This window comes from Bradyrhizobium sp. IC4059 (assembly GCF_020193615.1).
Taxonomy (GTDB): Bacteria; Pseudomonadota; Alphaproteobacteria; order Rhizobiales; family Xanthobacteraceae; genus Bradyrhizobium; species Bradyrhizobium yuanmingense.
This window is the reverse complement of record NZ_JADYVH010000015.1, coordinates 1-115,343: the sequence shown is the minus strand read 5'-3', so window position 1 is coordinate 115,343 and position 115,343 is coordinate 1. Positions and strand designations below refer to the sequence as shown.

The following is a 115,343-nucleotide window of genomic DNA, read 5'->3' as shown; positions in this document are numbered from 1 at the left end:
GTGGTCCTCGCGCTTGGAGCCGGTGCCGCCCATCTTGAACGGCGCGCTCGCAGCCTTCGCAGCCGCGACGAATTCCTTCAACGTCTTGGGACCCGCGCTGTTGTCCCACAGCACGAACTGGTCGAGCGCGACCACGGCGACCGGCGTCAGCTCGCGCCAGTTGAACGGGATCTTCGCCGACAGCGGTAGCATGTAGATCAGCGAATAGGCGATCAGCACCTTGTTGGGGTCGCCCTCGCTGGACTTCATGTACATCAGCGCTTCCGCGCCCGAGGCGCCGCCCTTGAGCGAGACCACTATCGGCTGCTTCATCAGATTGTTCTTCTGGATCGCGGCCTGCATCATCCGGGCCATCTGGTCGGAGGCGCCACCCGCGCCCGCCGCCACCACGATCTCCACCGGTTTCGTCGGCTCCCAGGCCGCAACGGCCGGCGTGCTCAACAACAGCGCCATCGCGGCGCCGACGGCTTTCACTGGAATTCGCACGAGTTTCGTCCCCTGATGTTTTTTGAGTTGTAGGTGCGGAAAATTCTATCACTGCATAGTGCGGACTAATCCTGAGGAGTTCAAGCGGACGGGCAATTGCACGCATATGACTTTCGACTGACGAATCCGAAAGCCCGTGAGACTTACCTGCCCTTCCAGACCGGCGCCCGCTTGTTGAGGAAGGCATCCATGCCCTCGCGGAAATCCTCGCTCATATAGGCTTTCAGGATCAGGTCCTCGCCTTCCTCGCGCGAGAGCGTGCGGCGGATGCGGCGCACCGCTTCCTTGGTCGCTTCCAGCGTCAGCGGCGCGTGGCTGGCGACGAGCTTTGCAGTCTCGTCGGCACGGCGCTGCAGCGTCTCGACGTCAGGCACGACCTCGTTGAGCAGGCCGAGCGCCAGCGCCTCCGGCGCGTCGACCAGGCGCGCCTTGAAGATCATGTCCTTGGTGCGGGCGGGACCTACCAGCGCGACGACGCGGCTGATGTTCGACATCGACAGGCAGTTGCCGAGCGTGCGCGCAATCGGAAAGCCCATCCGCGTCGTCTCGGTGCCGATGCGAAGATCGCAGCAGGCCGCGATCCCCGCGCCGCCGCCGGTGCAGGCGCCGGCGATCGCCGCGATCACCGGCACGCGGCACTGCTCGAGCGTGCCGAGCACGCGATCGATGCGCGCCTCGTAGTCGAGCGCATCCTGCGCGGTCTTGAAGGCACGGAATTGCGAGATGTCCGTGCCGGAGGCGAACGCCTTGTCGCCCGCGCCGGTCAGGATCAGCGCCTTGATCGAACGGTCGACGTTGATCTCCTGGCATATCTCCGCCATGCGGTCATACATGGCGAAGGTCATGGCGTTGCGCGCCTGCGGGCGGTTGAAGGTGATCCGCGCGATGCCGTCCGTGACGGAGTAGAGCAGGTCTTCGTTGGCAGTCGTCGGTGCGTTCATCGCGCGCTCACTTTCTTCACTACAGTTCAGTCAGGCCGCCCCGGCAACCTGAGCCTTAGGCGACTTGAGCCTTGGTCATCGGCACCACGTCGCGTCCCTTCAGCACATCCATCGCCGCGAGCACGCCGCCGCTCCGGTGCGGGATCTTTGCGAGGTCGAGGCCCATCTCGACGCCTGCAAGCGTGCCCATCAGCATCAGATCGTTGAAGTGGCCGATATGACCGATGCGGAACACCTTGCCCTTGACCTTGTTCAGGCCGGTGCCGAGCGACATGTCGAAGTTTTCCAGCACGACCTTGCGGAAGGCGTCGGCATCAAAGCCCTCGGGCACGCGAACGCCGGTCAGCGCCGGAGAATGCGCGGCCGGGTCGGCACATTGCGTCTCCAGGCCCCAGACCTTGACCGCAGCCCGCGTCGCGGCGCTGTGGCGCTTGTGGCGGGTCCAGACGTTCTCCAGCCCCTCCTCCTCCAGCATCTTCACCGCTTCGCGCAGGCCGTAGAGCAGGTTCGTTGCGGGCGTGTAGGGGAAGGTGCCGAGCTTGTTGAAGCTGATGACCTCCTGCCAGTCCCAGTATGAGCGCATGCCGGGGTTGGCCTTGGCGGCCGCGAGCGCTTTCTCCGAGACCGCGTTGAAGCCGAGGCCCGGCGGCAGCATCAGGCCCTTCTGCGAGCCGGCGACCGAAACGTCGATGCCCCAGGCGTCGTGCTCATATTCCATCGAGCCGAGGCCGGAGATGGTGTCGACCATCAGCAGCGCCGGATGTTTGGTGCGGTCGAGGATCTTGCGCACCTCCAGCGGCGGCGTCACGCAGCCGGTCGAGGTCTCGTTGTGCACGACGCAGACCGCCTTGATGGCGTGCTGCTTGTCGGCGGCAAGACGCTTCTCGATCTCGGCAAGATCGGCGCCATGGCGCCAGTCGCTCGGGATGAAGTCGACATCGAGCTTGAACTTGTCGGCGATGCCGCGCCACAGCACAGCGAACTGGCCGGTCTCGCACATCAAGACCTTCTCGCCGGGCGCGAACACGTTGACCATCGCCGCTTCCCAGGCGCCGGTACCGGACGAGGGGAAGATGATCACGGGCTGCTTGGTGCGGAATACGCGCTGCATTGCGGCAAGCACGGCAAAACCGAGCTCGGCGAACTCCGGACCGCGATGGTCCAAAGTCGGCAAATCCATCGCCCGCAGCACCCGATCGGGCACGTTGGTCGGTCCTGGAATTTGTAAGAAATGCCTTCCAGTATGCACGGTCATCGGCGTCCTTCCCGGTCTTGCCTTGGTTTGGTGGGCGCCGAATAGCACCATTTGACCGGCTTGTCCTCTCCTCCAAAGGGCCCCTCGCGCATAGCGGGCCGGCCTGCCCTCGGCCGCTCCGTCGCGACCATCTTCGCGGGCCGACCTTTACGTGCCGACGATCTTCAGATGCGGCGCGGCATTGCCCTGAGGGCGCTGCTCCAGCAGCTTCATCGCGACGTCCACGCCGCCGGCGCGGTGCGGCACGCCGGCCACCGACAGACCCATCTCGATGCCGGTGAGCGCGCCGAGCAGCGTCAGCGCGTTGCATTCGCCGAGATGGCCGATGCGGAAGACCTTTCCGGCGACCTTCGACAGGCCCGAGCCGAGCGACATGTTGTAATTGTCGAGCACGACTTTCCGGAACTGATCGGCATCATGCCCCGGAGGCATCAGCACGGCCGTGAGCACCGGCGAGAACTCCGAAGGCTCCTGGCACAGCACTTCGAGACCCCAATGGTTGACCGCGGCCCGCGTCGCTGCCGCCAAGCGCTGATGCCGCGCAAAAACATTGTCGAGCCCCTCCTCGAGCAGCATCGCGATCGCCTCGCGCAGGCCGTAGAGCAGATTGGTCGCGGGCGTATAGGGGAAGAAACCCTTGGCGTTGGGCTTGAGCATCTCCTCCCAGTCGAAATAGGAGCGCGGCATCTTGTTGGTCCTGGTCGCAGCCAGCGCCTTCTCCGAGATCGCGTTGAAGCCGAGACCGGGCGGCAGCATGAAACCCTTCTGCGAGCAGCTGACGCTGACATCGACCTTCCACGCGTCGTGACGATAGTCGACCGAGCCGAGCGAGGAGATGGTGTCGACCATCAGCAGTGCCGGATGCGACACGCGATCGATCGCGGCGCGGATCTCGGCGATGCGGCTGGTCGCGCCGGTCGAGGTCTCGTTGTGCACGACCATCACCGCCTTGATGGTGCGCGCGGCGTCTTCGGAGAGCTTGGCCTCGATCACCGTGGGATCGGCGCCGCGGCGCCAGTCGCCCGGGATGAAATCGACCTCGATGCCGAAGCGCCCCGCCATCTGCCGCCACATCGTGGCGAAGTGGCCGGTTTCGACCATCAGCACCTTGTCGCCCGGCGACAGCGTGTTGACGATCGCGGCTTCCCAGGCGCCGGTCCCCGACGAGGGGAAGATCACGACCGGCCCCCTGGTCTGGAAGATCTGCTGGCTGCCTTCGAGCACGGTGCGGCCGAGCTCGCCGAATTCGGCGCTGCGGTGGTCGATGACAGGCATATCCATCGCGCGCAGGACGCGCTCGGGGACCGGGCTCGGGCCCGGAATCTGCAGGAAATGGCGTCCCTGAGGCATGCAAAGCTCCCTTTCGGCGGGTTATGGCCGGCTCTGCCGGCTATTTTGCATTCATTTTTTGTCCCTTCAATCGAAATCTGGTATTCGATTGCGAGCGTCGACGCGATCAACTGGGCAAACTACTGTGCTGCAAATGAAATCCACGATTCCCGACACCGGGGTTCCGATCACCCCGTCCCCCGGCAATGGCGATCGCCAGGAAAACCGTCACGAGGCCTCGCTGCATGGCGAGATCCTGCTGCGGCTGCGCGACTACGTGGTCGAAGGCAACATTCCCGAAGGCGCGCGCGTTCCCGAGCGGCAACTCTGCGAGATGCTCGGCATCTCCCGCACGCCGTTGCGCGAGGCGCTCAAGGTGCTCGCCGCCGAGGGCCTGATCGAGCTACTGCCCAACCGCGGCGCTCGGGTGCGCCAGCTCAGCCAGCGCGATCTCGAGGAACTGTTCGACGTCATGGCGGGCCTGGAAAGCCTGGCAGGGCGCCTCGCCTGCGAAGCCATAACGGATGCGGAAATCACGGCGATCGAGCAGCTGCACTACGAGATGTACGGCCATTACCTGCATCGCGACATGCACGGCTATTTCCAGGCCAACCAGCGCATCCACGAGAGCATCGTCGATGCCGCGCGCAACGATACGCTGAAGATTGCCTACGCCAATTTCGCCGGCCGCATTCGCCGCGTCCGCTACTCCGCCAATTTCGCCCGCAAGCGGCAGCGCTGGGCGGAAGCCATGCGCGAGCACGAGGCCATCCTCGATGCGCTGCGCCGCCGCGCCGGGAGCGAGCTCAGCGACATCCTGTTCCAGCATCTGCGCAACAAACGGACGGCCGCGATCGAGCACCTGACCGAGCCCCAAGAGGGCGCGCCGGCATCGCCTTGAAGGCGCCAGGCTTGCTCATTTTGCATTCACAATATAGTCGGTCAGGAACCGCAATGAATATCCCAGCAAGGCTGAGCCTCGCCGGGTCAGTCCGGGATCAGGGATGACGAACGCCTCCTCGCTCGAACGGCGCCTGCGGTCGGAATTGACCGGCGACGTGCTGTTCGACGGCTTCAGCCGCGGCCGCTACGCCACCGACGCCTCGTTCTACCAGATCATGCCGGCTGGCGTGGTGGTCCCGAAGACGATGGGCCAGGCCTTGCGGGCGCTGGCGATTGCGCGCGACGAGGGGCTGAAGCTCACCCCGCGCGGCGGCGGCACCTCGCAATGCGGCCAGACCGTCAATGACGGCCTCGTGGTCGATCTCTCCAAGCACCTCAACCGGATCCTGTCGCTCGATGTCGAAGGCCGCACCTGCGTAGTCGAGCCCGGCATCGTGCTCGACGACCTCAACCGTCAGCTCAAAAAGCACGGCCTGTGGTTTCCGGTTGACGTCTCCACGGCCTCCCGCGCCACCATCGGCGGCATGGCCGGCAACAATTCCTGCGGCGGCCGCTCGCTGCGCTACGGCACCATGCGCGACAACACGCTGTCGATGGAGGCCTCGCTCGCCGACGGCACGCTGAGCCGTTTTGGCGAGGTCGCGCGCGATCTCTCCGACCTCGAGGCCGGCGACAGCACCCGCGCCCTGTTCCGCGACATGCTCGACCTCGGCACCCGCGAGGCCGACGAGATCGCCGCGCGCTTCCCAAAGGTGCAGCGCCGCGTCGGCGGCTATAATCTCGATGCGCTGGTGCCGCGCAATGCACCGAACAACATGGCGCATCTGTTGGTCGGCTCCGAAGGCACCCTCGCCTTCACCACCAAGGTCGAGCTGAAGCTGTGGCCCGTGATCCGCAACAAGGCGCTCGGCGTCTGCCATTTCGGCAGCTTCTACGAGGCCATGGATGCGGCCCAGCACCTCGTCAAGCTCAAGCCGATTGCGGTCGAGCTGGTCGACCGCACCATGATCGCGCTCGGCCGCGACATTGCGATGTTCGCACCCGTCATCTCCGCGGCGATCAAGGGCGATCCGTACGCCGTGCTGGTGGTCGAATTCGCCGAAGAGGACCAAGCCGACAACCTCGTGCGCCTCAAGCAGCTCGGTGAGCTGATGGCGGATCTCGGCTTCGGCTGGAACAACGACACGCGCAAATGGGGCGGCGTGGTCGAGATCACCGAACCCGCGCTGCAGAGCGGCATCGCCGATTTCCGCGCGGCCGGCCTCAACGTGATGATGTCGATGAAGCAGGAGGGCAAGCCGGTCTCCTTCGTCGAAGACTGCGCGGTGCCGCTGCCGCACCTCGCCGACTACACCGCGCGGCTGAACGAAGTCTTCGCCAAGCACGGCACCAGCGGCACGATGTACGCGCACGCCTCCGAAGGCTGCCTGCATGTGCGCCCCGTTCTGAACCTGAAGCTGGAGAAGGACGTCAAGGCGATGCGCGCCATCGCCGAAGAGGCCTTCGCCCTGGTGCGCGAGTACAAGGGCTCGCATTCCGGCGAGCACGGCGACGGGCTGGTGCGCTCCGAATTCCACGAGGCCATGTTCGGCGAGCGCCTCGTCGCCGACTTCAGGGAGGTGAAGCAGCGCTTCGATCCTGCCGGCCTGCTCAATCCCGGCAAGATCGTCGATGCGCCCAGGATGGACGACCGCTCGCTGTTCCGCTTCAAGCCCGACTATCGGGTCGGCGAGCTGAAGACGAAGCTCGACTGGTCGGCTTATCCCGGCGCCGGCGGCGGTTTCCAGGGCGCGGTCGAGATGTGCAACAACAACGGCGCCTGCCGCAAGCTCGAGGGCGGCGTGATGTGCCCGTCCTATCGCGCCACGCGCAACGAGAAGGACGTCACGCGCGGCCGCGCCAACACGCTGCGGCTTGCGATCTCCGGCCAGCTCGGCCCGGATGCGCTCTCTTCCGACGAGATGATGGAGACGCTCAAACTCTGCGTCTCCTGCAAGGCCTGCCGCCGTGAATGCCCGACCGGCGTCGACATGGCCAAGATGAAGATCGAGGTGCTCGCCGCGCGCGCCGCCTCTCACGGCCTGACGCTGCGCGACCGGCTGGTCGGATATCTGCCGCGCTATGCCGGCCTTGCGTCGCGCTTCGCGACGCTGGCGAATTTGCGCAACGGCAGCCCGCTGCTGCGAAGGCTGTTCGAGCGGTTTGCCGGCATCAGCGCGCGCCGGGCCCTCCCCGCCTTCCGCAGCGATGTGTTCGTGCCGCCGTCCGAAAGCGTCGGGCCTACGGACGGTCGCGAGGTCGTGCTGTTCACTGATACCTTCAACCGCATCTATGAGCGCGAGAATCTCGACGCCGCGCTGCGCGTGCTCACGGCCGGCGGCTATCGCGTGCATCTGCCAAAACTTGCGAGCGGCAACCGTCCGCTGTGCTGCGGCCGCACATTCCTGTCAGCCGGGCTCGTCGACGAAGCCAAGGTCGAGCTCGACCGGCTGGTCTCGGCTTTCGCACCCTATGCAGCGCGCGGCGTGCCGATCGTCGGCCTCGAGCCGAGCTGCCTCCTGACGCTGCGCGACGAGCTCGCTTCGCTGCGCAAGGACGACGACGCCAAGGCGATCGGCGCCCATGCGCTGACCTTCGAGGAGTTTCTGGCACGCGAGGCCGAGGCCGGAAGGCTGCAACTGCCGCTCGGCATCGTCGCGGACAAGGCCGTGGTGCACGGCCATTGCCATCAGAAATCCTTCGGCGCCTTCAAGCCGGTCGAGCAGGTGCTGCGCCTCGTCCCGGGCCTTGAGGTCAAGACCATCGAGTCGAGCTGCTGCGGCATGGCCGGCGCCTTCGGCTATGGCGCGGACACGTATGATGCCTCGATCGAGATGGCCGAGCTGTCACTGCTGCCGGCCGTGCGGCGCGCGGACCCGGATGCGCTGGTCGTCGCCGACGGCACCTCATGCCGGCACCAGATCCAGGATGGCGCCCAGCGCGAGGCGCTTCACGTCGCGCGCGTGCTGGCCATGAGCCTCGATCGCGCAAAAACCAACGCCACCTCTCCAGCTGCAAAGGAAACCAGCCATGGCTGACCTCACGCTCGACACCGCCCGAAAAATCCTCGACGCCGCCTTCGCGAAGGCCGGCGAGCTGAAGCTGAAGCCGCTGGTCGTCACCATCCTGGACGCGCGCGGCGTGCTCAAGCTCGCGGCGGCGCAGGACGGCACCAGCCTGATGCGCGCCGAGATCGCGCATGGCAAGGCCTATGGCGCGCTGGCCATGGGCATGGGCTCGCGCGCTTTGTTCCAGCGCGCGCAGGAGCAGGCCTATTTCGTCGATGCCGTGAACACGATTGCCAAGGGCGCACTGGTGCCGGTCCCCGGCGGCGTGTTGATCATGGACGGCGCGACCCTGCTCGGCGCGGTCGGCGTCTCCGGCGACACCTCGGACAACGACGAGGCCTGCGCCGTCGCGGGCATCCAGGCGGCGGGGTTAAAGGCGAACGCAGGTTAGCCTAGACCGGTCTTGCTAGGTAAGTCTTCTATTTGGTGGGGCACAGCAGTGCTCTGGCAACGAAGTCAGGCAGGAAATCGGGCTTAATCAAATCGATCGGCTATCAGCAACCCAGAGTGAGCTCTAGGCTTGCGCACCCCCCACGTCCAGAACGTAAGTAGCAAACAAAAGAGGATCAACAAAGCAATCAACCTTGCGCGTGGTCGACCGCCTTCATCGCCGTTCGTTCACGGGGTTTCGGTGGTTAACCGGTGGTCAAGCCGTTGAAGGGCCCCAGCCAAAGACCTGCTGACTAAGAGACATGCTATGGCCGTTGATTCTTCAAGAGAATTTTTCCAACTGGGCCAAAATCCCACCATTAGAGATCAATGACTTACAGCGAAATATCCAACCGCGGAGGGCACCTGACGGTTTGGGGACACGCGACAAGAGATTGTCGGGGAATCCCCTCTAGCAATTTAAATAGGTTGGCAGTCGCTTCCAAATGAGACCAGATCTCGCAGGAGGAACAGTTCCGGGCAAGGGGCGCGAGAGTATTTGGGAGCGGACACCGCGGTCACCCTCGCTTGCGGGCAGCAGTCAATAGGCAGGTTCGGCTACCTAAAAAAAGCAGCACCTTCCTGGCACTGCCGACAACCGCGGCATTTCAGCATTGGCTTCTTCGAAAGCAGCACCGAACGGCAGGCAATCCCGCACAAGCGCGCAAAGATGGTCAATCGGGAGCTGAGACATGTCCCAGTCAGTACACGTCCGACCTTTTCGTGACCTCCTCGACAGCGGGGGCGTCGTTGAGGACCCGGAGCGGATCGCCACCTACACAATGGATCAACGTCAGCTTTTCACGGGTTCGACGTTTGCCGTGCTGAAGCCGGCGACGACACAGCAAGTCGCCGATATCGTACGGCTGGCGGCGCACTACGGGATCGGAATCGTTCCGCAAGGCGGCAACACCAGCTATTGCGGCGGCGCTACGCCGGACGCGTCCGGACGCCAGGTTATCGTGAGCCTCGAGCGGATGGACAGGATCCGCGAAATCGATCCCGTCTCCATGAGCATCTCTGTGGATGCCGGCGCCATCCTGAAGAACGTCCAGGACGCCGCGGCGGCTGCGGGCCTTCTGTTGCCGCTCAGCCTCGGCGCGGAAGCCAGTTGCCGGATCGGCGGCAATATCGGCACGAACGCCGGCGGGCTGTCGGTCGTGAGGTACGGGATGACGCGCGATCTGCTGCTCGGAATCGAGGCGGTGCTGGCGGACGGCACGGTGGTCTCCGACATGCGCAAGTTGCGGAAGAACAATACCGGCTACGACGTCAAGCAGTGCTTCGTCGGAAGCGAGGGGACTCTCGGCATCGTCACGGGCGCAGTGTTGCGTCTCGCGCCCTTGCCGACCCGCCGCGCGACTGCCTGGCTGAAGCTCGCGAAGGACGCTCCAATCGCCGAGCTTCTCACGCTGGTCCGCCGCGAATCGGCGGATCTTCTGACCACGTTCGAATTCATGACATCCCGATCGATTACGCTCGCGACCGAAGCAATAACTGACCCGCCCTCCCTCGGCGCAGGCCCCGGAGGCGCCGTTCTCGTCGAGTTCGCCTCTTCCTCACGCCATCTCGATCTCGACGAACTGATGGAAGCCGTTCTGGCCGAGGCGATCGAGTCCGGCTGCGTCGATGACGCATTGCTGGCGCAGAGCGGATCGCAGCGAACCGCGATGTGGCGGCTCCGGGAGACCATCCCCGAAGGCGAGAAGCGCCGGAACGGATCGGTGAAGCACGACATCTCGGTACCGCTTTCCTCCATTCAGCGCTTTCTGGACCTGGCCGGCTCGCAGGTACGATCGTATGACGCCGACCTTGAACTGTCCGTCTACGGCCATGTCGGCGACGGCAATCTGCACTACAACGTGCTCGTTCCTCGCGATGTCGACCGGCTGGAATTCACCAAGCGGATCGAAAGCAGCCTTTCGTTGCAACTCTACGACACGGCCGCCGCGCTCGGCGGCACGTTCAGCGCGGAGCATGGCGTCGGTCGCTTCAAGAAGCACCTTCTAGACCGGTACAGCGATCCTGGGCGTATCGCGGCCATGCGCCGGATCAAGACCGCCTTTGATCCGGCGGACATCATGAACGCCGGCGCGATCGTTTGCCCAATGGGAGGGAAGTCTGCCAGTTGAACCATCAGCCGGCGTGCCGATGCTTCCGAACGGCGGGGCTTCGGCCGATGCACCCCGATCAGCCAAATCCTCTCGTGCATAAAGAAAGAGCCACTCCGAAGGAGTGGCTCAAGTTGGGGAGGAAACGCTCCTTGGGGACTGCAGGGCCTGATTTCCGGCTCGATCTTCAGATGGCGGCTATGTCCAGCCTCGAGCCGTCGGTCAGACGCGACAGCCGGAACGGTGCGGGATCGACGCAAGGCGTGTCGTTGACGACAAGCTCTGCGGCCAGATAGCCGAGCCCCGGGCCCAAACCGAAGCCGTGACCCGAGCAGCCGGCCGCGAGGACGAGGCCCTTCACCCCGTCCACCTGCGACACCACGGGCACCGCGTCCGGCGTGCAATCGACGAAGCCGCCCCAGGCGCTATCGATCTGTATTTCGCCGAGTTGGGGGAAGGTTTTCCGGACACTCGCCACCACTTGGCTCACCAGCCATTTCAAGGGCGGAGGATCCAGCACGCGATTCTGCTCGAATATCCGATCGTCGTTGGTCAGCAGCGCCGCCATTGAATCCGGCCCCGAAACGAACGATTGGCCGACGCCGAGCCTGACGTTCTTCAGGCGACGCAAGAACTGCGGCATGAACTCCCGGCTGTATCGGATCGCCTGGGGCGTGATTTCGAGGTTCGCCTTGCCGCTGATCGCAAGCGTATAGCTGCCATCCGTTCGGCGCGTGATCGTGCAGTACGGTGTGGAGACCGCCTCGCCGATGTTGATTGTCGGGGTAGAACGCAGCGCGGTCTGCCGGATGCTCGCCTGGGGGAAACTGATCCCGAGCGGCCGAAGGAAGCGCGAGGACCAGGCGCCGGCGGCGCACAGCACCGCGCTGGTTCTGATGTAGCCCTTCTCCGTGTGCACGCCCGCGATCTTGCCATTGGCCAGGTCGAGCTTCCGCGCAGCGCATCCCTGGTGGATCGTGGCGCCCAGAGTTCTGGCCGCTTCGGCGATAGCCGGCGCGGCGAGCGCAGGTTCGGCCTTGCCATCCCGCTCCGAATAGGTGCCGCCGACCCATTTGTCGCGCGCTTCGGGGACGCGCTCGGCCACCTCCGCCCGACTCAGCACGCGGGTGTCGACGTCGTACTCCCTGGCGACCTCGCGCCACTTTTCCCAACCCGCGAGCACAGCCTCGTCATGGGTCGCATAGACGAGACCGCAGCGACGAAATCCAAGGTCCCGATTGACATCGCGCGTGAGTTCGTCCCACAGCCGCATGGAGAGCACCGAGAGCGGCAGTTCGCGCCGGTCGCGGTTCTGCTGGCGGCACCAACCCCAGTTTCGGCTCGATTGTTCACAGGCGACGTGGCCCTTCTCGAGCAGCGCCACGGAGAGGCCGCGCTTCGCCAGGTAATAGGCGGCCGTAGAGCCGAGGATGCCGCCGCCGACGATGACGACGTCGGCCTCGGCCGGAAGACGCTCATCGCTGTGAATGCGCTCGACGTGGGGCGACATGTTCCAACGAACCTCGGCTGCCAAGAATGCGGAAGCAAAGTTCCGATCAGCCCTTCATCGCATCGTGCGGTCGATAGAATGTGCTGAAATCATCAAGGACTTCGCAAGATGTTCGGGTTTTTAACCACTTGAGTGATACGAGCTGCTCTAGCGGGACCGAGTCCCAGTTCAGCGCAGAAGCATTCATCGGTAAAATCCGAGAACGGCCTTGGTCTCAAGATACTCCTCCATGCCCTCGATGCCGTATTCGCGACCGTTGCCGGAGCGCTTGTAGCCGCCAAAGGGAGCATTGGGGTCCCAGTCAGGATAGTTGAGATGGACTTGACCCGACTGGATCCGCCCCGCGACGGTTCGCACTGTCTCCATATCGGTGCCCTGCACGTGGGCGCCGAGCCCGTAGACGGTGTCATTGGCGATCGCGATCGCCTCGTCCACGGTGTCGTAGGGAATGATCGACAGCACCGGACCGAAGATTTCCTCCTGCGCGATCCTCATGTCGGGACGGACGTTCGAGAAGATGGTCGGCCGCGCATAGAAGCCAGTCCGAAGATCGCCGGGCCGACCTCGCCCGCCGATGACGAGCTTGGCGCCTTCTTCCAGGCCGACACCGATCATGGTCTGCACGCGCTCGAACTGCGGCCGGTTCGCAACCGGGCCATGGGTCGTGCTTTCCGCAAGGGGATCGCCGACCACCAGCTCTGAAGCGGCCTCTGCCGCCAAGGCCTCGACCTCTTTCATGTGTGAGCGAGGCACCAGCATGCGCGTCGGCGCGCTGCAGGATTGGCCGAGGTTGCGGAAGGCGGCCGCGACGCCCAGCGGAACGGCACGGCCAAAATCGGCATCAGGCAAGATGATATTCGGTGACTTGCCGCCGAGCTCCTGGGCAACGCGCTTGACGGTGGGTGCAGCCGCTTGCGCGACGAGAACGCCAGCCCGGGTCGAGCCGGTGATCGAGATCATGTCCACCTGCGGATGCGACGCCAGAGCGGCGCCGACGATCGGACCCGTCCCATTGACGAGGTTGAAGACGCCGGGCGGGCAACCGGCATCGTTCATCAGCTCCGCGAACAACAAAGCACTCAGCGGGGATAATTCGCTCGGCTTCAACACCACGGTGCAGCCTGCTGCGAGCGCCGGACCGACCTTGGCCGTGATCTGGTACAACGGCCAGTTCCAGGGCGTGATGAGTCCGCAGACGCCGACCGCCTCTCGCATGATCGCGGTGCTGCCGCGGGCGGTGACGAACGAATAGTTCGCAAGATTGTCGCGTGCGACACGGATATGTTCGGCAGCCAGCGGCACCTGGGCTCCGCGCGCATAGGTGATGGCAGCTCCCATCTCGTACGTGAGGACCTGCGCGAACAAGTCCAGCCGCTGGAGGAGCAAACCATGAACCCGGTCAAGCAGCGCCGCTCTCTCAGCAGGCGGCGTCATGGACCAGCCGGCGAAGGCTCGTCTGGCAGCTAATATGGCGCAGTCCACATCATCGTCGTCGCCGAGTGTAACCTCGGCGATCGGCTGCTCCGTCGCCGGATTGACGACGGTTGCTGCTGCCGCGACTGATCCGATCGGCTTCCGCCATTCTCCGTCGATGTAGAACTTTCCGAGCAAGCCGGCTTCCGTCAGGTGTCGAAGGGGCGAGGTCATTGGAAGCGATCCTTTCGACGGCCTACCAGCCGCGCATCCGGGGCCATCGTGCTTCGATCGCGGCGCTGTCGGAGGAGACGACGTTGTACAACTCGTGTTGCGCCGCCGTCGCACAGGCGTGATTGGGCAGGATGCGGACCTTCGCGCCGATCGGAAGATCGGGCAAAGCGTGCGCCGACCCGGGTCTGACGGCGAGGATCCCGTGCTCCTGGCTCGCTTGGGAAACAATCAGGTCGGGAAAGACTTTGCCCGCCACGTCGCAGACCAGACCGTATCCCTGGTCGGCCGGCTGTGCCGCGGTGCCGCGGTCGCGCGACAGGGCCATCCAGCCCGCATCGACCAAAATCCAGCCCTTCTCGGGCTTCTTCCCGATCACAGTGGCGAGCACCGAGATTGCGATGTCGTCGGTCGTACAGACACCGACGCCGTGCATGACCAGATCGAAGAACATGTAGACGCCGGCCCGCATTTCCGTGACGCCGGTCAGGTCGTCGGCGAAATGCGCGGTCGGCGTCGAACCGACACTGACGACACGACATTCATGGCCGGCCGCGCGCAATGTCATCGCGGCGGCGACGGCCACGGCGCGCTCGCTCTCCGCAGCCGCGACAAGGGCCGCAGGCGTACTGAGGCCGTAGGATTCGCCGGCATGGGTGAGAACGCCGGCGATCTTGACGCCGGCCTCGGCCATGGCGGCCGCAACGACCACGAGTTTCGGATCGGTCGCGGTCAGCCCACCGCGATGACCGTCGCAGTCGATCTCGACAAGGGCGGACGGTGTCACACCGGCTGCGCGCCCGGCCGCGCCAAGCATGGCAGCCTGCTCAGGCGAGTCCAACAGCACCTTGATGTCGATGCCTGCTTTCTGCAAGCGCATCGCTCTGTCGGAGGTGTGCGGCGCCAGACCTACCGCATAGGTCATGTCCCGGAAACCGTGCTGTGCGAAATACTCCGCCTCCGCCAGGGTGGAGACAGTAATTGGCCCGGGCACGGACCGATAGACGCGCCGGGCGACGTCAATGGATTTTCCGGTTTTCATGTGGGGCCGCAGCACCACACCGCGCGCGGCCATGCGCGAGGATAGACGGGCAAGATTGCGATCCAGCCGGTCCCTGTCGAGCAGGAGGGCGGGAGTTGTCAATGCGGCCAGCGTCGCGGCGGCCTCGCCACTCTGGATATCTGTCCCGCGCATCACCTGTGCTGGCACGTCGATGTCTCCTAGCCGAACGACTGGTTGGCAATTGAGAAGCTGCGCGCCGGACCGGTCGATCGAGCCGGCGTCCCCAGGGTCATGGTGGTGGCGTCGCTGACTTGCTGCAGGCCGATGCTTTCGAGCCACGGCCCGAGTTGCGATGCCGCAGAGGTATCGATACGGACGAAGCGCCTGCCGAGGCGTGCGAGCGCTGCCTCGATCAGAGCACGTGCATCGGACGGGCTTTCGGCCGCAACAGGACCAATGACATGCCCGCGGCCGAAAAGCCGGGAGATGGCGTAACCGCGGGCTACGCCGTCACGGTGCAGGACGTAGCCATCGGCGTTTTGGACGAGCCGATCCAGCATCCGTTTCCTTTCCCAACCGGTGGCCTCGCGATCGAGCCGCACGATTGCATCGAAATCCGATGCAGCCATTGGCCTGACGAGGTTCGAGCGCGGCGACCCGCCGGTTTCGCTTGGAATTCCCTGATGCTGGTGGATGACCCCGATCGGCACGAAGCCGCGGCGTCGGTAAAGGGCGATGCCTTCGGCTGTCGAATTCAGCGCGACCGTTCGTGGGCGCGCGGACGTCAGCAACGCGTCCATGAGTCGCGCCCCGTAGCCGCGGCCCTGAACAGCCTTCGCGACGATGATCATCCCGGCGGAAGCATGCGTGTCGCCATATGGCCACCACGCCGCCGTTCCGATCACCGCTCCGGCGCGCTCTAGGACGAAGCCACGGCCCAACTGCAGCGCGACATCCCAATCGTCGATCCGGTAGGGCCAGGACATCTCTTGCGAGAGTCTTAGCGCGCCCTCCAGATGCGATCTGGCGAATGGAAGCAGGACCACATCTTCATGGACGCGATCTTCGGCCGCTGCGGTCGTCATGATGGGGCAAGTCTCTTTCGGTTTGCCGGCCAGATCGCCAGTGCCAAGACGAGGGCTATCCGGGTGATCCTCGCATGGTCCGCAGCCTATCTTGCGCCTCACAGCATTACGTATCGGACTGGAGCCAAGTTCGGCACAGCATTTCAATGATGATGCGATTGAACGACCGATCTGCTGTCAGCGGCTGGCGCGCCACAGAGCGATGCGGTCCCGCATGCGATAGCCCTGAATGAACGCGGGCATGAACCAGGGATTGCCGCGATAGAACGGGATGAAGGCGGGAGGGCGGAAGTCAAAGGCAGTGCACGCCTGCGCGTCATGTCCCATCAGCTTGTGCGCCGCATGCATGCCGACCCATGGCGCCCAGACCACGCCTGAACCGCAGAAGCCGGTGGCATAGACGATGCCGTCCTGCTCGAAGATGCGAGGAATCATGTCGCGGTTCATGGCGACGTTGCCGAACCAGCTGTGCGAGAGGCGAACGCTCTCCAGTTCCGGAAACAGATTGACCAAGCCCTTGCGCAGAAGCAGCTTCGGAGCGATTGGATCGCCGACGCGAGAGCTGTCGCGGCCACCGAGCAGAATGCGTCTGCCGTCGGGCGAAGGCCGGTAATAGAAGCCGACCTCCCGATTCTCGGTGATCATCATCCCTTTCGGCATCAGCCGCGCCATGACGTCGGGCGCGAGCTCCTCCGTTGCAATGATCCGGCTGCGCACCGGGACCAGCCTGCGGCGCAGGAAGGGCACGGCACCATCGGTGTAACCGTTGGTACAAACCAGCACCTGACGCGCCTGCACCGGACCGGCCGAGGTGACAACGCGGAAGACGGCGCCATCTTTTTCGATCGAGATCACGGGCGTGCGCGCGTGGACTGCCAATCCGGACGTGAGCGCGACGCGCAGCAGTTCGGCGTGGAACTTGGCCGGATGCAGCCCGCCGATGTCCATCCGAACCGTGCCGCCGCGATAGACATCGGTCCCGATGTACTGACGCTGCTTGGCATAGGGAACTGCGTAAGCCTCGATCCCGAGCTTCCTTGCGAGCCTCTCCGCTGTGCGCGCCATGGCTTCGTATTGCTCATAACCGAAGGCACCCTTGAACTGCCCCACCGGCTGGAAGTCGCAGGCGAGGCCCTCAGTCCTGATGAAATCGTACAGGAACGCGCGCGCCGCATAGCCTTCCGCCTCGATCGCCAGCGCCTTCTCTTCTCCGAACCGGCGCGTGAGCGTCGCGTAATCGGGTCGAATGGAACCGCTCGTGATACCGCCGTTGCGCGTCGAGGCTCCTTCACCGGGGTCCATGGCATCATAAGCCGCAACCGAACGGCCCTCGCGTGCCAGCACCAGACCGGCCGAGAGCCCTGCATAGCCCGCGCCCACGATCAAGACGTCGAGCCTCTTGGCTATCGGCTGCTGAGGCGGCGGCTTGAGCGGCGCGGCTTCCCACCAATAGGGCGTGGCTTTCTCGGCAATTCTCGGCGCGTGCATGGCTTCGCTTCTGGGATGGTTGATGGGTTCAGCCGCGGCTCGGTTGAACTCGTTCAGATGTGGTCGTTTCGAACGTCGAGGGCATCTCGCAGACCGTCGCCGATGAAGTTGAAGCTCGTCACCGCAATCGTAATCGCGGCACCGGGAATGATCGCGAGCCATGGAGCGCTCGCCAGATATTGCTGGGCGCCATTGAGCATGTTGCCCCAGCTCGGCAGCGGCGGCTGGATGCCGTAGCCGAGGAAGCTGATATAGGCTTCCAGAAGAATCGCGCGCGCGACCGCCAGGCTTGCAGCGACGATGATTGGGCCCATGGCATTGGGCAGGACCTCACGGAACATGATGTGTCTGCGACTCAGTCCCACCATGCGTGCAGCCTGGACAAACTCGCGCTCGCGCAGCGAGCGGACCTCGGCCTCGACGATTCTGGCGGTCTCCATCCAGCTGGTGACGGCAATGATCACGGTGATCATCACCGGGCTCGGCCGCAGCATGGCGGCCAGCGCCAGGACGAGGAAGATCGAGGGATAGGAAAGGAAGCCGTCTACAGTGCGCATCAGCGCCGCCCCGACCCAGCCGCCGCGATAACCCGCCGTCACACCGACCAGGGTGCCGATCAGCGTCGACAGCAGCATCGCGGAGAATCCCACCAGCAGCGATACGCGCCCGGCCATCAATAGCCGCGCGGCTAAGTCACGTCCGAGAGGGTCGGTGCCGAAATAATGGTGACCGCTGAGAGGTGGAGCAAAGCGGGCGCGCAGATCGATCTGGAGCGAGTCGTAGGGTAAGGCATAGGGGCCGATGGCGCACGCCAACACAAGCAGGGTGATCATCGAGATCCCGACAAGTGCAAGATGGTGGCGCATGAAGCGCGCCACCGCACGGCTGTGCCACCAGCGATTAGGAGCTGCGTGCACGACGATGGCGGTCATATCTGCTGCCTCCTGGTAACAGGGGTGAGCCGGCGGGCTCAGCCCAGACGAATGCGCGGGTCGACGGTAGCGATGACGATGTCTGCGAGCAGGTTGCCCAGTAGGACCAGGATGGCCGAGAAGATCAACAATCCCATCACCATCGGATAGTCACTGTAGCCAAGGCTGTCGAGAAACAGCCGTCCCATCCCCGGCCAGGTGAAGACAGTCTCGGTCACGAGTGCGCCGGTCAGAATGCTGGGCAATTGCATCCCGGCCAGGGTGATCATCGGCAATAGCGCGTTGCCGACGACGTGCTTCAGCAGGATGCGTCGCTCGCTCACGCCCTTGGCGCGGGCGGTCTTGACGAAATCCTGACTCAGGGCGTCGAGCGTCGCCGTGCGCATGTAGCGGCTCCAGATCGCGACATGAACCAGCGACAGCACCAAGCTCGGGAGGATCAGATGATGCAGATAGTCCAGCACCGAGCCGTCGCCGATCGTGTACATATTGCCTGCAGGAACCCAACCGAGCTTCAGCGTAAAGATGTAGATGCCGATGAGGCCGAACCAGAAGGTCGGGACCGACAGTGCCACCATGGCACCCACCGTCGCGCAGTAGTCGAATAGGGAATAGCGGTGGGTAGCACCTCGGATGCCGATCCAGGTGCCGGCTGCGATCGCCAATGCCGTGGACGTGCCCATCAGCAGCAGCGTCGCCAACAGATGTCGACCGATCACCGCCAGCACCGCAGAGCCATCGCGGAAGGAGTGTCCCCAGTCGCCCCGGATCAGTCGCCAGGCCCAATCGAGATACTGAAGCCACAGCGGCCGGTTCAGCCCAAGCTGCGCTGCGAGGCGCTCGACGTCCTTCTGGGTCATGCCGGGATCGAGCCCGAATTGCGCGAGAGGACCGCCAGGCATGAGGTTGAGAACCGTGAAGCCGATGATCGAGACGATCACCAGCAGCACGACGCTCTGCAACAGACGATTGAGCAGAAAGGCGGACATTCGAGCCCTCCGTTAGCTTGACAGCGCTGCCGCCGGCTTACAGCTCCGGCGGCAAGAGATCAGCTTGCCCAGTACCAGGCCAGCGCGTTCCAGGATTCCGTGCGCGTATTGCCGTTCGGCACGAAGCCGTTGATGCCCTTCTTGAGTCCTTCGACCGCATTGCTCTGGTACAACGGAAGGAACGGCAGGTCGCGACGAACAAGTTCCTGGACGCGAGAGTAGATCGCGCGCCGGGCTTCAGGATCGAAGGTCCGCGCGCCCTTGTCGAGCAGAGCGTCGACCTCCGGATTCGCATACTGCGCATTGTTCGAGCCGCGACCACCCTTGGCTCCGATCGAACGCGAGTGAAGGCGATTGGTGACGTCCGGATCGGCACCGATCAGGTACGAGCTGCCGACGATCACGGAATCGAATTGCGATTGCATCCAGAACTCGCCCCACATCACGGCGGCGGGCAGGTTCGATATCTTCATCTCCACGCCCAGCTGAGCAAACGTCTGCTGCAGGAATTGCTGCACCTGCTCGCGGAGCGGATCTCCGGAGGTGGTCGAATTGGTGAACGACAGGCGAACACCGTTCTTGGTCCGAATGCCGCCTGCTCCCGGAGCCCAGCCCGCCTCGTCGAGAATCTTGCGCGCGCGATTCAGATTGAACTGGTGCAGCGGCAGGCCGGCATTGAAGTAGAAGGACTGCCGCGGCATGAACGTCTCCGTCGGCGTCGGCACGCCGTAGTAGAGTCCCTGGATGATCGCCTCCTTGTCGATCGCCGCATAAAGCGCCTCGCGGACCGCATGCTCCTTGAACTGCGGGCGCTCGAGGTTCAGGTAGAAGGACTCGAACGAGGCCCTTGGGACCAGCGTCACCACGCGGTTCGGCAGCTTCTTGGCTTCACCATAATGATCGGGAGTGATGTAGGGCTGACCGACGAGATCGATGTCGCCGCTCTTGAACTGGGTGTAGAGGACGGTGAGATCGGGAATGTACTTGAAGACCAGCCGCTCGATATGAGGGCCTTCACCGAAGTATTCGGTGTTGGCCACGAGTTCGAGATGGTCACCGGCGACCCGCTTGCCCCACTTGAACGCGCCGGTGCCGACCGGCGCCTGGTTGAAGGCGGCATTGTTCGGATTGGCCTCTTTTTCCAGGATGTGCTTGGGCACGATGAAGGTTTCGGTCAGGAACGACAAATACGGCGCAAAGGCCTCTTCCATTCGCCACGAGATCTCCGTGGGCGAGACCACCGTGATGTCCCGCACGAGAGAATGGCCGGACGTGCGCCAACTCCGGAAGTTGGGGTTCGTGATCAGCTCGAGCGTGAACTTCACGTCCTCGGCGCTGAAAGGCTTGCCGTCGTGCCAACGGACATCGTCACGCAAACGAATGCGCCATTTGAGACCGTCTTCCGAAATGCCGCCGTTCTTCTGGTTTGGCACTTCCAATGCAAGATTGGGCTGAATGACGCCTTGAGGATCGATGCGGAAGAGTGCGTCGAAGACCGAGAAATGCACACCATCGTCGACTTCAATGTGGGCCATCAGCGGATTGAAGACGGTCGGCTCCTGCCCAAGTCCGACGATCACGCGGCCGGTTGGCTTTGCCGGAGAGGTGCGCGCGAGGGCCGGCTTGCCCAAGAGATTGGGCGCGAAGATGCCGGCGGCTCCGCCAATAGCCACCATGCGCAGGGTATCGCGCCGCGAGTAGTTCGATGTCGCAGAACGCTCGGTCATAACGTCTCTCCTTAGCTGTTGTGTCCGACGTGGCTTTCATCTTGAGGCATGCTCCCGGGCTGCTCGCCGGGGATCGCTGCCACCAGTTCTCGCGTGTAGCTGGATTTCGGGTTGAGGAAGATCTGGGACGGCGGCCCCCGTTCAACGATCTGTCCTCGATGCATGACGGCAATTTCATCACAGATCTGGCTTGCGACGCGCAGATCATGGGTGATGAAGATCATCGAGACGCCCGTCTCGCGTTGAATCTGATCCAGCAGCCTCAAGATCTGGGCCTGGATCGATACGTCGAGCGCAGAGACCGCTTCGTCGGCGACCAGCAGCTTCGGCTTGAACATCAGCGCCCGCGCGATGCCGATGCGCTGGCGCTGCCCGCCGGAGAACTCGTGCGGATAGCGGTCGAAGGCTCCTGAATCGAGGCCGACATGGGACAGAAGCTCCCGCGCCCGCTCGGCAGCCTCGCTGTATGGCACCCCATGCGCAACGGGACCGACCGTGAGAATATGCCCGACCGTCGATCGCGGATTCAGCGAGGCAAAGGGATCCTGGAAGATCATCTGGATCCTGGGCCGCAGCGATCGAAACTCGGCCTCGGAAAGCCCGGCAATGTCACGCCCTTCGAACAGAATCGAGCCGCTGTCGCACTCCATGAGCTTGATCAGCAGCCGACCGAGCGACGACTTGCCCGAACCGCTCTCCCCGACGACGCCGAGCGTGCGGCCCGACGTGAGGTCGAAACTGACCCCATTGACCGCAGGCACGATGCGTTGCGTGCGCAAAAGCGCGCTGCCGCTGCGATAGGTTTTTGCGAGGCATTCAACCTTGAGAATGGCAACTGGGTCACCAGCTTCCAAGGGCACACGGTTTTTGCCGGTCAGGTGCGGGACGGCTGCGATCAGTCGGCGCGTATAGAGGTGGCTTGGCGACTTCAGCACCTGCTCGGCACTGCCCTGCTCCACGCAATGGCCTTTCTCCATCACCACAACGTAATCGGCGATCTCAGCCACGACGCCGAAATCGTGGGTGATGAACATGACGCTCATCCCCTTGCGGCGCTGAATGTCGCGGATCAATTTGAGGATCTGCGCCTGGGTCGTCACGTCCAGGGCGGTGGTCGGCTCGTCTGCAATCAGGATCGCGGGCTCGAGAGCCAGAGCCATGGCGATCATCACGCGCTGCCGCTGTCCACCCGAAAGCCGGAATGGATATTGATGATACATAAGCTGCGGATCGGGCAGACCCACTTCAATCAACAGATCAATCGCCCTGCTGCGACGGGAGGCCGGCGTTCCGACGTCGTGCGCAGCCATCACCTCTTCGATCTGCGCGCCCACGGTCATCAGCGGGTTGAGCGCCGAGAGAGGGTCTTGAAAGATCATTGAAACGATGCGGCCGCGCAGGCTGCGGAGCTTGTCGGGCGAGAGGCCCACCATGTTCTCCCCATCCAGGTGGATCGCACCCGAAGAGACCCGGATCGCTTTCGGTAGAAGCCCCATGATCGCATTCGCGGTGACCGACTTGCCCGATCCGGATTCCCCGATGATACAGAGAATCTGCCCGCGTTTCAGATCGAAGGAGATATTCTCGACGGCGTAGGCTCGCTCCATTCCTTCCGGCAGACTCACGGTCAGCTCGCGCACCGACAGCGCGACATCGACGGGGCTTGCCACCTGGATGCCAGAGGCCATGAAAGCATCCTCCTTTTTCAAGCCGGTGCCGTCATCTTGCTGCGGCCGGCGCCTTCGGCTCCTTGCGCCTCCACGCTCCTTGGACAGGTCGATAATTCGCCGCTCAACTTGCCATTCCTTCGTTGGAGGCTGCGACATGATTCAGGCCTCTTCGCGCAAGAAGCAAGAGCTGTTGCTTAGAGCGCAGCACCGACCTAATTGGCCAGCTCGATCGAAGCGAAGCTCAGTTGGCATCCACGTCATGGCTTGATCGCTTCCGCGAAGGCCTGCTCCTGGACAAGGCTCATGCAAGTTGCCTCTTTGGACTTCGACCATCGATCGGTTGGTTCTGCCGATCTTGACGATGTCGATCACCGCAGAGTCGCCGAAAGCCGGCATCGAAGCAGCAGGAACTTCTGAAAACGAAGTCCGATTTGGCATTTCAGTCTGCGCCGCGAGACCCGCCGTGGCGCCCAGCCAGGAGGGAGCGCAATGGATTGCGCGAGCGCGTGCGTCTGGCTGGCCGCCTGCAAGCTGCGATGCAAGCAAAGTATTTTCGCAATAATAGCCTGTGTCAAAGGCAGCAAACCGCAGGATATTCGGTCTCACGGCGAAAGTCCGTGAGGGCTGCGGCAATTCCTCGGTTACGCTACGGCAACCACCGGAGATCCCCAATCCGATGAGCGCGCCGCTCCTGCATATCGAATCCAATCCATCCCTACCTCGTGAGGCAGACGTCGTTGTGATCGGCGGCGGCGTCGTGGGCGTGTTCACAAGCTACTATCTCGCCCGCCGCGACCTCAAGGTTGCTTTGCTTGAAAAGGGCCGCGTCGCCGCCGAGCAGTCCAGCCGCAACTGGGGATGGTGCCGCCAACAGAACCGCGATGCGCGCGAGTTACCGCTTGCGACCAAGAGCCTGGATCTCTGGGAAAGGGTTGCCGGAGAGACCGGTGAAGATACGGGTTTTCGCCGCTGTGGGCTTTTGTATCTGTCGAACGACGACAATGAGCTGGCCGGCTGGGCAAAGTGGCGAGACTTTGCCAGGACCGTCGGGGTCACGACGCACATGCTGAGTGCGGAAGAAGCGAGCGAGAGAGGCAGGGCGACCGGTCGCAAGTGGAAGGGCGGCGTCTTCTCGCCGACAGACGGCACGGCAGATACTTCAAAGGCCGTGCCCGTCGCCGCGCGCGGCATCATGGCGGCGGGTGGCAGCGTGCACCAGCTTTGCGCGGCTCGTGGCATAGAGCTCACTGCCGGCCGCGTCAGCGGAGTGGTGACGGAAGCGGGCACGATCCGGACGAAGACGGCGGTCATGGCAGGAGGTGCATGGGCGTCCTCGTTCTGCAACCAGCTGGGAATTCGCTTCCCGCAGGCATCCGTTCGCCAGTCTATTCTCGCCGTGGCCCCTGGCGCCGCCGGCCTTCCTGATGCCCTTTACACCGGGCTCGTCTCGCTCACGCGGCGCGGCAATGGCGGATACACGCTCGCAATCAGCGGGCGCGCGCGAGTCGATCCGACGCCGCAGCAATTCAGGTTCGGCCGCGAATTCCTGCCCATGTTCGCCCGCCGCTGGCGAAGTCTCAGCCCTGGGGCTTTCGAGGGCCTGCGGCACGGCCATGAATCCCTGGCGAAATGGGGGCTCGATGAGGTGACCCCGATGGAGCTGAACCGGACGCTCGATCCTCGCCCTGACATGAGGCAGATTCGGGCGACACATCGACGAGCTTGCAAGCTCGTGCCGGAACTTGAGCGCGTCGAAATCTCAAACGTCTGGGCCGGCTACATCGACAGCACGCCGGACGGCATTCCAGCAATCGGTGAAGTTGAGTCCATTCCAGGGTTCATCCTTGCGGCGGGATTCAGCGGCCACGGTTTTGGAATTGGCCCAGGCGCGGGTCATATGATCGCCGACATCATCACGGGTGATCCGCCGATCGTCGACCCGCGCCCCTACAGGCCGGCGCGGCTGAAAAAGAGCGCCTGGGGCAAGGTCAGCGAGTTCTGAATTGCAGCTTCCGCCTCGGTGGGAAAAGACGCTGGTTGATGCTATGACAATGCATATGACGCTGAAGTCTCAAAGCCCTCACGCCGTTGTCGGCCCCATCTGATGGCACTGCTATGAAGCTCGATAAGATCGACATCAGGATTTTATGCGAACTGCAGAAGAACGGGCGGATCTCCAACGTCGAGCTCGCAGAGCTGATCAACCTTTCCCCGAGTCCGTGCCTGATGCGCGTCAAGAGGCTCCAGACGGAGGGCTTCATCACTGGCTACTCCGCCCAGATCGATGTTGCCAAGCTCGGACAAACTCTAACCGTCTTCGCTGAAATCACCCTGAAGAATCACCGGCAGATCGATTTCGCGCGCTTTCTCACGACCATTGAAAAGATCGATTCCGTCGTCGAATGCCACCTCGTTTCGGGCGGGTACGACTATCTCGTCAAGTTCATCACGGCGGGTATCAGCGAATACCAGGCCGTCATGGAACGGCTGGTCGAGATGGATATCGGCATCGACAAGTATTTCAGTTTTGTCGTGCTGAAGTCCCCGATCGTGAAATCCCATCTGCCGCTGGAAAGCATATTCAACGGTTGACAAACAGGCGCAGCGATTATCCTCTCATCGCTGCGCGCACGTCCCTATCTTCCAGCGTCTGGTCCAGCGTAGTCCTTGTCCGCTCGATGATGCCGTCGATGTCCGCATCCGTGCAGCAGAGCGGCGGCGCATAGCCGAGCACGCCCTGGGCAAAGGCGCGGATGACGAGACCGTTGTCCCATGCGCGGTCGAAAATACGGCGCGCTGGATCGGCTTCCGCCGGCAGCGGCGTCTTGCGCTCCTTGTCAGTGACGAGCTCAATCGCAGCCAGCATGCCGCGACCGCGGACATCGCCGACGAGCGGATGATCCGCCAGCGCGCGAAGGCCTTCCATGAGACGGCATCCCGCCTTCCGGCCGTTTTCCAGCAAGCCGTTTTCGTAAAGATCAAGGCACGCAAGCCCGACAGCTGCGCTGACGGGATGTGCCGAATAGGTGTAGCCGTGGCCGATGGCAGCCTTGCCGGCGCCATCAGCGATCGTGTTGTAGACGCGGTCGGACATCAGAACGGCCCCCATCGGCACATAGCCCGAGGTAAGCCCTTTTGCCGTTGTCATGAGATCCGGCACGACGTCGTCCTCTTCACAGGCGAACAACGGACCGACACGGCCAAAGCCGGTGATGACCTCATCGGCAACGAACAGAATGTCGTGCTCCTTGCAAACAGCGTGCATCGCTTTCATCCAGGACGGCGGCGGAACGAGGACGCCTCCGGACCCCTGTATTGGCTCGACATAGAAGGCCGCGACGCGTTCGGCGCCGAGCTCGGCGATCTTGGCGCGCAGAGCCGCGACCGACGCCGCAATGATCGCCTGGGGATGCGAACCGACGGGGTTCCGATAGGCGTAGTGCGAGGGAATTTTGTGCTGCCAGCTGTATGGCACTCCAAATCCCGCATGAAAAGCCGGCAGCGCGGTCAGGCCAGATCCTGCCGTCGACGATCCATGGTAACCAGATTCGACGGAAATGAACTGGTCCTTCTGCGGCCTACCCTTGGCATGATAATAGTAGCGGATGAACCGGATCGTGCTGTCGACGGCGTCGGAGCCGCCCAAGGTGAAATAGACATGGTTCAGATCGCCAGGCGCCAATTCAGCCAGTCTGGCGGCCAGCCGGATGGCCGGGTCGGAGCCCAATCCGAAATAACCCGTCGCATAGGGAAGTTCGCGCAACTGCCTGGTGGCCGCTTCGACGATGCTGTCCTGCCCATAGCCGGCATTGACACACCACAGGCCGGCGAAGCCGTCCAGCAATTGACGACCCGAGACATCGGTCAGCGTCGCGCCTTTCCCTGACTTCAGCACGCGGACGCCAGTCGCCTCGTGGCTGCGATAGGATGAGACCGGATGAATGAGATGCGCGCGATCGAGTTCAACCAGCGAGTTGCTCAACATGTTGTCCTCCAGATCAACCGCACGCTTGTGCGGCACTCCCAATGTCTTCGGAGCTCAACGTAAGACGCCCGGAACAGCAGTTGCTCCCAGGCATGACATGGACGGAAGGCGTTTTGACTTTGATTGACGATCGACGCGGCATCTTGTGCCGGCATCGGCCTGTGCCTGGCATTGGCGCTCAACTCGGAGGCGCCTTTTCACACAACTCTCTGCCACGGCGCCGATCCGATACGACACAATCTGCTCTCCGTCGCCGCGACAGCGGTGCTTTATCCGGTCCTCTGCTCGCTATGATCCCTGTCGTACCGGACCGCGGTGCGTGAGGACCGAAAAGGATCGAGCGATGGCAACGTTTAGACCGAAATACATCACCTTCGACTGTTACGGCACGCTGACCAATTTCGACATGGCCGGCGCGGCAAGGAGGGTCTACGGCTCTCAACTTTCTGCCACGACGATGGCAAGCTTCATCAAGGATTTCGCTGCCTATCGCCTGGACGAAGTTCTTGGCGCGTGGAAGCCGTACTTCGAGGTCGTGCACAATTCAGTAGAGCGCGCTTGCAAGCGCAACGGTATCGTATTTCGGCCGGAGGATGCCCAGCGCATCAATGAAGAGATCCACACGTGGGGTCCACATCCGGACGTCCCGGCGGGTCTGGCCAAGGTTGCCAGGGAGATTCCGCTGGTCATCTTGTCGAACTCCATGAAGAACCTCATCATGTCCAACGTGGACAAGCTCGGCGCTCCCTTCCACACGGTCATCACGGCCGAGGAGACTGGCGCCTACAAGCCGCACATGAAAGGCTTCGAATACATGTTCGACAAGCTGGGCTGCGGCCCGGAAGATATCACTCACGTCTCCTCCTCGTTCCGCTACGATCTGATGACCGCCTACGATCTGGGCATCAAGAGCAAGGTCTGGGTGAATCGCGGTCACGAGCCCGCGAACCCCTTCTATGAATACACCGAGGTGGCTGACATCGGAGGGCTTGCCGCAGCAGTCGGCCTGGAGCCCCTGCGCAAGAGCGCGTGAGAGCAGTTCCCTCAGGTTCTCTCGTTGCGCTTCAGTTCTTCAAAAGCTTCAATCGAGATCGGTGCGCCGTGAAGCAAAAAAGGGGGCGGTTCGACCGCCCCCCTTTTTTTTGCTTCAGATATTGGGCCGCTCAGTCCAGGCCGCCGACGTGGAGCGCCTTGGTCTCGAGATATTCTTCTATCCCGAGTTGAGATCCCTCGCGTCCTAGGCCCGACTGTTTGACACCGCCGAAAGGCGCCACCTCGGTCGAGATCAGGCCGGTGTTCAAGCCGACCATGCCGAACTCGAGCGCCTCGGCAACACGCCAGGAGCGCTTGAGGTTTTCCGTGTAGAAATAGGCGGCAAGGCCAAAAGGCGTGCCGTTGGCGATCGCAATCGCCTCGTCCTCGGTCTCAAAGCGGAAAATCGGTGCGACCGGCCCGAAGGTCTCTTCCGAAGCCAGGAGCATCTCAGTTGTTGCGCCGCCGAGCACGAGAGGGCGGGCATATTGCCGACCTTCCGGCACCGCCTCACTCTCCGAGATGATCTTTGCGCCCTTATCCAGGGCGTCCGTGACGTGTCGCTTGATCTTCTCGATCGCCGCGCTGTTGATCATCGGCCCGATTGCGACCCCCTCTTCCGTCCCGGCACCGACCTTCATTTTTTCAACCTGGCTGGCGAGCTTCTGGGCGAAGGCGTCGTAGATGCCAGCTTGCACCAGGATGCGATTGCAGCAGACGCACGTTTGCCCGCCATTGCGGAATTTTGACGCAATCGCCCCCTCGACCGCCCGGTCGACGTCGGCATCGTCAAAGACGATGAACGGCGCGTTGCCGCCGAGCTCGAGGCTGAGCCGCTTGATGTTGTCGGCGGCGCCCCTCATCAGCAAAGCGCCGACGCGTGTCGATCCGGTGAACGAGATCTTGCGGACGGTTTCATTGGCCATCAGCTCCGCGCCGATGTCCGCCGGCATGCCCGTCACGATGTTGATCACGCCCGCCGGGATTCCGGCCCGCTCAGCCAGGACAGCGATGGCGAGAGCTGAAAAAGGCGTAAACTCAGACGGCTTGATGACCACTGTGCAGCCCGCAGCAAGCGCTGGTGCCACTTTGCGGGTTATCATCGCGTTGGGGAAATTCCAGGGCGTGATGATCCCGCAGACGCCGACCGGTTCTTTCAGCACCAGAATGCGACGATCGACGCTGGGCGCCGGGATTGTCGATCCGTTGATGCGGCGGGCCTCTTCGGCAAACCATTTGACGAAGGATGCCCCATAACGGATCTCTCCGAGAGATTCAGCAAGCGGCTTGCCCTGTTCCAGCGTGAGCAGAAGAGCCAAATCCTGCTCATGGTGCCGCATGAGCTCATACCAGCGCTCCAGCAGCGCAGCACGCTCTGCATGAGCCCGGGTCTTCCAGTGCTTGAACGCGGCGGCCGCCGCGTCAATTGCTGCCCTGGTCTCGTCTCGGCCCATATCCGGGATGGTGCCAAGCACTTTCTGGCTGGCAGGATCAATGACATCAACGGTGGCTCTCGTGCTCGCGTCCCGCCAGTTGCTGCCGATCAGCGCATGCTGCCGAAACAGATCCTTGTCCTTCAATGCAATCATGGGCTTGTTCCTTGGTTTCGGGCCCGACCTCACCATCACTGCCTGGATTTGCGCGTGGCGAGACGAAGCCATCCCATGCGAGCAGTACAGAACCGCACGCCGCATTTTTCCTTGAGAATGAAGTGTCTGGCCGCGTTGAATCTGGTCAGGCGCGGTCTCGGAGGTCGAATATTCTGAGGGCCGCTAGTGCAGCCCTCAGCATCGTCTCAATCATAATGACAGACGTAGATCTTTCGCACGGTCTCGATCGTGCGCCAGACGCCAACGAAGCCGGGTTTCATCACAAAGCTGTCGCCGGCGCGGTACCTCCTGGTCTCACCACCCTTTTCCTCGATCTCGATGAGACCCGAGAGAATGTGACAGAACTCGAACGTGGAGCCCTTGATGGAATGAGTCTCGCCGGGTGTCGCTTCCCAGACACCGGTCAGCACCTTCTCGCCTTTCGAGGCGTCCTGTGCCCAGGTCATGAACGATGGATTGCCGGAGATGAGCCGTTCCGGAGCAGGCAAGGCGTTCTTCGGTGCGAAGTCCGGATTGGTGTCAATGGTGACCAGAAGGGACATGGCTTTTTTCCTGTTAGTAACCGAGTGTTCGATCGACAAGGCCGATCGGATTTCGTCCAGCGCGGTGGCGCCGGATGTTCTCTATGACCGATTGTGCCGCCGTATGCGGTTGGGTCACGGATGCGATATGCGGCGTGATGATCACCTTCGGATGGGACCAGAGTAGATGGCCGTCCGGCAGCGGCTCGGGATCGGTGACGTCAAGCATGGCGGCTGCAAGGTGCCCGCTGTCGAGCGCCTCGATGAGTGCGCCCTGGTCGAGCTGCGGGCCGCGGCCGACATGGAGCAGCCTCGCTCCCGCTGGCAAAAGCGAGAAGAGCCTTGCGTTCAGGATGCCGCTTGTTTGCTCCGTCAGGGGAAGAAGACAGACGAGGATATTCGTTCCTCGCAGGAAGTCACCAAGCTGGTCGTCCCCATGAAAGCAGGCGACTCCCTCGACAGTTTTTTCGCTGCGGCTCCACGCGGCGATGGGAAACTGGAACGGCTTCAGGCGGTCGATTGCAGCTTGCGCCAGCATGCCAAGCCCCAGGAAGCCAATACGGCGGTCGGTCGCCTGGGACGTTGGAAGCGCTTGCCAAACGCCCCTTCTCTGCTGCCCTTGGTAGGCCAGCATCTCGCGATGCAGCGTCAGCACACCAAGGACGACGTATTCCTGCATCATGCGTATGATGCCATCCTCGACCATGCGCACGAGCTTCACGTGGCCAGGTATGGTCTCCGGATTGAACTGATCGACGCCAGCGCCGATGGAAAAGAGCAGCTCCAGATTACAGAAGCGCCAGACATCGTCTGGCACGTTCCAGGTCAGCAGGTACCGTATCTTTTCCGGATCGATAGCTTCGCTGCAATGGTAAAATTCCAGGTCAGGGAGCTCACACGCAAAAGCCTCCCGGAAGACTGCGCCCCTGGCAGCATCAGAATTGAAAAGAAATGCCATCGATGCACGTCTCCGCCTCGCTCGGTATGTCGACGACGTCGGGAAAAGCGACTAGCCTTGCAAGACTTTCGCGGGGATTCACGGCGATCCGGTCTGCCTCCACGATTTTTGCCGAACACCGAGAGGATAGCTGCGAGCCGGAGCTTTCCCTGCCGAATTACGTTGCAAGACAGGCCGAAGATTTCGAAAAGAGGGCCCAAACAGGGGAAACCTGCTGGCTTTCCGTGCGATAGTGGGCGAAATAAGCCCGCTACCCTGGCGGAAAAGAAAAGGCGCGATGTGCGAAAGATTGGCATCCCGCGAAGGAACGGACGAGTCGAGATGGGACGAACGGTACGTGTGAAGTCCTTTGAGCTGGCCGCGAAGGACATCAACGACGTTGATGTGACGCTGCTCCACGCACTCTCGACCGGGGTTGGCTGGCCGCATCGACCCAAGGATTGGGATTTTTTGCGCCGCGCAGGTCACGGCATCGTAGCCGTTGATGGCATAGGACGCGTCTTCGGCAGCGCGATGTGGTTCCCATATGGCCGCGAATTCGCGACCATTGGCCTGGTGATCACATCGCCCCGAACCCAGGCGCAGGGTACCGGCCGTTGGCTCATGGAGCAGGTGTTCGAGCGGTGTGGCGACCGGACTCTAAGCCTCAATTCGACCGATGCCGCGTATCATCTGTATCTTTCCCTGGGCTTCACGAAGGAAGCCACCGTCTATCAGTGGCAGGGAGAGGCCGTGTCACCACCTCCGCCAGTGCCGGCGCTCGACGGCGAATTGAGCCCGCTCACCGGGAATATCCAAGAGATCACAGCACTGGATGAACGCGCGTTCGGGACCAGTCGTCAGAGGCTGCTTGCATTGCTTTCTGAAGGTGCGTCAATCTGCGTCCTGCGTCGTGGCGGTGAGACCGTCGGTTATTCCATGAAGCGCGAATTCGGGCGCGGTCATGTGATCGGCCCTATCGTCGCCAGCAATGATTGTGACGCGATCCATCTTACGGCCGTGCATCTCAAGGATCTCGCCGGAAAGTTCGCCCGCGTTGATACGCGGGAGCAGACGGGTCTGTTTGCGGATTTTCTTCAACAGAGCCGCCTCGGAATGAACGATACAGTCACTACCATGTCCAAGGGACGGCGATTCCTGAACCGAAAGGGAAACGAGCCGTGGGTTTACGGGCTGGCCGGTCACGCGTTGAGCTGAGGCTGTGAAGCGAACTGCTAACAGTCCAGCTCGTGCTTCACGGGAGGGACAGAGCGAGAGGGAGAACACGTCCCGCCCAAAATAGCGGATCTATCCAGATGCTCCTCGAAGCGTGGCGCTCGCCTTCCCGGACGACTGGTCGAGGCAGGCCGCGGCCCCGCTCCTAGTTATGCGCCAAAGCGGTGCTGCTAGGTCGATCCTTCCTCTACGGATTTGCCGCAAGGGGCTGTGGCATCCAAGGCCCTGGCTATCCTTTTCGAAGAGATCGACAGAACGCTGGCGCTCATCGGCTGTCCCGCAGCTTCTCGATCGAACGAGTTATTCATCGCACTGTCTGCGCTCTTGCCGATTACGCAGAGCCGCTCGAGCACGTCCGTTTTCCTCGCCAGAGTGTCCTAATCTACGACGCTCATGTAATCCGCCTGTACTGCGCGACCCTCGCGCTGTATCTCATGCTGCGAATGTGCAGTGAGGGACAGAGCCAAACGGGTGTGTGACTTAGTCTCGCCCACAGAGAGGGTCGATCAAGCCAAGCTTTCAACCGAAACGTCCGTTCTGCGCGAGGTCTGGCCAAGTCTTTGAAAAGCTTGGTGGGCGCACCAGGGCTCGAACCTGGGACCCGCTGATTAAGAGACACGCTCCTGGCCTTGATTTCTCAAGAGAATTTTTCCAACTGAGCCAATATCCGATCATTGGAGATCAATGGCTTACAGCGAAACATCCAACTGCAAAGGCGCATGGACGCCAGAGCGCCTCCTTGCCAAAGATGGACTGGCGGCGCTTCTGAATGGACGAAGCGACCCGGCACAAGGCTGGTCATAATGGCATTGGACCGGACTGGCTGCGGCTGAGCCAGCGCTGGGTCGGGAACGGCTGCAATTGCCAGCGTCGAGCTGCCGCGCCCCACACGCCGTTGGGCATGAACAGCATGATCAGGATGGCGAGCGTGCCGAGCACGACGAGATAGAGACTGCCATACTGGGCGAGATAGGTGACGAGCCCCCACAGCAGGAGCACGCCGACCATCGGACCTTCGATGGTGCGTACCCCGCCGATCACGACGATGAAGATGACATAGGCGGTCCAGTCGGTGACGCTGAAGGCCGCATCAGGCGAAATACGCGCCTTCTGCAAATAAACCACGGCCCCGATCATGCCGGTGGCGAAGGCGACCGCGATCCACAGCACGTGGCGAGTCCGCGCGGTGCGGACGCCGACGCTGCGCGCCGCCGCTGCGTTGTCACGGCTTGCAGCCAGCGCAAGGCCGTGGTGCGAGCGCATGAAGGCGTAGATGCCGAGCGTGACCAGCACGACGAGCAGCAGTGCCAGCCAGTAGACCAGCACGTCACGCGCGGCCGCCGGGCGCAGGCCAAGCAGCGCCTGCACCGCCTTCAGCCCGACCATCTGCGACAGCTCGCTCGGCGAGATCGAGATCCCGGTGCCGCCGCCGAGCGACTTGAACTGGGCGCAGATCAGCCGCAGCGCTTCGGCAGCGACCCAGCTGCCGATCGCGAAATATGGCCCCTCCAACCGGAACAGCAGCGGCCCGAGCACCGCCGCGACCAGCGCCGCGAACAGTCCGGCCAGCGGGATCGCCGCAACCGGATCGAGCCCGGCCATCACGATGCCGGCAAACAGCGCATAGGCGCCGAGCCCGACAAACGCCTGCTGCCCGACCGATACCAGCCCGCCCCACCCGGCCAGCACGTTCCAGAGCTGTGCCAAGGTCAGCATGGTGAAGACGAAGATCAGATCCTGGATCAGGTTGCGCGAGGCGATCGCTGGCAGCGCGGCCAGCGCCACGATCAGCGCGATGCCGGCCACGGCCGCGACGCGCGACAGCCGTGTGCCGACCCGAACCTGCCACACCGGCGCGTCCACCGGGCGCGGCTCGCGGCTTGCCGGAATATGGATGCTTTCGACGCTCATGTCCGCCTCGCCGGGAACAGCCCGCGCGGCCGCACCATCAGCACGGCGAGGAAAGCGAGATGGCCGGCCAGGATCTGCCATTCCGGATTGATCCGCCCTCCGATCGCCTGCGCCAGCCCGAGCACGATGCCGCCCGCCAGCGTCCCCCACAGGCTGCCGAGCCCGCCGATGATCACCGCCTCGAATGCGTAGAGCAGCCGCGCCGGTCCGATCGACGGATCGAAGCTGGCGCGGATACCGATCACGACAGCTGCGATCACCGACACTGCGAGCGACAGTCCGACCGCGATGGCGTAGACATTGCGCTCGTTGACGCCCATCAACTGCGCGATCGCCGGATTATCCGCAGTGGCGCGGAAGGCGCGGCCGAGCGAGGTGCGATAGAAGATGAGCTGGAGCAGCGCGACGGCGGCAACTGCCGTCACCAACGCGGCCAGCGGCGCCAGCCCGACGCTCAACCCGGGGGCGACCGCCACCGATGAGGATTCGAAGGCGCCTGCCTGCAGCCGGCGGCTGTCGGCGCCGTAGCCGAGCAGCAGTCCGTTCTGGAGCACGACCGACAGGCCGAAGGTGACGAGCAGCGGCGGCAGGATGTCGTCGCCGAGCACCCGCTCCAGCACCAGCCGCTGCAGCACGAAGCCGAGCACGAACATGGTGATGACGACCAGCAGGGATGCGGCCGCAAGCGGCAGACCGAGCGCGGTGGTGGTGCTGAGCACCAGATAGGCGGCAAGCAGGATCAGATCGCCATGCGCCAGATTGACCAGGCGCATGATGCCGAAGATCAGCGACAAGCCGAGCGCGAACAGCGCGTAGACGCCGCCGAGCAGCACGCCTTCGATGATGGTGTCGAACCCGCTCATCGCTCCCTCATGCTCCGAAATAGGCCGCGCGGATCGTGTCCTTGTCGACATCCCCTGGCCGTCCGCTCAGCGTCACCCGTCCCTCCTGCAAACAGTAGAAGCGATCCGAAGCCCGCAATACGCGGGCGATGTCCTGCTCGACCAGCACGACGGCGGTACCGCCGGAGCGGATCTGCGGCAGCATGCGGTAGATGTCCTCCACCACGATCGGCGCGAGGCCGAGGCTGATCTCGTCGCACAGCAGGATCTGTGGGTTGGACATCAGCGCGCGGCCGATCGCCACCATCTGCTGCTGCCCACCCGACAGCGCGGTGACGGCGCCGCGCCGCCGCTCCTTCAGCACCGGAAACATGCGGTAGACCGCGGCGAGATCCCACGGCGCGCTGCGTTCGCCGCCATAGGCGCCGATCAAGAGGTTCTCCTCGACGCTGAGCGAGGGAAACAGCTGGCGGCCCTCCGGCACCAACGCGAGGCCGAGCCGGACGATGCTGGCAGCGGACGCATCGCCGATCGCCCGTCCCCCGAGGCGGATCGCATCGGGACGGTTCTTCACCAGCCCCGCCAGCGATTTCAGCATGGTCGACTTGCCGGCACCGTTGGCGCCGATCACTGCGACCGCCTCGCCCTTGTTCAGCTCGAAGTCGATGCCGAACAACGCCTGGAAGTCGCCGTAGAACGCATCGAGCGCCGTGACATCGAGCAGCGCGGTCATGCCGGCACGCCCATATAGATGGTCTCGACCTCGCGCGAGCGCATCACCTCGACTGGTGCGCCCTGGGCGACGACCTTGCCGAAGTTCAAGACGACCAGCCGCTGCACCACCGCGAGCAGCGCATGCACCACGTGCTCGATCCAGATGATGCCGATGCCTTCGGCATGGATGGTGCGGATGGTCTCGACCAGTTCGTGGCATTCGGCATCGGTGAGACCGCCCGCGATCTCGTCGAGCAACAGCGTGCGCGGCCGGGTGGCGAGCGCCCGCGCCAGTTCGAGCCGCTTGCGATCGAGCAGCGGCAGGCTGCCCGCGAGCCGATTGGCCTTGGCTTCGAGACCGGTCAGATCGAGCATGCGGCCGCAATGCTGGATCGCCTCCGCCTCCGACAGGCCGCCGCCGAACAGCGCGGCGACCGCAAGGTTCTCGAACACCGAGAGATGGTCGAACGGTTGCGGGATCTGGAACGAGCGCCCGATGCCGGCGCGACAGCGTGCCTCGGGCGACAGACCCGTGATGTCGGCGCCATCGAGAACGATGCGCCCGGCATCGGGCCGCAATAGCCCGGTGATCAGATTGAACAGGGTCGATTTGCCGGCGCCGTTCGGTCCGATCACGCCCAGCGCCTCCCCCGAGGACAGCGTCAGGTCGATCGCGTCTGCAACGACGATGGCGCCGAACCGTTTCGAGATGGCATGGAGTTCGAGCATGGTCGCCCACATCTGGTTTCGGCCGAGAGGAGATGCGCAGCAACGCTACGCATCTTCCGCCTTCGATGAAGCAGCTGGCTTGCGCTAGCTCAGCGCCTGCATGTCGCCGCCGAGCGGAATCTGCGGCGCCAGCTTGTTGTCCGTGATCACCATGTTGTACTTGTCGCCGCTGAGCCGCCACTGGCCGCCGACCAGCGGCGTTTTGGCGATGTTCTTCGCGGCGAACGGCGGCACGGCGCTGGAGCCGAACGCGACCTGGCCGACGATCGTATCGAGCTTGGTGGCGCCGATCGCCTTGGCGAGCGACGCGCCATCCGCCGGGTCGCCAGAGCGCTTGATGGCGTCGATCGCGACCTCGAACAGCGAATGCACGAAGCCGATCGGCTGGGTCCATTGCTTGCTGGAGGCCTGCTCGTAGCCCTTGGCCAAATCGGCGGCGCTGACGCCGCTGAGACTCGATTTGTAGGGATGCGTCGGCGTCCACCACACCTCGGTCGAGATGTTGTTGCTGCCCTTGCCGAGCGCCTGCACCGACGCCGGGAACAGCAGCGCCTTGGCGACCGATACGACTTTCGGCTTCAGCCCCTTCTGCCGCGCCTGGTTCCAGAACGTGGTGAAGTCGGGCGGGATGATCACGCCGGTGACGATCTCGGCATCGGCACCACGAAATGCCGCAATCTGCGAGCTGAAATCGTCAGTGAGGTTCTGGAAGCGGCCTGGATCAGTGAGCTTGAAACCCTGCTTGGCCAACACGGGCGGGAAGCCGATGGTCGTGTCGCCCCAGGCGTTGCCGTCGGCATCGTTGGGGAACAGCGCGCCCACCGACTTGTTGGTCGCGACCTGGCTCCACATGCTGGTGAAGACGCCGATCACGTCCTCCAGGCCCCAGAAATAATGGAAGGTGTATTCGAACGCCTTCCAGCTCTTGGGATCGCCGGGGTTGGCCTGCCGGCCGATGAAGTTGGTCTGCCACGGTGCCACGGAAGAGATGCACGGCACCTGCTCGAGCTCGCACTGCGTCGCCACCGGATTGTTGGTTTCGGGCGTGGCGCCGACCACGATCAGCCCGACATTGTCACGGGTGATCAGCTCCTTGGCGACCTCGGCGGCGCGGTTCGGATTCGACTGACTGTCTTTTGTCACCACCTCGACCGAGTAGGTCTGCGATCCGACCTTGACGCCATCCTTGATGAACTTCCTGAACTCGCCGAGCACGAAATCGTCAGCTTCGGCAAAGGCCGCCAGCGGACCGCTCTTCGGCGAGACATAGCCGATCTTGATCGGCTTGCTCGCCGCCCGCACCGCCGGGGCGAACAAACTCGTCGTGCCGGCGGCTGTGAGCCCACCGGCGATGCCCTGCAGCACACGGCGGCGATCGAAAGACTTTATGTTCAATAGGTCCTTGGTCATTTTCCCCTCCCTTCAGGCAAGTCGGTCTTCAAGCCGGCTGCCGTTCATTCCGTTCCGGAAATTTATCCGCGCAGCGTCGCATCACGCGGCGGCGACGGACTTCGCCTGCTCCTTCGCACCACGGCCGAGGATCTGGCCGAACACGTCGAGCAGCACGTCGGGGGCATTCACGGCCGCCTCTCTGGCGCGCCAGGCGACATACATGTCGGGACGCACCAGCACGCAGCCGTCCTCGTCGACTTCGCTCTGGCGGTACCAGTCGGCATAGATGTCGAGCGCATCGCAGCCTTGCGGGCCGATGGTGACGACATCGACCGGCAGGCCGTAGGCCTTCTCGACTGCGGCAACCGCCGCCTTCCAGCCATCGCCCCCGATCCCAGTGAGCAGCGTGAAACGGCCCTTGCCGACCAGATCGAGCGTCGATTTGCGCTGGCCCCGATGCTCGACCCAGACATGCGGCAAGTGCGCGCCGGGCCAAGTGGTGGCCTGATGATAAAGTTCGTGATCGCGGCTGAAGGCCGGCATCGGCGTGCCGTCGGACACCACGGCGGTCGAGCTATAGCGCTGGTTCAGCTCGACGCCGTGGCAGTTGAACTCGTAACTCTTGTTGGCGATGGCCTCATAGAGCTTCTTGCGGCGCGCCTTGCCCTCGGCGGTCGGCGCCTTGCGCGCGGCGATCGCCTTGCGCGCCTCAATCGGATCGGTCGAAGCGACAAGTCCCACCGCCTCGAAGATCGGCGGGAAGTCGCCGATGCTCTTGTTGGCGCGGGTCACGATCTGCTTGCCGACCGGCTGGCGCTCGGCCGAATAGGTCTCGAGCAGCGACGGCGCCGCATGGCCGTCGAGCACCAGCTTCAGCTTCCAGCACAAATTATAGGAGTCCTGGATCGAGGTGTTGGAGCCGAGGCCGTTGGTCGGCGGATGGCGGTGCACGGCATCGCCGACGCAGAACACGCGGCCGGACGCGTAGTGGCCGGCATACATCTCGTTCACGGTCCAGGTCGAGGTCGAGCGAACCTTGACCTCCAGCGTCTCGTCGCCGACGAGATTGCGCACGATCGAGATCGCCTCGTCATTGCTGAGCTTGCGCTCGCCCTGCTCGATGTCGTAGCCCCAGATGATCAGCCATTCGCTCCAGGGCCGCACCATGCGGATCAAGCCGGCGCCGATGCCGCCGATCTGCGCGCCTGGCTGCAGCACCCAATAGAGTACACTCGGCCTGTGCGCGACGTATTTGCTCAAGTCCGCCTGCACGATGATGTTCATGCTGCCGGCGCGGCCCATCTGGCCCTCCATCGGCAGCCCGATCACCTCGGCAACCCGGCTGCGGCCGCCATCGGCGCCGATCAGATATTTCGCGCGGATTTCGTAGGTCTCGCCGGATAGCCGATCCTTCACCGTTGCAGTGACGCCGTCGGCATCCTGCACCAGGTCGAGGAACTCGGTGTTGAAGCACAGCGAAGTGCCGCGCTGGCCGGCGGCCTCGATCAGGATCGGCTCGAGCAAATTCTGCGGCAGGTCGCAGATCCGGGTCGGGCTGGCGAGATCGTAATCCGCCTTGCGCGAGGGATGATTGCCCCAAGAATAGAGCCGGCCGAACTCCTCGCCGGCGAGGCTTTCACAGAACACGTTGTTGGCCATCAGATGCTGCGGCACCGCCTGCGCCACCGCCTTGTCCTCGAGGCCGAGATCGCGCAGCACCTCCATCGCACGCTGGTTGGTGATGTGGGCGCGCGGCGTGTCGGCCAGCCAGCCATATTTCGTCACCAAGATGTGCTTGACGCCGTACGTGCCGAGCAGCGCCGCCGCCGTCGCGCCGGCCGGGCCGCTGCCGACGACAAGCACGTCGGTCTCGATCGGTTTGCTGGTCATCATCCTCTCCTTCGTCGTGTTGTTGGTTGCGATCGTCATTCCGCGGCCATCATCGGCCGGGGCACCAGCCCTGCACCGGGCTTCATCTGGAAGTCGTAGGTCATCAGGTGCCACGGGCCGGAGACCCGCTCGCCGTTCGGCAGCGCTGCTTCGTTGCGCGGCTCGACGCGCGCGATGAGCTCGTCCTTGACGCCGAACACCACGTCGCTGCGCAGATATTGGTCGCCATCGAGGAAGACGTGGGTGATCAGCGGCTCGTAGCCTTCGGCCTTGACCAGGAAGTGCACATGTGCGGGGCGCATCGGATGACGCTGCGTGGCGGTGATGAGATCGCCGACCGGGCCGTCGGTCGGGATCGGATAGCTGCACGGCAAGATCGTGCGGAATGAGAAGCGGCCGTCGGCATCGGTGACGAAGCGCGCGCGCAGCGACGGGCCGTGGGTCGCATAATCGGCCTTTTGCGAATCGTAGAAGCCGTCATCGTCGGCATGCCAGACGTCGATCTCGGCACCGGCGAGCGGCTTGCCGGCGAGGTCGGTGACGCGGCTCTGCACGAACATCACTTCACCGTCGATACCCTCGGAAATATTGGCACCGTGCGGCGTAACGCGGTGCTCGCCGACATAGAACGGGCCGAGCACCGTGGTCTCGGTCGCGCCCTCGCGCTCGCGGTGATTGACGGCGTCGACAAGCATCGAGACGCCGAGCACGTCGGAGAGCAGGATGAACTCCTGGCGCAGCGGCGTGCAGGTCTGCCCGGTGCGGGTCAGGAACTCGATCGCTTGATTCCACTCCTCGAAGGTGAGTTCGGTGCGGCGCACCAGATCGTGCAGCGATTTCACCGTCTCCTCGATGAGGAACTTTAGCCGCTTGCTCGGCGTGCTGGCGAAGCTGCGAACCACCTCGTCAGTGAGGTTATGCTCGTTGAAATTGGCCATGCTGTTGTCCTTGATGCCTGAGGTTCAGTCCTGCGCGGGTGCATCGCCGCGCCAGGCTGCCGCGATCATTTGCTCGATCGGGGCGCGATCAATCGGTCTGGGGTTGGCATACGGGTTGCGAACTGCCGTCTCCGCGGCGCGTGCGATGCCGTCCTCGGGCATTCCGATGTCGGCAAGCGCGCGCGGCAGCGCGAGCTGCCGGGCAAGGTCAAACAGGCCCTGCGGAGCATTGGCGCTGTGCAGCGCCCGCGCGACGCGAGTCATGGCCTCAGGGGCGGCAGCGGCGTTGTAGGCGGCGGCGTGCGGCAGCACGATCGCGTGAGTTTCGGCATGCGGCAGGTTGAACATGCCGCCCAGCACATGGCAGAGCTTGTGGTGCAGCGACATGCCGACCGCGCCGAGGCAGACGCCACACAGCCAGGCGCCATAGAGCGCATCGCGACGGGCGCCGGGATCGGCGGGCGCCACCATGATGCGCGGCAGCGCGCGGGCGAGCGCGGCGATGCCATCCTCCGCCATCAGCGACGTCAGAGGATTGGCGTCGGGCGCATAAAGCGCCTCGACGGCGTGGGCGATCGCGTTCAGACCGCTGGCGGCGGAGATGTGCGGCGGCAGGCTGACGGTGAGATCGACGTCGTAGATGACGGTATCAGGCACCAGATCCTGGGATTGCTGCGTGGTCTTGATGCCGTTGCTGGTCTCGCCAAGAATCGGCGTCATCTCGGAGCCGGCATAGGTGGTCGGCATCGCGATATGCGGCAACCCCGTGCGCAGCGAGAGCGCCTTGCCGAGCCCGACCGTCGAGCCGCCGCCGATCGCGACCAGCCCGTCGATGTCGCGGGACTCCACAATCCGAAGCGCTTCGTTGGTGACTTCAACCGGCGTATGCATGCGTGCGCCGGTAAACAGTCCGGCGAGCCTGTCACCGAGGCCTGCGCCGAGCCGTCGCCCCAGATCATGCTGCTCGCTTGTGGTCAGCACAAATGCCCGCTTGATGCCGAGGCGCGCTGCCTCCTCGCCGAGTCGCGCCGAGGTGCCGGTACCGAACAGGACGCGATATTGCTGCGAGCAATAGGCAAACGCGCCCTTCCCGGCATCACCGGCCGTCGCAACGGACGCGCCTCCGCCATCGGCCAGCGCGATGCTCATGGCAATCCTCCCAAGCCGGCGAACCGACGTTCTCATGTCGTTGGGAGGAAGCTAGGGGCGGGCTGGCGCGGCGGGCCTGCACGAAACCGAAGAAATTCTGCACAAAACCGGAAAAATAATGCAGGGCCGGATCGGGCCTTCGACCGCCGCGGCCGCGATCAGCGGAGCCTAGTGGCTGTGTCGGTATCGTCCGGGTGTTATGCCAGTAAAGCGGCGGAACATCCGCGTGAAATGCTCTTGATGGGAGAAGCCGCAAGCCAGCGCGATCTCGGCCAGACTTAAGGTCTCGTCGGCAAGCAGCGCCCTGGCGCGCTCTATGCGCAAATTGAGCACGTATTGATAAGGCGAGACGCCGCTGGTCGCCTTGAAAAGCCGCACGAAATACTCGGTGCTGCGGCCGCACAGCTCCGCCAGCTGGTCGAGGCGGATATCGCTATCGATATTGGCATCAACGAATTCGCGAATGCGTGCCATCTGCCTAGCACTAAGCAGGTTCGGATGCTTGCCGGCCTCCACGCTCGGCTTGTGGAAATTGATCGCCACGAAACGGTTGGCGATCGCCTGCGCGATCGGATCGACGAAGAGCGACGAGGCCGGCAGACCACCGGTGATGGTATCACCGATCGCCGAGGCAAGATGCTCCAGCACAGCGTCCTGATCGCCGAGCATCGGCGCGAGGCCGCCGATCACGCCGGGTAACCCGTCAGGGCCGGCGAAAAGGTCGGAGCGCAGATAAATATGGGTGGATTCCAGCGGTGCGCGCAGGAGCACGTTGCATGCATGGCCCGCCGGCAGGAAGAAAACGCCACCGCGCGGGATGTGCCGGGCAACCGACTTGCCGTCCATCACATAGGTGATGTTGACCGGGCCGCCCCGATGCAGCACCATCAGATTGTCGGAGAGTGCGTGGAAGTGCCCCTCGAACGGCCTTTCGCGCTGAACCGAGGCAAATGCGGACGACCAGCCGAGCCCTTCGCTCGAACCGCGGAATTCGGCCTGGAAGCGGTTCAGGATCCCGTGCGTCTCCTGCACCCCAAAATTCGACGTCGCCTGCATCCGACAGACCAAGGGCTCGAGGCTTTGGTGCCGCTGAGTAAAACCCAGCGGCCCCTAATTTTCAATATATTCGCTCCCATCGTTGCTGCAGTGCAACGGCAGCAACCGCGGGCCGACCTGCCTCGATATCATTGCATGCGGCTCGAGATCGACGCGCTACTTGGTCGAGAGCACCTCGCCGAACCGCTCCCATTGCTTGCCGGTGAAGCGCATGAACTGCAGCTGCTCGACTGGCAGATGGTCACTTTCGCCGGTATTGACCTTGATACCGGGCAGTAGCATCGGCAACTCCAAGTCTTTGATCGACAGCGCCTGCCGCAGGATGTTCTCGCGACTGAGGTCGTTGCCCGCCGCCTTGAGCACGTGCTCCAGCGCCATGCCGTTGTTGTAACTGTTGACGTAGTTGGCATCGCGGATGTCGCCGTCAGGCACGTATTTGGCCATGAAGTCGCGCCACCCCTTCACGCCGGGGTCGTCCGCCCATGCCGGATCGAGCGGATCCTTGACATAGGCGCTCGAGATGATGCCCGTACCGGCGTCGAGCCCGGCCGGCTCCATCACCGAGGACATCCATACCGACACATTGGTCAGGAACATCATCGGACGCCAGTTGATCTCGTAAGTCTTGCGGATCGCCTGCGCAGCGAATTTCGGGGCCGCGGCGATCACGAGCGCATCCGCACCGGTCGATTTGAGCTTCACGATCTGGGAATCGATCGTCGGCTCAGTCGTCTCGTAGGCCGCCGCCGTGACTGCCGTCTCGTAGCGACTGCCGAGCACATCCTTGAGCCCGGCGAGGTAGTCGCGTCCGAAATCGTCGTTCTGCGCCAGCACCGCGAACGTCGCGTCGGGTTTCTTTTGCAGGACATAGCGCGCATACAGGCGGGCCTCGTTCCGGAACGGCGCCATCACGCCCATCAGCGCCAGGGGAAACTGCGCCGGGTCGCCGAACTTCGAGGCGCCCGTGGCGACGAACAGCTGGGGTACCTTTCTGCCCTGCAGATATTTGGCGATCGCCGTGTTGTGCGCGGTCCCCATGGTCGAGAAGATGAACGAAACCTCGTCGCTCTCGATGAGCCGGCGCGTCTGCTCTACGGTCTTGGGGGGCACGTAGCTGTCGTCGAGCGAGAGCAGGTTGACCTTGCGGCCGTTGACGCCGCCGCGGTCGTTGACCATCTTGAAGTATGCAACCTCCCCCTTGCCGAGGATGCCGAAGGCGGACACTGGACCGCTATAGGGCATGGTCTGTCCGATGCGGATCTCGGTGGCGGTGATACCTGGCTGGTCTTCGGCTACGGCTGGCGCAGCGAGAACGGACCAGACCACGTACAGCCCTGCAGCTGCGATTGCGCTTCGCATCGACACCTCCCTGATAGGCCGCGCTGAGAGCGGCTGTTTGTCCGGAGGATTGCTTCCCCCGTTTGTTGCGACGTCTTTCGAACTTACTCGGCTGCGTGCGGGCATCCAACGGAGATCGGCGTCCTCCTCGATCGCCAGACCGAAGTTCTAACCAATGCTTGCAGCCAAGCGCTTGGCCTCCGTCGTCGCTTGCCGGCGCATCGCTTCGAACTGTTGCCGTTTCGGATCGATATCTCGATCGGTGGGGAACGACTGAAGTATCTCTGCGAACGATTCTGCGACTTCGTCTTTGAATTCGCCGTGCGGAAGAATGTATGGCTCGTTGCCGACGATTCCTTCGACCACTCTTTCGCCTACGGCGAGAGGATCCATTCCGGCTTCCAACGGCGAAGCGCCGGCCGCGAACGGGCCGCCCGCCGGTTGAGCAGAACCGGACGTGTTGAGGTGAAGCGTCGTGTCGACGAGATTGCTGCGAACCAGGCCGGGACAAAGCAGCGAAACGCCGATGTTGTGCGGTCCGAGCGCCATTCGCAACGACTCCGTCAGGCCGCGCACCGCGAATTTGGATGTCGAGTAGATACCGCCGGGATTTGGAAGAGCGAGGATGCCGGCCATCGAGGAGGTGTTGACGATGTGACCCCCTTCTCCATGCGCTCGAATCCGTGGAACGAACGTCGCGACGCCGTTGACGACGCCCCCGACGTTGATGTTCATCACAAAATCCCAATCCGCGAAGCTCGCGTCTTCCATAGCCACCATGCTCGATACCCCTGCATTGTTGCAGAGTATGTGGACCTTGCCGAATACCTTCTCGGTCTCCGTCGCGGCCCGTGCCATTGACTCGCGGTCGGTAACGTCCAGACGGATCAGATGGTAGTTCTTGTTGGAGCGATCGAGGGCGGAAGCCGCCGCATCGAGATGCGATTGACGGACGTCCGCGATAACGACCTTCACCCCATGTCGCAGGAACGCGCGGGCCACTCCGAACCCGATCCCACTCGCGCCTCCCGTGATGAACGCGACCTTGTCTTCGATATCTTTCATTTGATGGTGCTCCTGATCCTTGCGCACGCCCCTCGACGTCATCGCGCCTTCTCGAGCATGAGCGATGCCTTTTGGCGTCGCTCCACGCATGCGCCATGCCACCAGCGTCTCGGGCCGCACCAGGACAGCATTCGCCGCCGATTCAAGCGGACCTCTTTCCAAGACTCACACCGCCATCAATCGGAATTTGCGCACCGGTAATGTAGCTCGACGCGGGGGACGCTAGGAAAAGAGCTAATCCCTTCAGGTCGTCAGCGTCTCCAATGCGGCCGATCGGGACCGTGGCTCCTATTGAATTCTGGACCTCGGGTTGCTTTAGCCACCCACCTCCTATGTTCGTGACGATGAACCCGGGCGCGACTGCGTTCACGCGGATTTTGTGTGGGGCCAGTTCGAGAGCAGCGTTGCGCGCCAGATGTGCTGCTCCCGCCTTTCGCGGCCATGTAGGCCGCCCCTATCATCCCCTCATTCAAGTAGGCGGCGATCGACGTTGTGACCACGATGCTCCCGCCTCCTCCGCCTCGTTTCATATGGCGCGCAGCAGCGCGAATGGTGGCGAAGATGCCATTGAGATTAATCTCGATCGTTCTGTTCCACCGCTCGTCCTCGTAGTTTTCGATAGCACCTGCCTCGGACGGGCTGCCGTCCGGATTGGAAAAGCCAATTCCGGGGTCGATGCCCGCGTTGGCAAAAACGACGTCGAGGCGTCCGTATTCTGCTGCGACTTCTGCGAAGACCTGATCGACTGCCTTGCGATCAGTCACATCAAGCTTGTCACCTCGAACGTCCAAACCTCTCGCGGAGAGCCGGTCCACCTGTTTGCCCAGGGAGATCGAGTCCACATCAAGGATCGCCACCCGTGCACCGCTATCGGCCAGTGCTTCGACAAAAGCGAGACCGATGCCACTGGCGCCGCCCGTGACAATCGCGCCATATCCCTTGACAGAGAACCTCTCGATCATCATCAGCGACCGCCCTCATCGAACAGCCCAGGCCATCCCCGGGGATGTCTAGCTGTCGCAAGCCAATGCGAGGTCGCCTCGCCAGCATTGGACAATGCCATGCGCGTCTCCCCCAAGAATTCCGCGTCGCGCTTGCGAAGCGTTTGTTGAAGCCAAGCTAGGAGAAGCAGCACACCGCCGCCTGCACAAATCGATCCGGGTTGCAAAAAACTGACACAAACTACATGTCGCAATGCAGCATTATCGTCTCCTCAGTTCATCCGCGTCGATGGGGTGGACCGAGCTAGCGCACGGCGGCAGTGCCATTCCCGTCCCTACACCCGCTGCAGGTTCAGCTGCTCCGCGAACCTGACGAAGTATTCGAAGCTCGCCGGGTTCGCCATGGAATCCGGGCTCGCCACCTTTTCGGCAGAAGTGCCAAGCAGCAGCTTGCGCACCGGAAGCTCCATCTTCTTGCCGGTCAGGGTGCGTGGGATCTCCTCGACCTGGAAGATCTCGCTCGGCACGTGGCGAGCGGAGCCGTAGGTGCGGATCTGTGTGGCGATCCTCGCCTTGAGCTCATCCGTGAGCATGAGCCCCGGCTGCAGCACGACGAAGAGCGGCATGTAGGATTCTCGCCCGAGATACTCGAGGTCGACAACCAGACTGTCGCGGATTTCTGCGATGTCCTCGACAACACGGTAGATCTCCGCGGTTCCAATACGGATGCCGAACCGGTTGATTGTGGTGTCGGAGCGACCGTAGATCTGGCTGGTCCCGGCGGCTGAAAAACGGATCCAGTCGCCCTGTCGCCAGCGGCCGGGAAACTGTTCGAAGTAGCTCTCCCGGTAGCGTCGGCCGCCCTCATCGTTCCAGAAGAAAACCGGCATCGACGGCATCGGCTTGACGATGACGAGCTCGCCGACCTCGTCGATGACCGGTTCACCCGCCTCGTTGAAGGCGAATGCTGCGACGCCCAGTTCACGGCATTGGATTTCTCCGGGATGGACCGGCAGCACAGGACTGCAGCTCACGAAGCCCGAAGCTATGTCGGTGCCGCCGCTGATCGACGCAAGCCAAAGATCTGATTTGATCGCGTCGTAGACCCACCGATAGGCCTCGGCTGGCAGCGGTGACCCTGTCGAGCTGATCGACCGCAGCTTCTCCAGCGCGACGAATTCCCGAGGGCGCAAGCCGTCCTTCATGCAGTTGGTGAGAAACGCGGCGCCGCAGCCGAAATGCGTAACGCCGTACGCATCCAGCAATTTCCAGATCGCCCGATTGTCCGGCCAGGCCGGATTGCCGTCGTACAGCACGATCGAAGCACCTGTCAGCAGCGCGCCGACCTGCAGGTTCCACACGATCCATCCTGTGCTTGCCAGGAACATCAGGCGTTCGCTGGGACGCAGGTCGTGCTGGAGCGACATGGTTTTGAGATGGGTCAGGACGATGCCGCCGTGGCCGTGGACTATCCCCTTCGGCAAGCCCGTCGTTCCCGACGAATAGACGATCCAGAGCGGGTGCGAGAACGGCACGCGATCGAACTGCAATTCGGCATCGCCGCTGACGGCATCTCCCCAGCTCATCAGGTTGCGCCATCGGACCGGTCGCTCCGCCGCAAGCGGGCCGGGCACATGAATGATGTGCCCGACGCTCGGAAGCCCTTCGCGCAACTCCTCGACGATAGGCGCGCGATCGTGGGTCTTGCCGTTGTAGGTGTAGCTGTCGGCGGCAAACAGAACTTTCGGTTCGATCTGGCCGAAACGATCGAGCACCATGGTTCGCCCCATCTCGGGAGAGCAGCTGGACCAGATCGCACCGATGCTGGCGCATGCCAGAAGCGCAACGACCGTCTCCGGACGATTCGGTAGGTAGGAGGCGACGCGGTCACCCCGCTTGACGCCCAGACGACGCAATGTTGCCGCCAGCGCGGCCGTCTGTTGCCGCAGAGCTTCCCAACTAACCTCCCGGGCCTCGCCCGCTTCACTGAGCACGACGAGCGCAGGCGATTCGGGCCTGGCAGCGCGGAAGACGTGCTCGGCATAGTTCAGGCGGGTATTCGGAAACCAATCGGCGCCGGGCATCGCGTCCGATTGCAGCACGGGGGTCGGGTCACCGTCTGCCCGCACGTCGAAATAGTCCCAGATCGATCCCCAGAAGGTGTTCAAGTCGCTCGTCGACCAGCGCCAGAGGTCCTCGTAGTCTTCGAACTTGCGACCGTGGCGCTCATCAAGCCACCTCATGTAATCCCACAAGCGAGACCCGACGATCTTGTCCTCGGACGGGGTCCACAGCAGCTCCAAGGTCGCAGTTGCTTTCATCGGCAGTCTTTCACTTCGATCTCGTTCAGCCCGAGCTTCCGCCGCGGATCGCTATCAGTCCTCGTGCCCCTCGATCATGACGAATTCGGAGGTGCTGGCTTCGTCGCGAATCTTGGCCGCCGCCTGATACTCGGGTGAGTCGTAGCAGGCCTTGGCTATTGCGTAGCTTTCGAACTCGATGACGACGTGGCGACGCCCTTGAAGTGCGTCGCCGTGCACTTCGCATGCACCGCTTCGGACAAGGAACCGCGCCCCGTACTTCTTCAATGGTGCGGCGTTGGCCGCGATGTAGTCCTTGTAGCGCTCCGGGCTCGTGACGTTGATGTGACCGACCCAATATCCCTTTTTCGCCATCTCGCACTCCTCCTGCGCTAACGGTCTGCTGACAAATCGGACCACCTCACTCGCACCTTCCAGTCGCGGCTTCACCACAAGATGCGGCGGCGCGAAAAATCGAATCTATGTTGGTCGTGACCCTACATGTTCCGAGATCCACCTTTCCAGGAAAGCAGCAATGTCATCGCTGTTCCTTTCTTGCATCATCAGGTGGCCGTTGCCGCGCAGGCCATGGTCTTCGAGCCGCAGATGGACGGCGCGCACGCCGGCTTGGACGAGATAATCGACGGTGCCGTGGTCGTGCATGGACCAGGCCGACGCCTCCGATGTCACGACAGCAACGGGCACCGATGCGAGATTGGGAAGACGCCTCGCCGGCTCTTTCTGAACGAAGCAGTCCGCCAACCCTGGCTTCTGAGCCTTGCGGATTTCGCGCCGCAGTTCAGTTGGACCTTTGATGGGCGGATCGAACGTCATCGGGATCGCAGTGAGTCCGTAAGAGAGGTCGCCCAGCCCCATTGGCAACTGGGCGAAAGGCGGCCCCATTGGCTCGACCGCGACAATGCCTTTCACCAGGTTCGGCCGACTATCTGCCACGAGCCAGCCGAAGGGCGCTCCCATGGAATGGGTGAGCAGGATCGATGGACCGATACGATCCAGCAATTCGGCACCGGCCCGCTGCATCAACTGTTGCGTCTGTGCCAAGAACACGAGGAACGGACCTTGGGTCGCGATGAATTGGTCCAGGGCTGGATCGCCGACGACGCCCGAACCAGGCCACTGATTATGCTTTTGTGCGTTTGGCCAGCTGTTCGGCTGCTTGCCGGGCGCGCTAAACAGCGTCATGGCAAATTCGTAGGTCAGCGGAGGTGTCATGGGACCCAGAGCCTCCGGATGCAGGGGTGAGCGACCGTGCCCCGGGCGGTCGACGACATAGACCGCGTAACCCTGTTTCAGAAAGTAAGTGGCCCATCCCGGCCGTCCATCGGCAGTACCGAGAAAATCCGTTCCCTGCCCCCCACCACCATGCACCATGACGATGGGATATGGATGCCGGATGTGCTCCGGGATCTGATATTGCACGAACATCTGGCCCGCGGCGATGGTGCCATTCGGTGTCTGCTGGCGGACCAGACCGGTCCAGAAGAATCCCTGATCTGCCAGCACCAACGGAGCAGGTTTTGCTTTAGTTTGGGTCACGTCCCCCTCCGACTTTCTTCAGAGATCCAGAAAACCGGTCGGCAGCCCGAGATTGCTGCGACCAATGTACTTCGCGAAGGTCATGTATTGGGAGGACATGTGTCCTCGATACATCTGGGCGTCGCCAAAGTATCGAAGCATCCTTGAGCCCTTCCGCGCCGCGGTCGACCCGGCGGTCTGGAACAAGAGTTCGATGGCTTCACAGGCAAGACGTGCACCGGTCTGCAGCATTCCCCAGAGTCGCAAGTTTTCTTCCGCGGAGGCTTGCACACCCGTCTTCGCCCACCGCTGGCAGTAGTCCATGTGCTTGCGCAAACCCTGGAGCAGCACGCCTTCGGCTGCGTCAGTCAACGCTATGGCGCGGCCATAATTGACCTGGAAATCAGTCTCGAAGGCACGCTTGATGAAAGGTGGAACAAATGTGTTCTGCGAGAACAGAATGTCGCGATATTCGTCGATCGCCGCGCGCGCGGCACCGATGATAGGCGATGTCAGGGCCGAGTGATAAGGACCCATGAGAACGCCGAGATACATGGGGTTGCCATGCAATCGCGTTCCGGGTGTGCCGTCGGAGAGGTCCTGCTTTACACCCAGCGCGTCGAAGAACGCAGTCATGTGCTCGGGCACGAAGACATTGTCCATCTTGACGCTGTTCGAGCCGGAGCCGCGCATGCCCAAGGTGCGGTCCCCACCCCAATCGCCCAGAATAGTGTATTGCCCTCGCGGCACAACGAAGTGCAGGATTCGCGGCGGGAACGACGTTTGAAGCAACGTTGCGCCAAGGAAGTGCGTGCTGTGCGGTATTCCCGACGAATATGGCCATACACCATTGATGATATAGCCGCCCTCGACCGGCAGGCACGTGCCCCCGGGGGCAGCCCGGTGCGGTGACGCGAAATGTCCGGATGCACCGAAGATCTCGATCTGTGCAGCTTCCGACCAGTGCGAGGCTATGACGGGCGCATGAGAAGCGGCCAACGTCAAGCACCACCCTGCGGCCGGATGACCGCGCGATATCTCCACCATGACGCGAAAAAATGTTTCGTAATCGAACTCGTAGCCACCAAACATTTTGGGCTGCAGGATCCGATAGAATCCAGCATCGATGAATTTCTGCTGGATCTCGTCCGAAAAGTGTCCCCGCTCGTCGGTCTCGTCTTGCGATTCCCGCAGCAGCGTTCTCATCGAGGCTGCGCGATCGATCAGATCCTGCGGAGTGAGGTGAGGTTCCGGTGCCGGCAGGCTCTTGCGCATGGCCTGAACGTTCATTTCAATCTCCTGATATTTCCGTTGAGCGCGGTTGCGGCTGATGGGCGATAGGGATTCATGCCGGCGAACTCACAATCATTCTTTTGTGGCGCTCGAGCACCCGCGGCGCAGTTTCGTCCAGCATCAGGCAAAGCAAGCCTGCACAGATACAAAGCGTAGCGGCGATCCACATCGAGCTGGACGGACCGAACACGTCGGAAGCGATCCCGGCAAGGGCCGGGCCCGCGAAGCCGCCCGCGAGCTCGCCAACCCCCATGATGAAGCCGAGCGCAGTAGCAACATGGGTCGGCGGGATTGTCTCGGACGGCACGGTGGCCATGAACAACGAGAAGCTGCCAATGGCGAGATAGCCGATACCCATGACCAACACCATCAAAGGCAAAGGCCCGTCGAACATGACGGTTGTCACCGGGGCAATCACGCCGACGAAGCCTGACAAGACGAGGATCGGACGGCGGCCAAATCGATCCGACAGCGCCGGTACGATGATCGAAGACGCCGCCGTTGCGATACCGGTCGCGGCCAGGGCAACGCTCATCGCGCTGGGCGACAGACCGCGGACCTGCACCAAATAGATCGGGAGGAACGTGATCTGAATCAGGAGCCAAGCCACCATCAGGCAGCTCACGATCGCGCAAACCCAGATGTTGCGATGTTTCAGCATCGTCGAAAGCGGGATCGTGGTGCGCGCTGGCGCAGCCGAGATCGGAGTGGCACCCGACGAAGGTTCACGGATGAATGCGACAATCAGGGCGGCCACCACGAAGCCTGGCACTGCCGCAATGTAGAAAGCGCTTCTCCAGCCGTAAATCTGCGCAATTGCGACGAGCAGCAGAGGAGCGGCAAAATTACTTAGCAGCGCGCTGAAGAAATTCTGCAGAACGCCCATGTTGAAGCCGCGACGGTGCTCCGACGATTCCGCAGCCATGATCGATTGCGCGATCGGAAGTACAGGTCCTTCCGCAAATCCCATGACGAGGCGCGCGGCAAGCAGCGTCAGAAACGAATTAGCGAGACCGGATCCTACCGAGCACAGCGAGAAGATCACTATCGCGCAGACCAGGAGCGTTTTACGATTCTGAAAATAGTCCGAAAGAGTGCCGACCGCATAGCCGGCGATTGCCCAGGTCAGAGCCAGGCCAGCCGAGAGGGCGCCCAGCTGGGTGTTGTTCAGTTGGAGCTCAGGCACCAGAAATGGAGATAGAAAATTCAGCGCAAGACGGTCGAAAAATACGAAGCCAAACGCGGATCCCATCAGGACGACAACGAGATTTTCGTAACTAAGGATGCGATTCTTGCTCATGACCCCTCCCTATTGTTTCCCGTTATGGTTGTTTGCGGCCGCGTTCTAGGCGCATTGCGCCGGCGCGGCTTCTGATATTCCTTGAGGCGGCAGCCCATTGCGCCGGCTCTCGTACAGCCGCCGCATTGTCGCGAACTCGACGACCTGCTCGGCCACGAATGCAAGCTGTTGCGCTATGATCGAATCATTGCAGGCACCATCTGCGGAAAATGGCCTCTGCGCGGTGTTGATCACCGCTGAAAATGGAGTAGGCCAACCGCGCAACGCGTGAACGATGGTCCGCAGGGTCCCCAGCGTCGTTCCCATGGCTTGGGCTCCGCCCGCGCATACGATGGCGCCGACAGCGCGTCCGCCAAGATAGCTGCGCGCGTCGGCGCGGAGATCCTCGGTGTAGTCTATTGCGTTCTTGACCAGGCCGGAGATCGAGCCATGATAGCTTGGGGTGGCTATGATGATGCCGTCTGCGGCGCGCAGTGCTTCGACCAGCGACGTCGCACGCTCCGTACGTTCAATGCTGTCGTAGTGCGGGAGATTCAACGATTGCCCGGCGAAGACCTGCGTCTTCGCACCGAGCCGCGCGGCTTCCGTCAACGCCAGTCGGAGCGCCCTCTCCGAGGTTGATCCGTCGCGCAACGTGCCGCCGATCCCGACGATGAGGGGGGACCAGTCCTTCATCGCAGCTGCCCACTTTCCTGCGCAGCACGATCACCCGAGGTACAAGGCTCCTCGAGCGAATGCTGGCCATTTCGGATATGCGAGCACCCTCGCCCGGCATCGAACAATGCCATGCGCGTCTCTCCCTACCATCTGCGCCTTGATTGCGTCTGGCGCCTCTTCGTGAGGTGAAAGTAGGGCAAGCCGGGGGGCTAAGCCTGCACAAACCGGACCGGTTTGCAGGAAACTGACACAAACTGCCGGCTTCGTTTCCAGGAAACGAGTCAACGTTCGGATCGGAAAGGCAGATCGTGGAGCGCTTAATTCATTGCCCGTCGATAAGCGCCCGGCGACAAGCCAGTCATCCGACGGAACGTGTTGGTGAAATGTTGCTGGTGCGCAAACCCGCATTGCCTTGCGACTTCCGCGAGGCCAATGTTTGGATCGGTCAGGAGCAGTTTCGCATGATGAATCCGCACCCCCACAACGTAGCGGTGAGGAGAAACGCCAAGCGAAGACTTGAACAAGCGTATGAAATACTCGGGGCTTACGCCGCAGATCGCAGCCAAATCGCCCAGCTTGATGCACTCCGCGATATTGGCTTCGACGAAATCACGAATCGAGCGCACGTTCCGCGTACTCAGCCCGCGTTCCACACCACCCGACGTTTTCGGCTTCCGTCCATTGAGCACGACAAATCGACTGGCTATGGCAAGCGCAATTGAATCGGCCAGGAGGGAACACGTGGCATCACCCTCACGCACCATTTCCTCCACCACGGCCAGGAGATTGTGGGTTAAGGGCTCCGGCTCACCCAACAAAGGCAAGAGGCCGAAATCGGAGTTCTGCGCTTGACCTTCAGAGCCGGTAAACAGTTCAGGACGCAGGTACACATGGATCGAATTCAACGGCGTATCTAACGTCACCTCACAGTCGCGGCGCGGCGGCAGGAAGAAGATTCCCTTCTCCTGCAAGTGCCTGGCCACAACGCGCCCATCGATCCGATAGGTAACATCGACTGGTCCACTAGCTGCAGTCACCAGCAGGGCGTTGGCGTTGGCTTCGAAGCGGCCCCTGAACGGCTCTTCCCGCTGAACTGATGCGAACATAGTCGCCCAGCCGAGCCCCGCGCTCGACGCCTGGCTTTTCACGGCGAACTGTCGCAGCACGGAATGGACCTCGCCACCGTCGAAAGGCCGCACGGTACGCTCATTTAGCGCTGCAGCTGGCGATGGTGGATCAGAGCGTTTCTGCATCGGCCCTATCAGTTGATGCCGCGACGGTACCGACCGGGCGTTTGGCCCGTCAGCCTGCGGAAGGCACGCGTCAAGTGTTCCTGATGGGAGAAGCCACAGCGCAGTGCTATCTCAGCGAGACCTTGCTGGTTTTGCTCGATCAAGCGCTTGGCCCGTTCGACACGTGCCGCGATCACATATTGGTATGGTGATTTGCCAGTCGTTGCTGCAAAAGCTCGAACGAACGACTTTGTGCCAATGCCGCACGCGCTGGCCATCGCAGCAAGGGTGATCTCGCCCTCGAGATTGGATTCTATGAAATCCTGAAGGCGCCGAAGCTGGTATTCAGGCAGCCCAGCGGTCTGAACCTGCCACGGTTCGCTACTTCTGCTGATCGTGGAGATCCTGTTCGCAAGTGCTCGCGCTATCGGATCGATGAAGAGAGCTGAATTCGAGGCTTTCTCGCAAAGCGCCTGCTCAACCGCGTGCGCCAGATGCTGTAGAACCACGTCCCGTTCGACCAGCAGCGGCGTGACCTCATTGACACGTTCGCGTCCAACTAAGGTTGCGCGGAGATAAATATGCAGCGTATCCAGCGCCCCATGCAGTCCCACCTTGCACGCATGACCCGCCGGTAGAAAGAAGGCGCTTCCCCTCGGAATGCTGCGCGAAGTGACGTGCCCGCCGGATTCAAAGGTCGTCTGCACGGGGCCGCTGCGATGCAACACAATGAGGTCGTCTGCGATCGCTTCGAACCGGCCCTCGAAGGGATTCTCCCTTTGGATCGACGCGTAAATCGAAGACCACCCAAACCCCTCGCTTGAGGCACGAATGTCGGCCCCAAACCGCTGCAGAATGCCGTGGGTATCAGAGCCTCTGAACTCGCGATTGGCTTCCATCTCGTGCTCGGCGTGGTGTGAGCTGACGGGCCCGCTGCAGCGCAATATGCGCGGCATGATGATGAAGAATAGTGCAGTATAACGATGATGCTCTGAGCACGCCAGCGCCTTCGTTTGGCTGACCGAGACTCTGCAGGGGAGAGGTAAGGAAGTGGAGCTGATCAGTTCTGTCGCCGAGATATTCGGCAGGTCATCGATGCTGATGAGGACCTTGTGCTTGTAAGAAGCCAAGTCGTGTCTTGGCACTATGCAGCGACGAAAACACGAAACGTCACGTCCCATGACACGCAGTTGGTCTTGATCATCGCATTCTTTGGCGACTGGTGGGCCGGCTCGCGGCGCAGTGATAGAGTTCAAGCTCAGTGCAAAGCACGAGCGGCAGCACCCACCAACGCATCAGCGCCATCTCGCTCCCAGGTCCTGCTCGTTCCGCTCTGCGAGAGTCACCTCCGATGCTCCTGTAACCCGAGGATCGCGGAATCAGCGATGACGTTAACCGCCTCTCGGAAGCGAACACTGACGCGCAGGGGCGCGCTCCGTGCACCATTTTGCAGGACAATTGCTCGCCGCGACCGGCCGCAAATCTCGATAGCCGTTTGGACCCGCATTTTGCGAGGTTGAGCAACTGCTTGATCCTGCCTCTGGTGCCCGAAGATCTCGTCTATGCCCGGGTCTCGGTGGTGCAGGGGTCGATGAGCAGTGTCTGTTTTGGTTGGGCGCTGAAAACGTCCAACCAAACGTCCCGTTCTGATGCTCATTCGCTGCAAGCGATTGATATCGTTTGGTGGGCGCACCAGGGCTCGAACCTGGGACCCGCTCCGCGAAGCACGACGTCGTGGTCGAGATCAATCCATGGCGGCTTGACCTCGATTGGCGCTGGCACCAAGCGGCCCTCGACTTTGGTTGCATGCTGAGCATCAATCCGGACGCGCACTCGATCCCCGAACTCGACCACATGCACTGGGGCGTCCAGATGGCCCGCAAAGGCGGCGTCTCTGCCGACCGGGTCCTAAACGCGATGTCGCTCTCAGAGATCACGCGCTACATGCGTCAGAAGCGGCGCTCGCTCGCGCGTGCCGCTTAATGCCGCAGAACAATGAATTCTCGTTGCAGGGAAGCGTGGTGGCGGTCGCCGCCGATCGCGGGCACCACTTCAGCAAACCAACTCAGGACCGGATAATCCTGGTGGAAGGTCACGGCGTCGAAGGCGACGCCCACGCCGGCCCGTTCGTCCGGCACCGCTATTTGGCACGCCGCCGGCCCCGCCTGCCCAATCTCCGGCAGGTCCACCTGATCCCATCCGAACTCTTCCCGTCTCTCCTCGAAGCTGGCTTCGAGGTTGGCGCGGGCGACCTCGGCGAGAACGTCACCATCGCAGGGCTGGACCTCGAGCGGTTGCCGCTCGGGACCTTGATCGAGCTCGGGCCATCGGCGGTCGTCGAGCTGACGGGTCTCCGGACGCCCTGCGTCCTCATCGACCGCTTCCGAGCCGGCCTCAAGCGGCAGGTGCTCTCGTCGGCGGAAACCGGCCCTCCGTTCAAATCCGGAGTGCTTGGCGTGGTACGGGCCGGCGGGCCGGTCGTGGCTGGTGATGGCGCGCGGGTTCGCCTTCCGTCCTCCTCGTTTCGGCCGCTGCCGGCCATGTAGAAGGCCCTAACCATGGCCCCAAAATCGACCCTGCCTCTTCGTCTGCAGCCCATGCTGGCCACGCTGACGGATGCGCCGTTCGACGATCCCGATTGGGTCTTCGAGGACAAATTCGATGGTTTCCGCATGGTCGCGGAGGTTCGGGGTGGTCGGGTCGCGCTCTATAGCCGCAACGGGAAGATCATCAGCCACTCCTATGTGGAGGTCGCGAAAGCACTCGAGGGCGTGAAGACGGATGCCGTGATCGATGGCGAGCTCGTCGCGATCGGCAAGGACGGCGCATCCCATTTCCAGTTGCTCCAGAACGCCCTGCGCCATGAGGCCAAGCTCTTGTACTGCGCGTTCGACCTCATGTTCGCGGACGGCGAGGACCTGCGAGCGCTGCCGCTCCTTGAGCGCAAGAAACGGCTCAAGGCCGTCCTGCCGCGCCACAAGCTGATCGCATTCAGCAACCACCGCAAAGGGAATGGAACGAAGTTCTTCGCAGAAGCCGAGCGCAGACATCTCGAAGGTATCATGGCCAAGCGCTTCGACAGTCCGTACGCGTCCGGACGCCGGACCGCCGATTGGCTGAAGGTGAAGACCGCGCAGCGGCAGGAGGTGGTGATCGCCGGCTTCACGGCGCCGAGGCGAACCCGGCCTTTCTTCGGCGCCCTCGTTCTGGCGGTACGCGAGGACGATGCATGGCGGTACATTGGCCATGTCGGCACCGGTTTCAGCCACCAAGTTCTGGAAGAGCTTCACGGCAAGCTGGTGAGGCTCAAAACCGCCAGATCGCCATTTCCTGCCAAGGTGAAGGACGAACGGGTCACGACCTGGGTCCGCCCGTCGTTGGTCGCGGAAGTGAAGTTCGCGGAATGGACAAGCAAGGGCGAGCTTCGCCAACCCGTCTATCTCGACCTGCGGTCCGACAAAAAGGCCAAGGACGTCGTTCGCGAAAAGAGTTGGTCACGAAAATAGCAAACCCGAGAAGAGAAGTCCGACCCGGTCAGCTGGCTTCGCGCTCGGATGCAGAAGGCCACGGCGGCAGGGGCGGCAACCCGAGAGCCTTGCGTACTGGTCCGAACGACCGACGGTGAGCTGCGCATGCACCGAGCCTGGCAAGAGCTTCGTAGTGAGCCGGCACGGGGTAGCCCTTGTGATCCGCGAAGCCGTAGCCGGGGTGAAGAATGTCGAGAGTCCGCATGACCGTGTCGCGCTCGACTTTCGCCAGGATCGACGCCGCAGCGATGCTGGCGGACTTGGCGTCGCCTTTGATGATGGCCTGCTGGGGGATGTCGATTTCCTTCAACCGCTTTGCGTCGATCAGCAAGTGCTGCGGCGTCAATCCCAGCCCCTTGACTGCACGCTGCATGGCCTGAACGCCCGCCCAATAGATGTTGATCGTGTCGATCTCCTCGACCTCCACGAACGCCACACACCAACTCTCTGCCTTTGCCTTGATCTCCTTCGCGAGTTCTTCGCGAGACGCGGCATCGAGTTTTTTCGAGTCGTCGATCCCGATGATCCGCGTGCCGGGTCTCAGGATCACGGCGCTGGCGGAGACCGGCCCGGCGAGAGGGCTCATTCCGGCCTCGTCCACGCCTGCCACGGCAAGATGGCCGCTTTCCCAGAGCGAGGTCTCGAAGCGGAGCATCTTGCGGAGGCGCTGGCCTTCGGACCTATTTTCGAAGCGGCGTTTATCGATTGAAGCCAGGATGGCACGCGCTCCCGCCCGGGTGTCGGCCCGCAAGATCTGCTCGACGCTGGCTTCGAGGCGTCTTTTCTCGACAACATAGCGCTGACGTAACACATCGAGTGGATACTGGGACATATCGGCCTTGGTGAAGGCTAGGTTTGAGGAGCGTGTCGGTGAACTTTGTGGCGATTGTCTGAAGTTGAGCCGTGCCGTCTCGGTCGACTGCGCAGCGCTTTGCCGAAGGAACCCGCCTCGCATCTAAGGTCCCGGTGTCCTGCGCTGCCAGCGAGCGCAGAACGGAAACAACCGGTATCTTCATCCCTTGGAAGGAGAGCCTTGATCCCAAGGTGCTTCCGAGGGACGGACCCATGCTCCGACAACCAGCAAAGAAGATCGGACGCTTCGCTGGCGGCTTGTTCTTTGGTTAGGAGGCGTTCGCCCCGGCTCGTTCGCGGGCCTCGCGACGACCTTCGCGGCGCTCGCGCCGCCGCTTGCCGCGGTCGGTCGGCTGCCGTATGGGAGGAACCGGCGCTCGTTCGGCAACCGGCTGGGTAGTACCGCCGACCGCAGCCACTTGGACTGGCTCCGACGATGCCCTGGCTTCCATGAACTCGAGCACCTCCCGTCCCTTGGAAGTCAGCCTCCATCCGCCGTTTATGCGCTCGACCAGCCCTTGTGACCAGATGTCGAGATCCGGGGCCCGCGCCGCGAGTCGTCTGGTCCGGTCCGCCCAGTCGCGTCCGCTGGTCGCCAGGATCGCCATGTCCCTCTTGAGGTCCGCCATCACGGCGAAACCGTCGGGGTAGGCCACCAGGATCTTCAGGACCGTAACGTGGAAGTTCACGCCCGGCTCCGCCACATCGTGGGCGCGCGGGACCAGGTTTGCCGGCCAACCTGCCTAAGTCCCTCGCGAGAAAATTTCGCCACCAGATGCTGCTCCAGAATCTTCGATGCGACGTGAGTGCGTGCACTGATCTCGCGCTGCGAGACGCTTTCGCATACTTCATCGAGAACCGCGCGCAAAAGCGCGGTGGTTGCCGTGTCGAACATCAGATGCCCCCAGGAGGGAAAATCTGACCGCAGCCCAATTTTGCCGACTTGGGGATTCAGGCATGTTAACCTTCAGGAAAAGGGTACGGATCGTTACCGGCCTCCTGGCCCACTCAAGAATGCGCCGGTAGCCCGCATATTGCGTGTCCTCGTCCGGCAGGCCGCGAGACGCCTCGAACAGGAATTCTGTGCGCACGAGACCGATGCCCTCGCAAATCGCGGGATCGAGGCTCACAAGATCTTCAGGGGCCGCGACGTTGATTGAACGCAGCGTTCGCAGCCACTATACGCTGCTCGAACAAACGACGCGTCTCCGGCTCGGGATCGAAGATCACGCTTCCTGCGTCGCCATCGACCAGCGCCAACGTCGGTGGCTGCCCGATCCACGACAGTGGGCCAAGCCCAACCACCATGGGCGTCCCGCGCGCTCGCGCCAACATCGCGACGTGCGAGAAAGGTGAGCCCGCAGCCAGCGTGATGGCGCCCCCGTGCGACCAGTCGGCGGCAAGAAAAGCAGAAGGCGTGATGTCGTCGGCCGCAACGATCGAACCACCGATAACCCTGGCGACCGTGTCCACGCCGCACAGATGCGCAAGCACGCGGTCGCGGATGTCGACGATATCGGCGGCACGGGCACGAAAATATTCGTCTTCAGCATCGCGGTAGCCAGCGATCTCCACGTCGAGCGCCAAGCGCCAGGCACGGTCAGCAGTGATCCCTATCGAGATCACCTCATATGCCGCAACTGCCAGCGGATCATTTTCAAGCATGACGGCATGAAATTTGAGAATGTCGGCCACCTCGCCTTGAATCGTCTTGATCTGCTCGGCGATCTCCGCCCTCGCCCCTTCAATCGCGGCCCGCAGTGCCGCCGCCTCCTGCGCGGGATCCTCGCTCGCTGTCCGCCTGGCCACAGCCGCAGTCAACATCGTGACCGGCCCGATTGTGAGACCCGGCGAGGCAGCACGGCCGATTAGATGGGTCTCTGCCACGGCGATCAGGCCTCACCGAAACCGTCATGCACAAGCGCAAGCACGGCCGCAAGCGCTGCCTTGCTATCGGGGCCGGCGGCGCGCAAATGCAGCGTCGCTCCCTGCGATGCCTTGACGCGCGTCACCGCTACCGGGCCCTTCGCATCGGTCCAGGGGCTGTCCGGCGCAAGCGCGAGCTCGATGTTCGCCGCAAAGCGTTTCGCGAACCCGTCGTGGCATGCACGATCTTGCCGGCCTTCGGGATTCGACATGTCGCGGATCCCGAAGGCGTCCGGCGATAAGTTTCGTGTATTGACCGCCGCTTTCATGGCCTCACCAACGATTGCCGCAGGACGTCGTGATCATCTCAAGCGCGCGGACGTGCCGTCCTGATCGCCAATGGTCCACCCGAGAAATTCTGCGAAGCTGACGTTTCGGGCATTGTCAGCGGTCGCAGGTGCCGATGAGGCGGACCTTGATAGTCAGGACCCGGCCTGGGCCCAGCCCTGCCGCATGCCCTTGAGCCCGAACTCATAAACCTCCTCCTTGTTGGGAAAGAAGTCGCGCCACACGCGGGTGGCGGCGGCGAGCGCCGGAACGGCGCGGCCGAAGGCTTCAATCGTCAGCCTGCCATCATATTTTGCGGACCTCAGCGCCTTATAGGTGGAACCCCAGGGCACATGACCTTTCCCCGGCGTGCCGCGATCATTCTCCGAGATATGGACATGGATCATGTGCCGCTTGATTGTATTTATAGCGGCGACCGGGTCCTTCTCCTCGATATTCGCATGGAATGTATCGTACATCCCTTTGATCGCGGGATGATCGACTTCGTCCAGATAGCCGGCCAACTGATCCATCGTGTTGAGGAAGTAGCATTCGAATCGGTTCACCGCTTCAAGGGCAAAGCTTACGCCATGCTTTCCGGCATGATCGCCAACGCGGCGGTGAAAATCGATCGCGCGCCTGCGCTCATCCGCGGTAGGTCCCTTTCCGGTGAAGCGACCGAGTTCGGAGTGGATCGGGCCGGCGATGATCGACCCTCCAACCGCCTTGGTGCAGTCGATGACCCATTTGGCCCGCTCGACCGCACCCTGCCGCTCCATCATGTCGTCCGAGAGCGGATCGTGCCCCGCGCCCAGCGCGCTTGCGCTCGTGACGTCGAGATCCATCTTGGCAAGTTGCTCTCCGAGCCTTGCGTAGGAATCGATCGTTCCTTCGAAGATCGGAACCTCCACACTATCATAGCCCGTCCTCTTGAGCGCCTCCAGCACAGGCAGGTGTTCGTCGGTGACATGCCCTGTCCAGAGCAACAGATTGAATCCGTACTTCATCCGCGCCGTCCCATTGAGCATTCTCGCAGAATCCGGGGCCAGTTCCGCTGGCCTAGCCCCTTGCCGGCACCAGCTGCTTCACCATCGCCTCAATCAGGCGCGGCAGGTCATAAGGGAAACGGGCCGTAATCAAGTTGCCGTCGACCACGCACGGTTCGTCCAGAACCGTAGCGCCGGCGTTTTCGAGGTCGATCTGTATGTTCCAGACGGCCGTGGCGCGCTTACCTTTGAGGATCTTGGCGCTCACCATGACCCATTGACCATGGCAGATGGCGCATGTGGGCTTGCCCGCTTCATACATGGCCGACACAAACGCGCGCGCATGCTCGTCCATACGTAGCGCATCGGGGTTCCAGCATCCGCCCGGCAGGAGCATGGCATCGTAATCCTCCGCCCTGGCTTCGTCCGTGTAACGATCGATCTTCAACCAACCCGCGTTTTCCATCAGGCGGATGGCGAGGACATGGGTGGCGCATTGCGGCGGGAAGCGGAGGCCGAGCGTGGGATGAAACTCACCTATGCGGGGCGAGACGACATGAACGGTGGCGCCGTGCTCGGTGAGCCAGCGATGAGCCCCCAGAATCTCGACTTCCTCCACGCCATTGGTGCAGCAGATGGCAATGCGCTTGCCCTCGAGCAGACTAGGATTTGTCGGCGGATCGAGCAGGAAGCTCCTGAGCTCTCGGTTCAACTCGCCGTCGGCCATCACCAACAATTCAGTCGATATGGACGGGACCGGCGAAGAGGACATCAGTTGCTGCATGCGGTTGAAGGCAGTAGCTTGAGGAGACGCGTTCATCTTTCTTGCTCCTGAACGAGGTTGGTTGGCACATTCGCGGCTAAAAACATCAGAGAACGATCCACCCTATGCAACGGGGTCTGCCGGTTGAGGGCCGTTGATCGGCAGGCACCCGATCCGTGGATGCCGTGAAAGGTGCAGGCTCACTCCTTGCGGCGACTTTGCAGCGTGATGAGGCCAGCCAAAGCAGCAGCGATGACTGCAACTGTCCATGTGAAGCCATGCATGTACCATGGCGTTGCGTTGAGCTGAACCCTGCCCAGCACGGTGCTGGGATCCGGCGGCTTGAGGAAGAACGCGCCGTAGAGATGTGCGACGACGATTGAAGCGAGCAGCACGATGCAGAAGATCATGGCGACGACCATTGCCATCGTCACCAGCGAGCGCTTGGGTACACCAGGTTGCGCCAGAGGCAGGAGGTTGTTGACGAGCCCCGCCAGAACGATCAGCCCGCAGCCGATCGTGAAAAGCGCGATGTTGAACGGCTGAAAAATCATCAGGAGCGCGAGTACGCCAAGCCCGATGATGCCGTATTCCAACGTCCGCGCCGCCGTCGGCTTCAGTCCGCCATTGCCTTGCTCGCCATTTCTCATGCACGCACCGCCTTTCCGTCGTTTGCGAACACGTGGGTTTGCGCGGGATCCGGAACGAGGTGGAGCGCCTCGCCGATCTTCACCCTTTTGTCACGCGGCACGACGACTCGAATGTCGCTCCCCGTTCTGGTGCGTGCGTGAATGAGCGTCTCGGCACCCATTGGCTCGATGAGCTCCGCCATGGCGTCGATCGTGTCCCCGGCGTCCTCGGAAACGACGCTGAAAGCTCGCGGGCGAATTCCCACCGTGACCTTTCCTGCCTTCAGGTTTGCGACCACGGGATCAACGCTGAGGTCGACATCCTGTTCGTCGAACACCACTTTCGCCTTGCCGTTGCGGTAGCTCTTGAATTGCGCGTCGATCAGGTTCATCTGCGGCGTGCCGATGAAGCTCGCAACGAAGACGTTGACGGGTTTTGCGAAGACCTCGTGCGGGCTCCCCACCTGCTCGATGAGCCCGTCGCGCATGATGGCAATGCGGTCTGCCATGGTCAGGGCTTCGAGCTGGTCGTGGGTGACGATGACGGTGGCTTTCGTCAGATTTGACAGCACGGACTTGATCTGACCGCGCATGGAGTGACGGAGCTCCACATCGAGCCGCGACAGAGGCTCGTCGAACAGAAAGCATTTTGGATTTCGAACAATGGCGCGGGCAACGGCAACACGTTGCTTCTCGCCTTCCGAGATCCGTCCCGGCAATCGGTCCAGGATATCGCCAAGATGCAGGATATCGGCCACCTGCCTGACGCGCGCCGCCACTTCCGCGCTCCCAACCGCTTCGCGGTGAAGAGGCATCGCAATGTTCTGCCCGACGCTCAGCGCCGGATAGAGCGCATAGAACTGGAACACCATCGCGATGTCGCGCTTCTCCGGCGGCAGGTGGTTCACGCGCTGCCCTGCAATGACCACGTCCCCTGCCGTGGCGCGTTCGAGGCCGGCAATCGTGCGGAGCGTAGTCGTCTTGCCGCAGCCCGAAGGCCCGAGCAGACAAACAATTTCACCCGCGGCCACGGACAGGTTGGCGTCCTTGACGGCGACAAATGCGCCGAACTTCTTGGTGAGGTCGCGTATCTCGATGGTCGACATGATTACTTCCTGACCGTGCCGAACGTGACGCCGCGCAGCAAGTGATCCTGCAAGAAGAAGGTGGCAAGGAAAACGGGAACGAGAAACAGGGTTTCGATCGCAGCCAGCAGCGTCCAGTCCGTTCCGCGCCCGCCGGAAGACACCGCCTGGTTCATGGCTACGGGTACGGTGCGCGTATCAGGCCCCGTCAGAAGCAGCGCGAACAGGAATTCGTTCCAGGTCAGGATGAGGCCGAAGACGAATGTTGCTGCAAGACCCGCGACGACCTGGGGCAGACAAATCTTGAAGAACACCTTGATTTCCGACGATCCATCGATACGGGCCGCATCCTCGACGTCCGTCGACAGCTCATCGAAGAAGCTCTTCATCATCCACACGGTGAACGCCAGATTAAAGGCCGTATAGAGCATGATGATGCCGAGATAAGATCCTGAAAGGCCCACCGCGCGGAACATCAGGATCACCGGAATGATGACGACGATCGCAGGCAGCATGCGCGTCGTCAGAATGACGAAGAGATAGGTATCGTTGCCCTTGAGCGGATAGCGCGAGAATCCATAGGCGGCCAGCGTGCCGATAACGAGGGCAAGCAGGACGGACGCCGACGCGATCACGATGGAGTTGAAGAAGAACCGGTCGAACCCGGTGGACTCCGGCTGGCCGCCCGCCGTCATGACGCGGGAAAAGACCGAGGCAAAATTGTCCAATGTCGGCGTGAAGACGAACTGCTCGGGGATGAGACCAAAGAATGAGGTCGGCGAGATCGTCGGCGGCACCGACAGCGCCAGCCCCTGCGGCTTTATCGCGGTGAAGATGATGAAGAGGACCGGCAGGAAGTAGATGAAGCTGACAATTGCCGCGACGAGCGTGCGGCCCCAACCCGCCTCCGCGATGCCGCCGGCGCTGCGAAAGCCGATCCGCTCCCAGAACGAAACTCTGTCTGTCATGGCTCAGGCGTCCCTGTTCTTGGGATTGGCAACGTAGAGATAAAGGTTCGTGAGCACGATCACTATGAAGAGGATGATGTAGGAGATGGCGGCTCCCTCGCTCGTCTTGTTCTGTTCGTTGGCAATGCGGATCAAGTGGTAGGAGATCGTCATCGTGTCGTTTCCGCCCTTGGTCAGCACGATCACAAGGTCTGCCAGCTTGAAAGCTTCGATGGTGCGGAACAGCAGCGCCAGCATCAGGAGCCCGCGGATATAGGGAAAGGTGATGCTCCAGAAGCGCCGCCAGGCGGACACCCTGTCGATGGCGGCTGCCTCGTAGAGATATTTCGGCACGGACACGAGCCCTGCCAGTACGAGCAGCATGACGAAGGGCGACCACATCCAGGCGTCGGCAAAGACGATACCGGCTACCGCGCCCGCCTTGCTGTCCATGACGATGAACTGACCGCCCGCGACGCTATTGATCACATAGCTCAGGATGCCGAAGGTGGGGTCATAATAGTAGGTGAAGAAGACGCCCGAGGCCACGACCGACAGCATCATCGGCGTGAGAACCAGAATCAGCAGATACTTCCGCAGCGGGAACTGCTTGGCAAAAAGCATCGCCAGTAGAAACCCCACGATCATCTGTGCAGAGACCGTGCACACAGCGAACATGGCGGTATTGATAAGGGCCGTCCAGTTGCCCGGCGCCGCGACCTCGTCGGTCAGAACCTTGATGTAGTTGTTGAGGCCGACGAAACGGATGGACTGCAGGTTCGACTGGTACGCAAAGAACGAAAGCCCGAGGGACCAAAGCAGCGGGAAGATGTTCATCACGAATAGAACGGCGATGGCGGGCGCGACCAGGAGCCCGCCATAGTAGCGACGGCGGTAGGCATTCACCGCGAATGCTGCAGCCACCAAGGCCGACATGGCGCCTACTACCCAGAATGAACCAGAGGCCGGCAGCGTCACCACCGCAAGCCCGGAGACGACGAGCCCGACGAGAATTGCAAGCCGCCAATTGTCGGCCGAAAGCTCGAGAAGAGCCGGCGCGGTCTTGGCAGATTGTACGGCTGACATCAGTTGCATGAAACTTCCGTGGAAAAGCAATTTCTGTACGCTGCGGAGCGCACTCGTGCGACGGCTGCCGGCTTTTGGCCGTCTCTTTCAATCGGCCGGAGGGGAAGACGAAGTCACCTCCCCTGCCGAACCGCCATGGCCGTCGCTCGCAGAGCTCACGCGTCATGTTACTTGATCAGGCCCGCCTCCTTGAGCAGGCGCTGCTGGAACTTGGCGATGTTGTCCGACGTCGTCTTGGCATCCTGTCTGCCAGTAATGGCGAGATCGTACTGGTCTTGCTGCTGGGTCAGCAACTCGAAGAACTGGGGCACGTGCCACACGTCCTTCTGCCAATCCAGCGAAGGCGCCCAAGCCCTGTTCCAGGGACGGTAAGTCACGTACTTCGGATCCGAGTACACGGACTTGATGGCAGACTGACCGCCGGCGGCCGCAAACTGGTGCTGGATGTTCGACGACAGCCACCACTTCACGAATTCCACGGCCTCCTTGATCTGCGCCTCGGTCGTCCAGGTCGTCAGCACGAAGGGCTGGCCGCCGATATTGGACCAGCGGACCAGCTTGCCGTCAGCGCCCTTGGTTCCCGGCATCATGCCGAACACCAGGCTGTCCGAGACCTTCGAAGTTTTCGGATCGAGCGAGGCTTCGGCGAGGCCGATCCAGTTGACGCTCATGGCCACCTTGCCCTGCCGGAACAGCTCATCCGACTTGAAGATGTCCATCGTGCCCGTCTTGGCGAGAGGCGGCATGTATGCGATCAGGCTGAGATACTTCTCCAGCGCCTTCACGGCCGCCGGCGAGTTCACGACACCTTCCGCTTTGCTGTTGGGCGCCTGGGTCTCATCCCAGATGTCACCACCCATTTGCCAGATAAAGCCGTTGATCTGCATGGACGAGAAGTCGTAGCTCTTGCCTGCCTGGAACGCGATGCCGTAGAAATCGTCTTCGGCGGGCTTGCCAGCCAGCAGCTCTCCCTTCTTGCGGCGAAAGAATTCGCCGACGTTCTTGAAGTCATCCCAGGTCATGGCATCGAGCTCTTCGCCCGTGCAGGGAAGTTTCTGGTTGAATTTCGCCATGAAGTTCTTCTGTTCCGCTTCGTGGCAGATAATGTCCTTTCGCGCGAAGTTCACCAGCACATCTGGAAATTGCGGGAAGCCGTAGTAATTTTCCGATTTGTGCGGATAAGTTGAGTAGGCATTCAGCGTGTTCGGATGGATGTCCTTGAACGTCTTCATGAACTCCGGATCTGCGTTGAGCAGATCGTTGATCTTCCGGAAATAGCCGCCCTCGACGAATGCACCCAGCCACTGCGAGTCCGATACGATGAAGTTGTACTTCTTCTCGCCTGACGTCAGCGAGGCATTGACGCGGGTGTAGAAGTCCGGCCACGGAATGAAATCCACCTGGAGCTTCACCGTGTTGCCGGACTTTGGCTTGTACTGCTCGTCGAAGAACTTCTTCATGATGCGCGTTGGCGGCCAATCCGGCACAGCCATCGTCAGCGTCACATCGGCAGCGAGAGCAAATGTCGTTCCCAGCACGAGCGAAGCGGCAAGCCCGGCCCCCACTACCATGCTGTTGATCACCCTTGTCGTGGTCATCCCTGGTTTCCTCCGTTTCGATTCATTTATTTAGGTTTTATTTTTTTGTTTTTGATCGCTCGTCTCAGGCCATCATCCGTCCACTCGAAGCGCGGAAGATGTAGAATTTTCGTGGATCGAGAATAACTGCCGCCTGTTGGCCGGGCTGCAAACCGGAGGCAGCGGATTCCGGCAGCACCATGCGCAGGGTTTCACCGCCGGTTTCCACGGATACGATCGTGACGTCCCCCAGCGGCTCAAGCATGGCAATATTGGCCGTGAGGCCTTGCTCGCCCTTCCCCGCAAAGCGCACGTCGTTCGGGCGGATGCCAACCACGGCCGCTTCGCCCGCTTCCGCAGCTTGCAGCTTTATCACGAAAGGTAACGGCCCAATTGCGGATTCGAGGGCGGCGTTGTCTGTGGCCAGCCTGCCCTTGATCATATTCATGTGGGGCGAGCCGATCTTGCTTGCCACATACAGATCACACGGCGTTTCGAAGAGTTCGTCCGGCGTTCCGATCTGCACCACGCCGCCATCGCGCATTACTGCGATTTCCTCACCCATCGAGAGAGCTTCGAGCTCATCGGGTGTGGCGTAGACGATGGTGAGACCAAACTGGCGGTGAAGGCGCTTCAGTTCCGCCCGCATCTCATGGCGGAGCTTTGCGTCGAGATTAGTCAAAGGCTCGTCCAGCAACAGGATCCTCGGGCGACGTATCAAGGAGCGTCCCAAGGCCACGCGCTGCTGTTCACCACCCGAAAGCGTGTTAGGCTTTCGATCGAGTTTCATGCTGAGCCGGAGCATCGTCGCCGTCTCCTTTACGCGGCGGTCGATCTCCTCACGCGGGCGCTTTTCTTCGACCAGCGGATAGGCGAGGTTGTCGTAAACGGTCAGGTGCGGATAGAGCGCGAAGGACTGGAACACCATTGACACGCCCCGGCCCGCGATCGGCTCATGGGTCCAATCCTTTCCAAAAATCTCGACGTGCCCGCGTTCGGGAGCGATGAGGCCAGCGATTGTGCGAAGGGTCGTCGTCTTGCCGACTGAGCTTGGCCCAAACAATACAAAGAAACGACCTTCCGCGACCCTGAAGGATAGGTTTTCAAGAGCCCGCACGCGGCCGTATGACTTGCCTACATTTGTCAAACGCAGTGCAGTTTTCTCAACCTGCCCCATTGCCATTCCCCAGACCATCGCCGTAGCGAATTCGGGTTCGCCACCGGCACGCACTCACTCCACGTTCCGCAAGCACGGTCACTGAGCCGTATCGCTTCGAGAGCTTCGTTGCCGGCAGGACCGGCTTAAACTATCTTCGTCTTGACACTTCCGAGCCGCACGACCACTTTTCTTCTGTCTATCGCGGCGTTTATCGACATCGGTGGGCGGCCTAATCGAACGCTAACAGCAGGCGATCGCGAGAGCGTTCAATATGAACGCGCATCGCTTCTTCGGCGGCCACGGGATCCGCAGCCGCGAAGGCCGCCAGTATGGCTTCGTGTTCGTCGAGAGCCTCCTCGGTGACGCGCGAATGAAACATGAGACGAAAAATGTGAAAGTGAGTGTGCTGGAAAGCGATGGCTTGACGAATGAGTTCGTTCTCAGCGCAGGCCAGGATCTTGTCGTGAAAGTCGGCGTCCTGCCGCGCGAAGTTCGAATACCGCAGGCGCTCGTCCTTGCCTTCCCGGCGGGCCATCATGCCGGCCGCCTCGCGAAGCATCGCCAGCTTCGTGTCGTCCAAACGCACCGCCGCCTTCGCCGCGCTATAGGGCTCCAGACGCAATCGAAGCTCATAGATCTCGTCAAGCTGGCGCTTCGTGATCTGCGGCGCCGCGCGATAGCCGATCAAGTGCGTCTTCAGCACCAACCCTTCACCCTCGAGCCGACCTAGCGCCTCACGGATCGGCGTTTGCGAGACGTTGAATTCGCGGACGAGGCTATCAACGGTGATGCGCGCGCCGGGTGCAATCTTGAGCGACATGAGCTGGGTGAAAATCGCCTCATACACGTCACCCGCCAGACTGGTGGGGCGATCGATCTGCCCGCTGGCGATGCCCGCTTGAGAAGGATTGGTGGCGTTCATCGATTTCGATCTGCCTCTTGACACAAGCTGCCTCTAGCACGAGCTTGCGCGATATTCAATCCTATATCCTATAGGATTCGCTCGTACCAACCTGGGCGCGGGCGTGGCCTGCTCATGGAGCGGATGTCTTGAAGAAGATGAATTTCACTACGCGAACGCCCTCATTTGAATCCGAACTCGGCCTAATGCGCGACACTCGCAGGTTCAGCGCCCGACGTCCGCAGCACGCTCGCCGCGGAATTCGTCTGCAAGGGCGTCGTCATCGTCGCGATAGATCTGGGCTCCGCTTCGGAATTGGTACGGAGACTCTCCAGCTATCTGGATCTGGTTCGCGCTGCGCCGCCCATGCGAGCCGGCTCGCCTCTCGGCGCCGCCCACCTTCGCGCCGCGAACGGTTTTGAGATCAAGCCTCGCCTCTGGAGCGAACTCAACGGTTTCGCACGATCCAATTCGTCCATCGCCAGAGGATATACACTATGACCCTGTTCGCCGCCTTGAGGCTGCCCCGCGAGATTTTGTTTGGCAAAGGTCAGCGCCACGAGCTTCCCACCGTCGCCATTAAACACGGGCGTCGGGCACTCCTATGCACCGACGAGCGGTTCGCCGGCACCGCCTTTTTTTCCGAAATCGCCGCGAGCCTGAAGGCGTCGTCGGTTAAGATTTTCGTTCATGATCGCGTGCAGCCGGACGTACCGGTCGATTCGGTCGGCATCTGCGTTGAAGAAGCGCGGAGCTTCATGCCCGATATGGTGGTCGGCATCGGCGGCGGCAGCTGTCTCGATTTTGCAAAATGCGCGGCCTTGCTGATCAGCCATGGCGGCAAGCTTCACGATTATTACGGTGAATTCAAGGTGCCGGGTCCAATCCTGCCCGTGATCGCCGTGCCGACCACAGCAGGCACAGGTTCGGAAGTAACGCCGGTCGCGGTGATCTCCGATCCTGATCGATTTTTGAAGATCGGCATTTCGAGCCCCCACCTGATTGCCGCTGCTGCGATCTGCGACCCGGAACTGACGATGACGTGTCCGCCGTCCCTGACGGCAATTGCGGGGGCTGACGCCTTGACCCACGCGATCGAGGCCTTCACTGCGGTTAGACGCGGTGTCGCTTCCGACCTGCCGCAGAAACATGTTTTCATCGGCAAGACGGCGCTGACCGATCACTTCGCCCTGCTCGCCATCAAGCTCCTAGGACGCAGTCTCGAGAAGGTCTGCCGCGATGGCGCCGACGAGGACGCGCGGGCAGATGTGATGATGGGCGCTCTGGCGGCCGGCTGCGCGTTCGGAACCGCGGGAACAGCGGCCGCGCACGCAGTGCAATATCCGATCGGCGCCTTGACCCATACGCCGCATGGGCTGGGCGTCGCGACCATGCTGCCTTATGTGATGAATTATAATCGCTCCGCGGCGACAACCGAAATCGCCGAAGTCGGAATCGCGATCGGCCTCGAGCGATCGAGCAGGAGCGATGGTGAGATGGCCCGCGCGACGATTGAAAAAATCAGCCGCATGTTCTCGGCGATTGGGATCACGCCTACCTTGGCCGGTCTTGGACTTCCCGCCGACAAGATCGATTGGACCGCAGAGCTCGCCCTCGGAATCGATCGGCTGATCAAAAACAATCCCCGCCCGTTCGACCTTCCCGCGATGAAACGACTGGTGAAAGCCGCCTACGACGGCGATCTCGCCGGCACCGCCATCTGAGCTCACAGGACATGAACATGCCCAGCACACATTCAAGACGACCAAGAAACCCGGGGTTTTCGGCTATCCAGGCGTCGGCTCGCCCCTCGATACGCGCGACCTCCGCCTGGACGCGGACCTGTTTGTGATCGTCAGGGCCTACGCACCTGTGCCGGCAACGGCACTCGCTTCGAGACCGCTCTGCACGAACAGCGGCGGTCGCAGCCAACATGGGTAGCGGTGAGGTTGAGATCGTGGCGCAGGAAGTCGGCAAGCAGCCGGCGCGGCTCGACCTTTGCATTGACCGCACGGCTATTTACCGACAACGCGATTGCATGCGACTCAGCCATTGCGGCCTCCGCCCGTCGGAGCGCCCGATGTCCTCGTCAACAATGCAGGGGTGAGTCCCGGCGATAGCTCCGTGTGCGCCTCCCTCGGCGAGACAGCTCCCGTCGAACCAAGCTATCGCGCTCCGGTCGAGTTTAGACCGCGACCACGAACAACATCTCCAATCTGAATTTGCAGAGACGCTGAAGAAGGTGGAGGCGATCACCTCGCGCAAACCAGCAGCGATGCCGCCGGCTACCACTCAGCCATCCGAGTAACACTAACGAACGTATCTCATTGCGCTTGCCGGCCGCGGCGCCGATGCTAGATACAGTCGCGAAGTCGTCCTTGGTTCGCGTACTGGCGCCTTCGCCGCGAGGGGTCCGGCCTTCGTCGGCGGCCCCGCCCATGAGCAAGCCTAGTGGGCCCGGCGCACCATTCGATGCAATCGAGGCAGGTTCGGCGAGATCCTGTTGGCGAGCGCGAGGACTGACATTTCGTCTGTTTCGAGCGCGATCTTCTGCGCGAGCATGACATCGCCTGCCGCCAAAGCTCTTTCGGGAACGAAACACCACCCAGTCTCCGGCTGTCCGGCTTCGTCGACCTGCACAACATTACTCACGGTACCATAGTGAATTCGATATCGTCGGCCGGTGTGAGAGCCGGTGACTTCGAAATAACTTTCGGCATCAAACTGCGCACGTTGATCGGGGGACAACCATTCGCGGAGAAGACGCCGCGCACGTGCCTCGGGAGTATTTTGCTCGCTGAAGCTCCAGTAGAGCGCACGCAGGGCGCGCAAACGCGCGCTGCTGCCGACGCCGCTGCGTCTGAATAAGAACATCTTGCGCCATATAGTGGCTAGCCGCCCACGAGGCGCGGATAGAACAGGGTCTCATCAGCGGTCGGATCAAACGTCCGTACGATGTTGAGATCGCCGGAGGGCGTTCGGGTGGCGGCTGTAAATCCTTGGCCGGTCAGCTTGCGAAAGCGGCGCTCAGCCCTTGCTAGCCCCTCCGGATCTGTTTCGTCAAAAAAGTGTCTGCTGTGGCCCGTGTGGTCCATCACGATCTGGGTAGCCATGGAAGAGAACTCCTCAATGTCTAGCCTATGATGAGGAAGAACCTTGCACCGGCGAACGGTGTTCCTATTCTCGATCGATTTCGATGTGCCCTTCGTCAGCCAGGCGCGTCCATTGGCGACGCTGGCCGAAAACCTTCGTCCGCCGCGATCTGAGGTGGTTCAGGCTGTAGCGCGGCTCTCGGAAAACCTACGCAGCGACGTCAAACGATGCAATCAGTGCGCGGACCTCGTTTGCCAAGTCCCGATAGTGCTGCCCGGCGCGGAGATACAGCTCTCGATTATTCCCCTCAGACTTTTTCGCAATCAGATCGCATTCGGCTGCGAGGCTTTCGAAACGTTCCAGCTTGGCCTGAAAACCATTCATTGGAAAACACCCCAACTCTACAAAGGGAGGCGAAGATATCCGCCGGATTAGGTTAGAGCAAGCAATCGAATATAGTTCGTGTTGCAGCGCACTTGCCCCGGGGCGGTAGCAGCACCAGCGTCTACGCTCCTGTTCCCAACGACGTAGTGTCGCGAACATTGGGAAGGCCGTACTCGCCGACCTCGTGCTCACATGTCAAAATCCACTGAGCCCGCCAATAGGGATGCGGAGAAACGCCACTGGGCGTCCCTCGAACGACCGCCATCCTGATGCACCGACAATGTCGCGATCACCGCCGATTTAAAATTTCCCTTCTTCCAAGGTGCTCTCAAGTCCGCAAGACCCATGAGCTGCCCCGAACGTGGCCTGGAATGCGGCCGTCGACGGCGAGACCCGCGATCAATCAGTGAATGGTTGACTTCACCGGCTCTGCCGACTGACTGAGAGCTGTATTTTCCTCGGCCTCTTGCACTCGGCCTCGAAGGATCTCAAGTTCGGCAAGCTGAGAAAGAAGCGCCTGAGCACGCTGGCACAGGACAACGCGGTTGAACGTCCGACTACGGTTACCCATTGCACGCCCCTGATGTTTGAAGAGTTGCCCCAACTTTGGGCCGGTTCATGGTTTGATCCCCCCGCGTCTTTACCGGAGTTTCTACCCGGCCAGATGCGAGCTGGTCGAGCTATTGAGGTTGCACTCCCGGCAGTGGGACGAGAGCTCAAGCTCGGCTAAGTGCTCCCAGCATTCCGCGTCCGCGAGGAGTTTCGATTTGTTCATGCTGTTGTACGCTGCCTGTTGACGGCACAGCGAACCCATCGCGCGCAAGCGTCGTACCTTCTCCACTGCGAACCTCCTCGGACCTGTTTTTCGCAAGCCACTGTTTGTCTCGGATTGAAAGTCTCGCAGATTGAAATGACGGTCATAGTCCATTCTTTGAGCGGTTTAAATGACGCGCAATCGTCTGACTTTTCAACGGCGCCGTGTTTTCAGGAAGCGCTTGATTGCATCCAATGCTCCGATCAATGGTGACCGCGCTGGTCGAGGCGGCAACCATGGCCTGCGAGGCGGCATCGTAATCACAACGAACAAAACATTAATCAGTAGCCATAGCCCAAGGAGTACGAGGATAGTCCGCACGCGAACCTCCCGAACAATTCAAAGAATATAGGTTCGCGTGCTAAGATCATCAGGGCGGTTTCTCCGCCGTGCCTCCCGATCCTTTGGTGTTACCGATTAGCGCACCCGACCCGGCGCAGATTGTGCAGAGGGCTTCAGCACTGGCGTGATGACATCGCGGCGCGAAAGCGCCCCGAGGGGGCCAGGTTCAATGTAGATTGGTGGGGCGTTCCACGTTTCGCGCGGTTGCGAGGCGCTGGCACCACTCCGGACAATGATGACCGCTTTACTGTTTCAATTGCCTCTGTTCGGGCGGCCCAACGCCGCTGCGTGCTCCCGTGTGCAACGCTCACGAGCTGGCCAAGTAGAACTCACATGGTTTGCAGCAATATCATTCCGACGACCGTCACAACGAAACCGATTGCCGTCACTGCGGCGAAGCATCGCTCTACGCTATCCATGAACGCAACCCCTGCCAAAGAAATAAGTTCGCGTTGCCAAAAGTGAGAGCGGGCTGTCACCGTCGAGGGGACTTTGAGTAACCGAAAGCGCTCATGCCGCCATACCGTGCGCCGACTGCGTGGTGTCCGCATCATCTCCGATTGCTGGGAGCGAAAAGCTAGATGTGTACGGGTGATCGCGCCGCGCATCATTGGCTAGGTGCTCCCAATACTCAGCCTCGGCGAGCAGCTTCCAACTTCTATCGGGATGATGTGCGGCGGTCTGACGGCATAGCGATGCCATCGCGCGCAGGCGACTCACAGTATCCATCTACTCCTCCCAGTATTTTTGTTTTCTCCACCCTATTTTCTATTTTTGCGTCGGAGTCATTATAATTATAGCTCAGAACCAATTTTACTTTCCGAAGCGCGATCGGCTTTCGTAAGGGTTTCAGATCGCGCGTCAATCACAAAGGGGGGCAATCCAACACGTTCCTTCGTGCTCAATGGTCGAATTCCGCGGCCAAAGCGGTTGTCGAGCACGCCGTACTTGCACTGCAAAGGTCCGCCGCGACCGTAGTTCTACGGAGATTGCGCACCCGTAGTGTTCGGCGTCTACTTCCGATTGTTTTTATGACGATTAGCTTTTTAGGCGAGAGGTCATGAGCATTAGAGCAATGATGGCGATGATCCTCCAGAACGAACTGGCGTTGCGCGGCGTGCATTCCCTCACGCCATCCGACTACGAAGAGATCGTAGAGCACCTGCTCGAACAGCTCAGAGAGCTGGAGCTTAGCTTGGCCGCTCGCGAATTGGATGGCAGGCAAGAGCCGAAGTAACTTCATCGAAGGCCTAGGCGCCTACTTGGTTGGTCAGCTACGGCGACTCAATGTATCCCTCGCCGCTATGAAATACACATCTGCTCGCCCCTTAGCCGATCCTGAGACCGGCGCCCGAAAGTCGGTCGAGATCGCCAGCGGCATTCAACCCGTGCAGGACGGACGCGTCTTCATCGAGCTGACCAATGTGCCCTTCCTGAAACAGGGTGGCACGGGCGAACAATTCAGCGCCGCAGTCGCGTTGGCGCAGGAGCGCGGTTGGCTGGAGCTGCATGAGAGCGGCACGTATGTGCGGCTACCGGGGCAAACATAAGCATTGGTTTAGTGAAGAGCCGTGTGAAACAGCAATTGAGCTGTGATCTGGTTTGCGTTTACGTCCGGTCGCGAAAAAGTAACTAATTTTGTCGTGCTGTACCGCCCACCCCAAAAAGCGAACCTTCCAGAGGATCGCCGATCTGGGGCGCATTCACCGCGCTTAGTTCGGACGCTCCAGATGTCCGCTCATCACTCAACAGCGGCACAAACAGCAGACATGGTTGAAGGTCGCCTATGGGCCAGAAGCGGAAATCAAATGGGGGGCAATCCGGGGAGTCTGTCGGCCATCCTCCTAGAGGTGTTTAAGCGCGCTTCGCTCGCCAGCATTGAAGTGCCCGGGAAAGGGTCCATGCGGACTGGTTTCTCGCCGGCCATGCCCGGTCGGGCTCCGCTTAGAGAGACAAGATGCGCATTCTGCAGTCTACTGGCGTCTCGGCGGCGACCTACTGCAACGCTCACATCGGTTCCACGTAGCGGCTCCATGCCAGCGATACGGGATACTAGCCTGCATGGTGAAATCAGAATGATCCACCCGTCCTGAAGTCTCCGCCCCCAAAGGATCCTCCAGTCCCGAAACCATCCGGCGGCGGGATCGGCAGCCCTCCGCCAAAGCCCGAGTCCCATGGGCTGGGCCCATGGTGGAAGCCATCACGTAGAACCTGCCCCAGTATCGCACCTCCAACAGCGCCGGTCAAAATACCTCCAAGGACGTTTCCGAGTGATGCCTCGTTGCCGAAAGTGCCGTAAGGCGTGTCGTAGCCTTGATGCCGGAGTTGCGCCCATTCGTGTTCGACGGTCGCGCGGCGCTGAGCAAGCTCCTTGAGCCTCTTATGGGTCTCTACTGCCTGTCGTAGCGCCAGGTTCATTGCTGCGTCCGTAGACTGAATCCGCCTGACAATCTCCTCGTCCTTGGGCGTCGGCGTGCGAGTGGCCTCCTCGTAGAGTTCGTGCAGATCTTCGCGCTGGTCGGCGACTGCCAGCAGCTCGACCGCATCACGGTAGGGAGCGTCCCCCTCGAGGATCGATGCGTCATAGGTGCGGTCTTGAGCAGCCAGGGCCTCGCGCGCCTGTTCAAGCTGGCGCTCGCGGTGTGTTACCGCATCCCGCGCCTTGGCGACTTCAGCTTCAGCAGCCTCGGAGCCAGCGTCCACGAGCGCCTTGCGCTCCAAGGCCTTCAGGTTGGATCGTTCCTCTTGCAGCTTCTCGATAATCCTCCTGGAGTGGTCGCGTAGGCGCTCGGGGATTTCGTTGAGAAGAGAGTAGTTGACCCGCGCCTTGTCATACCGGACTACGCTGGCCACCAGGCGATCCATGTAGCGGGTGAACGGGTTTGCCCGGTAGGCGGCGGTTCCGAACTTCCGGCTCCACAGGTACATGAACAGCCGATCGGCTTCGCAAGGACGGCGCTTTTCCTCCCGGTCGGCTTCCGCCTGTATGGCCTTCTTCTCGGCTTGCTGGGCTTGTCCGGTGATCTCGTCAACTCGCGCCCGCACAGAAATCCATTCGGGGTTGAGGCTGATCTTGGCTTCGACGCTCTTACGAATCGTTTCCGCGTTGGCCAAGGCCCGCTGCAGATCATCCAAGGCAGCCTGCCGCTCGGCCTCCGCTTGCCGCACCCGTTGCTCGGCTTCGTGCCGTCGCTCGGTCAATCGCTGCAAGGCTTGCTGACGGCTCTCGAGCAGGCTGATGGCCTGACGCTCCGCTACATCCAGCTCGCCGACGACTTGGTTCTGCCTGATTGCGTCGAGCTTTAGACGTGCGAGTTCGCGGAACGCTTCCGTGAGCTGGAGGCGGAGGCGACCCACCTCCTCAGTCGCCCTCGCATAGGCCCGCTCGACTTGCGCCTCCTGCTGGCGAGCCTTCTGGATGAACTGTTCGATCTCGGCAAGCGCCTGCCTTCCGGATATCATGGCCTTACCATTGCGTGATTGCCCCGCCGAGAACCGGCAACTTGTATTCCACGTCTAGCTGGCCGCGCCGCTTCTCGCCGAGATTATTCTGCTGCACGATTCCGTCGTCGTTCTTGTCTCGCTGCACCTGCATGGCCGTTGCCTCGCTCACACGCACGCCCCACTTTGAGACCTCGACGGTGCGGCCGTCCTCTTCGCTCGTCACCGGTAGCTTTAGAACGCGCCCGTCAGGCGTGACCGGTTCAACGATCAAATAATAGTTGCGGCTGGCCGGATTGCGTTGCGGTACGCGCCAGACGCCCGTCGCATCGCCTGGTCGCGAGACGATACGCAGGACATATTCCCGGCGCAGCTCCGTGCGCAGTATGTCGAGATCGTTCACAGCCTTCCGTGCTCCGTCGGCATCGCCGCGGGCGATGGCGGCTTTTCCATCCGCAAGAAGCCCGTCGGCCCTCTCCCGCGCCGCTGCCACCTTCGCTTCCCGCAGCACATCCTCATGCTTCTGCTCCAGGGCGGCCGGGAGCCTCTCGACCAGATCGATCCTGGTACGCTCCGCCTCGGCCTGCTCCTGCGCTGCCCGTCGTTGTGCCGGCTCGACTACGCCGAAATGGTAGGCGCCCCAACCGACCGCCAGCAGCGCCACCAAAGACAGTATACGGCGCCCGATGCGACCACGATTGACCCAGGCGTGCGCGATCGTGCGGGCGAAGCTGGCAGGAGGCGGAGTGTAGACGAAGCGCTGTTCCTTGAGGGCCTGCACCCCCTCGACCAGGATCCGGTCAGGCACTTCGATGCCCTGCCCATGATAGATCTCGCGCAATCGCTTCATGAGATGGGCGTCCCGCTGCTCTTCGCCCAGCTCTCGACTGACGAGATTCTCCTGGTGGCGCAGCGTATCGACGACGTCCATCGCGAGCATGACGTCATTGAGACTCGACGGAGCCTTCAAGGCCTCCTGCCCGATCGATGCAGCTTGATCAGCCATTGGCCGGCAATGCCTGTCCTTCCGCTACGAGACGTGCGATGCGGCGCTTGCCTTCTTCGACGGCGTCACGGATTTCGGCCGAGTTCCGTGTCGCAAGTTGTCGCATTTCTCCAATGATCTCCTGGGAGCGCTCCTGGAACGTGATCACGGACTCTACGAGCTTCTTGACCGCATCGGCACGGATCGTCGGTCCGTAGCCCGCTCTCACGGCGGCTTCTCCGACCTGATCGCCAATTTCGGCGAGCACTTCGAGGCTGCGGGACACGCCCTCTTTCATTTCATTCAGGGTCTGTGTCGACTCATTGAGGCCGAACATGCCCGTGAAAGAGGCTTTCAGAGCCGTGAAGACGGAATCGTTAGTCGAGAAGAAGGTCACCGCTTGGGCGTAGACGCGCTCCTTGGCGTTGGTCATCTGCATGAGCCGCGCCATGACGACCTCAGACGTGTTGTAGCCAATCGTCAGGTTGTCCGAGAGGTCCTTGGCGATCTGGTAACGTTTCTCCTCGTCCTGGGTGCGCCGGAGTTGCTCGTCACGGGCGAGCTCGAGCCGTGCACGTTCGGATACCTCCTGTCCTGTAAAGTTGGCCACTGCATCAGACGCCTTCTGCAACTGGGCCTGGGCGCCTTCCAGCCTTTGCTCGGCGATCCTGAGCACCTCAAGCGCCATGACCTCAGCGTGCTTGAGCGCGCCGCGGAAGTCGCGATAAGCGTCGAGGATGACCTGCTCACGCTGGATCTGGTCCTTCGTTGAGCGTGTGACGTCAAGATAAACCTGCCTGATCTCATCAAAGCGGTCGGCGACATCACCGCGAGACAGCTTCATCCAAACGTTGTTGATGCGCTCGAAAAGATCGATCTTCTGGTCTTCCAGCTGGTCGACCATTTTCTTGGTGTCGTCGCGAATGGAGTTGAAGGATTCGGTGATCTGACGGTAACGTTCGCCGATCTCCATCGCCTGAACTTGCTCGCGGACGACCTCGTTGAAGACGCTGGTCTGGCCGAGAGTGCGAGCGATGATGACGATTCGATCTTCATCGAGAGCGGTGATTTTCTCCAGCAACCCGGCAATTGGAGCCTCCATGGCCTGGGGCGGGGCAATACCGATTCCCTGCAAAGCTCGGGTCGCTCTGTCAAGATACTGCATGGGCGACGTTGCTACGACGTCAGACATTGGCGCCTCCCTTGGAGTTCTTTGATAGGTTCATGAACGCGCTCCAGGAATCGACGCTTACAGCATCGGGAAGCGCCTGCATGGAGAATTGCATCCCAATTGCGTACCGGTCGTCTTGGTTCCTATTGCCCGTCTGGAAGCTGTGGCGATTTTGAGCTTCCCGCACTGGTTGATATACTTACCAAGCCTCTCCAAACCGTCCCCTTGGCTGCCAAGGACATAATGCCGGTCGCTCTACTCTCTGATATTCACGGTAACGACGTGGCTCTTCGCGCGGTGCTTGCCGATATAAGGAGGCACGGCGTCGATCATATTGTTTGCCTGGGCGACGTAGCCACGTTTGGACCATCCCCCCAAAGAGCTGTTGAGCTCCGCGTCGAGTCGAATTGCCTATGCATCATGGGCAAACATGACGCCCTCCTGTTGGAGCCCAAGCTAATGAGGGCATATACCCAAGCTGTGCCCGTCATCGATGCCATCAACTGGTGCAGGGAACAGCTGACGAGGGACAGTTTTGATTATTTCGCATCGTTCAAGCCCACTGCCGAGCTTCCGCTCGGTTTGGGTTCGATGCTGCTCTACCATGGCTCACCCCGCTCTAACGTTGAGGACATTCTTGCGACTACCCCTTCCGAGCAATTGGACACGCTTTTTGAAGAGCGACAGGCGCCAGTAATGGCTGGCGGCCACACCCATCTACAGATGCTGCGACAGCATCGAGGTAGCCTTGTACTGAACGTGGGCAGCGTTGGCATGCCCTTCAAGGAGTATGTTGCAGCGGCACGTCCAACTATCCTCGCTCATGCGGAATACGCAATTGTTGAGGAGGCGGGAGGTGTCGTCAGCGTCACGCTGTATCGCGTGCCGCTTGACAAGAAGGCGTTGCAAGACAGCTTGGCTCAGTCGCGCAGATAAGTCCTTGGCTCATTTCGGCAGCCCGGGGCAATGTGCCAGCACGCCAGTTGATGGTCCTGCATGGTTGGAAGCTCCCACTGATTTCTAAAAGTGGATTAGGCTTTTTCGGACTTGTTCTGTTCTCATAGGACCAAATACCTTGACCTGCCGCGCGGGGGTCACGGTGTTAGGAGAACGAATGACGGCCAGTTCCCGCTAAGCTCCGGTTCCATGGTATTGCGCGACCTCATAGGAGTGCTGGAGGGCGAGACATGACCATCTGCTTGCATTTGCAAACCGACAGTATGGCGCCAAGCAGATTGCCTGTATTACAAAGATACAAGTAAACGTTGCGCACCCTTTGTGTGAAGGATCGCGACGATCCGCTCACGGAATTGGTGGCGAAGACAATCATCAAAATCGCTCAAAAGCGGGATCAAAGACCCTGCAAAGATATCAGCGCAGGCAATAATGAGCTGGGAAAGGCCGGAGGTGGCCGGCGTCTTGACTGTGACGGGACTGCGCAAGCCGGCGTCGAATGAGGACGCGACGGCCAAGGAGCGGACGCACTGTATGCACGTTCGCTGGCTCAGCTAAGGCTGCGCCCTTCTCTCCGATCCGCAAGCTAACGCCAGAACAGCGCAAGCAGCAGGATGACAGGGAGGGGAATACCGAACAGCCACAATAGGGCACCTCTACCAAGTGTCATGGTATCCGGCCTTCTTCTACCTTGTGCGAACCAAAACGCGAATGCCTCCGGAGTTCCTGTCCCAGGAACGGAAAATCCGAGGGAGCGTTGGAACACGAAACAAAGTTCGTGGAGGAACTCGCTATGGCCGCACGTACAATAGCCAACCCCTTTTTTGGTTGGACCTGGTCGGCCGTACTGGCCGGAGTATTTACGTCATTGGTCGTCCAGATCTTGCTGACGATGCTCGGTCTGGGCGTCGGTCTGCTCGCCATCGACATTCCCACGGCCTCGTCGGCGCCTGCTGGCGCCAGCTGGGCCGCTTTCGTGTGGTGGGCAGTGTCGGGAATCATCGCCGCGTTTCTTGGCGGTGCGGTTGCCGCAGCCAATTCGCCGGACCAGACCGGGCTCGGCCGCGTCGGCCACGCACTTGCCGCTTGGGCGGTCGCGACCGTCGTCGTGGTTGGTGCGGCAGCGATGATGCCGGCGTCCGCGACCAGCATCGCTAGCAACCTGGTCGGTCCGTCATATACAGCCAGCGCGCGCGTCGCCTATTGGTCCAACAACACGGGACGGGACACTGTCGGTGCAACGGGCCGACCTGCGACGGCGGCCCAGATCGATGCAGCTCGCAAACACTTCGCGTATGTGATGTTTGCAAGTTTCTGTTCGCTTCTCCTCGGCGCAGGAGCCGCCTATGCCGCCGGCATGGCGACAACAGCCCAGGCGGTGAAGGAAACAGCACGACCGGTGACGTGACCACAAGTCTATCCGAAAGGCGGGGGCGTGAAGATTGCTCACCTTGGTCGCGGCGAAAGCCTGCCCTCCGCGCGTCGGGCTCTAGGGTGACGCCCTGCCTCGCTTCGCGACATCGGTGTTGGAGCCAGCCGTAGCTCGCGCGCAAGGGCTGTTGGGCGCTCACGGATTCGGACGACGCAGGCGAACTGCTAGGGACTGTCCTTGATTGAATCAAAGGGGTGCTCAGTCGGACCATTGTCGAGGCCGTGAAGCAGAGCGAGGTAAGAGAGCCAAGACCGTCCCGGCTCGAAGAGGCGCGGCGGCTCATTGAGGATTTCGCCGCCGATCTTCCAGGCGCCGCTCGCGAGCAACTATCAACGATCGGCTGGGTTACAGCACCAAACAACCCCCTGAGGTCGCCATGAACAAAGATCCCCCACTGACACCGGACGATTTCCCAATCGAAGTGCACAGGGAAAAGCTCAAGAACCAAAAAGGCGAGCCGGTCGCCTCTGCCGAGACGGAACAGCTTGCGGGGGAGATCGCTGAGCGGCTCAACGAGCAAGCCTATCAGGAAGAGCAAGATCGTTGGTCGGCTTAGAAAGCTCGTGTGGCCGAGCCTTTGACTACGACAAGTGATGCAGACCGTGCAGAAGTACATCAACATCGCCGCTATAATCGCGCTCGCTGGTTGGTGTGGCCTCTGTTTCAAGATGGGCTGGTATTGATGGAACGGCTTTCGCCGCTGTAGACCACATCGGTCCCAGCCTGGAGGTTTTTCAGGATCGAAAAACGAGCTGGGACCGAGGCTCTGCTGCTATCGATCGGCAAACGCTTGGTTCATCCAAGAAATTCTTCCGAATCGGGGAGTTCGCTGGTTGGCTTCGGGGCTTTCGCAACGTGCGAGGCGCGCCATGACCCCTTTCCCGGTCTGCGGCGTCGAACTTGCGGACCGCATTTCTCGATGAGCGTTCACTCGTCCGGAAGCGAGAAATGCGGGAACATTTCGAGCCATCGAATCGGCTCATGGCGGTGCAGACGTGCTGCCATTGCTCGTCGGACGCCCTTAAGCAACCGGCCGTGAGCTCAGACGCTATTGCTCGCGGGCGTATCGCCGTTTCCGGTCACACCCGACAAGCAAACTATTTGGCTGCCCGCTTAGACTTCGCATTCGGGCCAACAGCAGTCACCGTCAGCATTTTGGTTAATCGTCCCTGAAGGCCATCCGAGCATTGGATCGTGAAGTCGTGAACCGCTGAAAGGCCCGTGGTAAGTTGAAGTTATGCTCAGCCCTGGTACGAGACGTACCGAAGTCGCTCACCGACGATCAAATTGCTTCAGCACCGCTCATCGTCAGTGGCCTGACGGTCCGACCGCGCAAGCAAGTGAACCCGTGGCTCTGCGCACTTTGTCTGCTGCCGGAGTTCGTGGCGCTCCCCGTTCTTGCCGGTCTCGGCATGCAGCGGCTGCCGCGATACCTAGTCACCCAGCGGAAGAAGGCTAGCTAGGCGTGACTTCCGCAACGGGTCAAAAGCGCCGGTTTGAACGGCGCCGTGTCACTTCCGGTGTGCCCCGATCAAAAGACCATATCTGAGCCAAACCGAACTTCGCCATCGGGCCATGAGCGGACGGCCGCTACCCTGATCGCTGCGCGAGCGAATGCCCGAGGAAAAAACGCATCATTTCCGTCGTTGCGTCCGGTCCTTTCGGATCAGTGTAGGAGCCAGCAGGGCTGCCTCCGGACCATGAGTGTCCTGCGCCGTGGATATTCCAATGCTCCAATATTCCGCGCCCGCTCGCGTCGCTGAGGATCGTGCAGGTGTAGGCATGGCCTCCAGGTACCTGGCCGCGGTCAATTTTCTTTTGCAGCCGCATGGCTCGTACAGACTGCTCAAGAATTTGATCACCGTTGTTGGGATGAACGATTGTGTCGTGATCGCCGTGAAAAACAATGGTCGGGACAGGCGGCCCGTCACCAACAACAGCCCAGCGATTGGATCCCCCGCCTTGTCGCATGGCGACCAACGCAGAAGGAAGGTCAGTGGCGGCGCCGCAAGCAAGTCCAGAATGTACGCCAATTGCTGCGTACAGATCTTTATAGGTGTTACCCATGACGGCAGCAGCGGCAGCTCCGGCCGATAGTCCACCGACATAGACACGATCCTTATCAACCGGAAAATCGCGCATGACCTGACGAGTGATCCCCGCAATGATCGAGGGTTCACCCCTGCCCCGCTGCTGGTCGGCTGCGCGAAACCAATTCCAGCATTTCGCGCGGTTTGCCTCGCTGCGCTGCGCGGGATAGACCACAAAGCAGGATTTTTGCTCAGCGATGAAGTTCATCCTCGTACCAGCGGCGAAATCGTCCGGGGATTGGGTGCAGCCGTGCAGCATCACGATCAAGGGAAGGGGTTGGTCCTTATGGCGGCTCGGGATGAAGAGCTTGTAGGCACGACTTCCCGCTGGATTGCTGTAGCTACCTTCGATGAATCGTGTGCCGTCAGGCACGACATCTGCCGGCGAGGGCGGCTTGCGCGCAGTTACACCCCGCAATGCAAACCCACCGCGCTGCGTTGCGCGGTCAAGCAACTCGCGGAGCATGTGGGCTTGCGCCGGCGTCACGTCCGGGCCGTTGTTCTCCTCGATAACATTGGCCTGCCCGTCGATGATTGTCGGCTCTTCAAGGGTGGGCTGGGCATTGCGCGAATTCGGGCCTGGCGCACCTCCGCCGCGCAGCATGCGTTGCAGCAGTGCGGTAGCCTCGACGAGCCGACCAGCGCGCGTCAGGCGCGTGGCTTCTCCAATCATGTCCTGTCTCAGCATCGTGTTCACCGCGTTCTATCGGCGAGGGCGGCCTTGACCGCCGGACTGGCCTGCAAAGCGCCCAGGACGTAGACCGACGCAATCGCGGCGCGAGCAAGCTCGGGCGTGACATCTTGAGCGATGCTAGCAAGGCCCAAGACGTTGATGTGGAGCATTTCGCGGGCTTGCCGCGCCGCTTCGAGATCTTCGCGGCTGAAGTGCCTCAAACCCAGATCCAAACTTTTTCGGGTGGCGGACTTCTTCAGGATCTCGGCATGCCGCTCCAACTGGTTGCGGATTGCCGTGCGGATGAAATCGGTGCGGTTCGAATAGAAACCCTCCTGCACCATCAGGTCGACCTGACCAAGATCGACATAGCCAAGATTGATGGTGATTTTTTCGCTGTCCGAAGGCTTCGGCCGGAGTTCGCGAACGTTGTCTGTCATGGGCAAAGTCCATCCAATCACCATCCATATAGATGGTTTATGGATGGAGAGAACATTTGTCAAGTCATGGGGTCCGTTTGCCGCCTTCACATGCATGGGGGCACGATGTTTCCGGCTTTCACGATCAGCGACACCTAATAGAAGGTCCGTTGGCGGCCTACTGGATTGCTGGTTACGGGCCGCTGAAGCGCGCGTGCAGGCAGCTACCACGATGGCGAAGAGATTCGTGCTGCGAGGAGGCAGGCATCACCGTCACATTGCCAAAACCGCTGACCTTCAGGGGCGAAGGCCGCCGGCTCCCATGTGCGCCGCGCGGCCCGAAGGGAACGCGCCCTCCCGTTTTCCGGAGAATGGAACGCCATGGAGGTGGCCAATCACCGTCCTGCGGTCGGGCCGGGTTTGTTCGAACAGCCGTTTCTGGGCATGGGCAGCAACGAGGCAGCGACCGTGACGAGCAGAGCATGACTGCCGGCGCGCTGTAGGGTCTCTTTGCGTCCAGGCGACGCAAGCCAAGCGACGGGTGCCGGCGGCACAAGGAACTTCTCGTTGGCCCCCAAGTCAGGGCGCGGGCGACCACCTCCGTCCCCGGTGCAGTGTTGCGGGCAATGGGTGCACGCCATCCGGTTTAATCGGCCGGATCTTTGACCAGAAACCTCCGCCTCGCGTTGACGCGACGCGCCGCTAATCCAACGCTTCAACATGGCTCACGCATCGGAAGGTAAGTACCTCGCAACGCGCCGCCCGTAACCAAGGTCCTTCCCGACGCTTCTTACGCCGCCTGTTCGTGCGCGACGTAATCCATCGTGACCTTCGCCACATTGGCGTCGATCCAGGCGGCCATACGCTCCTCCTCGTTCAAGGAGGCCTCGAGCGGAGCGCGGGCGGAGTCCATGCCGGCCGCCGGGCAAAGGGTCAGCAGCGACTTGTAGGCGGCGATCTCGAAATGCTCGAAAGCGTTGTTGGCGAAGGTATTCTTCAGGATCTCATCACCTGCCATCGAATGAGCCATCGCCATGGTGTTCGCCGCGAGCGACTGCGCCGTATCCTTGAGGGTGGAGGTGCTCTCACCGCATGCTTCCAGACATTGCTCCAGCCTCTTCAACTGCTCGTTTGTCTCTTGAAGGTGGGCGGCGACCTTTTGCTTCACCTCCGGGTACTCGTCCAGGCGCTCGGATTGCCGTTCCATCAGTTCGCGCGCCTGGATCTCCATCGCGTGCGCGTTCCTCAAGCCGACCACGAATATGTCGCGAGCCGTTTGTGTCATCTGTTCCTCCGCTGGTTGCTGAAGGCAAGAACATCGGGTGCGGAGCTACGTTCCTAAACGCGCGGCTGCGGCGACTGTATGCACCCTCGGCATCCATACCGCGACAGGAACAAACGGCGCGTTCGACGTGGTCCCGGGCCACATCGCTATTCATCAAGCATGAGGCCGTCCATGTACCACCATGTCGAGAAGCTGAAATTCACCGTCCGCGTCGATGAGCCGGACCCCCGCTTCGGCAACATGCTTCCCAAACAGTTCGGCGGCGCCAACGGCGAACTCGCTGCCGCGATGCGGTCTTCCATTCAGGGCCTCAACTGCGAGGATCCGGACCGCAAAAACCTCCTAATGGACATTGGCACGTAAGAACTCAGCCCACTTGAAGTGGTGGGCACGCTGGCCCGCATGCACCTCAAGCCATCGAAGTTCGACCGTCAGGCCGCGGAAGCCGACCCACCGATCGCGATCGGGGGTGAACCTCTTCAATTCGCAAGGCAACGCCTTGACTAGCATTTTGGTGGGCTGCAAGGCGACGTTGCAGGCGCGCCAGCTGTCGTCGGCGGGCCTCGCGCGAACCTCTCGGCGTCGTTCAGTTCGTGCGAGGGGACCTTGTCGCTTTCGTGAGGACTGAAATTGCTTCTTTTATTAGCTTTCGCCGCGGCACGGAAGATGCGCGCTCTCCGCAAAAGCGGCCTACTGTGTCCGATCGTTCGCTCAAGACCCCTGGAGTGCAAGCTCACCTTAGCCTTTCGGGTAGGTGGGCTTCTTGTTTTTAATTCTGAACTTTTTTGCGTGTGAACCACCCACACCGGTGGTCGACCGGCACGCTAGACCTTGATACCCCACCCCCTCCATTCGTATTGAAAGCGTCGCGCTCGATTAGGAGAACGCTCGGGTCAAGCTGCTCTGCTCTCAGGACAATACGGTTCGGCTTGACTTGTGCTGGTGGGCTTAGGAGAGCAAGGCCCGAAAATCCTCGCGATATGCAAAAGATAAATCACAGCGGCCGTGTGATTGAATGACAGCATCAGTCTAATCATATGGATTTGAGATGCTCGGACCTAATATATTTTCACCCGAAGAGCTGTGGTTGCTTGGAGAGATTTACAATCTCTTCCAAGTTGAACGCGCACCCATCGGAATCGGCGGTGGGTAGCTCTCAACCTGCTGCATCTCAACTTGCGAGTCGAGCGTGATCCCCTCAACCTGGAGCTCGGTGCGGCCGCCAGTTTGATTTGCTAACTCTTACATTGCGCAGTGTGCAGAACGACGCGCGCTGCTGTCGACTAAGCTAGACCAGCACACACGACACTTGCCTGCCTCATCGAGTGCCTGCGCTGAGGCAATGAAGCCGCCATTCTCGCACGGTGATTGCCTCGGAGCTCCTACTGCATATGACTGAGCACCGGGCTTCTGCCGCCCTCAATGTCACGAGCGTTCACCATTCTGAATCGAGCTCGCCTCAGTTGTTCCTCAACCTGCAGCAGATTCATCGCCTGTTGCCGCTCAGCGGACGATGCGACAGTGGCGGTCCCGAACGTACCGAGGCTAGAGCCGACATCGATTTATGAGCTTCATGGCCCTGACCGGCCCGCGCCAACCGAGAAACTCGAGTTTTTTGTCTTTGAGCGCGTTGGTAGCATCAAAGAACTTTTCCAATTGCTTAATCGCAGTCGCAGGTAGGTTACGAACGTCCGGCAAATCACCGGCAAAGAAAGAGTGACGCGGCACCGCAACAACTCGGTCGTTCCTCTTTTTCTTGCGCTCGGTCACCTGAAGGACCTTGAGAATGCCAATGGGCCTACACCTAAGGACCGTGCCGGGATACGTAGCGCCGTCGTGGATCACCAACACGTCCAACGGGTCGCCATCATCAGCTAGAGTGGATGGGATAAATCCCCAGTCGTAAGGATATGTTAAGCCAGCCATCAATGCCTTTGATAGCGTAAACACCCGCAGCTTCTTATCAAACTCCAACTTGCAGCAACTCCCGCGAGGAGTTTCAACGACGGCGAAGATATTCTCTTTGTCGGCCCAAGTCGGCAGCTTCAAGTAATTGGTCATCGCAGCTATCCTGGTGTTTGCAACGATCCTGTCGACTTCCGGGTTCCTATTCGTCCAAGACACGGGCCCAGGGCATGTAACCAAGCGAGATGCGCTGAGTGTTCTGCCCCTACCCCTCCGTCCTGCGTGCCATTGGAAAGACTTGTCGCCAGCTGGGCTCCCTACCACGTTCGGGCCTTCATTTTTGGACGGCTCACAAAGTTGAATGCACTAGGGGATGTTCTCGGGAAAGAAATGGCGGCCAGGTAGCCACAGACCGCTCGCTCCCAACTCGTGCTCGATCTGAAGACCTCTACGTGAGCAGCCGCACGCATGTCTCCACTTTGATGGAGATCGCCTGGTGTTCGGCAGAAGAACGACCCCAGGCCTGGATCAAGGACCCAGGGCTGGGGCCGCTCGGGCTATGGACTGGATAGCCGTGCGCCTAAGCGCATGTCCCTCAATGTGACGGGGCGGCAAGGGTTGCGGAAGCGGCAACGAAAATTGAGAAGGTCCAAAGTATGTTAGGAATGTCCGGCTGGCGAGTTAGCTTAGGTTAATTCTTGGGAAGCTAACCTTCGGTTCCTAGACGGAGACTTTAAAAGGTTGATCTGAACCCCAGCCGAACGGGCAAATCAGAGATTGTTTATTTCGAGCTTACCGATCTTCGCGATCACAAGTGCGCTGTTCCTCAGGGACTTCCGGTTCGGATCAAAAACTGTCGAAGCACCGAACTGTACGGCAGGACAGCTCTGGGGCAGAGGAAGACATTCCGACAAAGTAGGGTCGCCGAGGACGCATTCTCAGTCCGAGGAAAGTTTGCAAACGTCACCTGGCTTGAGCTTGACTTCTTCAGATTCTTTGCTGTTTTTCAGAAAGAGTAGTAGGTAGAACTTGCGCTGTCCAACCTTCTGGCACAGCTGCGAGGACCAGCGTGGCCGCCTGGTTTGGCTTAGCAAGGGCAAACCATATCTACGTCGCTGACCTTGAATCCGAGGTCATCTCGACGATAGTAAACTCATGACCGAACGACTCTGCCATGAAGGGTCAACGCGCCCTAGGGCGACGTTGCTGGCGGGCGGCTTTAGTCCAGGCGATTGTAGCCACTCGCTCATGTGCGAGCCTGTCTCGCATTGGCGAGCCTTCCGAATGACCTGCTCGCGTAGACGCGCGGGCCAGTTCTACGAAGCCAAACTTTTTGTCCAGCTTGAACCAAGACACCCGACCTGAGACGTCATCTGAATTTCAACGCACCAAAGCTTGGGAGGAAAGGAGTGGGCAAGCTTCGATAGCACTTCGCCAAACTAACTTACCCATTTTCATTTGTGAATGAGGTCACCCCGTATTACCGTAGGGAACCTGCAGAGGTGAGCGGCCAGATGAATCTTGAAGACTTGTACCGGCTTCTGCGCAGCGAACACGTCCAGGCGCAAGGGATCGTCGATACCCTCGAGGAACCCCTGCTGGTGCTGGATCAGGGCGGGTGTGTTCTGACGACCAATCGCGGGTTTTACGAAACCTTCAGGGTCGGACGGGACGACACGGTGGGACGCAGCCTGTTCGACCTCGGCAACGGTCAATGGGACATACCTGAACTAAGGCGCCTCGTCGGCGAGATCATTCCCCGGTCTACCGCTATCGTCGGCTACGAAGTGGCAGCCAATTTTCCGACCATCGGGCCGCGAACAATGCTGGTCAGCGCCCGTCGGCTGGTTCACCCCGATAACAATAGCACCAGCGTACTGATCCTGTTTGAGGACGTGACCGACCGGCGGCGTGGCGACGCCCAAAAAGACATTCTCCTCGCGGAAACGCGCCACCGGATGAAGAATCTTCTCGGCATCGTGCGTTCTCTTGCCAATCAAACCGACGTGGAAGGCCGATCGGCCAAAGACTACCGGGAGGCCTTCTTAGGCCGATTCCAGGCCGTGGCCGAAGCCGAAACCCTCGCACTGGCGGGGAGCTCGGAAGCCGATTTGAACGCCTTGGTGGAGCAGGCATTGAAGTCGGCCGGTCCAGAACGATGCCGCATCATTTCCGGGCCGCCAGTGGTTCTCAAGCAACGCCAGATCGTGCCGATGAGCCTCATTCTGCATGAACTCGTCACCAACGCCTGGAAGTATGGGGCCCTCTCTCGCACTGGCGGGCTCGTCCACTTGAGCTGGCGCACCGCAGAAGAGAACGGAAAATCCCTCCTTCACATCGACTGGCGAGAAGAAAACGGCCCGCCAGTGACACCGCCAACCCGCTCCGGGTTCGGCTCCAGGTTGATTGACCTTAGTGCGGTGCAAGGCTTACGGGGCGCCGTGGAACTGAAGTATGAGGCAGCCGGTTTACGAGTTCACATCACCGCGCCTGTGGAGGCTTGAACCCCGGGGACGCATTGTGCAAGACGCTCCCCGAATATTGGTTGTCGAAGACGAGTACCTCATCGCGTTGGAGCTCGAGACTCAGCTGACGACTGCCGGTTATCGCGTGATCGGGCCGGCCTCCGACGTCGACGGGGCACTGGAGCTATTGAACGCCAGCCGTCCCGACGCGGCCATCCTCGACGTCAATTTGGCAGGGGAATGGGTCACTCCGGTCGCGCAAGCGCTAAAGGCGATGTCCGTGCCCTACATTCTTGCCAGCGGATACATTGCGGCCGACTTCGAAGCCCATCCTATCCTGCGAGACGCCGTCAACGTCGGGAAGTCGTGGAGGCCCGAATTTCTCCTCAAGTCTCTTCGCGATGCACTAAACGGCGTGTGAGCGGCATCGCCGGAGCATCAGGAAACGGACTGGCTGGCTGACCTTCGGCAAATGGCACATTGTTCTCGCGTGCCAGTTATCTTGTGATAGCGGAGGGCACCGATGAAGAACATTCTGGTAGTGGAAGACGAATATTTCCTGGCTGACGATTGTGCCAGGGTGATCGAAGCTACGGGCTTGCACGCGCTGGGTCCCTTCGGCACGCTCGCTGACGCGGAGCCGTATGTTGCCGAAGCGGACGGCGCTGTACTTGACGTCAACCTCGCCGGGGAGATGGTCTTTCCCCTGCTGGAGAAACTCCTGGCGGCGGGCAAACCTGTTGCTTTGCTGACCGGCTACGACTCAACTTCTATTCCCTCCCGCTTTGCCAGCTTGCCGATTTTCGTGAAGCCGGGAGACTGCGGGCCGGCAGTAGAGCTGATCGCGCATGAACTTGGAATGAGCTGCGTTTCCGGTAACCGCCAGGTGACGTCCGACCTGCCGCCGGCCGCCGCCCTTTCAGGTAAATGCCCCAAGACTGATCGGCGATCACCGCGGCCCCAGCCCCGGAGGTGACAGGCGGGAAACTACCCGGAAGCGTTTTGGTCCGAAGTTGAACTTATAAGCGACTGGCGATCCAACCAATCCGCCAAAGCTTTGTACTCACTAGCCATTTGCAACAATTCCAGCTTAGCCGCCGGAGTCGTTGTTATAGCTGCCTGGTGGCGGCAGAGCTTGCCAAGCGAGCGGTATGATTCGGATCGAGGGTTCATCACGGAGGACTCTGATTCCGTGTGACCCCCAGCGTCCATCACTTGTGTTACAAAGTGAACACTTCAATGAAGGGAACGCCCCCGCGGGCTAATTCGCTCAGCCTGAGGCAGTAAGTTGCTCTCCCTGGATCACTGGCATCAGCTTGCCTGCGTCGTACTGTTCGCTCGCGATCTGCTCGATGGTCCCCCCGATGCCGTCTAAACGTGCTGGCGACGTCATTTGCATCGGGTCCGACTGACGCCGCGCGGTCACGCAGGGCAGACCATTCCTGCAGACGATCCGGTCATCACCCCTGAACATTGCGAACAGAACAGCCTCAGACTCGCCTCTTCGAACCAGCCGGAAGGATCAGGGACAAGGGGCATCTCAGATCTCCCTCTCCCGCCGGTCGGCAACTCTCGGTTTTGCCCATCCATCCTATTGGCTGCAGAGAGTGTCGCCACTGATGACGTATCCCACTGTAAGGGACTGGTTGAAGTCTGCTTAGGGTCAAAGCGCGAAGAACTCAGATCGAGCAAATCTGGTCCGCTCTGGCTCAACGAGCGGACTGCGAGCGCCGAGGCGCAACTTCGCAGCGGACCAATGCGTCGCACAAAAAGTCGATGTTACTCGACGACGTCGGTTGCCACAATCATCACTGCAACTGGAATCTTAATGCCAAGTGCCGCATCGGTTTTCATGTTGATGACGACCTCGAAGCGACTCGGCAACTCGCGTAAGGCAAAACATTCCCGGCCTCCCGATCAAACACAGTCAGTGCAGCTGTCGTTTCGGTCGGGCGGATAATTGAAGTCGCCGTCCTCTCGGTGTTGCGCGTTTGGTACTGCCTGCAATCTAGCGTACAAATGTGGCAGGCAGGATCTGTCCATCATGGTGCAAGAGCGGCCAGTTCGAATCGAGCGCAGGTTGTCGGCCATACTGGCGGCGGACGTGTCCGGGTACTCGCGACTTATGCACGAGGACGAAGAGGCTACGCACGCCAAGCTGATGGCGCTCCTCGCTAGCGGCGTCACGCCCGCAATCGCGGAACATGGCGGTCGCATCGTGAAGAACACTGGCGACGGGTTCTTGGCAGAGTTTCCGAGTGCCGTCGAAGCGGTTCGGGCTGCGATGCAATTCCAAGCGCGCGTCCGCAAACTTACCGCGGACGACCCGGATGACAGGCGTTTCGCTTTTCGAGTGGGCATCAACATTGGCGATGTCATCGTCGAACCCCACGACATCTTTGGCGATGGCGTCAATATCGCGGCACGGCTTGAAAGCATCGCAGCACCCGGCGGCATCTGCATTTCCTCGGCTGTTTACGATCAGGTCCAGGGCAAGCTCGGTGACAGATTCGCCGATCTGGGCGAGCAGAACCTCAAAAACATCGGCCGTCCGGTTGGGGTCTATTCCGTGATTTTGGATAAACCTAGCCCAGCGACGCTCTCTCAGCGCGCGTATTCAAGCGCACCTTCGCCCCCTCCGCTGTCCATCGTTGTGTTGCCCCTCGCCAACCTCAGTGGCGATCCCGAGCAGGACTACTTTGTAGATGGCGTGACCGGGAGCCTCACCACAGACTTGTCCCGCATCAGTGGCTCATTTGTTATCGGCCAGCACACCGCGTTTACTTACAAAGGCAAATTGGTCGATGCCCGGCAGATTGGTCGGGAGTTGAATGTTCGCTACGCGCTTGAAGGTTCGGTACAGCGTTGTGACAATCGTCTCCGGGTCAATGTTCAATTGATCGATGCGAAGACTGGCAATCATCTGTGGGCCGATCGCTTCGACAAGCCCATCGCCGATCTGCTCGATATGCAGGACGAAATCGTAGCCAGGATTGCTCGGACGTTAGATATCCAACTCATTGTTGCCGAGGCCCGGCGCGCAACAAGAACGCTGAATCCCGGTGCCATGGATCTTTATTTCCAAGGCCGCCATTCCTTCAACAAGGGGCTGACACCCGAATACTTGACAGAAGCTCGCGATTACTTCGAATTGGCTCTGGCAATCGACCCTAAAAATGTCGACGCCATGAGCTGGGCGGCGACGGTCGAGGCCGCACTTGGAGTTTTGTTCTTAACAGACCACCCCCACGATCACCTCAAAGTGGCCGAAACAATCGTGCTTAAGGCCCTGTGCCTTGCACCGGACCATGCCTGGGCTCATTTAACCCTAGCCGTGCTGCTAATCCATACGAATAGAGTTGCTCAAGGCGTGGCTGAGTGCGAGCGAGCCTTGGCCCTGGATCGCAATTTGGCTGACGCTCACGAACTGATGGGCATCGCCAAACACTATATGGGCTGCGCCGCGGATACTGACTCCCATGTCAACGAAGCACTGCGGCTGTCCCCTCGCGATATCTTCGCTTTCCGGTGGATGAACACGGCGGGCTTTGCCAAGCTGCAGATCGCAGCAGACGCTGAAGCAGCCGCTTGGTTTGCTCGAGGAATTGAGGCCAACCGAAACTATCCGCTCCTGCATTTTGGGAACGCTGCTGCGCTCGCGCTTCTTGGGAGGCTAGACGAAGCGCAAGTGGCCGCGAAAACGGGCCTTGCTCTTGATCCAACGTTTACTATCCGTCGACTCAAAAACATTCCATTGCGCGGCGATGCAAAGTTCGTTGCAGGGGCCAAACGTATGGTCAAGGGATTGCACATTGCCGGAGTACCGGATGGGTGATGTCCCCCTCGGGTCAAAGGCCGCCGATTTGCCCTGCGGTCGGGCGCTTCCGGTTTACCCCCGTTTCCGGACAGCTCGTCGCTACGCCCTAATGGAAGCGATGGGCCACAAGCGGAGCCCGCTTCGGATATCAGGGTTGAGCTAATTCCGGGCCAATGCCGGGTAGGCGGCACTCAGGGGCGCCGAACTCGTTTTTGAAGCACTTTGTAGCACCATGAATTGCTACCTGTTTTGCGACAAATTCTTTGGACCAGTCGCGCATGTCGGCCATTTGGATTGCTTCCAACATTATCCCACGCTGAGGATCTTCTCGAAGCGTTCCGAGAACAATTCCCCGCCCGACGCCAGCGCGGGCGCAGCTACTGGGGTATACGAGTATCTTGAGATCCTTGACATCGATCCCTTGATCACTCGATCCACTCGCGCTTTCATCAGTGTGATGGATGAGAACGTACTGTCATGCTCGTAGCCCACATTATACGTTGCGTCACAGATGGTCGCTTCGATGACGACCGGTGCGTCGATGTTGGTCGGGACATGCTCGAAGAGGATGCTTTTTGATAATGCTGGCGTACCCGGTAACACACAGGCCACTGCACTTGTGAAAGCAGCACAATAGGCAATCAAACAGACAGCCCACGTACGCATGCTGGCAACCCAAATGTAGATCATTGCGCGAGGATGCCAATTCTCTGCAATATCCGCAACGGGTCAAAGGCGGCAGTCCGAACCGGAGGCGATGACTTCTGCTCTGCCCTGACTACAGACCTACCGTTGCACTGCCCCAACGGAAGCGATGGGCCAAAGGGGAAATGCACTCCGGTGTTTAAGGACGTCTCCGAGCCAATTCAGTCTATCGCCTACAATTCGCGCAGGATGATCCGTTCTCCGTTTGCGAGGGTCCTGTCGGTCTCGATGAATCCGATCGACCTATAGAAGTCTAGCGGCCCCCCATCGCCGAGCACGACGCTCGTCTGCACTTGTCGATACCCGGCGTCGCGGAGAAGATCGATCAACCGCGCAATCGCCTTCTTTCCGTATCCCATGTTTTGATACTTCTGGTCGATCATGAAGCGCCAAAGATAGGCGACTTCCGTCTGATCAGTTGGCTTCCACATCACGAAGCCAACGGGCACCTCGTCTGCGTATACCGCCCTGAAGCTGCTTCGGGGTTCGAAATGGGCTTGCGCTAATGAGAGTGCATTGGGGGCGACAAAACGTTTCTGCTTCTCCGTTGTTTCCAAAGCACAAATCGCCCGGACGGTTGCAGCGGTGACCTCGCGGAGACTTATGACGGACATAGCGCAAGTAAAGCAGCTCCGTCAGGAGCCTCAAAGCGAAAAGAGGCGCCAATAGCCAGCTCGTCTAGTCTGGCGGCGTCGGAACGAACATCGACGAGCAACAAGGATCGGCTTTCGCTGAGGTCAGCTTCGGGTCAAAATCGGTCCTCCCATCGCTCGAATTGGACGCAAGTACGTCTCCAATCGTCTAGAAGCAGACGCCGGATTGGAAGGGCTCCGGGCGGAAACTGACCAGCCTCACTAAATGAGGAGGTCAGCATGACCGTTACCCCAAGCACCGCCGCCGCCGCCTCGAAGCAAGTGCCTTGGAATAAGGGCAAGATCGTCGGCGCAAGGCCGCCGCTCCGTCCGAAGCATGTCTGGTCAATCCGGACCAAGCTCCAGGTCGAAGGTCGAACGCGCGATCTGGCAATGTTCAACGTCGCCATCGATAGCAAGCTCCGCGGCTGCGACGTCGTAGCCTTGAAAGTTGATGACCTTGCGCCAGGAGGATATTCGGCGGACCGCGCCACCGTCCGACAGAAGAAGACGGGCCGGCCAGTCAAATTTGAACTGACAGAATCGACCCGGCAGGCAATCGACGACTACCTGCGGCTTACCGGCAAGAAGTCAGGAGAATATCTGTTCACTGGCCGACGCCCGAGTGGACCTATGACGACCCGCCAGTATGCTCGCCTCCTATCCCGCTGGCTCGCCGACATCGGACTGGACCCGCACCTGTTCGGGACGCATTCCCTTCGCCGGACCAAGGCGACCTTGATCTATCGCCGAACCGGCAACCTGCGAGCCGTGCAGCTCCTTCTGGGACATACTAAGATCGAGAGCACCGTTCGATATCTCGGCATCGAGGTCGACGACGCCCTCGCGATAGCAGAACAAGTCGACGTCTGACTTCGGGGCTAGAGCAGACTCGCCCTGCGCCGCCTTCACAGACGGCTCCGGGCCAGGTGCGGATACTGGTAAGGTTTCAGTTCAATTCTCGTCAGATTGCATTGCACAACTTCTAATGAACTTGTGAAGGGCCGTTGAAAGAGCCCGTGGTAGATTGAGCGAATGGGCAGAACGATAAAAACCGTCCTTCATGTGATCTGGGCGATTTGCACGATTACGTTCGGCACCGTGATCGGCGCGGCGACCGGCTGGGCATCTCACGGATTAGTCGGGGCTGCTGCGGTTGGCTTCGTCGGGTTTTGTGTCGGAGCGCTGGCGGCCGCATCACCTGAAGCAGTGCTTCAGTTCCTGCACCATTAGAAGTCCAAAGCAGACTTCGATCCCTCGCCTCGACTATGGCAGCTACGGGCCAATTCCGGACCCCGCGTTATCGCTTCTTTTCATGCTCAGCGATACTTCGTCCCATCGAGGAGAATTCCTCCTCATGTGCAGCAATAGCCTCCTCAATAGTGGCGAACCATCGACTGCGCTTCTTCGGCTCGACTTCGATAAAGAGCTCAACAAATTGGCGGTCGAATTCGCGACGGGCGGTGACCGTTACCGGCAAGGCATAGTAGTCGGCGCTTTGGACGCAGAAAAGGTGCGAGGCAAGGTCCTCAAAGCATCTGAAGTGGGCTGCTCTTTCGCCGTCAATTCGTTTCCAGATGGAGAGTTCTCGATACATCCGCGTCCACCGACTAGCCCATAATCATCACGCAATAGGTTGTACCATCTCGCTGCTTAGATCCAGCGTATAGCACGAAGCGCCAAGTCCGCTTTGGGTCAATCGCGTCGGTTCAGCTTGACCAAGGCAGCGTCCGGTTTACCCCTCATTGCCGACGACCAGCGCCCCCATCGAGTTTGACGGGATGGGCCAGAAGCTGCCGCCAGCCAATTCAAAGAATCCTACACGGCCCTGGAATGCCACTCAGAGGCAAGCTGATCGTCGGTTCGTGCCTAATTCCCGTAAGCTGTGGCAGATTGTGCGTGAATAATCGCTTCAAACAAGCGCCCAAGCTGCTGGCCCGAAACAACTCGGCCTGCGTCGGTATCAACCCTGTGCACCACTACCAAGTCCTGCTCCGGCAAGACCATCACCACATGACCACCCGCTCCTTGAGCGCTGTAGCCAGGGGCATAATTGCCTCGGGAAAGTGGATACCGTTGCGAACGACCCACCACATGTAACCATAAGCTCCCGCCGGCCCCGCATCAGAATAGGGCTGCACACTGAGCCTCACCCACTTCTTCGGCACGACTTGTCGGCTACCCCAACGTCCGCCGCGGAGATAGAGCAGCCCAAACCGCGCCAGATCCCTAGCCGTGAGACGGAATGGATAAGCGCGGTGGATGCTCTTTTCCAGCTCGACGTAGCCGCCGTCCTTCGCATCCGGCCCGTAGCGGAAGTCTTCCATACCGCACGGTATCGCGATCCGATCCCGAAAGGCCTCAAACAAGCTAAGACCGACGCATTGCTCGAAAATTGTGCCGAGCGCATTGAAGTCCCAATTATTATAGCACCAGAAAGTCCCCGGACCGTGGCTGTGACGCGCTTCCCGCCGCGCTATCATTAAAGCGGTCTCGTATCCTGTCGGATGGAAGACACCCGAGCGCGCCATGAGCAGCGAATTTATGGATGCCAGGCGCTCGCGATCAGTTAGCCCCTCTTTGTCATCGATTCCAAGTGACGCCAAAGTGGAAGACAGATCGATCTTTCCCTCAGCAACGTAGATACCGAAGAGAGCCGACAGGAGGCTCTTGCGAATTGAATGACACATAAAGCGATGAGCGACTGCGCCTTTTTGATGAACGACTGCGCCTCCCTCGACAATCATGAGGGCAGCGGTTCCAACCTCGTCCGCGATTGCGTCCACGACAGCTAGCCCGCTTGCGGACCAACCAACAGCCTCAGGCGACGTGATTTGCCAGATTGGTTCTGGCCAATTTTCCTTAACTAACCCGTCCAAATTAACGCCCCTCAATCCTATGCGATCCAAAGAGACGACTCAAACATCTGCCCGCCTCATCCCATTATCAACCTTAGCTGGAGGCGAACCATTTTACTAGCGCAGCGCGACATCGACGGCACAGCGACGGTGCCAGATCTTTATTCATTTTGATCTGGCGATCGGGCTTGCGCGAGGTGCCCGGCTTTGGGTCAAAGGGCGACTTCGCCGACCCATCCCTACTTGGACAGCTCTGCCCCCGAAGGCGCCATGGACGGTCACCATAGGGTGTCCGCTTTCGTCACTCCATCACCGTATTCACGACCGCCCGATAGAAGTGCTGCGGGAAGCGCGCCTGGACGACGCCGGACACGGTGCCCAGGAAGTCCCAATGCTCATTGATCGTTGCGCTACCCTGAAGCACGGCGAGCGTTTGCAGCGGCAGACGCTTCTTCGTGCGACGACGCACAATGAGCACCTTGTCGTTGACCACGATCTGAAACGTCTTCCGCTTCTGCGTATCCATGCGCTTCAACCGGCGACGCACCACGGTATGAACCGGGGCGCTGCCAATGGAGCCGTAGGGATTGATCAAGATGCCGCCCGTTGCGAGGCGGCCGTCGCTGTTGCGCTTCGAGCGGATCGAGAGCGCGTCGTCGGGATACTTCTCCTTGCCCGCACCGATGACATGGCGCTCCATGTACTTGTCGATGCTGCCGACGACGGCCATCAGGTTGCCGCCGTTCGCCGGGCGAATGCGGATGCCGCTGATCACCCAGGGACGACGCAGGACGAAGATGCCTGGGATTTGCACGCGCAACGCTTGCTGCGCATCCTTCGCGGTGAAGGTCAGCGCCTTGGCAGTTGCGGTGTTGATGCTGCGATCACGAAGCTGATTGATCCGGTCGAGCATCCCCTTCGTGAGCGTGAGTGTGATCTGCACTAGAGGTAGCTGCGCACGATCCGCTCGACTTCGTCGGCGAGCTCTTCGGGGGTGGGAGCCTTCGCCGTGATCACGGTGAAGCCCAGGTCCGTCAGTTTCTTGTGCCGATCCTTCTGATCCTTCGAGCGCAAGCCCTTCGGCGTCTTCAGTTCGATGCTGAGCAGAAACCCGCCGGTGACATAAACGCGAACGTCGGGCTCGCCCGCCGTAAGGCCCGTTACCTTGGCTTCCATGCGTTCGCGCCGCGAACGCTTGGCTCGGTTCATGTCACCGGCACAGGTGATCGGAAGCCCGGCATCTTCGAGCGCGTGAAGGCGAGCGATGACTTCCGCCTGATAGCGCCACTCGGGGATGTTATTGACGATGCGGGTTTCCATGACCGCAACGTGACGCAGATCACCGCGTCGAGAGAGACCGATCCGGTCGCCGTCATTGCATATTCCGGTTCAGCCCGGTAAGCGGAAGTGCTCGGCACGGACTGTAAGGTCCGAGATGGGCCAATAGGCGACATTCACTCACCGTCCACTCCTCTCAGGGCTGCCGTTCACTCCTGTCCGGCGTCCCGGCGTCCCCCTTTGAGGAGCCTAGTTTTGAATTTCGGAAATGACTTGCTCCATAGCAGATCGACAGTCCGACAATCCATCCGACCGCGATGCCTATGCCAGTCGTGCGGCCGAACAGCTTTTCCTCGATCCAGTCGAACAGGAAGATTGAGGCGAGCATCAAGATTAGCGTCGGTAGGACTTCCCTCGTCGTCACTTCTGGCTTTGAGAGCACTTCTTGCTGGCGCGCGATATAATTTAGTGCGCTCTTGAGGGTAAGCAGGATGCGCTTTTCTGGGTTCACAGCAGCAGTCTCCAGCGGTAACCGAACGCCCAGAAGTAATGCTCTTAATTGGCTCAAATATCTTCACTCGCCCGATCGCCTTCTGGGCCGTCGTGAGGGGCCGAGATAGCCGATCGCTATTTCCTCGAAGCCCTCTTACGACCCTTGGTAGGGGTCACAGTTGAAATGGTTCATACACGAACTCGGCCGAGTTCCAGTCCGGGTCACGTCTAGACGTGGGTCGAATCCGCCCACTCCCTCAGGGACAGCGAACACCCTTGCAGACGTATGACGGGAAAAGTCAGCAAGGGTCAATCGCGACGATTTGGCTCGGTTTAGGTGGTCCGGCCTAGCCCGGACAGCCGACATATCCCTGGTCGTGGGATGCGGCAGCGATGGGCCAATAGGCGACTTTGAGTGTTATGATGGCTCCCTCCGTTCATGGGAGGGTTACATGAGGGTTCTGACCAAAGCTCTATGCGTGGCGCTCGTTTCGATGGCAACGCCAATTCTCGCTAGCCCTGCAGAAGAGGCAAGCGCTGTGGTCGATCAGTGGTCGGCAACATACAGCGCCAATGATCGTAATGCACTGGTAAGACTCTATGCGCCGGATGCCCTTCTTCTCGGAACGACCGACCCGGTCGCGACCCGAGGCACGGAGGCGATTCGGGAGTATTTCGTTGCGCTTGATAAGGGTGGCCGCAGGAACACGATACAAGAGAAGAATGTAATCGTGCTCGGTGAAAACGCTGTCGTTGTCGCAGGATTTTATGACTTTGCCCGACAGGAACAAAACTACGAACCCCGACCATCGCGTTTTACGTTTGTGGTTGTGAAGCGCGACGGTGAATGGGTGATCGCGCATCATCATTCGTCGCCACGCCCTGCTCAGCGGCAATGAGCAATACTGCCCTGAAGCTGTTGCGCCATTGAGTTGCGATCATAAAAGCGAGTGGACCCGCGTCTTGAGTTCATCAGTTCGTCGATTTTCGGCATCGGTTAGCGTCGGCCCAGAGGTCTGCTCATGGTCAATCGCGTCGGTTTGGCCCCGGGGCGGTCGTTCGGGTTAGCCTCGGTGAGCCGACGTGGTCAGCGCCGAACGGAAGGTCTTCGACGGGCCAACAACGGACGTCACAGTTGCGGAGCAAATCGCAACGACAACATGCTCATATCTCAGTCCGCACTGTCTCCAGGGCTTTCAGCGCCTCCGCCAGCGAATTGTAGATCAATTGGTCATCCGGCTTACGGTGCTCTTCTGTATCGATCTACTCCGGTGAGCCGACATTGAGGATGCCCGAAGCTGGCATTCGGGCACTGGCTGGTCCCTGCCGTGCAGAAGTTTTTTCATTTTTACTTGTCGGAAGCATGGTCCCTTCTCGTTTCGGCGCATCCGATGTTTGGCTCCGTCGCATAAGGCTCAACCTTCTTCCCCAACGGAGGATCGGCTCTTCAATGAGGATGTGCATGGCAGCGGCAAGACCGATCGAGAACAGGATGAGAACGATGACTGTCCCGACGACTGACAACAGCCACGGCCTGTCATAATTGGCGATCCATTTCACCAACGGGTAATGTACCATGTACAGCGAGTACGAAATCTTGCCCAGGTATTGCAGGACGGGCGAGAAGGATCGCCCTTCGATCTCGGCAGATACCACCGCATGGATGAGCAATCCCGCGCCAAGGCCATAGGTCGGCACGCGGGCGAACTGTGGATCGGTTGCTCCGTGCACGAAGATCCAGTACCAGCCGGCAAAGAATAGGCCTGCTGAACAGGCCACGACACGGGGCGAAAAGCGAAGTCCGCGGTTGATCAGGAGATAGGCAATGCCAACCCCGGCGCCGAATTCCAGCACCAGCGGGTGGGAGCAGATGCCGAGTTGGATTCGGAAGTAGAGAGCGACGATGACCAGACCGAGCCATGCGAAGAGGATCTCGAATAGCCGGTTCGGCTTAATCGCGAGAATGATCGCGACCACAGCATAGAAGTGAAGCTCGAAAGCGAGCGACCATGCTGGCCCTACATACCAGTTCGGATATGTCCATGCGAAGATCGTTCCGGTGTCCAATGCCGGACGTTCCCCCGGCGCTAGTGCGATCCAGCAGGAGCTGACGAACGCCGCCAGCAACGTGAGCCAATAGACCGGATAAATTCGAACGGCTCGTCTGAGCACGAAATTCAAGGGGTCGTGTTGTGCCGCGGCCGTTGTTGCGATGATGAAGCCGGAGATAACGAAGAAGATGTCAACGCCGCTGGCAAGAATGGTCAGCGCGCCTTCGGCAAGCTCCGGGCCCACCATATCGGGTCGCGCGCTGACTGCATGCCCGCAGACCACTGCCAGCGCAGCAATGCCGCGCATAGCCTGTACACCCGCGAACACCTGCGGCGTCTTAGAAGCTTGGCACTTGGCCGACCCATCGCGGTAGGTCTCGCCCTGCGGCGGGACTTCTGCCGCTACGAGGGACTGACAGGGGCGTTGCATTTGGTGATTTGTTAGGTGCAGAAGGAACCGATCACGCATGGACCGCCGCCGTGCTAGTGAGCGGCAGCAGTACCGGCTTCACCATCTTCTGGTCGCGCGACAAGCGACGTCCAAGGCGATGCACGGCAACTATTGTCAGCAAAGCGATGGCGGCCCCGGCAATGACGTCGGCAAAGAAATGACCGCCGCCGATCGGCGTTGCAGCTAGCATGACCGCATTCCACAGCGCGCCCGGGATCCTCAACCACCAAATCGGCCAAATCGCCCAGACATAGAGGACAGCCAAAACGGCGTGAAAGCTGGGAAAGGTTAGAACGGGAGCCAAGGCGTACACATCAATTACCCTGGTCACGCCCTCCCGGATTAATGGCAGCTCGCGCAAAGTCGCGTAGTAGCAGACCGGCTCGAAGTTCGGATAGTCGGAGGGATGAAGTCCGGCGGCCTCATATGCTCCCGTCGCAGGGACGAGGGTAGAGATGAAGGTGGTCCCGATCAGAGCCACGGCGAGGCCGAGCACAAACTCCGTGCCGCGCTGATGGAATCCAAACAGCGGCAGGAGGATGACTAGTAGAAGCATCTGTTGATTGATGGAGTCATAGGTGAGCGCGAACGCATGCAACAAAGCCGGCCTCTCGTCCACAAAGTGAACATAGGCCCGGAAGTCCAATCCCAGCATGCGATCGAAGGCCAGCAGCCTGGATTCCTGCATTGGCAGATTCGCGGAGGCCGCAATGTAGCCGAGGGATACGAGAAGGATGAGGAACAGGACGGTCTGCGCTGGCAGCAAGAGTGTTGCGTAGACCCTAGGGCTGGCGGTCGAGGATTTGGCGTTGAGGTGCCCCACAAGGCCGTAAACCGCTGCCACCCCACCTACTGTGAGATATCCGTTCCACTTGATGTTGAAGTCGGTCAGGAGAACGCCGGCGCCGAATATTGCGGCGAGTGCGCTGATTAGCGTCCAATTCAGCCGAAGGAGTGAGAGTGACGGGTCAAACGGCAGCGGTTCAAGCGGCGCATTGAGAGGCGATTGCGGTAGGGCCTCATCGCTTTGTTCTGTCATTAGGCATTCTCGCTTCAAAGGAGAACGCTTCTGGCAGAACAACTCTTAAAAGAGTCACAATTCATGAGTGCGAACTACATCAATACATCTCCAGAGTAGAATTTCGGGAAAACTTGGCAGGGCAAGTTGCCGTAGATCAGATCTATTGGAGTCCGCAGGGCCGCTTCCCTGTCCGCTGCTTGACCATAGTCGCCTTTGGGTCAGAATGAGCGGTCCTGACCCTTGCACGCCGCGTCGGGTCCACACTCAGCAGCCGACACCACAATGGCTCAGCCTTGTTCGAGAAAGGGCCAACCAATGACATGCGAAGGCACGCTAGTCTAGCTTCGCAACGGTGAATAGCCTCTACTCGCTTGACGATTGTTTAACCGAAATCCGCGTTAACGTTGCAGTGCTCCGTGGGGCCTTACTGCCGATTGAGTTACCATCGGCAAGAGCAGTTTTTCGGCCCGGAGAAGCAAATGAAAGTGGGCTTAGAGCCAAGGCGGGTTCTGCGCGGGATTGCTTTCCTGTCCGTGCTCTGGCCCTTCTGTTCTGCGGCAATTGCGTCTGACGCCGAGACTTACCAGACGGCTGCTGCCGTTGCCGTAAGCAAGCTGGACTTTGACCGAGCCATTCAAATCTACTCCAAAGGGCTCGAACAGCAATTCAGTCTCAAGGACCGGGCGGAGCTGCTGCTGATGAGGGGTGTAACCGCTCAGCTGGCAAAAAGATGGGATCAAGCCGAAGCCGATTTTACCGCGGCCGTCGAAATGGTCGGCTCTACCGACCCGCGCGCTTATCAGGACCGTGGCTTTCTCTATCACCACCGAGGTCACTTCGAGCTTGCGCTGGCCGACTACACCGCCGCGGCGAAGCTGTTCCCGGATATCGGGGCTTTCCCCAACGGTCAGGGGCTGGCGCTTATGGAGCAGGGCAAATTCGACGAAGCGATCACACGGTTTGACGAAGCGATAAAGCTTGAGCCGACAGCAGGTCTATTCATGCTTGGAAGGGCCGAGGCCTACAACCGTTCGGGCCGACCGCAAACCGCGCTGGAGGATTACGACAAGGCGCTGGCACTCGGACATCTCACGCGAAGCGATACCTATCGACTTCGCGTGGGCGTCGGAGCCGCTCATCTCAAATTGAAGAATGATAAGGCCGCGATCGAAAGCTTGGATAAGGCTGTCGAACTCGCCCCCAATTCGACTACAGCCCTCAGGTACCGAGGGCTAGCCCATGAACGGACAGGTGAGCTTGATCGTGCGTATCGCGACTACGAGACCGTCTTAAGACTACATCCAAGCGACGAATTTGCCGTGAAGCGGCTGCAGAGGCTCCGCGCGAAGTAGGGATCAAGGGTGCCTGATCTCCAACTATTGCCTCGGATATGGCTGCTCGAGTGGCCTCGGAAACTGAAAGCATCAGGTCCGCTTCGGGTCAGAAGCGTCGATTTGGCCGCCAGCGCGCGATGTCCGGTCTGGCCCCGACGACGGTCGTGCTGAACGCCGCCACCATCTTCGCTTACGGGCCAGAAGCGGACGTTGGCCCACCGACTTGGTGTTGCAGTAGCGGGTGATTTGACCTCCCGCTTAGGAGGCTCGCGTTAAGTTGCACTGGCTGCGGCATGAGGGGGGATCAACACCCGCTGCCGCTTCCGCAGTCTGCCGCCGGCGAGATGTTTTCCAAATCGATGCGTCGCATAAATCGTCGCAAACGCGATCCCTACTCCAGCAACGACATCCACGAAGAAGTGGCCGCCGCCAATCGGCGTTGCCGCCAACACGACAATATTCCATAGGATCCCGGCAACTCTCAGCCAAGGGATCGGCCACATGGCCCACGCGTAGAGGATTGCAGTGATGGCGTGGAAACTCGGAAAAGTCAGGAGAGGTCCAAGGCTGAACGCGTCCAACACCCGGGTGGTGCCATCACGCACGAGGGGAAGCTCTCGCAAGGTGTCATAGTAGACGGATGGCTCGATGTTCGGATGATCCGCCGGCAGCAGGCCCAAGGCATGATAAACGCCCGTAGCAGGAACCAGCGTGGAAATGACCGTCGTGATGATCAGCGTCAGTGCGCAGCCGAGAACGAGTTCGGCAGCACGTCGGTACAGACCGCACAGTGGCAGGAGAACGACCAGCAAGGTCAGCTGCGTGAATATGGAATTGTACGCAGAAGCAAGCACGCGGACCAATCCCGGCCGGTCATTCACAAACGACAAATAAGCCCGAAAATCCAATCCCAGCGCTCGATCGAATGCAAGTAATCGGGCCTCCTGCATTGGGAAAGCCGTAGATACCGCAATATATCCCAGTGAGGTGACGAGTACGAAGATCAGGATGATTTGCGCTAAGGTGAATAGCGTTGCATAGACTCGCGGATTTCCGCGCTCGGATCTCGCGTTGCGATGTCCAATGTATCCGTAAAGCCCGGTCAATCCCAAGATAATGATGTAGCCCTTGGGTTCCGCCCGAAAGTTTGTCAGCAGAACACCGAGTGAGAGCAAGACCAAAGCTAGGCCGATGATGATCCAGTTGAGCTGAAAGAGCTTTAGAGAAAGCTCCACCTCCTCCCCGACACCTGGGAAAGTCTCATCGGACTCGAAATGTCGCCTGCTCCTTTTAGTTGTCATTTGGCATTCCCGCACTTCAAGGGAATATTTCTGCCAATGCAACTATTAATAAATACACAACATCCGCGTGCAGTAACAATCGGGAACAACTGGAAAAATTAGGTGTCGGATTTTCCCGCGAAACGTCTGGGCCTGCGATGTCCGCCCTAGGTCACAAGCTCACGAATCGGCGGGACACGCCCCAAATCAGCAATGGGCAAATCCCGTACCTTTACAGCCCTCTCACCGCAGGCGCGTTCGATATTTTCGACAGGCCTCTGGATCAGTGCACGTTAGGTGAGCATTCAGATCGCCACATCCGCTGTTCACCATGCCTTAACCCTGCGCACCAAGCTGCCAGCTTGCGCAGTCAAATCCTTCTTCGTTCTGCAACCAACAGCAATGTTTGATTACCATTCTTCTCCAGGTTGCGAGGGTCCCGGAGGAGGTTTCTATCAATATGACAGCCATCGAATTGCCCGCAAATGCGTCGGTGCAGGGGTTCGCTGCATACCGTGTTCGCATTCTCTGCATCCTCTTCTTCTTTTCCGGTTTCCCGGCGCTGATCTATCAAATGACCTGGCAGCGAAGCCTGTTTCGGATATTCGGCGTCAATTCGGAATCAGTAACGATTATCGTGACCGCGTTCATGCTCGGATTAGGGCTCGGCAGCCTGAGTGGCGGCTGGATATCCCAACGCATCAACGTCAAGCCATTGTTGCTACTCGGTGTGATCGAGCTCGCTACGGCAGCATTTGGATTGGCCTCACTCCAGATCTTCGAAAAGGTGGGCGCTCTGGTAGCAGATCTGCCGTTGCCAGCCCTCGCAGCAATCAACCTTGTCCTTGTGCTCCTGCCAACCCTTTTGATGGGCGCAACGCTGCCAATCCTGGTCTCATATCTGGCACGAATGACGGGCCAAATCGGCGACGCCGTCGGCACACTCTATTTTGTCAACACCCTCGGCGCGGGTGCCGCGTGCCTTTTATGTGCCATCCTCATTTTTCCTTTTCTCGGCATGCAAGAGGCGGTCACAATTGCAGCTGGAATAAATCTCGCGGTCGGTGCCGGTGCGATCGCAGCGCACATCCTTTCTAGTCCCGGCGCGACACTCGAATCACATACGTCGACCAAAGCTCCGGATACTCAGCCCATCCTTGGCATGGGTCTTGTCGTGCTACTCGCAATGACGGGTGGATTTGTCTCGTTGTCCTACGAGATCTACCTGTTCCGTGTTATGTCGTTTGCCTCGGGATCGAGTTCGCTGGCATTTGCGATCACGCTTTATGCTTTTTTGACGGGAATCGCAGTCGGCGCTCGAAAGGCCGGACAGTCCTGCAGAATGCTTGCGCCGCAAGATGCGATGCGCCAAGCCGCAACCGATCTGATCTGGGCCAATTTGTTCGGCGCGATATTCCTTCCGTTGATGACGCAATTGGCATGGCTCGGCGCCGGCGTGATAGGCATTGCGCTCGCGATCACCTACCTGATCGCGCGGCAGTGGGGTGCACTGCTTCCCTACCTCTCGCAGTTTGGTATCGCCGCGGACGAACAAATTGGTCCGCGGACAGCCCTCCTATATTTCGCCAACATCGCAGGCTGCGCCGGCGGGGCGATCCTCACGGGCTTCGTGCTAACGGACTATCTTGGAATCAGGCAAATCGCGGCGATACTGCTCGTCGGCGGCACGATCGCCGCGTTCGCATTGATTGCGGCTGGTCAAACCACCAGGCAGGAGCGAATTCGTCTTGGCAATCTTGCCATTGCGGTTCTCGTGTTCGGCCTCGGCGCAAGCGCCTTGTTGAGTCCCCGGCTGCTGGAGAATTTACAGACGAAGATGCTCGCTGACCACGACTTCACGCAGATTGTGGAGAATCATAGCGGCATCATCACCGTCGACAACGACGGCAACGTTTTCGGCAACGGCATGTATGATGGCCGCTTCAATACAGATCTGAAGTCCGATCTCAATGGCATCATCCGGCCGTATGCGCTGAGTCTCTTCCACCCCGCACCACGAAAGGTACTGATGATCGGTCTCTCATCCGGTTCGTGGGCCCAAGTCATAGCCAACAATCCTGACGTGGATTCGCTCACGATCGTCGAGATCAATCGTGGGTATCTTGAGTTGATCGCAAAGCACGACGATGTCAGATCGATCTTGAACAATCCCAAGATCAAGATCGTCGAGGATGACGGACGACGTTGGCTCAGACATCATCCCGACGCACAATTCGATGCGGTGGTCTCCAACACGACGTGGCATTTCCGCGCCAATATCACCAATCTGCTTTCGTCGGAATTCCTGAGCCTCGTGCAGCAACACCTAAAGCCCGATGGAATTTTCTTCTATAACACCACGAATTCGCGGCGCGCACAGCGCACAGGTTGCATCGCATTTTCCTACGGCGCCCGGTTCTTGAACCATATGGTGCTGTCGCAGACCCCGATCGCCTGGGATCATGGTCGCTGGCGGCGAACGCTGGAAGCTTATAGCATTGACGGCAAGCCCGAATTTGCTTCCGATGGTACTGACGGCGCTCGGCTCGACGCACTGATGGCCGACTTCCGTCAGGATGGTCCCGCGATTGAACCATGTCCGCAGCTCCTCGAGGCTACCACCGGTCAAACGCTCGTTACCGATGACAACATGGGCATGGAGTGGCGCTACTTCCTCGGCTTGGAGTGACTCTACCGTCATAGTATCCCGCATTGACCACCAGCGGCGCGATGTCCGCTTGGGGTCAAAATGCGAAGAACTCAGGTTGAGCAAATCTGGTCCGCTCTGCCGCGATAAGCAGACCTCCGTGAGCGCAGCGCACCTTCGCCATTAAGCGACATTGCCAAGTCGAGGCTATCAATTGAACCGCGGGGCGTAGGGCGGTGCTGCAGGGCGCGGCGCGCTGATATGTGTTAAGCTTTTCTGGCCGGTTAAGCATCGGGGAGAGGATTGTGACGCGACGCCAGTTCATCGCGCTCGTCAGCAGCGCGGCGGCAATCCGACCGCTCGGCGCGCGTGCAGAGCGCCCGCCAGAACGTGTCCTCTATTTCACATACTCGGCCGGATATCGGCACGACGTCATACCACTTTCCGAAGCAATCCTGACGCAGCTTGGAAGGAATTCCGGTGCCTTTGAAGTCATCGCAACGGAAGACTTGTCTGAATTTTCGACCGGAAACCTCGAGCGGTACGCCGCTGTGATGTTCTACACAAGCGGCGAAATTCCGATGAGCGGCGCCCAAAAGATAGCACTTCTCAACTTTGTGCGCTCGGGACGCGGCTTTCTCGGCGTTCACTCGGCCACGGACACATTCTACACTTGGCCAGACTATCTCGACCTGATCGGCGGCTACTTCAACGGTCATCCTTGGCATCACGGTGTAACCATCGAGGTTGCTGATGTTGCAGATCCACTGGTGGCGTTTCTGGGGAATTCGTTGCAGTTGAACGATGAGATCTACCAGATCAGCGACTTCGACTACCGCGGATCACGCGTGCTCCTGCGCCTTGACCAAAGTTCGGTGGATCTCAATAAGGCCGGTGTGCATCAACGCTTCTATGGTTGGCCGCTCGCCTGGAAACGATTTTACGGCGAGGGGCGAGTATTCTATTCGGCGCTCGGCCACGAGGCGTCGGTCTGGCAGGACCCGCGCTGCCAGAAAATCCTCTCTAACGCTATCCTCTGGTCTACGAGAAGGTCGGCCTAGTGCAACCGGATTGCTATGCCGCTTGTGCCTTTCCTATATCCGACGCTGCAAAGAGCTGAAAGGCAAGAACGTAGGCCGCTGCACGCTCAATGCTGGTATCACCTGGGGTTTGAGTCAGACTCGGCCCTCAATGTGCCGGATCGGGGCGTCCGGTCCTTCCTGACAAGCGGACCTTTTTTGAGGCGCATCGAACGTCGCCGTCGGCCATGTCCGGACCCCTTGCACTTGCATTCCGAAGGATGAAAATCCGCTGACTTTCCTCTATTTTGTGTTGAGCCGCAGTTCTGAAGCGGCGATCTCGAAACGAGGTTCGCGATGACCTCCAGGTCCTCGATCAGGCGGCTCCGCGCGCCGCTCGTCGCTTTTTTTCTGACCATCTGGCCATTCGTTCCTCCGTTGCATGCTATTGAGGGCGCTGCAAAGGTTGGCGTGGTGTCCTTTGGCCTGTATGGGGATCAAAGCGTGTTTAGATCCGAGGCGACCGGCGCGGCTCAGGTCGTGGCCAGCCGTTTTGAGACTGGACCGATCAACGTGGAGTACAATTCCAAGAAAGGGGGAAGTGCAACGATCGAAGCTCTGACCAAGTCGTTGCAGGCGGCAGCCAACCGCTTGGATCCCGAAAAAGATGTTCTGTTTTTGATTCTCACCTCGCATGGCTCTCCTGATGGCCTTGCAATCAAGGCGGGGCGGCTGACAGAAACGCTTACACCATCTCGTCTCCGCGACATGCTCGCGAAGACACGTGTGCGACACAAGGTGGTGGTCATCTCGGCTTGTTATTCCGGGGTTTTTATTCCGCGCCTGGCGACTCCCGATGTGCTGGTCATCACCGCGGCCGATGACAAGCATCCGTCGTTCGGCTGCCAGGACAAGGCCAAGTGGACCTATTTTGGGGACGCTTTTTTCAACGTCGCGCTCCGAAAAGCTGTCAGCCTGAAGGATGCGTTTCTCGAGGCGCGCTCACTCGTCCGGAAGCGAGAATTGCGGGAACATTTCGAGCCGTCGAATCCGCTCATGGCGGGCGGTGCAGACGTGCTGCCATTGCTCGTCGGACGCCCTTAAACAACCGGCCGCTATTGCTCGCGAGCGTATCGCCGTTTCCGGTCACACCCGATAAGCGGACTATTTGGCTGCCCGCTTAGACTTCGCATTCGGGCCAGAAGCGGAAATCGCACCTCAATAGTATCTGCAAGCGAGATCATAGCGCCGGACGGTGGGTGTTGGGTTCATCACAGCAACCCGAGTAAGATCACCGACCTTTCCCACGAAGTGCCCGCAGGGCCGAACGATGATCTCGACCACTGGCGGCACCCTGTTCGTCTCCCCATCCTCAATTTGCACCTGGACAACATCATTCGAGCATTCCCTCGACACGCTGACGACGCGTCCCGAAAAGATCGTGGCGCCAGACCTTGGCTTATCGCATGTCGTAAGTCGGTATACTGCGCGGCAAGAAATTGGAACGCATTCCTTGTCTTGGGCAAAAGCAGCGGTCGGTTGAACAACAGCGATCAGCACAAGGAAGTGTGTGAACGACACAAGTCTAGGCATTCTGGCTCTCGGCTGGTTTGCGGGATCGTGCTGTGCTCCGAACGTAAGCCATGGAGGTCGAAAAGGGCAATCGACCGCTATGGGTCAATCGAGACGGTCGGGCCCGGTTCAAGTTAGGTCCGGTCTACCTCTGTCCGCCGACATATCCTTGGGCTTGGGCTGCGGCAGCGATGGGCCATTTGCAGACACTAGTGTTGAGCATGTGCTAAGGTTGGCTCAGTTGACCCATGGGCCGAGCGAGAGATGGACATTGCGAAAAAGCTGGTCACCAAGCTCCCTCTTGAGGAGTTGTGGGACGAAATCATATCTTAGACACGAAGCGTATCTCCACCGGGCTGAACGCATCGGCAGTAATGGAGACAATTAAAGAAGGGGCGACTTTCGTCGTCGCTGACGTTGGATTGCGGCCCCGTTGGATAGATCCTGCGGAAAGGTTCGAATTCTGGAAGACGGAGGTGAAGTCACGACTCGCCGAAAAGCCAGCTTCTCTTGAAGACTTCCCCGGCGAGTACTGCTATTTCGCCTCGAAATGGCTAGTCGCTGATAGACTTCCACTGATTGTCCTTGAAAGACACCACTGATCTGGAGGCAAGGTCAGCTATGGGTCAATCGCGGCGATCTGGCCCGGCTAAAGCTAGACCCGGTCTACCCCTGACAGCCGAGATATTTTCGGTCGTGGATGCGGCAGTGATGGGCCAACGGCCGACCTAGGTCACTTGCCTCTTTTCACAACGGAGCACCGAAGCCTATCTTGCGGCAAGCCATCCACAAGCGGTGCAAATCGTCGTCCGATGGAGCATCGGAATACTCCATGCCAGTTTCAATACACTCTTTCTTTAGTGCTCTATAACGCGGCGATCCGTAGAAATAGAGACCCACAAGAATGGCAAGGGCCAAACCTACACCCAGCTTAGGTCCATAAGCGGACCACAGCGGGCGTGTTTCTTCACGTGGCTGGTTGGCCATTTGCCGTTCGGACCGACTGCGAGGGCTTCGATGCTAGGCTGTGGGATGTAATTAACCAAGCGGCAGACCAAGCGAGTCCCGACAGAACAGCTGGGGGATCAAGCTGAAGTTCCTGTTATCGGAAATTCTGTTTAGTGTGGAACGGCTCCGTAGCACCCTCGGGCAAAAACATTGGTTCATAACGGTGCTGGTCCTTCAGACGAAGGAGCAGGCCGATGACAAATGAAGTCGATACTTGCCAGGGCTCCGCGATCAGAAGCCAGTGCCGCCAAGATCGCCTCTTGTTGAGCACCGGCCCTGGATCCCGAATGAGTTAATTAGCTGTGCCATGATGTTGAGATAGCCGATTGCAGCGACGGATCATTCGGCATCTGCGTCGCGGTCGCCGGATCGAAACCGGGGTTTGATACGGTAAAGGCGGCCATTGCAGAAACGAGTTGGTTTAGTTGCGCATCGAGCTTATTGCCGTCACTGAGCTTAATTTCAGACAACTGAGCATTGCTGGCGCCGAACCAGTTGCCGATCTTGATCTGATCCATTGATCCAATTCCTTGGATCAGAAGATCGGTTCCGTTCTGCTTGAACCAAAGCGTCTGTGCTGCCAGTCCCGAACCAAGCTGTAACTCTCCATGCGCGCTACTGCCGCCCTGGTTGTCTATCTCCAGGCGGCCGTAGCCCGCATTGAATACATAGATATCGTTCCCTCCTTGGCCAACGACCAAGTCGGAGCCGCCTTTTCCGTCGAAAGAGTCGTTACCGGTTGTTCCGTAGAGTGCGTTGTTTCCACTTGTGCCAACTGGGCTGGCGAGAGACAACAACGTCTGACCGCTCCACGTCGTGCCATCCCCGAACACGACTTGCTCAATTCCGGTGCCACTCCCGTTTGCTTCTCCAATGAGCCTGATTGATCCGCCCGCACCGGCAAAAGCTAATATGACATCGTTTCCTATGCGACCGACCCTCGTATCTGACGCCACAAGACTCGCTCCCAGTAACAGCTTGTCCACGTTGCTGTCGTAGGAGGCTGCATCTGTGATCGTGTCGTTGCCATCGCCGGCGCTGTAGACGTAGGTGTCGGCGCTGCCGCCGCCGTCCAGGCTGTCGTTGCCCTGGCCCCCGGTCAGCGTGTCGGTGCCGTTCAGGCCGGACAGTGTGTCCGCGCCACTCGTGCCGATAAGTAGGTCATTGTTCAAGTTGAACCCGGTGATCGTCGTCGCACCTGCGGCCACCTGTTGTGCGATATAGGCGCTCTCCAGGTCCTGACGACTCCAGGTCGTGCCGTCACCGAACACAATCTGCTCCAGTCCGGTCGCGTTGCCGGCGTCCTCGCCCACCAGCTTGATCGAACCGCCACTGCTGAAGGTCAGTGTGATGTCGTTGCCATTACGGCTGATCAAAGTGGTCGCCGGCGTGAGGCCCGCTCCCAGCAGCAGCTTATCCACTGTGCTGTCATAGGAGCCTGCATCCGTGATCGTGTCGTTGCCATCGCCGGCGCTGTAGACGTAGGTGTCGGCGTTGCCGCCGCCGTCCAGGCTGTCGTTGCCCTGCCCCCCGGTCAGCGTGTCGGTGCCGTTCAGGCCGGACAGAGTGTCCGCGCCACTCGTGCCGATAAGTAGGTCATTGTTCAAGTTGAACCCGGTGATCGTCGTCGCACCTGCGGCCACCTGTTGTGCGATATAGGCGCTCTCCAGGTCCTGACGACTCCAGGTCGTGCCGTCGCCGAACACGATCTGCTCCAGCCCCGTCGCATTCCCGGCGTCCTCGCCCACCAGCTTGATCGAACCGCCACTGCTGAAGGTCAGTGTGATGTCGTTGCCATTACGGCTGA

At 60.6% G+C, this 115,343-nt stretch carries 100 protein-coding genes and 3 pseudogenes (1 of these 103 running past the window's edge); 28 read left to right on the top strand and 75 right to left on the bottom strand.

Going from position 1 to position 115,343, the window contains the following annotated elements:
• From I6F12_RS33345 to I6F12_RS33330, 4 genes are all read right to left on the bottom strand, one after another.
• A protein-coding gene (locus I6F12_RS33345) for a tripartite tricarboxylate transporter substrate-binding protein (RefSeq protein WP_225158207.1) crosses the window boundary here: on the bottom strand, positions 1–453 show its 5' portion. The gene continues 501 nt to the left of window position 1, outside the view; only the first 453 of its 954 coding nucleotides appear in the window; it begins with the start codon at positions 451–453; its stop codon lies off the left edge, out of view.
• Between the two features lie 176 nt (positions 454–629).
• Complete coding sequence (locus I6F12_RS33340) at positions 630–1,427, bottom strand: enoyl-CoA hydratase/isomerase family protein (RefSeq protein WP_225158196.1); 798 nt, start codon at positions 1,425–1,427, stop codon at positions 630–632.
• Between the two features lie 55 nt (positions 1,428–1,482).
• Positions 1,483–2,682 (bottom strand): aminotransferase class V-fold PLP-dependent enzyme, encoded by a 1,200-nt coding sequence (locus I6F12_RS33335; protein ID WP_225158195.1) that lies wholly within the window; start codon positions 2,680–2,682, stop codon positions 1,483–1,485.
• 147 nt (positions 2,683–2,829) lie between these two features.
• The gene (locus I6F12_RS33330; protein ID WP_225158194.1) at positions 2,830–4,032 is read right to left on the bottom strand and encodes an alanine--glyoxylate aminotransferase family protein; all 1,203 of its coding nucleotides are present in this window, start codon (positions 4,030–4,032) and stop codon (positions 2,830–2,832) included.
• A 133-nt stretch (positions 4,033–4,165) separates the two neighbouring features.
• On the opposite strand from I6F12_RS33330, the gene I6F12_RS33325 reads away from it, so the two are divergent.
• The 4 genes from I6F12_RS33325 (at position 4,166) to I6F12_RS33310 (ending at position 10,582) form a co-directional block, all read left to right on the top strand.
• Positions 4,166–4,912, top strand: a complete 747-nt coding sequence (locus tag I6F12_RS33325) for a GntR family transcriptional regulator (protein WP_225158193.1) — start codon at positions 4,166–4,168, stop codon at positions 4,910–4,912.
• A 103-nt stretch (positions 4,913–5,015) separates the two neighbouring features.
• Positions 5,016–7,991 carry an FAD-binding and (Fe-S)-binding domain-containing protein gene (locus I6F12_RS33320; protein ID WP_225158192.1) on the top strand — a complete coding sequence of 992 codons (2,976 nt, stop codon included), beginning with the start codon at positions 5,016–5,018 and terminating at the stop codon, positions 7,989–7,991.
• Positions 7,984–8,412, top strand: coding sequence for a heme-binding protein (locus I6F12_RS33315; RefSeq protein ID WP_157285577.1), 429 nt, complete (start codon positions 7,984–7,986; stop codon positions 8,410–8,412). Before I6F12_RS33320 ends, I6F12_RS33315 begins: the two co-directional genes overlap by 8 nt.
• Positions 8,413–9,142: 730 nt before the next feature.
• Positions 9,143–10,582, top strand: a complete 1,440-nt coding sequence (locus I6F12_RS33310; protein ID WP_225158191.1) for an FAD-binding oxidoreductase — start codon at positions 9,143–9,145, stop codon at positions 10,580–10,582.
• Between the two features lie 166 nt (positions 10,583–10,748).
• Here the strand turns inward: I6F12_RS33310 and I6F12_RS33305 are convergent, their stop codons facing one another.
• From I6F12_RS33305 to I6F12_RS33265, 9 genes are all read right to left on the bottom strand, one after another.
• Positions 10,749–12,071 (bottom strand): FAD-binding oxidoreductase, encoded by a 1,323-nt coding sequence (locus tag I6F12_RS33305; RefSeq protein WP_225158190.1) that lies wholly within the window; start codon positions 12,069–12,071, stop codon positions 10,749–10,751.
• 183 nt (positions 12,072–12,254) lie between these two features.
• A complete protein-coding gene (locus I6F12_RS33300) occupies positions 12,255–13,718 on the bottom strand; it encodes an aldehyde dehydrogenase family protein (protein ID WP_036008159.1) in 1,464 nt (487 codons plus the stop codon).
• A gap of 22 nt (positions 13,719–13,740) precedes the next feature.
• Entirely contained in the window at positions 13,741–14,910 is a 1,170-nt protein-coding gene (locus I6F12_RS33295; RefSeq protein WP_225158206.1) for an alanine racemase, read from the bottom strand.
• 26 nt (positions 14,911–14,936) lie between these two features.
• The gene (locus I6F12_RS33290; RefSeq protein WP_225158189.1) at positions 14,937–15,803 is read right to left on the bottom strand and encodes a GNAT family N-acetyltransferase; all 867 of its coding nucleotides are present in this window, start codon (positions 15,801–15,803) and stop codon (positions 14,937–14,939) included.
• A gap of 177 nt (positions 15,804–15,980) precedes the next feature.
• Positions 15,981–17,291, bottom strand: coding sequence for an FAD-binding oxidoreductase (locus tag I6F12_RS33285; protein ID WP_225148551.1), 1,311 nt, complete (start codon positions 17,289–17,291; stop codon positions 15,981–15,983).
• Positions 17,292–17,344: 53 nt separating this feature from the next.
• Positions 17,345–18,223, bottom strand: coding sequence for an ABC transporter permease (locus tag I6F12_RS33280; RefSeq protein WP_036008166.1), 879 nt, complete (start codon positions 18,221–18,223; stop codon positions 17,345–17,347).
• A gap of 38 nt (positions 18,224–18,261) precedes the next feature.
• Positions 18,262–19,212 carry an ABC transporter permease gene (locus tag I6F12_RS33275; protein WP_036008167.1) on the bottom strand — a complete coding sequence of 317 codons (951 nt, stop codon included), beginning with the start codon at positions 19,210–19,212 and terminating at the stop codon, positions 18,262–18,264.
• 59 nt (positions 19,213–19,271) lie between these two features.
• The gene (locus I6F12_RS33270) at positions 19,272–20,939 is read right to left on the bottom strand and encodes a peptide ABC transporter substrate-binding protein (protein ID WP_225158188.1); all 1,668 of its coding nucleotides are present in this window, start codon (positions 20,937–20,939) and stop codon (positions 19,272–19,274) included.
• An 11-nt stretch (positions 20,940–20,950) separates the two neighbouring features.
• Entirely contained in the window at positions 20,951–22,627 is a 1,677-nt protein-coding gene (locus I6F12_RS33265; RefSeq protein WP_036025124.1) for an ABC transporter ATP-binding protein, read from the bottom strand.
• Between the two features lie 658 nt (positions 22,628–23,285).
• Here I6F12_RS33265 and I6F12_RS33260 point away from each other — a divergent pair.
• Together I6F12_RS33260 and I6F12_RS33255 are read left to right on the top strand one after the other, a co-directional pair.
• Complete coding sequence (locus I6F12_RS33260; protein ID WP_225158187.1) at positions 23,286–24,611, top strand: FAD-binding oxidoreductase; 1,326 nt, start codon at positions 23,286–23,288, stop codon at positions 24,609–24,611.
• Between the two features lie 113 nt (positions 24,612–24,724).
• Complete coding sequence (locus I6F12_RS33255) at positions 24,725–25,201, top strand: Lrp/AsnC family transcriptional regulator (protein WP_027544593.1); 477 nt, start codon at positions 24,725–24,727, stop codon at positions 25,199–25,201.
• A 16-nt stretch (positions 25,202–25,217) separates the two neighbouring features.
• Here I6F12_RS33255 and I6F12_RS33250 read toward each other — a convergent pair whose 3' ends face one another.
• Complete coding sequence (locus I6F12_RS33250) at positions 25,218–26,594, bottom strand: aspartate aminotransferase family protein (protein ID WP_225114740.1); 1,377 nt, start codon at positions 26,592–26,594, stop codon at positions 25,218–25,220.
• Between the two features lie 343 nt (positions 26,595–26,937).
• Here I6F12_RS33250 and I6F12_RS33245 point away from each other — a divergent pair, with 343 nt between their 5' ends.
• A complete protein-coding gene (locus I6F12_RS33245; protein ID WP_036025117.1) occupies positions 26,938–27,627 on the top strand; it encodes a haloacid dehalogenase type II in 690 nt (229 codons plus the stop codon).
• 130 nt (positions 27,628–27,757) lie between these two features.
• On the opposite strand, the gene I6F12_RS33240 is transcribed toward I6F12_RS33245, so the two are convergent.
• From I6F12_RS33240 to I6F12_RS33230, 3 genes are all read right to left on the bottom strand, one after another.
• Positions 27,758–29,215: an NAD-dependent succinate-semialdehyde dehydrogenase gene (locus I6F12_RS33240; RefSeq protein ID WP_225158186.1), complete on the bottom strand. Its 1,458-nt coding sequence runs from the start codon at positions 29,213–29,215 to the stop codon at positions 27,758–27,760.
• A 206-nt stretch (positions 29,216–29,421) separates the two neighbouring features.
• Entirely contained in the window at positions 29,422–29,778 is a 357-nt protein-coding gene (locus I6F12_RS33235; RefSeq protein WP_225158185.1) for a cupin domain-containing protein, read from the bottom strand.
• A gap of 13 nt (positions 29,779–29,791) precedes the next feature.
• Positions 29,792–30,715 (bottom strand): glyoxylate/hydroxypyruvate reductase A, encoded by a 924-nt coding sequence (locus tag I6F12_RS33230; protein ID WP_225114742.1) that lies wholly within the window; start codon positions 30,713–30,715, stop codon positions 29,792–29,794.
• A gap of 321 nt (positions 30,716–31,036) precedes the next feature.
• Between I6F12_RS33230 and I6F12_RS33225 the strand changes: the two genes are divergently transcribed.
• Positions 31,037–31,912: a GNAT family N-acetyltransferase gene (locus I6F12_RS33225; RefSeq protein WP_036008192.1), complete on the top strand. Its 876-nt coding sequence runs from the start codon at positions 31,037–31,039 to the stop codon at positions 31,910–31,912.
• Between the two features lie 816 nt (positions 31,913–32,728).
• Here the strand turns inward: I6F12_RS33225 and I6F12_RS33220 are convergent.
• The 21 genes and pseudogenes from I6F12_RS33220 to I6F12_RS33125 all read right to left on the bottom strand — a co-directional run bounded on the left by I6F12_RS33220 (position 32,729) and on the right by I6F12_RS33125 (position 55,343).
• The gene (locus I6F12_RS33220) at positions 32,729–33,841 is read right to left on the bottom strand and encodes a branched-chain amino acid ABC transporter permease (protein WP_225158184.1); all 1,113 of its coding nucleotides are present in this window, start codon (positions 33,839–33,841) and stop codon (positions 32,729–32,731) included.
• A complete protein-coding gene (locus I6F12_RS33215) occupies positions 33,838–34,704 on the bottom strand; it encodes a branched-chain amino acid ABC transporter permease (protein WP_225158183.1) in 867 nt (288 codons plus the stop codon). The genes I6F12_RS33220 and I6F12_RS33215 overlap by 4 nt, the downstream gene beginning before the upstream one ends.
• 7 nt (positions 34,705–34,711) lie before the next feature.
• Entirely contained in the window at positions 34,712–35,416 is a 705-nt protein-coding gene (locus I6F12_RS33210) for an ABC transporter ATP-binding protein (RefSeq protein WP_225158182.1), read from the bottom strand.
• A complete protein-coding gene (locus tag I6F12_RS33205; protein ID WP_225158181.1) occupies positions 35,413–36,126 on the bottom strand; it encodes an ABC transporter ATP-binding protein in 714 nt (237 codons plus the stop codon). Before I6F12_RS33205 ends, I6F12_RS33210 begins: the two co-directional genes overlap by 4 nt.
• 84 nt (positions 36,127–36,210) lie before the next feature.
• Positions 36,211–37,536 (bottom strand): ABC transporter substrate-binding protein, encoded by a 1,326-nt coding sequence (locus I6F12_RS33200; protein WP_225158180.1) that lies wholly within the window; start codon positions 37,534–37,536, stop codon positions 36,211–36,213.
• An 81-nt stretch (positions 37,537–37,617) separates the two neighbouring features.
• The gene (locus tag I6F12_RS33195; RefSeq protein WP_225158179.1) at positions 37,618–39,447 is read right to left on the bottom strand and encodes an FAD-dependent monooxygenase; all 1,830 of its coding nucleotides are present in this window, start codon (positions 39,445–39,447) and stop codon (positions 37,618–37,620) included.
• Entirely contained in the window at positions 39,444–40,346 is a 903-nt protein-coding gene (locus tag I6F12_RS33190) for an intradiol ring-cleavage dioxygenase (RefSeq protein WP_225158178.1), read from the bottom strand. Before I6F12_RS33190 ends, I6F12_RS33195 begins: the two co-directional genes overlap by 4 nt.
• Positions 40,347–40,370: 24 nt before the next feature.
• Positions 40,371–41,495 (bottom strand): maleylacetate reductase, encoded by a 1,125-nt coding sequence (locus I6F12_RS33185; protein ID WP_225158177.1) that lies wholly within the window; start codon positions 41,493–41,495, stop codon positions 40,371–40,373.
• 168 nt (positions 41,496–41,663) lie between these two features.
• A complete protein-coding gene (locus I6F12_RS33180; protein WP_225158176.1) occupies positions 41,664–42,383 on the bottom strand; it encodes an AraC family transcriptional regulator in 720 nt (239 codons plus the stop codon).
• Between the two features lie 324 nt (positions 42,384–42,707).
• Positions 42,708–43,910, bottom strand: coding sequence for an ABC transporter substrate-binding protein (locus tag I6F12_RS33175; RefSeq protein ID WP_225158175.1), 1,203 nt, complete (start codon positions 43,908–43,910; stop codon positions 42,708–42,710).
• 147 nt (positions 43,911–44,057) lie between these two features.
• The gene (locus I6F12_RS33170; RefSeq protein WP_225158174.1) at positions 44,058–45,116 is read right to left on the bottom strand and encodes an SDR family NAD(P)-dependent oxidoreductase; all 1,059 of its coding nucleotides are present in this window, start codon (positions 45,114–45,116) and stop codon (positions 44,058–44,060) included.
• The gene (locus tag I6F12_RS37235; protein ID WP_249787127.1) at positions 45,097–45,345 is read right to left on the bottom strand and encodes an SDR family oxidoreductase; all 249 of its coding nucleotides are present in this window, start codon (positions 45,343–45,345) and stop codon (positions 45,097–45,099) included. Before I6F12_RS37235 ends, I6F12_RS33170 begins: the two co-directional genes overlap by 20 nt.
• Before the next feature lie 88 nt (positions 45,346–45,433).
• Positions 45,434–45,916: pseudogene (locus I6F12_RS37230) on the bottom strand (SDR family NAD(P)-dependent oxidoreductase); the annotation flags it as partial.
• Between the two features lie 314 nt (positions 45,917–46,230).
• Entirely contained in the window at positions 46,231–48,216 is a 1,986-nt protein-coding gene (locus I6F12_RS33160) for an acetoacetate--CoA ligase (RefSeq protein WP_225158173.1), read from the bottom strand.
• 54 nt (positions 48,217–48,270) lie between these two features.
• Positions 48,271–48,570, bottom strand: a complete 300-nt coding sequence (locus tag I6F12_RS33155) for a DUF1330 domain-containing protein (protein WP_225158172.1) — start codon at positions 48,568–48,570, stop codon at positions 48,271–48,273.
• A gap of 105 nt (positions 48,571–48,675) precedes the next feature.
• Positions 48,676–49,752, bottom strand: coding sequence for an alpha/beta hydrolase (locus tag I6F12_RS33150; protein ID WP_225114492.1), 1,077 nt, complete (start codon positions 49,750–49,752; stop codon positions 48,676–48,678).
• 18 nt (positions 49,753–49,770) lie between these two features.
• Positions 49,771–51,021, bottom strand: coding sequence for an acyl-CoA dehydrogenase family protein (locus I6F12_RS33145; protein WP_225114493.1), 1,251 nt, complete (start codon positions 51,019–51,021; stop codon positions 49,771–49,773).
• Positions 51,022–51,076: 55 nt separating this feature from the next.
• A complete protein-coding gene (locus tag I6F12_RS33140; RefSeq protein WP_225158171.1) occupies positions 51,077–52,324 on the bottom strand; it encodes an MFS transporter in 1,248 nt (415 codons plus the stop codon).
• 45 nt (positions 52,325–52,369) lie between these two features.
• Complete coding sequence (locus I6F12_RS33135; protein WP_225158170.1) at positions 52,370–52,999, bottom strand: NAD(P)H-dependent oxidoreductase; 630 nt, start codon at positions 52,997–52,999, stop codon at positions 52,370–52,372.
• 299 nt (positions 53,000–53,298) lie between these two features.
• The gene (locus tag I6F12_RS37550) at positions 53,299–54,180 is read right to left on the bottom strand and encodes an AraC family transcriptional regulator (protein ID WP_225158169.1); all 882 of its coding nucleotides are present in this window, start codon (positions 54,178–54,180) and stop codon (positions 53,299–53,301) included.
• A 62-nt stretch (positions 54,181–54,242) separates the two neighbouring features.
• A complete protein-coding gene (locus I6F12_RS33125) occupies positions 54,243–55,343 on the bottom strand; it encodes an AraC family transcriptional regulator (RefSeq protein WP_225158168.1) in 1,101 nt (366 codons plus the stop codon).
• Positions 55,344–55,932: 589 nt separating this feature from the next.
• On the opposite strand from I6F12_RS33125, the pseudogene I6F12_RS33120 reads away from it, so the two are divergent.
• From I6F12_RS33120 to ligD, 3 genes and pseudogenes are all read left to right on the top strand, one after another.
• Positions 55,933–56,196, top strand: a pseudogene (locus I6F12_RS33120) (DNA polymerase/3'-5' exonuclease PolX); the annotation flags it as partial.
• The gene (locus I6F12_RS33115; protein ID WP_225158167.1) at positions 56,196–56,759 is read left to right on the top strand and encodes an MOSC domain-containing protein; all 564 of its coding nucleotides are present in this window, start codon (positions 56,196–56,198) and stop codon (positions 56,757–56,759) included. The pseudogene I6F12_RS33120 and the gene I6F12_RS33115, both read left to right, overlap by 1 nt.
• Before the next feature lie 12 nt (positions 56,760–56,771).
• Positions 56,772–57,719, top strand: coding sequence for a non-homologous end-joining DNA ligase (ligD, locus tag I6F12_RS33110; protein ID WP_225158166.1), 948 nt, complete (start codon positions 56,772–56,774; stop codon positions 57,717–57,719).
• A 28-nt stretch (positions 57,720–57,747) separates the two neighbouring features.
• On the opposite strand, the gene I6F12_RS33105 is transcribed toward ligD, so the two are convergent.
• From I6F12_RS33105 to I6F12_RS33035, 15 genes are all read right to left on the bottom strand, one after another.
• A complete protein-coding gene (locus I6F12_RS33105; RefSeq protein WP_225158165.1) occupies positions 57,748–58,572 on the bottom strand; it encodes a ribonuclease HII in 825 nt (274 codons plus the stop codon).
• Positions 58,573–58,861: 289 nt separating this feature from the next.
• Positions 58,862–59,281 (bottom strand): hypothetical protein, encoded by a 420-nt coding sequence (locus I6F12_RS33100; RefSeq protein WP_225158164.1) that lies wholly within the window; start codon positions 59,279–59,281, stop codon positions 58,862–58,864.
• Positions 59,278–59,487 (bottom strand): hypothetical protein, encoded by a 210-nt coding sequence (locus I6F12_RS33095; RefSeq protein ID WP_225158163.1) that lies wholly within the window; start codon positions 59,485–59,487, stop codon positions 59,278–59,280. The genes I6F12_RS33100 and I6F12_RS33095 overlap by 4 nt, the downstream gene beginning before the upstream one ends.
• The gene (locus tag I6F12_RS33090; RefSeq protein ID WP_345944198.1) at positions 59,441–59,722 is read right to left on the bottom strand and encodes a putative PEP-binding protein; all 282 of its coding nucleotides are present in this window, start codon (positions 59,720–59,722) and stop codon (positions 59,441–59,443) included. Before I6F12_RS33090 ends, I6F12_RS33095 begins: the two co-directional genes overlap by 47 nt.
• A 7-nt stretch (positions 59,723–59,729) precedes the next feature.
• Entirely contained in the window at positions 59,730–60,416 is a 687-nt protein-coding gene (locus I6F12_RS33085) for a PEP-utilizing enzyme (protein ID WP_249787121.1), read from the bottom strand.
• Positions 60,417–60,484: 68 nt separating this feature from the next.
• Positions 60,485–60,730: an HPr family phosphocarrier protein gene (locus I6F12_RS33080; RefSeq protein ID WP_225158161.1), complete on the bottom strand. Its 246-nt coding sequence runs from the start codon at positions 60,728–60,730 to the stop codon at positions 60,485–60,487.
• 210 nt (positions 60,731–60,940) lie between these two features.
• On the bottom strand, positions 60,941–61,792 hold the full coding sequence (locus I6F12_RS33075) for a sugar phosphate isomerase/epimerase (RefSeq protein ID WP_225158160.1): 852 nt from the start codon (positions 61,790–61,792) through the stop codon (positions 60,941–60,943).
• A 52-nt stretch (positions 61,793–61,844) separates the two neighbouring features.
• A complete protein-coding gene (locus tag I6F12_RS33070) occupies positions 61,845–62,591 on the bottom strand; it encodes a type 1 glutamine amidotransferase domain-containing protein (RefSeq protein ID WP_225158159.1) in 747 nt (248 codons plus the stop codon).
• Between the two features lie 143 nt (positions 62,592–62,734).
• Complete coding sequence (locus I6F12_RS33065) at positions 62,735–63,130, bottom strand: hypothetical protein (protein ID WP_225158158.1); 396 nt, start codon at positions 63,128–63,130, stop codon at positions 62,735–62,737.
• Between the two features lie 50 nt (positions 63,131–63,180).
• Positions 63,181–64,269 carry an ABC transporter ATP-binding protein gene (locus I6F12_RS33060; RefSeq protein WP_225158157.1) on the bottom strand — a complete coding sequence of 363 codons (1,089 nt, stop codon included), beginning with the start codon at positions 64,267–64,269 and terminating at the stop codon, positions 63,181–63,183.
• Positions 64,270–64,271: 2 nt separating this feature from the next.
• Positions 64,272–65,216, bottom strand: coding sequence for a carbohydrate ABC transporter permease (locus tag I6F12_RS33055; RefSeq protein ID WP_225158156.1), 945 nt, complete (start codon positions 65,214–65,216; stop codon positions 64,272–64,274).
• 3 nt (positions 65,217–65,219) lie between these two features.
• Complete coding sequence (locus I6F12_RS33050) at positions 65,220–66,290, bottom strand: sugar ABC transporter permease (RefSeq protein WP_225158155.1); 1,071 nt, start codon at positions 66,288–66,290, stop codon at positions 65,220–65,222.
• Between the two features lie 158 nt (positions 66,291–66,448).
• Positions 66,449–67,879: an ABC transporter substrate-binding protein gene (locus I6F12_RS33045; RefSeq protein WP_225158154.1), complete on the bottom strand. Its 1,431-nt coding sequence runs from the start codon at positions 67,877–67,879 to the stop codon at positions 66,449–66,451.
• A 64-nt stretch (positions 67,880–67,943) separates the two neighbouring features.
• Positions 67,944–69,035 carry an ABC transporter ATP-binding protein gene (locus I6F12_RS33040; protein WP_225158153.1) on the bottom strand — a complete coding sequence of 364 codons (1,092 nt, stop codon included), beginning with the start codon at positions 69,033–69,035 and terminating at the stop codon, positions 67,944–67,946.
• Positions 69,036–69,246: 211 nt separating this feature from the next.
• On the bottom strand, positions 69,247–69,939 hold the full coding sequence (locus tag I6F12_RS33035; protein ID WP_225158152.1) for a GntR family transcriptional regulator: 693 nt from the start codon (positions 69,937–69,939) through the stop codon (positions 69,247–69,249).
• 476 nt (positions 69,940–70,415) lie between these two features.
• Here I6F12_RS33035 and I6F12_RS33030 point away from each other — a divergent pair, with 476 nt between their 5' ends.
• Positions 70,416–71,642 carry an iron-containing alcohol dehydrogenase gene (locus tag I6F12_RS33030; RefSeq protein WP_225158151.1) on the top strand — a complete coding sequence of 409 codons (1,227 nt, stop codon included), beginning with the start codon at positions 70,416–70,418 and terminating at the stop codon, positions 71,640–71,642.
• A 724-nt stretch (positions 71,643–72,366) separates the two neighbouring features.
• Here the strand turns inward: I6F12_RS33030 and I6F12_RS33025 are convergent.
• The 3 genes from I6F12_RS33025 to I6F12_RS33015 form a co-directional block, all read right to left on the bottom strand.
• A complete protein-coding gene (locus I6F12_RS33025) occupies positions 72,367–72,792 on the bottom strand; it encodes a hypothetical protein (protein WP_225158150.1) in 426 nt (141 codons plus the stop codon).
• Between the two features lie 17 nt (positions 72,793–72,809).
• Positions 72,810–73,031, bottom strand: a complete 222-nt coding sequence (locus tag I6F12_RS33020) for a hypothetical protein (protein ID WP_225158149.1) — start codon at positions 73,029–73,031, stop codon at positions 72,810–72,812.
• Between the two features lie 187 nt (positions 73,032–73,218).
• A complete protein-coding gene (locus I6F12_RS33015) occupies positions 73,219–73,395 on the bottom strand; it encodes a hypothetical protein (RefSeq protein WP_225158148.1) in 177 nt (58 codons plus the stop codon).
• 2,231 nt (positions 73,396–75,626) lie between these two features.
• On the opposite strand from I6F12_RS33015, the gene I6F12_RS33010 reads away from it, so the two are divergent.
• Both I6F12_RS33010 and I6F12_RS33005 read left to right on the top strand, forming a co-directional pair.
• Complete coding sequence (locus I6F12_RS33010) at positions 75,627–75,788, top strand: hypothetical protein (RefSeq protein WP_225158209.1); 162 nt, start codon at positions 75,627–75,629, stop codon at positions 75,786–75,788.
• Entirely contained in the window at positions 75,766–76,101 is a 336-nt protein-coding gene (locus I6F12_RS33005) for a hypothetical protein (RefSeq protein WP_345944197.1), read from the top strand. Before I6F12_RS33010 ends, I6F12_RS33005 begins: the two co-directional genes overlap by 23 nt.
• A gap of 520 nt (positions 76,102–76,621) precedes the next feature.
• On the opposite strand, the gene I6F12_RS33000 is transcribed toward I6F12_RS33005, so the two are convergent.
• Genes I6F12_RS33000 through I6F12_RS32990 form a run of 3 tightly spaced genes read right to left on the bottom strand, consistent with a single transcriptional unit; the run spans position 76,622 to position 80,169 of the window.
• Positions 76,622–78,013, bottom strand: coding sequence for a hypothetical protein (locus tag I6F12_RS33000; protein WP_225158147.1), 1,392 nt, complete (start codon positions 78,011–78,013; stop codon positions 76,622–76,624).
• 4 nt (positions 78,014–78,017) lie between these two features.
• Complete coding sequence (locus I6F12_RS32995) at positions 78,018–78,998, bottom strand: DUF6384 family protein (protein WP_225158146.1); 981 nt, start codon at positions 78,996–78,998, stop codon at positions 78,018–78,020.
• Positions 78,991–80,169: a cell surface protein gene (locus I6F12_RS32990; protein WP_225158145.1), complete on the bottom strand. Its 1,179-nt coding sequence runs from the start codon at positions 80,167–80,169 to the stop codon at positions 78,991–78,993. The genes I6F12_RS32995 and I6F12_RS32990 overlap by 8 nt, the downstream gene beginning before the upstream one ends.
• 222 nt (positions 80,170–80,391) lie before the next feature.
• On the opposite strand from I6F12_RS32990, the gene I6F12_RS32985 reads away from it, so the two are divergent.
• The 3 genes from I6F12_RS32985 (at position 80,392) to I6F12_RS32975 (ending at position 83,090) form a co-directional block, all read left to right on the top strand.
• Positions 80,392–81,084: a metallophosphoesterase family protein gene (locus tag I6F12_RS32985; RefSeq protein ID WP_225158203.1), complete on the top strand. Its 693-nt coding sequence runs from the start codon at positions 80,392–80,394 to the stop codon at positions 81,082–81,084.
• 811 nt (positions 81,085–81,895) lie between these two features.
• A complete protein-coding gene (locus I6F12_RS32980; RefSeq protein WP_157786082.1) occupies positions 81,896–82,510 on the top strand; it encodes a hypothetical protein in 615 nt (204 codons plus the stop codon).
• Positions 82,511–82,910: 400 nt separating this feature from the next.
• On the top strand, positions 82,911–83,090 hold the full coding sequence (locus I6F12_RS32975) for a hypothetical protein (protein ID WP_036031726.1): 180 nt from the start codon (positions 82,911–82,913) through the stop codon (positions 83,088–83,090).
• A gap of 1,034 nt (positions 83,091–84,124) precedes the next feature.
• Here I6F12_RS32975 and I6F12_RS32970 read toward each other — a convergent pair.
• The 3 genes from I6F12_RS32970 to I6F12_RS32960 form a co-directional block, all read right to left on the bottom strand.
• A complete protein-coding gene (locus I6F12_RS32970) occupies positions 84,125–85,312 on the bottom strand; it encodes a PHB depolymerase family esterase (RefSeq protein WP_225158202.1) in 1,188 nt (395 codons plus the stop codon).
• Between the two features lie 5 nt (positions 85,313–85,317).
• Complete coding sequence (locus I6F12_RS32965) at positions 85,318–85,737, bottom strand: CopG family transcriptional regulator (protein ID WP_225158144.1); 420 nt, start codon at positions 85,735–85,737, stop codon at positions 85,318–85,320.
• 769 nt (positions 85,738–86,506) lie between these two features.
• Positions 86,507–87,001, bottom strand: coding sequence for a ferritin-like domain-containing protein (locus I6F12_RS32960; protein ID WP_225158143.1), 495 nt, complete (start codon positions 86,999–87,001; stop codon positions 86,507–86,509).
• A gap of 171 nt (positions 87,002–87,172) precedes the next feature.
• Between I6F12_RS32960 and I6F12_RS32955 the strand changes: the two are divergent.
• Positions 87,173–87,509 (top strand): annotated as a pseudogene (locus I6F12_RS32955) (manganese catalase family protein); the annotation flags it as partial.
• A 1,037-nt stretch (positions 87,510–88,546) separates the two neighbouring features.
• Here I6F12_RS32955 and I6F12_RS32950 read toward each other — a convergent pair.
• Entirely contained in the window at positions 88,547–89,062 is a 516-nt protein-coding gene (locus tag I6F12_RS32950) for an inorganic diphosphatase (protein ID WP_225158142.1), read from the bottom strand.
• Positions 89,063–90,420: 1,358 nt separating this feature from the next.
• Between I6F12_RS32950 and I6F12_RS32945 the strand changes: the two genes are divergently transcribed.
• The 4 genes from I6F12_RS32945 (at position 90,421) to I6F12_RS32930 (ending at position 95,206) form a co-directional block, all read left to right on the top strand.
• The gene (locus I6F12_RS32945) at positions 90,421–91,410 is read left to right on the top strand and encodes an HWE histidine kinase domain-containing protein (protein ID WP_225158141.1); all 990 of its coding nucleotides are present in this window, start codon (positions 90,421–90,423) and stop codon (positions 91,408–91,410) included.
• 16 nt (positions 91,411–91,426) lie between these two features.
• Entirely contained in the window at positions 91,427–91,792 is a 366-nt protein-coding gene (locus I6F12_RS32940; RefSeq protein ID WP_225158140.1) for a response regulator, read from the top strand.
• Between the two features lie 102 nt (positions 91,793–91,894).
• The gene (locus I6F12_RS32935) at positions 91,895–92,347 is read left to right on the top strand and encodes a response regulator (protein WP_225158139.1); all 453 of its coding nucleotides are present in this window, start codon (positions 91,895–91,897) and stop codon (positions 92,345–92,347) included.
• 1,068 nt (positions 92,348–93,415) lie between these two features.
• On the top strand, positions 93,416–95,206 hold the full coding sequence (locus tag I6F12_RS32930) for an adenylate/guanylate cyclase domain-containing protein (RefSeq protein WP_225158138.1): 1,791 nt from the start codon (positions 93,416–93,418) through the stop codon (positions 95,204–95,206).
• A 130-nt stretch (positions 95,207–95,336) separates the two neighbouring features.
• On the opposite strand, the gene I6F12_RS32925 is transcribed toward I6F12_RS32930, so the two are convergent.
• Positions 95,337–95,477 carry a hypothetical protein gene (locus tag I6F12_RS32925; RefSeq protein WP_225158137.1) on the bottom strand — a complete coding sequence of 47 codons (141 nt, stop codon included), beginning with the start codon at positions 95,475–95,477 and terminating at the stop codon, positions 95,337–95,339.
• A gap of 589 nt (positions 95,478–96,066) precedes the next feature.
• Positions 96,067–96,450, bottom strand: a complete 384-nt coding sequence (locus I6F12_RS32920) for a GNAT family N-acetyltransferase (protein ID WP_225158136.1) — start codon at positions 96,448–96,450, stop codon at positions 96,067–96,069.
• Between the two features lie 315 nt (positions 96,451–96,765).
• Between I6F12_RS32920 and I6F12_RS32915 the strand changes: the two genes are divergently transcribed.
• Positions 96,766–97,398, top strand: a complete 633-nt coding sequence (locus tag I6F12_RS32915) for a tyrosine-type recombinase/integrase (protein ID WP_225158135.1) — start codon at positions 96,766–96,768, stop codon at positions 97,396–97,398.
• A 427-nt stretch (positions 97,399–97,825) separates the two neighbouring features.
• Here the strand turns inward: I6F12_RS32915 and I6F12_RS32910 are convergent, their stop codons facing one another.
• The 5 genes from I6F12_RS32910 to I6F12_RS32890 form a co-directional block, all read right to left on the bottom strand.
• Positions 97,826–98,122: a hypothetical protein gene (locus I6F12_RS32910; protein WP_225158134.1), complete on the bottom strand. Its 297-nt coding sequence runs from the start codon at positions 98,120–98,122 to the stop codon at positions 97,826–97,828.
• A gap of 409 nt (positions 98,123–98,531) precedes the next feature.
• The gene (locus tag I6F12_RS32905; RefSeq protein WP_225158133.1) at positions 98,532–99,311 is read right to left on the bottom strand and encodes a serine hydrolase; all 780 of its coding nucleotides are present in this window, start codon (positions 99,309–99,311) and stop codon (positions 98,532–98,534) included.
• Between the two features lie 373 nt (positions 99,312–99,684).
• Positions 99,685–100,326, bottom strand: coding sequence for a hypothetical protein (locus I6F12_RS32900; protein WP_225158132.1), 642 nt, complete (start codon positions 100,324–100,326; stop codon positions 99,685–99,687).
• A complete protein-coding gene (locus I6F12_RS32895; RefSeq protein WP_225158131.1) occupies positions 100,326–100,703 on the bottom strand; it encodes a hypothetical protein in 378 nt (125 codons plus the stop codon). The genes I6F12_RS32900 and I6F12_RS32895 overlap by 1 nt, the downstream gene beginning before the upstream one ends.
• 154 nt (positions 100,704–100,857) lie before the next feature.
• Positions 100,858–101,172, bottom strand: a complete 315-nt coding sequence (locus I6F12_RS32890) for a hypothetical protein (protein ID WP_225158130.1) — start codon at positions 101,170–101,172, stop codon at positions 100,858–100,860.
• A 433-nt stretch (positions 101,173–101,605) separates the two neighbouring features.
• Between I6F12_RS32890 and I6F12_RS32885 the strand changes: the two genes are divergently transcribed.
• Positions 101,606–102,052, top strand: coding sequence for an SgcJ/EcaC family oxidoreductase (locus I6F12_RS32885; RefSeq protein ID WP_225158129.1), 447 nt, complete (start codon positions 101,606–101,608; stop codon positions 102,050–102,052).
• A 364-nt stretch (positions 102,053–102,416) separates the two neighbouring features.
• Here I6F12_RS32885 and I6F12_RS32880 read toward each other — a convergent pair whose 3' ends face one another.
• Positions 102,417–103,673, bottom strand: coding sequence for an acyltransferase (locus tag I6F12_RS32880; RefSeq protein ID WP_225158128.1), 1,257 nt, complete (start codon positions 103,671–103,673; stop codon positions 102,417–102,419).
• Positions 103,666–104,694, bottom strand: coding sequence for a phosphatase PAP2 family protein (locus tag I6F12_RS32875; RefSeq protein ID WP_225158127.1), 1,029 nt, complete (start codon positions 104,692–104,694; stop codon positions 103,666–103,668). The genes I6F12_RS32880 and I6F12_RS32875 overlap by 8 nt, the downstream gene beginning before the upstream one ends.
• Positions 104,695–105,155: 461 nt before the next feature.
• Here I6F12_RS32875 and I6F12_RS32870 point away from each other — a divergent pair, with 461 nt between their 5' ends.
• Complete coding sequence (locus I6F12_RS32870; protein ID WP_225158126.1) at positions 105,156–106,028, top strand: tetratricopeptide repeat protein; 873 nt, start codon at positions 105,156–105,158, stop codon at positions 106,026–106,028.
• A gap of 254 nt (positions 106,029–106,282) precedes the next feature.
• On the opposite strand, the gene I6F12_RS32865 is transcribed toward I6F12_RS32870, so the two are convergent.
• Positions 106,283–107,311: a phosphatase PAP2 family protein gene (locus I6F12_RS32865; RefSeq protein WP_225158125.1), complete on the bottom strand. Its 1,029-nt coding sequence runs from the start codon at positions 107,309–107,311 to the stop codon at positions 106,283–106,285.
• A gap of 439 nt (positions 107,312–107,750) precedes the next feature.
• On the opposite strand from I6F12_RS32865, the gene I6F12_RS32860 reads away from it, so the two are divergent.
• The 3 genes from I6F12_RS32860 to I6F12_RS32850 all read left to right on the top strand — a co-directional run bounded on the left by I6F12_RS32860 (position 107,751) and on the right by I6F12_RS32850 (position 112,060).
• Entirely contained in the window at positions 107,751–109,979 is a 2,229-nt protein-coding gene (locus I6F12_RS32860) for a fused MFS/spermidine synthase (RefSeq protein WP_225158124.1), read from the top strand.
• A 263-nt stretch (positions 109,980–110,242) separates the two neighbouring features.
• Positions 110,243–110,998 (top strand): ThuA domain-containing protein, encoded by a 756-nt coding sequence (locus I6F12_RS32855; protein WP_225158123.1) that lies wholly within the window; start codon positions 110,243–110,245, stop codon positions 110,996–110,998.
• A gap of 315 nt (positions 110,999–111,313) precedes the next feature.
• Positions 111,314–112,060, top strand: coding sequence for a C13 family peptidase (locus I6F12_RS32850; RefSeq protein ID WP_225158122.1), 747 nt, complete (start codon positions 111,314–111,316; stop codon positions 112,058–112,060).
• A 1,215-nt stretch (positions 112,061–113,275) separates the two neighbouring features.
• Here the strand turns inward: I6F12_RS32850 and I6F12_RS32845 are convergent.
• Positions 113,276–113,515 carry a hypothetical protein gene (locus tag I6F12_RS32845; RefSeq protein WP_225158121.1) on the bottom strand — a complete coding sequence of 80 codons (240 nt, stop codon included), beginning with the start codon at positions 113,513–113,515 and terminating at the stop codon, positions 113,276–113,278.
• Between the two features lie 317 nt (positions 113,516–113,832).
• Positions 113,833–115,343: calcium-binding protein (locus I6F12_RS32840; RefSeq protein ID WP_276573407.1), on the bottom strand; the 1,511-nt coding region annotated here is incomplete at its 5' end.

Bases quoted from the DNA above. Each gene is read 5' to 3' on its own strand.
- I6F12_RS33340 (WP_225158196.1), bottom strand. From the start codon at position 1,427: ATGAACGCACCGACGACTGCCAACGAAGACCTGCTCTACTCCGTCACG.
- I6F12_RS33335 (WP_225158195.1), bottom strand. From the start codon at position 2,682: ATGACCGTGCATACTGGAAGGCATTTCTTACAAATTCCAGGACCGACC.
- I6F12_RS33330 (WP_225158194.1), bottom strand. From the start codon at position 4,032: ATGCCTCAGGGACGCCATTTCCTGCAGATTCCGGGCCCGAGCCCGGTC.
- I6F12_RS33325 (WP_225158193.1), top strand. From the start codon at position 4,166: ATGAAATCCACGATTCCCGACACCGGGGTTCCGATCACCCCGTCCCCC.
- I6F12_RS33320 (WP_225158192.1), top strand. From the start codon at position 5,016: ATGACGAACGCCTCCTCGCTCGAACGGCGCCTGCGGTCGGAATTGACC.
- I6F12_RS33315 (WP_157285577.1), top strand. From the start codon at position 7,984: ATGGCTGACCTCACGCTCGACACCGCCCGAAAAATCCTCGACGCCGCC.
- I6F12_RS33310 (WP_225158191.1), top strand. From the start codon at position 9,143: ATGTCCCAGTCAGTACACGTCCGACCTTTTCGTGACCTCCTCGACAGC.
- I6F12_RS33305 (WP_225158190.1), bottom strand. From the start codon at position 12,071: ATGTCGCCCCACGTCGAGCGCATTCACAGCGATGAGCGTCTTCCGGCC.
- I6F12_RS33300 (WP_036008159.1), bottom strand. From the start codon at position 13,718: ATGACCTCGCCCCTTCGACACCTGACGGAAGCCGGCTTGCTCGGAAAG.
- I6F12_RS33295 (WP_225158206.1), bottom strand. From the start codon at position 14,910: ATGCGCGGGACAGATATCCAGAGTGGCGAGGCCGCCGCGACGCTGGCC.
- I6F12_RS33290 (WP_225158189.1), bottom strand. From the start codon at position 15,803: ATGACGACCGCAGCGGCCGAAGATCGCGTCCATGAAGATGTGGTCCTG.
- I6F12_RS33285 (WP_225148551.1), bottom strand. From the start codon at position 17,291: ATGCACGCGCCGAGAATTGCCGAGAAAGCCACGCCCTATTGGTGGGAA.
- I6F12_RS33280 (WP_036008166.1), bottom strand. From the start codon at position 18,223: ATGACCGCCATCGTCGTGCACGCAGCTCCTAATCGCTGGTGGCACAGC.
- I6F12_RS33275 (WP_036008167.1), bottom strand. From the start codon at position 19,212: ATGTCCGCCTTTCTGCTCAATCGTCTGTTGCAGAGCGTCGTGCTGCTG.
- I6F12_RS33270 (WP_225158188.1), bottom strand. From the start codon at position 20,939: ATGACCGAGCGTTCTGCGACATCGAACTACTCGCGGCGCGATACCCTG.
- I6F12_RS33265 (WP_036025124.1), bottom strand. From the start codon at position 22,627: ATGGCCTCTGGCATCCAGGTGGCAAGCCCCGTCGATGTCGCGCTGTCG.
- I6F12_RS33260 (WP_225158187.1), top strand. From the start codon at position 23,286: ATGAGCGCGCCGCTCCTGCATATCGAATCCAATCCATCCCTACCTCGT.
- I6F12_RS33255 (WP_027544593.1), top strand. From the start codon at position 24,725: ATGAAGCTCGATAAGATCGACATCAGGATTTTATGCGAACTGCAGAAG.
- I6F12_RS33250 (WP_225114740.1), bottom strand. From the start codon at position 26,594: ATGTTGAGCAACTCGCTGGTTGAACTCGATCGCGCGCATCTCATTCAT.
- I6F12_RS33245 (WP_036025117.1), top strand. From the start codon at position 26,938: ATGGCAACGTTTAGACCGAAATACATCACCTTCGACTGTTACGGCACG.
- I6F12_RS33240 (WP_225158186.1), bottom strand. From the start codon at position 29,215: ATGATTGCATTGAAGGACAAGGATCTGTTTCGGCAGCATGCGCTGATC.
- I6F12_RS33235 (WP_225158185.1), bottom strand. From the start codon at position 29,778: ATGTCCCTTCTGGTCACCATTGACACCAATCCGGACTTCGCACCGAAG.
- I6F12_RS33230 (WP_225114742.1), bottom strand. From the start codon at position 30,715: ATGGCATTTCTTTTCAATTCTGATGCTGCCAGGGGCGCAGTCTTCCGG.
- I6F12_RS33225 (WP_036008192.1), top strand. From the start codon at position 31,037: ATGGGACGAACGGTACGTGTGAAGTCCTTTGAGCTGGCCGCGAAGGAC.
- I6F12_RS33220 (WP_225158184.1), bottom strand. From the start codon at position 33,841: ATGAGCGTCGAAAGCATCCATATTCCGGCAAGCCGCGAGCCGCGCCCG.
- I6F12_RS33215 (WP_225158183.1), bottom strand. From the start codon at position 34,704: ATGAGCGGGTTCGACACCATCATCGAAGGCGTGCTGCTCGGCGGCGTC.
- I6F12_RS33210 (WP_225158182.1), bottom strand. From the start codon at position 35,416: ATGACCGCGCTGCTCGATGTCACGGCGCTCGATGCGTTCTACGGCGAC.
- I6F12_RS33205 (WP_225158181.1), bottom strand. From the start codon at position 36,126: ATGCTCGAACTCCATGCCATCTCGAAACGGTTCGGCGCCATCGTCGTT.
- I6F12_RS33200 (WP_225158180.1), bottom strand. From the start codon at position 37,536: ATGACCAAGGACCTATTGAACATAAAGTCTTTCGATCGCCGCCGTGTG.
- I6F12_RS33195 (WP_225158179.1), bottom strand. From the start codon at position 39,447: ATGACGATCGCAACCAACAACACGACGAAGGAGAGGATGATGACCAGC.
- I6F12_RS33190 (WP_225158178.1), bottom strand. From the start codon at position 40,346: ATGGCCAATTTCAACGAGCATAACCTCACTGACGAGGTGGTTCGCAGC.
- I6F12_RS33185 (WP_225158177.1), bottom strand. From the start codon at position 41,495: ATGAGCATCGCGCTGGCCGATGGCGGAGGCGCGTCCGTTGCGACGGCC.
- I6F12_RS33180 (WP_225158176.1), bottom strand. From the start codon at position 42,383: ATGGTGCTGCATCGGGGCGGCCCGGTCAACATCACCTATGTGATGGAC.
- I6F12_RS33175 (WP_225158175.1), bottom strand. From the start codon at position 43,910: ATGCGAAGCGCAATCGCAGCTGCAGGGCTGTACGTGGTCTGGTCCGTT.
- I6F12_RS33160 (WP_225158173.1), bottom strand. From the start codon at position 48,216: ATGAAAGCAACTGCGACCTTGGAGCTGCTGTGGACCCCGTCCGAGGAC.
- I6F12_RS33155 (WP_225158172.1), bottom strand. From the start codon at position 48,570: ATGGCGAAAAAGGGATATTGGGTCGGTCACATCAACGTCACGAGCCCG.
- I6F12_RS33145 (WP_225114493.1), bottom strand. From the start codon at position 51,021: ATGAACGTTCAGGCCATGCGCAAGAGCCTGCCGGCACCGGAACCTCAC.
- I6F12_RS33140 (WP_225158171.1), bottom strand. From the start codon at position 52,324: ATGAGCAAGAATCGCATCCTTAGTTACGAAAATCTCGTTGTCGTCCTG.
- I6F12_RS33135 (WP_225158170.1), bottom strand. From the start codon at position 52,999: ATGAAGGACTGGTCCCCCCTCATCGTCGGGATCGGCGGCACGTTGCGC.
- I6F12_RS33115 (WP_225158167.1), top strand. From the start codon at position 56,196: ATGCCGCAGAACAATGAATTCTCGTTGCAGGGAAGCGTGGTGGCGGTC.
- ligD (WP_225158166.1), top strand. From the start codon at position 56,772: ATGGCCCCAAAATCGACCCTGCCTCTTCGTCTGCAGCCCATGCTGGCC.
- I6F12_RS33105 (WP_225158165.1), bottom strand. From the start codon at position 58,572: ATGTCCCAGTATCCACTCGATGTGTTACGTCAGCGCTATGTTGTCGAG.
- I6F12_RS33095 (WP_225158163.1), bottom strand. From the start codon at position 59,487: ATGTTCGACACGGCAACCACCGCGCTTTTGCGCGCGGTTCTCGATGAA.
- I6F12_RS33085 (WP_249787121.1), bottom strand. From the start codon at position 60,416: ATGTTGACTGCGGCTGTGGCCAGGCGGACAGCGAGCGAGGATCCCGCG.
- I6F12_RS33080 (WP_225158161.1), bottom strand. From the start codon at position 60,730: ATGTCGAATCCCGAAGGCCGGCAAGATCGTGCATGCCACGACGGGTTC.
- I6F12_RS33075 (WP_225158160.1), bottom strand. From the start codon at position 61,792: ATGAAGTACGGATTCAATCTGTTGCTCTGGACAGGGCATGTCACCGAC.
- I6F12_RS33070 (WP_225158159.1), bottom strand. From the start codon at position 62,591: ATGAACGCGTCTCCTCAAGCTACTGCCTTCAACCGCATGCAGCAACTG.
- I6F12_RS33060 (WP_225158157.1), bottom strand. From the start codon at position 64,269: ATGTCGACCATCGAGATACGCGACCTCACCAAGAAGTTCGGCGCATTT.
- I6F12_RS33055 (WP_225158156.1), bottom strand. From the start codon at position 65,216: ATGACAGACAGAGTTTCGTTCTGGGAGCGGATCGGCTTTCGCAGCGCC.
- I6F12_RS33050 (WP_225158155.1), bottom strand. From the start codon at position 66,290: ATGCAACTGATGTCAGCCGTACAATCTGCCAAGACCGCGCCGGCTCTT.
- I6F12_RS33045 (WP_225158154.1), bottom strand. From the start codon at position 67,879: ATGACCACGACAAGGGTGATCAACAGCATGGTAGTGGGGGCCGGGCTT.
- I6F12_RS33040 (WP_225158153.1), bottom strand. From the start codon at position 69,035: ATGGGGCAGGTTGAGAAAACTGCACTGCGTTTGACAAATGTAGGCAAG.
- I6F12_RS33035 (WP_225158152.1), bottom strand. From the start codon at position 69,939: ATGAACGCCACCAATCCTTCTCAAGCGGGCATCGCCAGCGGGCAGATC.
- I6F12_RS33030 (WP_225158151.1), top strand. From the start codon at position 70,416: ATGACCCTGTTCGCCGCCTTGAGGCTGCCCCGCGAGATTTTGTTTGGC.
- I6F12_RS33025 (WP_225158150.1), bottom strand. From the start codon at position 72,792: ATGTTCTTATTCAGACGCAGCGGCGTCGGCAGCAGCGCGCGTTTGCGC.
- I6F12_RS33020 (WP_225158149.1), bottom strand. From the start codon at position 73,031: ATGGCTACCCAGATCGTGATGGACCACACGGGCCACAGCAGACACTTT.
- I6F12_RS33015 (WP_225158148.1), bottom strand. From the start codon at position 73,395: ATGAATGGTTTTCAGGCCAAGCTGGAACGTTTCGAAAGCCTCGCAGCC.
- I6F12_RS33010 (WP_225158209.1), top strand. From the start codon at position 75,627: ATGATGGCGATGATCCTCCAGAACGAACTGGCGTTGCGCGGCGTGCAT.
- I6F12_RS33005 (WP_345944197.1), top strand. From the start codon at position 75,766: ATGGCAGGCAAGAGCCGAAGTAACTTCATCGAAGGCCTAGGCGCCTAC.
- I6F12_RS33000 (WP_225158147.1), bottom strand. From the start codon at position 78,013: ATGATATCCGGAAGGCAGGCGCTTGCCGAGATCGAACAGTTCATCCAG.
- I6F12_RS32995 (WP_225158146.1), bottom strand. From the start codon at position 78,998: ATGGCTGATCAAGCTGCATCGATCGGGCAGGAGGCCTTGAAGGCTCCG.
- I6F12_RS32990 (WP_225158145.1), bottom strand. From the start codon at position 80,169: ATGTCTGACGTCGTAGCAACGTCGCCCATGCAGTATCTTGACAGAGCG.
- I6F12_RS32985 (WP_225158203.1), top strand. From the start codon at position 80,392: ATGCCGGTCGCTCTACTCTCTGATATTCACGGTAACGACGTGGCTCTT.
- I6F12_RS32980 (WP_157786082.1), top strand. From the start codon at position 81,896: ATGGCCGCACGTACAATAGCCAACCCCTTTTTTGGTTGGACCTGGTCG.
- I6F12_RS32975 (WP_036031726.1), top strand. From the start codon at position 82,911: ATGAACAAAGATCCCCCACTGACACCGGACGATTTCCCAATCGAAGTG.
- I6F12_RS32970 (WP_225158202.1), bottom strand. From the start codon at position 85,312: ATGCTGAGACAGGACATGATTGGAGAAGCCACGCGCCTGACGCGCGCT.
- I6F12_RS32965 (WP_225158144.1), bottom strand. From the start codon at position 85,737: ATGACAGACAACGTTCGCGAACTCCGGCCGAAGCCTTCGGACAGCGAA.
- I6F12_RS32960 (WP_225158143.1), bottom strand. From the start codon at position 87,001: ATGACACAAACGGCTCGCGACATATTCGTGGTCGGCTTGAGGAACGCG.
- I6F12_RS32950 (WP_225158142.1), bottom strand. From the start codon at position 89,062: ATGACCAATTACTTGAAGCTGCCGACTTGGGCCGACAAAGAGAATATC.
- I6F12_RS32945 (WP_225158141.1), top strand. From the start codon at position 90,421: ATGAATCTTGAAGACTTGTACCGGCTTCTGCGCAGCGAACACGTCCAG.
- I6F12_RS32935 (WP_225158139.1), top strand. From the start codon at position 91,895: ATGAAGAACATTCTGGTAGTGGAAGACGAATATTTCCTGGCTGACGAT.
- I6F12_RS32930 (WP_225158138.1), top strand. From the start codon at position 93,416: ATGGTGCAAGAGCGGCCAGTTCGAATCGAGCGCAGGTTGTCGGCCATA.
- I6F12_RS32925 (WP_225158137.1), bottom strand. From the start codon at position 95,477: ATGGCCGACATGCGCGACTGGTCCAAAGAATTTGTCGCAAAACAGGTA.
- I6F12_RS32915 (WP_225158135.1), top strand. From the start codon at position 96,766: ATGACCGTTACCCCAAGCACCGCCGCCGCCGCCTCGAAGCAAGTGCCT.
- I6F12_RS32910 (WP_225158134.1), bottom strand. From the start codon at position 98,122: ATGTATCGAGAACTCTCCATCTGGAAACGAATTGACGGCGAAAGAGCA.
- I6F12_RS32895 (WP_225158131.1), bottom strand. From the start codon at position 100,703: ATGGAAACCCGCATCGTCAATAACATCCCCGAGTGGCGCTATCAGGCG.
- I6F12_RS32885 (WP_225158129.1), top strand. From the start codon at position 101,606: ATGAGGGTTCTGACCAAAGCTCTATGCGTGGCGCTCGTTTCGATGGCA.
- I6F12_RS32880 (WP_225158128.1), bottom strand. From the start codon at position 103,673: ATGCGTGATCGGTTCCTTCTGCACCTAACAAATCACCAAATGCAACGC.
- I6F12_RS32875 (WP_225158127.1), bottom strand. From the start codon at position 104,694: ATGACAGAACAAAGCGATGAGGCCCTACCGCAATCGCCTCTCAATGCG.
- I6F12_RS32870 (WP_225158126.1), top strand. From the start codon at position 105,156: ATGAAAGTGGGCTTAGAGCCAAGGCGGGTTCTGCGCGGGATTGCTTTC.
- I6F12_RS32865 (WP_225158125.1), bottom strand. From the start codon at position 107,311: ATGACAACTAAAAGGAGCAGGCGACATTTCGAGTCCGATGAGACTTTC.
- I6F12_RS32860 (WP_225158124.1), top strand. From the start codon at position 107,751: ATGACAGCCATCGAATTGCCCGCAAATGCGTCGGTGCAGGGGTTCGCT.
- I6F12_RS32850 (WP_225158122.1), top strand. From the start codon at position 111,314: ATGACCTCCAGGTCCTCGATCAGGCGGCTCCGCGCGCCGCTCGTCGCT.
- I6F12_RS32845 (WP_225158121.1), bottom strand. From the start codon at position 113,515: ATGGCCAACCAGCCACGTGAAGAAACACGCCCGCTGTGGTCCGCTTAT.